The sequence below is a fragment of the Amycolatopsis marina genome (genome assembly GCF_900111885.1).
Classification (GTDB): domain Bacteria; phylum Actinomycetota; class Actinomycetes; order Mycobacteriales; family Pseudonocardiaceae; genus Amycolatopsis; species Amycolatopsis marina.
Map to the genome: position 1 here is coordinate 1 of NZ_FOKG01000017.1, position 115,343 is coordinate 115,343.

Here is a 115,343-nt window from a genome sequence, read left to right on the forward strand (position 1 = left end):
CATGTCCATCAGCTCGATGTCGTGATGGTCCTCGGCCCAGTCATCTCCCACGAACAGTCGCAACGGTCCTCCCGCTCTCGATGCCGATCACCCTGTGCAGCCAGCGGGAGAACCATCAGCGACCTAATCAAGCAGTGCTTCCCGCAACCCTCACGCGGGGCACGACATCCCAGCAGCGATCAACTCTCCCGGCCTACCGGCAGGGGCACTGTCTTTCACCAGGACTCGAAATCCAGGAACCGAGAGTGCTCACCTGCCGGCCGGCTACCAGCAGGAGTGTGCCGGATAGCTCACTCCCAGAACTGATTAGGACCCGACGCCATGACCACGCCAGCCACGACTCCGGCCACGGGCAGCGCGCCCGCCGCCCCGGGCGCGGCACACCGATTGCGCAACGGCGAACTTCGGCGTATGGTGGCCGACCAACTCGCCCATGACCCCACCGCCGCGCTCACCCCCGGCACCATCGCGAACCAGCTCGGCGGGAAGTCATCCGGTGCGGTCGGGAACGCGTTGGCGACGTTGGAAGCGCGCGGGGAAGCAGAAAGGGTCGGCACCAACCCGGTCACCTACCGCGCGACCGACAAAACCGCCGACGCCGCGAAAACCGCCACGGTCACTCCGCGCACCACCACCGCCCCCGCCCCGTCGGCACAGGCACCCGCCGCGCCACCCGCCGCGCCCGCGCTGGTGACCGGGCCGGTACGCCGCCCGAACGGGCAGATGTATCACCCGCGCAAGTTGTCGGGGTTGTCGGACGTGACGGCGCTGCGGCGGTTGCGCGAGGCGGGGGTGTCCGCGCTCATGTATGGCCCGCCCGGTACCGGGAAAACCTCGGTGGTGGAGGCGGCGTTCGACGACCTCGTGACGATTCAGGGCGACAGCGACACCGTGACCGACGACTTCGTGGGCTCCTACAGCCAAACCCCGGACGGGCGCTACGAATTCGCCTACGGCCCGCTGGTGACCGCGATGCGCGAGGGGCGGGCTCTGTTCATCGACGACGCCACCCTCATCCCGCCGACCGTGCTCGCGGTGGTCTACCCCGCGATGGACGGACGCCGCCAAATCCTGATCAAAACCCACAAAAACGAGGTGGTGGACGCCGCGCCCGGGTTCTATGTCGTGGCCGGACACAACCCCGGGGTGCACGGGGCGGTGCTCACCGACGCGCTCTCGTCGCGGTTCGCCGCGCATATCCACGTGTCCACCGACTACGACCTCGCCACCCAGCTCAAGATCGACCCGAAAGCGGTGCGCGTGGCGCGGAATCTGGCCGCACGGCAGAAAAAGGGCGAAATTGGGTGGGCGCCACAGTTGCGCGAATTGATTGATTTCAACCGGATTGCCGATGCGTTGAGCACCGTCGACGCCGCCGGAAACCTGATCGGCATCGCACCCGAAGAGGACCAGGAGGTGGTCTCCGAGGTGGTGCGCAACGTGTTCGGCGCCACCGTCGCCCCGCTCTCACTCGGGCCCCAGTTCTAGCCCCGCAACTCGCCGAACTCGCGCGACCGTCCGGAAAGGACGTACATGATGGCCACCCATGTAGCCGCTCACGCCGCCACACCCACCGCCGTGTTTCCCGCCGCCCCCGGTTGGTTGACCCTGTCCGCCGCGTTCGGCGACGAGGTCCCGGCCATCGCCGACCGTGACGACCTCGTGGTCACCGTTGCTCCCGGGGCAGGCCACGGCGCGCCCGCCTGCTTTTTCCCCGACCTGGCCACCATCGAAGTGGACGGGACCCACATGGACAACGGGGTCGACCCCGCCACCGTCGCACCGCACCGGGTCGGGGACCGCAAGCGCTACCGCACCGCGTGGGGACTGCTCACCCACGAATGCGGACACGCCAAACATTCCGTGTGGCGCGCCCCCGACGACGCACCCCCGGGCGCGGTCGCGGCGGCGGACCTGCTGGAAGAAACCCGCATGGAAGCGGCACAGGTCCGCCGCCGCCCCGGGGACCGGTACTGGTTGCGCGCCAGCGCCACCAACCTCATCCTCGCCGACACCCAAGCACAGGACCCCGCCGCCGCACCGCAAATGACCCGCGAGGACGCCGCCCGCAGCGCCGCGCTGCTGCTGGCGCGCGTGGACGCAGGCATCCTGAACCGCCGCGAAGTCGCCCGAGTTGAGCGCGTCGTGCGCGACGTTCTCGGCACCGACACCCTCGCCACCCTGCGCAGAATTTGGCGCGCCGCGCACCGCACCGCCGACGACAACGCCGAGGCCATGATTGAGCTCGGGCGCCGCTGGTGCGACGCCATCGGCACCGACCCCCACCAACCGCCCGGCACCCCCGGCCCCAACGCCACCACCAACGGGAGCGGGAACGGGACACCGTCGCCGCTGGCGAACGCGATCAGCAGCGCCGCCGCCGCGATCGGTCGCGCGGTCGCCGCCGAACCTGCCCCAACCGACCCCACCACGCAGGCCATGGATGCCCGAGCCGCCGACAACCAGGCGCGCCAGCAGGCACAGAACGCCGCGAACGCGGTGTTCGGGACTGCCGGTACCGCCGCCCGCCACATCCGGGGCACCCGCGCGCCACACACGACCGAACAAACCGCCGCGCGGCACCTCGCCCGCGCGCTGACCACCGCCGGACACCGTGACCGCACAGCCACCAAAACCCGCTCGACCGTACCCCCGGGACGGTTGCGGATGCGGGGTGCGATGACCGCCGACGCACAACGCGCGGCGGGCGCGATCCCCACCGCCGAACCGTTCACCCGCACCACCCGCGCCACCGTGCCCGCCCCGCCGCTCCGGCTCGGCATCATCTGCGATGTCACCGACTCCATGAAAGCGTTCACCGCCCCCGTGGCCTCGGCGGCATGGATTCTCGCCCACGCCGCCCGCCACACCGCCGTACCCGCCACCACCGCCACCGTGGTCTTCGGCGCGGGCATCGTCACCCCGATCACCCGCCCCGGCACCACCCCCGCGAAGGTCACCCAATTCGGCACCTGCCTCAGCGGGCACGTCATCGACACCGCGATCAACGCCCTCGACGGCGCGCTCGACCTGTCCCGCCCGACCGCCGCGCGCCTGCTGGTGATCATCTCCGACGGCAACTTCGAACACGAAACCCGGAAACCGGGCCAGAAGATGCTCGACCGGTTGCAGAAAAGCGGCTGCGCGGTGTTGTGGCTGGCGCCCGACAAGCCCGGAACCGACCCGATGAACGGCGCCACCGTGCACACCCTGACCGACCCCACCACCACCGCCCGCGCCATCGGACAGGCAGCCACCACCGCCCTCCGCACCACCCGCTAACCCCACCCCCTCGACCCCGGGCGGGGGCCACAGCCCCCCATGTCACCCCCGCCCGGGCCCCACCGACCATCACACCCATCCCAGATGCGAAGGAGTGTCCACAATGAACACCACCACGAACACCACCGCGCCCGTCACAGTCGCCGACCGTGCACGGTCCGTCCGTGCCGGGCTGTTCCTCGGCCGAGGTGACACGTCCACCCCGATCGGCCTGCTGTCCACCTACCCCGACACGCCACCCCCGGACCCCGCCACCGTCGCGACGTTGCCCATCGGACGGCAGCTGCTGACCGCGACCACCGAACGCGACTACCGTGCCGCGTTCGTCGCGTTCGCCGCCGCGTGGCGCGCGGGCGGGTTCGGCGACTCCCACTGCGACCACACCGACCCGCTACCCGACCCCGGCACGTGCCCACCCCCTTACGGGGACAACACCGACCACTGGGCACGCACCGCCTACACCTTCGACGACGGCCAGGTTCTCTACTACCGCCCGCACCCGGACCGCCGCCGGGGCGGGCAATGGCACACCATCACCCTCACCGATTCGGGAGCAAGCGCGGTCGAGCTCACTCCGGCCAGTCGCCGCTACGGCGAGTCCTACCGCGACACCGCCGGACTCGACCTGGCGAACCTCGCGGCCTGGATCATGGGAACCCTGACCGGGGCAGCTATGGCGGGCGTGCGCTACGCCGCCGCCGTGAACCCCGCCCGCGCCGAGATCAAGCTCTACCTCTACGGCCTCGACGACACCCCCGGGGACGGCGACGACCGCGCCACACGCGTCCGCGCCGCGCTCGACCACGTCACCACCGTGACCGCCCACCACAACTGGACCAACCCGCACGACGACTGTGACCACCGCTTCCGTCTGTTGCCCCACATCGTCAGCGAACACGACGGCCCGGACCTGCGCACCCACGGACGGGGACCGGGAACCGTCACCGTCGTCACCGACCCCGCCCCGTTCTGGACCTGACACCCAGCGCACCCACGACCCGGTCGAGCTAGCTACGACACCAGGAGCACACCATGACCACCTTTACGAAAGTTCCACGAGACCTCTATCGGCACGTCGAATCGCAGGCCGGAGAAATTCTTCCAGTGTTGACCGGCCGCATGCGCTCGGCACGCCCCACCGAGCAATTCGATCTCAACTGGCCCTACCTCTTGTCGGGGCATGCGTCGAAGGCGGCAGTGGTCGCTGGGTTGTACTGCGGCATGGTCGACCCACCGGAACACGCTTGGAAGACAGCGGTCCAAACCTATTGCCCGCGCGCATGGAAGCTGCTCCAGGACACCAACGCTACGTTCGAGAATCTCCAGACCGGGCGCATCGACGCGGTACTCCGCTCGGACGTTGCGGCGCTCGCGAACACCGAACTGGGCGGCTACGGCGTGTTTGTGGTGATGGATGTGCCCGCGATGGTCGCCGACATCGTCGGCACTCTCGGCCAGATCCCCACTTTCGGATGAACCAGACATGACCACTCGCATGAATCGCGCCACCCACCGCCACGCACAGGAGGACCGTTCACGATGACCACGACACCGACCGACGCGCCCGCGTCGTCGACCGCCCGCGCGATCAGCCTCGCCCGCCGTCACCGCGACACCGCCCCGCGCGAATTCGCCGACCGCCGCACCTTCCAGCTGCAGTGGGACCGCCGCGCGATCACCGCCGCCAACATCGCCACCGCCCTCGACGTCGGTGTCGACGCAGTTGTGGTGCGCGACGACCCCGACCGCCAGCACGGCATCGGGACCGGCACCACCCCGGGGGATCTCATCGAGGTCACCAGTGAGGACGGCCGCTGCTGGTACTTCATTCAGGACCTGACCGGGTTCGACCCGTTGTGGGGCTGGCTGCTGCTGGGCCCGTGCCCGTTCTGCGGAGCCACCGCAGTCCCGGTAGCGCGGATCGCTGGCCTTGCGGACCTCGGTGCCCACCTCTACCCGGACCACGGCGGCAATCCCGCACCCGACCAATTCCACGGCGATCCCGGCCACCACCAGTACTGCTTCTACGCGCCCGACCACGGCGCACGCGAGAGCCACCTCCACGAGAGCAGCGGAGGGGTGTGATGAACACCCACGTCGTACCGCCCGACTATCCCGACACCCTCGCAGGGCATCTCGTGCCCCACGTGGACGCCGACACCTGGTGCGCGATCAGCGAACTCGTCGACACCCGTTTCCAGGTCCACGTCCTGACCGGATCGGACCGCTGGGCCGACTACACGATCAGCCCACTCGGCGGGATGACCCATTCGCGCGCCGTCGCCACAGCGGTGGAGTCCCTGACCGGGCGCACGGTCGCCAGCGTGGGCCATGGCCGCTGCTGGGGTGACGGCGCCATCCACTACCGCGCCACCCTGCTGCCCACGTCGTGTCGATCCGTCAGTGCCGCATCATGATCGCCGACGAGAGCGCCGACACCGTCCCGCCCGAGGCGGCTACGGCACACCCGTGCGTACCCCCGGGAACATCGGGTACCGGGACCTGCGGAACCGGGGCAACGGGAGCTCTACCGCATCGGCGTCGTCCCTGCGCCGAGTGCCCGTGGCGTCGTGACACACCGCCCGGCCAGTTCCCCGCCGACCGGTATGCCGCACTGGCCCACACCTCCGGAGCTCCCGGTGCCGAGGCGCGTCTCGACGCGCCGATGTTCGCCTGCCACAAGACAGCCGACGGTCACGAACAAGCCTGCGCCGGATGGCTCGCGGTAGCTGGCGTCCACCACCTCGGAGTCCGCCTCGCCGTCGCGACCGGCCGCCTCGCCCCCGAAACACTCAACCCGGCCCCAGACTGGCCACCGCTGTTCGAGTCGTTTCCGCAGATGACTGCCGCCCAAGCACGGCCACCCTCCACGGAGGATTCCAATCTCCGCCCGGATGGCGCTCCGCCTGACCAGCGGTAGCCGTCACCGTCACGTGCGCGGCCCTAGGCGCGGCAGAACGACTTCCGGGCCGACCGTGAGCGCCTTCCGGCCGTCACCTGACCAGTCATCCCATCGGTGAATGGGAAAGGGGACTAAAGCCATGCACGACAGGAAGAAACGACTCGTGTGGGCCGTGCTGGCCGTGCTGCTGCCCGGCCCGTGGACCCCCGTCATCGTGCTGGCCTACATCCTCGGCCGCGCCAGCGAACGCGACCAGGACACCGCGCCCCACGACCTTCCGGTGTCCCCGTACGCGCCGCCCGACCCCTACGCCTGCGTTCCGGCCCCGCTGACTCGGGACCCGTACGCGCCACCACGGTGAGGAGTGACAACCCATGTCGAGCTACACCGACTTCTACTTCGGACGTGGCGAGAACGCCGACTGGATCGGCTCCCTGCGCGGGGAATGCTACCCAGAGAACTTTCTCGCCGTCCCACCATTCCGGTTGGCACTGACTGCGACCGACGAACGCACCTTCCGCGCGGCAGTCGCCGACACCCTCGACGTGTGGGAAGGCGAACGCCTCGGCCACGCGTACAGGCGCGAACTCGGCTGGCCATGGCCGTGGTCCACCAGCCACAACAGCAGCTGGATCATGGTGTTCGATCCGGCACCGCAGACAGTGTTCGTCACCGTGGGCGGCGGGATCAGCTGGCACCGCATCGACCCGCACGATCCGCGATTTCCCGAGGGCGACGACCCACTCGGCCCCGACGACATCTACGCGTGGCTTCGTGACCCGGCCGCACCGCCCTCGGTGCCGATGCCGCTGATGCGCCCGAAACCCACCGCCCTGCCGACCTTCGGCGATGAGACCCGATGAGCCGCTCGACAACATACGACTTCGACCTGGGCGGGCACGCACCTGCCAATCACGAAGGCCATCACCGCCGGAGCCGGACTGGTCCTCGGTCAGCGCCAACTCATCACAGGCGACGCGCGGTTGCACACGTCGGCTACGCGACCCAGGAACAGAACGAGTTCCTCCACATCCATCGTTCCTCCACGACCATCACGACACGACCAGGAGGTCAGCATGCCCACCCGCCCCGCCGCCACCGATATGACCCCGCTGCAGCCGTACTGCCCGGACTGCGACGTCGAGACCGGCCATGCCCACCGGGAGGGCTGCGACGTGGCCCACTGCCTGGCTACCGGGCTGCAGCGCCTCGGCCACACCGAGTCGTGCCGCTGCCCGCAGGACGTCTGGACCGGACGGTGGCCCGAGGAGGCCGAGTGCGCGGAGTTCGGGTGGATGCTCGGCCCCGGCCTGCCCGACCTCAACCGCCTGATGACCACCGCCACCTGGGATCCGGCCGCGTACCGCTGGACCGCCCCGGCAACCACACCACGACCATTGAAGGAGAACAACGATGAGCACGCCCACCACCGCCACGGACTCGTTCGAGGGCACCGACCTCACCGCCGGCGAGAACTGGATCGAACTCGTGCCCGCCGCCCACACCCAGCCACACCAGGTCAGCTTCCCCGCCGTGATCGAACCGTGCCGCCACCACGGCCTGTGGGTGCGGCCCCGGCTACGTCGCGAGGTCGCCGAGGCCGTGTGCGAGTGGCTGAACCTGGTTTACCCGCTCGACCCGGACTGGTACCCGCTGGCCCGGTTCGAAGACGACTTGCTGGTGGTCTTCACCGGGAAGGCCGCTCACCAACGCCACGAGATCGCCCTCGGCGAGGACGACCGCTACCCGCTCGGGGAAGTGGGTCGCTGGTTCCTGTCCGCCCCGACCTGCACCCGCGCCCGCTTCTACCGCCAGCTTGACGTGCTGCGAGACACCGAGCGCCACGACCCGCGCCCGGGCGAAACGCTGGTCACCTGCGATCCCGACAACCTGCCCGTGAGCGGATTCCCCGCGGATCGACACTCCGCCCGGGCAAGCGTAGGTGCCGGTATTCCGGCCGCAGATCGCCGAGGCCGTGGCCGTGTACTGCACCCTCAACCACGACAGCGCCCCCGATGACCACCCGCAGGTGTACTTCGACGGCGACACCCTCGTCCACGTGCACCAGCACCTACGGGCGCTGGACGGGTACCTGCCCTGGCGCATCGAGCCCGACACGGACGGGAACCACCGCATCGACGGCGACGAGTGGACATTCCAGACGGTGCCTGTGAAATCCGAGGGAACCCGTGACTCCGACAGGACCGCGACGAGGCCGGAGGATGGGCATCGGACTCGGTCGGGGAGCCCAGTGTGAGCGCGCCCCGCCTGGTCGACGAGCGGATCGCCACCAACGGCGAGCACCACCTGCTCGAACGCTGCTATCACCACGGCCCCGACACGCTGCGCGTGCGTGTGGTCCGGGACCTGCACTCGGCGCCACGGTCCAGCGCGGTCACCGAACGCCGCACCACGTGCCACAGCTGGACCGTGCTGGCCGACCTGCCCGCACAGCACTGGTACGACGCGACCTCTGCCTGCACCCTGGCCACCACGGCGAGCGTCCTGGGCCGGGTCGCGGTCACGGTGCTGGAGCAGGCGCTGCGCGAGCACACCTCGGCCCCGGTGTTCGGCGAGCGCTAATGACGAACAGCGCCTGGCTCGAGCTACCCGCAGCTGGCGGTCTGGCTGACCGCCGAGGTCACCAGCATGCTGCGGCCCACACGGACCCGAAGTGGCAGGCCGTGCGGTGCGCGCCCGCCGTCCGGCCCGCGTCCCGGAAAATCCAGCTGACCTTCTACGGCCTGAGCGAACCCGCCGAGCACCGGGATTCCAGCGTCGAGGACCAGCGAGTGCTCGACGACATGCGGCGGCTGGCCGATCAGCACAACTGGAACCAGGGCCACGGGCACCGCTTCGTCCTGATCACCCACGTCGTCACCGACCACTCCGCCCCGGCCCTGCTCGCTCTGGGTGACCGTCCGGGCACGACCATCACCGAGTCCTGAGACCCCTGGGCCCGCCCACGTGGTCCCGCAGCGAGGAGGAACGTACTCACCATGCCGACCGCCGGATCACCATCACCCTCCGCGGCGCACTCGCTGTTCGACGCCGCAGCCCCCTCGCTGACCGACGCCGAGGTGTTCACGCTGTCCGAGGACCAACAGGCCGTCTGCGACCACGTGCGCCAGCTCCTCGCGGCACCATCAGGCAGCACGACGGCCCTCGTGGTCACCGGCGGCGCCGGCACCGGCAAGAGCGCCCTCGCCGTGACCCTGCTCGGCGAGGCGCTGCGCGCGGGCTACCGGGCCCGGCACGCCACCGGCTCGCAGGCCTTCACCACCGCGCTGCGCAAGACCGCCGGACACGGCTCCCGCCAGACCCAGCAGCTGTTCCAGTACTTCGGCACCGCCGCCGATATCGAGCCGGGTGACCTGGATCTGCTGGTCTGCGATGACGCGCATCAGCTGCGCGCCACCTCGAACACCCGCTACACCCCGGCCTCGCGCCGCAGCGACCGCACTCAAGCTGCGGAGCTGCTCGACGCCGCCCGGGTCGTGGTGTTCTGCCTCGACGAGGAGCAGGCGGTCCGCCCCGGGCAGATCGGCACCCGCACCTACATCGAGACCGCCGCGCGCGCGTGCGGCGCCACGGTGCGCACCCTGCATCTGGACAGCCAGCACCGCAGCCGCAGCCCGCGCTATGACGCCTGGGTCCGTCGCCTGCTCGGCCTCGACGACGGGCCGTTGCCTCCGGCCTCATGGAACGGGGAGAAGGACGGTTTCGAGTTGCGGGTGGCCGACAGCCCCGGCGAGCTGGAGCAGATGCTGCGCGCCACGGCCGAGCGGGGGGCGAGTGCGCGGATGACGGCCGGATACTGCTGGCCGTGGAGCGAGGCGATTCCGGGAAATCCGTTGGTCGACGACATCGTGTTAGGCGACTGGCGCCACCCGTGGAGCGTGAAAGGCAACCGCGCGGTCAACGGGCTGCCGCCCTCGCCGCTGTGGGCCCTCGATCCCGCCGGAGCCGACCAGGTCGGCTGCATTTACACCGCGCAAGGCTTCGAGTACGACTACTGTGGCGTCATCCTCGGCCCCGACCTGCTCTGGCGGGGCGACCGGTGGGTCACCGACACCGCCGCCACCCGGGACCACGCCCTCGATCGCGCCGCAGCGGCCGACTTCAACCTGTGGGTGCGCCGCACCTACCGCGTCCTGCTCACCCGGGCACGAGCGGGCACCATCCTGTACTCCACCGACTCCGAAACGCGTGCCCTGCTGCATGAACTCGCCGACCCATAGCCGAAGCCCCGCCAAAGCACGGGTTCCGACGTGCAGCTCGTTGTTGGACGATGCAGCCGTGCCTCGGCCGTCGGTGACGGCCGGGCACGGTGGCGTGGGCAAGGTTACGCGGTCCAGGTGATGGTGGCGGGCGTGGTGCCGTCGTCGTCCGGGACGATGGTGATCGTCCAGGCCCAGTCGCATTCCTTGTGCCCGGGTAGTTTGCGGTGGTCGTAGCGCCGCCCGCAGCGCATGACCAGCGGGCGTTCGGGAACCAGCCAGTGGTAGGCCAGCAGTGCGACGTCGACCCACGTGCGGGCACCGCAGCACGGGAAGGTGAACACGGCGTACCGGGTTCCGACGCGGTGCCGAATCACGGCGGGCCCGGTGGTGGCCTCGCCGCGCCGATAGGAGCGGCGGGTCAATCGCTGCCACCGCCGCTCGACTGTGGCGTGGGTGATCCACACGGCGTGGATGTCCTCGGTCAGCGCGCACCGGTGTCCCGGCCGCGCACGCTGATCAGCGACCCCAGCCCGACCACGGCCCCGGATACCCGACGGGGCACGTCGGGATTTCGGTGGGCATCGGGGATCACGGCCGACACGGTGAGCTCGTCGTCGCCGACGGTTCCGCGCAGCGCTGCCCGCAGCAGCGGCAGCGAATAGGGCGGGAGGTGCATGACAGGCCCTTCCTTCGAAGGTTGCGGCAAATGTGCCGGAGAAAACCAGCGCGTAGGGCCGTCGTCCCCGATTGGTGGCGGCGGCCCTGCGCACGGGTATCGGGTTGGTGTCGGTGGCCCAGGGGGTGGCTACGCGCCGTGGTTCGCCGTCTCTGGGACATCGGTCTTGTCCGGGTTGATGGCGAAACGTTTCGGCGCCTCGCAGGTTTTGATTGCGTACCCGTCGGCGACGAGTTTCTCCAGGGCGTTGTTGACCGCGCCGCCTGAGCGGACCAGGTCCTTGCCGATCTTGGCGGGCCCGAAACTCTCGCCCGGGTGTGTGGTCAGGTACTCCTCCACCAACGCCCGCAGTCCGCCCTTACGCAGTCGATCCTTGTCCGTGGGGGTGGTGGGGGTGGTGTCGGCGACCGCAGGAGTTTCTGCCGGACACGGCTCGGCCTCGGTCGCGCTGTCCACGGGATCCTGCGGCGCCGTGCCGGGCGGCGAGGTGGTGCCGCCGCTCTTGTCGTCGTCGGCGTTGGTGGACGGGGCGGGCGCGTGGTTGGTGGTGTCCGTGGTGGCGTTGTCGTCGTCGGTCTCCGATGTGGTCCCTGGTGCTTCCGCCACCGTGGTGTCCTCGGTGGCGGAGTCATCGACATCGATGGTTGCCTCCCCGGTCGCTCTCGTCTGCTCGGCCGTGGTGACGGTGTCGCTGGCGTGCTCGGTCGGCTGGTCGGTGCTGGGTGTCGCCGCCGTCGCGTCCGGCTGCACGTCGTCGGTATCGGGTGCGGCGGTGTCGCGGTCCGAGGGTGCGACTGTCCAGGTGTCGGGATTGCGTGGACCGTCGCCTGCGGTGCGGATCGCGGTGCCTTCGCGGTCCCAGCGGGCCAGGATCTTCGCTGCGGTCGAACGGCCGACCCCGGCTGCCATCGCCAGCTTCGCGGTCGTGGAAACGGGATTGTCCGTCAGCGCCGCCCGTACTTTGTCCTCCGTGGACGGTTCGTTCTGCTGGCGGGGGTCGTCGACCACGGCGTGCAGGTGGCGGTCGTTGTCATCGGTGATGGCGGCGGCGTTGACGGTGCGGTTGTCGCGGTTCTTTCGGGACATGACGAACTCCATGTGTGTTGGTGCGGAATGGGATGGTCATGCCCCGGCCGGGGCGTGGCCCGCCGGTGCGCATCCGGTCGTTCGGGCTACACGACTATGGACGCTTCGTCACCGCCTCCATGTCAAGCGATTCGTCAAACAAGACAAGTGTCTCGTGTGTACACACGACCACGCCGCACGGCGACGCGCCTCCGATTCGGCGAAAACGGACCAGTCCGGGGGCGTCATCAGTTGCAGCGCCCAGACCGCCCAGGGCGAGGTCGCCTACGACTACATGGGGCACCTGCGGGAGGTGACCGCGACCGCTGAGGTTTCGGTGACAGAGGTGCGTGCGGCTTGCGGGAGTTCTTCACCAGCGGCGGCGGTCGGCCACAGGGGATCTTGTGGCAGGACGGCTGAAACAAATCCCGGTCCGCCGCGCTCGCTGGTGCTGACGTGCTCGCCTGCGGCGCCAATTCGTCCACCACGCATTCCGGTGCCACTACCGAACAACGCTGGTGGGCACCGGACATTTCACGCACACGGCATCCGGCGGGACGACAGCGATGTCGCCCCGCCGGGCACGCATGGGGCGGCGACACTGACCGGCGACGAGTGGTTCACTGAGGGCATGTCGGAGACGGACTGGATAGCGTTTGGATCGATCGCAGGAGCCGTGACTGCCGTGGCCACTGCTCTGATGGCGGTGGCCGTCATTATCACCGCCTTCATTGCTGGCCACACGCTGAAGGCAACCCGCGAGGATAGTCGGGCTAAGACTCGGCCGATCATGGTCGCCGAGCTGCGACGTGAGCTGCTTTCAGAGGGCACAACCCTGATCGTGCTAAAGAACCTAGGAGCATCGATCGCGAAGAACGTCAACGTGGGAATCGAGCCTCCACCACCTGACGATCTGGACGAGTTGCCTGATGACAACATGATGAAGTGGATCTACGAGCGGTACGCCACTCCAATCACGACTTGGGCGCCAGGCTGGACGCTCAGCAATGTGATCCGCGCGGGGTACGACACCCTTAGGCCGATCACCGTGACGGTGGTGTACGAGGGGCCGGATGGAACCCAGTACGAGGACATGTACTACTTGCATCCGGACCACATTCTCAAGGAGACTGAGAGCAACCCGAGTCAGACTACCGAACTGGTGAAACTCGAACAGCAGAAGATCAAAACGCTACGAGCACTGGTCCGCACGATCCGCTCGAACTGACCCGCTCTTGGTGTCGCACACAGGTAGATTCCTGACCAGGGCATTGAGGTGGCTACTTGCATTTTGCCTTCGCGGGTTGCCAGGCGCAAGCCGGCGCGTGTGAAACGTGCTGGGCTGTTGGCACTTCCAACCGTTCCAAGCCGCGAATAGCCGTTCCTGCGGCTCCACATGGCAGAACCTTCTGATCATTGCGTGCTCCGAATCGTTTGGTCAGGCGCCCTTTCGTGATCAGAATGGGTGAGACACCCATTCTAGCGGGTCGAGCCGTCTCGCCACTGGTGTAGTAGTCGCATCAGATACCCAAAGGGTACCGAATGCGTGCGTCATCAGATGAAACTCTCGACCATTTACTGGCGGAGTGTAGATATTCGAACTGTGCGAATGTCCTGCCCGTGTCGCTGTCGCGGGCCCGAGTCGGTTATTCGCAGTGTGCTGGTGGGCGACAAGGTTGAGCCGTCTCGGGCGCACCGCGTGTGCTTTGGACCGGTCAGCGCCGGTCGGGTACTCGGCGGTCAACACCGCGACGGCGGGGGCGGCCTCTTGCCATCGCAGCCATGCGTCCTCTGCTCGGCGTAGCTCTGCTCGAATATACAGAGTATGCCTTCCACGATTGCCTCTACTCCGCTCCAGTCCTGCGTTTCGCGCAGGTGCGGGTCCTGTAGCGCTGCCTTTACCTTCCTCCGGAATGCGGCTTGTATGCGTCTCTTTTCCGACGCAGAGATGGCGCCCTGATAGCCCTTCTGGCCCTCGACATAGCCCACCCACTGCACCGGGACCAACTCGCCGTCCACGGTCAAGAGGTCTTGACCCAAGTACATCTCCAGGCTCCCGGCCTTGCCGTTCACGTTCATCAGGACGGGGTCGGCGAGCTGGGGTCCAAGCGTGGGGTACCGCCGCAGCAGCGGCAGCGCCGGGTAATGCATGATGCGGTAGTCGTCCGGCAGGCGTTCGCGCTTCAGCTTGGCCAACGCGTCGTGCGCAGCCGTGTCGTTGTCCGCTAAGGCCAGCACACGGTTAGCGATGCCTGCGCCCACGAAGGACCGCACCAACTTCGCCAGACTTCCGGCGCTGCCTTCCGCGCCGTTGCCGAAATCCATGAAGTGCAGGAAACCCACGAGGTGCGGATGCGTCACCCGGATCGCGTCGGTGAGCAGCTGCGAGTCGCTGGAACCCTCCGTCAGTATGACGAGCGGGGCATCGGTAGCGATCCCTCGCAGCCGTTCCGAGCGGGCCTCCACGGTGATCGGCGTGCCGGGCGCCAGCAGTTGGTAGCGCTGCAAGTCGTCCAGGTTGTAGCGCACCGGCTGATCCGCGTCCGCGCTGACGTCTATGGCCAGCCGCAAGATAATCCGGGCGTCCAGCTGCCACTCCACGTCTTCAGGCAACTCGTAAGTGGCCCACTCGTCAGCGCTGTTCACGAAGTCGCCGAGCCCGGAGAGGATCATGGCAGCGTCCCTGACCGGCACACCCAGTTCGTCAGCAGCCGGGCTCGGGTGCTTGGCGTGCCACGCCTGCACCGCCTTGTCCAGCTCCGCCCGCGCTCTGTCAGCGGTGAACCCATGCAGCTGCAGGCGGTCCCGAACCTCGTGCACCGTCGAGACGTAGCCCAACTGCTCGTCGTCATGCCGCAGCTCGTCCTCGGTGAACAGGGCTGCGAGGTTCGGCAGGTAGCTCTCCCGGCAGGCCAACAGCAGATGGCCACCTATCTCCATGAAGCTGTGTGCAGACATGGGGACCATCTTCCCGCGAGGCCGCAGTGACAGCAGCCACGGAGCGGACTTGCCGCGTCTCGTGCTACTCCTACTCCCGTGACTATGGCATCCATCCGCTACCCTCCCCTCGGGCAGATCCATGTCTCATTCGGGGACATCCACTTGACACCAGGCGTGGCCAACCATCGCTTGGTGTTGTCAGTGCAGATGACCGGGACCTGGCTTGACCCCCAGGACCCGGAGAGCAACGCCCAGGTGCTCCTGACCGGCACCGTCTGGACCGAGCAGCCGTCTTTCCGATGGGTCGCCGGCCTGGAGGCCCGGGTCGTGACGCTTCGCGGCTACGCAGCTGGGGAGGAGCTCGTCGTCTCCCTCGCGGACGACCAGCTCATCGGCCTGGAGCGCGCACGCGGCCAGGACGACGTGGCCTTGCGCCTCAAGCTGCAGGCCACCCTGCTGGCCGCGCCGAGCGGCGTGCATCCGGCGGGTCATGAGGAGCTGCCGGTGCGTATTCCCCGGACGCGCTGGCAGGAGTTGCTGGACCAGGCAGGTGCAGAAGTCGGCGTGTTGGTCCGGGTTTCCAGCCCGCTGACCGACGCAGCGCTCGATCTGCTGCCGGCCGCCTCCGACGAGGCCGCCGCCTCGTTGGCTCAGGCCGCCGCCCGGCTACGCCAGGCGCGGGCCGAGCTGCGGGACCAGCGGTCGGAGCACAGCGTGGCCACCTGCCGCAGGGTGTTGGAGAACATCTCCCGGCTGGTGAGCCTCCCCTCGGCAAAGAGCGTGGCGGAAACTCCGGCCGCTCGGCGCACCCAGGAGCAGCGATGGGCGGCCATCTACTGGGACGTCAAGAGCATGGTCAACGCCGCACACCACGACGACAGCACCACCGAGGGCTTCACCTGGAGCCGCCCGGATGCCGATGCCATCCTGGCGGCTACGGCGGGGCTGCTGGGAAGGTACACAGCCGGGAAGTAGCAGGTCGGCCGCGAAGGTCCGCTACTGCTTGATATACGAACGAGTGGAAGGCGGGTGCTTCTCCTCGCCCAACTCGCCATCGGTTCGCCCAGCATGCAGTGTCGTGCCTCGCCGCGTTCGTTGCTGAGCTGGCTTGTGTCCCGGGGCCTGCGGCACGATGTGGCCATGATTCATCCAGTACCTCCGACCCTGATGCCGGTTCTTGAGGCAGTCCCGGCACGGCAAAGTGCGTTCGGCTGGAACCGAGATGTGTGGTTCGCGCAGTTGCGCGATCGCCCTGATGTGGTCGACGCGTTGACTGCGCTGGAGGACCGGGTGGACCGGCACACGACCGCTGCTTTCGTCCTGGCGGAGTTGAACAACGATCGTGTTCTGTCAGCTTTCACCGCGGCGATGGTTTGGGGGTATGGGCTGGCAGGATACGGGCCGAGTCGCCTGCGGCGGGTTCTGACCGGCGTCGGCGGCAGTCGATCTCGCGACGCCGCGGTGCGTCCGGACATTGCTGACAGGCTCCTCGGCGCCGTGAGCGTGGTGCGTGAGCAGGGTCCGGTGGAGGCGTACTCGTACATGTACGGAACCGGGCGGATCAAGTATCTCGGTGGAGCGTACTTCACCAAATGGCTGTACTTCGTGTCCGCAGTGGATGGACCCGACACTCCTGCGGCGGCACCGATTCTGGACAAGCGTGTCGCCGTCTGGCTGAACGCCAACATCGCTCTTCGGCTGAGAGTCGATCGCACCGAGTCTTACCGACTGTACTACGGGTTGCTCGGAGAGTGGGGTCGCCAGTTCGGGCGGACTCGCCCACAGGTGGAGCAAGCCATTTTCGAACTCACACGGTAATAGGTACAGGATCTCGCGAGAACGCCCCTGTCTCCACGCCGCCACGGTCGAGTTGGCAGCGAAAGCAGATCGGTGTGCCGTCGCTGGTGGTGCGACGGCACAGGTTCTCGGCGCCGCAGCGGCTGCAGGTCTCGGTGGGTGCCTGGTAGCAGGTGGGGCACAGGTCCGGCTGGCCGTCGACCGCTCGCAGCGCGACCCGGCGGGTCAGGCCGCATCCTCCGCACCGCCGGGTCCACCCGCAACCAAATACCGGCGGAGGGCCATATTCGTACGTGGCGAGTTCAGCGGCCGCCGCCGGACGTCCGGCGTCCGGTGGACGCCGCTACCGTCTGCTCAGAGCCAGGGTGCGTTCGTCCCCCCGCTGAGACGTGTCCGTCGACTGGTGTCCAGGTGGGAAGCGGGCTCGGCTCAGCGGCAGGTGGTCAACTCGTCTGGCCGATGACAACTTCGTGGATGAAGCCGATGGCTGATTCGACCCGTGTGCGAATTGCAGACAGTTCCGTGATCGAGAACTTCCCGGCGTGGCCATGAGTGCCGTCGTTGAACGTACGGAACAGTTTGAGAACGTTCTCCACGTTGGCGGCGGCGACGTTGGTGAGTCCTTCCATCGCCATACCTTGCCTGCGCAGTAAGTAGCTGATCTTCGCGCGGCGGGTGACAGCGCCGCTGCCAGTCCGCTCGCAGTTGGGGTCGTCGCGCTCAACCGCGGCATCGGGGGCCGACTGGTCCAACATCGACACGACGACCTCGCGGGCGCTGGTGCAGAAGTGCCGTGCTGCGTCTGGGTTGTTGGGGTTGAGCGAGTACAGGGCACCGACCCATCGCCTGAGGAGGTCTTCACCGAAGGCCCCCAACTCCGAGCCCATGCTGGGCGCACTCAGTTCCTCCTCCGAGAGGTCGGACGCCGGGTCTCCGTCTCCGTCCAGGGCGTTTGCGACGTAAAGGCTGTTGGCCACCTCGTCGCTGGCCAGATCCATGAATCGCTGGTCGAGATCCGAAGCTGTACCTGGTCTGACCTGCGCATCAATGGCCTGGAAGGTCTGGACGAACGAGGTCGACGAGCTGCGGTACGACGTATAGTTCGAGCTCGTCGTGGGCCGCGAGTTCAGTCGTTGTAATTCTTGCCGCAGCCGGCGCCGATCGCTCTCGACCCGACGGTTGTGGGCTCGAGCGCGTGTGTTGTACGCCCGAACCTCGCGGTTGTAGTCGTTGACGGCCTTCTTCACGCCGGCGTTGTACTTGCGCGCCGCCCGGTTGTAGTCGTCAACTGAACGCTGCAGTTTCCGCACCGCAGCCTTGGCTTGCGACGGGGTCACTCTCCTCACCATTCACCGAGTATGCTGCTTGCCACCGACAATCAGACTCGGACACGCCCACCGCCACTCATCGTCGAGGCTTGGGCCTCAGCTTGACGCACGCACGGGCCTCATACGGGCGGCGGTGAGGAAGGATTGCGAACGCCTTGGCAGGTCGGCCGGGGTGGGCGATGCTCCGGAGAGGGGCGACGGCTCGCGACATTGCGAGTTGACGGCACTAGGCTGTCAGGCCGAGGTCGAGGATGCCGGTGGTCAGGATGGGTGCGCGCTGTACGGTCGTGGAACTAGAATCCAGCAACATGACCGGTGGGGGCGCAGCAACCAACTCGGGTATCGATTTTCAAGCACGAGTCGGTGCTTTGGCCTTAGTCAGTATGCTGACCGACGTCGCTGACCTAGGTTCATTTGGTCTCGGCCAAGATGGCGATGTCCCTCTTGAGGTCCATTTCGAGACCGCTGACGCTGTCGATGATATCGCTTTGGTGCTGCCTCGCGGCCGGATCCTCATCCAGGCGAAGAACACGGTCACGCTGTCGTCCAGCGTCGACTCGGAACTGGGGAAGGTCATCCGACAGATCGTCGCTGCGTATCATGAGCATCGCGAGAGTGGCCAATATATTCTGGCAGTCTCACCTTTTGCCTCTGCAAGGATCCGCCAGGATCTCAAGAAGCTATGTAACTCTTACCGACTCAACCAGGCAGGACACAGTTCGAATCCGCTCAACCAAAGAGAGAACGAGACGCTCAAGGCGATTCGCGAGCACATATTCCGCGAGTATGAGGTCATTAGTGGGAGCCGCTGCGACGTTGACATATTCGTGGCGATTCTCAAAGCTACCCATATTGAGACTCTCGATATCGGCGAGAACTCCATCGGGGAACGTATGGCAGTCACGGCGCTATCCACCGTGACTGATTCCGAGCCTATGGTGATGTGGCGTGGCCTTGTCGCTACTTGCCTAACTTTGGCTCGCAACCGCATGTCGATCGACCAAGCAGGGCTAACCGCCCGCTTCGGAGCACTGCTACCCGTCAAGCGCTCCAGATCGGACTCCTTCCCGCGGCCGGACGATCATCAACCTGCACTCACACTTGAAGGCAAGGTGTCGATGGGCCGCGAAGTGGTGCTTGGAGAAGATGAGGACGGGCGAACGTATCTGGCCGAGTTGCGGCGGTTCGACGATGACGGCACCCGACGTGTCCGCTTCACCGGCGGGTTCGTCGACCTGTCTGGCGGAGTTCGTTGGCGAGTATTGCGACGAACCGCCACCTACAGCGGCATGGCCCGTGAACTTGAAGACGAGTTGGCTACCCAGATCAGCGGCGAGATCGTTGTGATCGACGCCGACTTCGGCGACATCGACGACACGCCTTTCGCGCAAGCCCACGCCGCCGGGTACCAGGCAGTCATCGAGGCGGCAACCGACCCGCTCACCTGCCTGGTCTGCGGCTGCACAATCTCCCAGGACAGGGCCCACTCTGTCGAAGTCGACGACGTCGACCACCCCTATCAGGTCGGGCTCGTGCACCGTCATTGCCTTCGGCCGATGCATCGAATCATTGGTGTGGTCAAAGCAGAGGCCTTCGCCGCCACGCCGTCCCTGATCGACTTCGACTACAAGACTTGGATCAACCAGATGCGTGGCGGGCAAGGAATCTGGCGTTCGTCGCGCGGTAGCGGGAACGCAGGACTCCTGCGAGTTGGCTGGAACCCCCGAAACAGTGGAGGTACCACTGGTGGGTGGGCGGTCGAGTATGACCTTAGTGACGGCACGAGCAGATACGTACTTGTCCGAGGACGTGTCCATCGGGGCAATCGTCGGCAGGCCCAACAGATGGCCGGGCAGCTAAGCAGTTCCGCGTCGGAGGCCGCCATCAAAGGAGATCCCATGGTGTACGGGCTCCGCGGCTACTCCAAGCGGTCGATTGCTGTATGTGCGGACGATCCCAATCCGCCGGAGGTAGTGACCCACCGCGCCGTCCAGATCACTGAAGCGACCGTCTCCGCTCACAGTACGAGTGAGAACTACTACGCTCCGCTCTTCTATCTCTCGGACCACGAGACCGGGGAGCTGTTTACTATGGGGGAGGCACCGGTCTTACTCACCGATCCGCTGCGCTTCGAGGACGTAGTAGCGAATTGGTGTCTCGCCGGTGTTGAACTGCCCGCCCTCATCTCGACCACCATCGTTCCAACCGATCACGATTTTGATCTATTCATGATGCGCGCCGATTCCGAGGGACGGGCCGCTTGCGTTGACCCTATCTTAGAGCCCGTCGGCGGCCTGATCAGTGGTTTCCTGGTCGCCAACTTTAATGAGATAACCAAGAAGTAGGTTGACGCATGCGTCTGATGTTATTGCCCTTTTGTGGCGCAGAGCCATATTCGTAAGTGGCGAGTTCTTGTCCCGATATCATCGAGGGCGTCCGGTGCGAGCCGCCTGGCGGCTTCAGTTCTCAAGGCTACGTTAGCTGGCGGTGAGGTCGCTGGGATCAACGCGGTTGAAAGCGAAGAACTCGTCACATGCCCGCTTCAGGGACTCGTATTCGTCGTCCTGGCGGTTGACCAGAACGACGAGCGTTTCCGCCGCCGACTTGGATAGTCGGCGTTCCTCAGCCTTGTCTCGGGAGTCCTCGATCGCTTTGACGGCGGTCTTCGCGAACTTGTCGTAAGTGTCGATCGCGGCCGTAACCTCGGGCGCTGGCGGCTTGTCCACGCGGATCTTGTTCACCACCGTGTCCCATTGCGTCTCGGCGCGACCGAACATCAACAGCTGTGGTCCGATCCCGAACGGGCCGTCGACGCGGTTCTGGTGTTCGATAACGGCGGTTGCATCGTCGCGGAGCTCTTCTCGCAGGGCATCGGCCGCGAGTAGAACCTCGTGCACCGTCGCGACCTGCTTGGCAACCTGCGTCTGCTTGTGGCGCTGGCGCCCAGCTTCGAGTTCTTCTTGGGCGAGATGCAGTTGCTGCTCTGTGATCTCGTTCTGGTGTCGTGCCTCTGCGACCTGCTCTTCAGCAGCGACGGCCGCCTGCTCTGCCGCCTTGGTCTGCCTCCGGCTCTCGGCAAGATCGGCCTCAGCGACATCAGCGCTCCGCTTTGCCAACTTCGCCTGCCAGATCGCAACGCCCGTCGAACCCGCCGAGATCACTGCCGCAACGATGGCGATAATCGCAGCCACCCATGCCGCCGAGTCCCCTGCGTCCAACGTCGGCGCCCCTCCGTGATCGATCACTAGAAGCATCGAGTATGGGACATCAGACCGCCCGTAGGCGCACGCCGGACAGCGGACAGCGAGAAGCTCCAAGCTCGCGGGTCAAGCACTGGTGCAGGGTGAACATCACACGGCTCACGTGGCAGCCTCCGTCAGACTGGAGGCATGCAGACTCGGCCCTAGGCGAGCCGACGAACCCGCTGGTCAGAGTGCGTGTACGGTGAGGTGAACCGTCGATGACGCTGATAGCGTCAGTTCGCATGTCAGCGAGTACGACTGCTTATTTTAACAGTGCGAATCTCGCATCAGATGCGATATGGCCGTTTTTCAGTACATGGAGATGTGCACGTGGTCGTAGTGGCAGCCGGTGAGGTTGGCGGGGTTGGGGCAGCCGTAGGCGGTGGAGGTGTAGGGCGTCCAGGTGGGGTTTTCGGCTGACCAGTATTGGCCCTGCCAGATGAGGTAGCGGACTCCGAGGTGGGCTTGGTGGGTGGTGAGCCAGTTCGCGGCTCGCCATCCGTCGGCGATCGAGGCGGGGTCGTGGGGGTTGAACATGATGTCGCAGGCGCGGCCTTTCGGGTGGTCGGAGGCCGGGTTGGCCGGGCGGGGCGCGTGGCAGCTGAGTCCGGTGCCGGTCATTCCCACTGTTCGGAGTGCGTGGATCAGCGCGAGGGTGCGGGGTGTGATGCGGCCGTTGCTGGTGGGGTCGCGTTCGGTGGCCTGTTCAGGGGGCCAGTCGGTACGGATGTGGCCCGGTGCTCCTGTGGGGTTGGCGCAGGACACGCCGGCGACGGCGCCGACGATCTGGCGGGCCCGGTGCTCGTGCGCGGCGTAGCGGTCAGGGAATCCGGAGCGCTGCACGGCTTGTGCAGCCTCGGCAAGGTCCATGTGTCGCCAGTTGGGCACGGTGAGCAGGTGGTTGTAGAACTGGGTGGCGGCGTAGCTGGGGGTGAGGATCTGCTCGGGTGTGCCCCAGCCTTGGGAGGGCCGTTGTTGGAAGAGACCGAGGCTGTCGCGGTCGCCGTAAGTGAGGTTGCGTAGGCCAGATTCCTGTATCGCGGTGGCGATCGCGATCACCCACCCGTAGTTGGGTACCTGCATCTGTTTGCCGACCGCGACGATGGAGGCGGCGTGGCCTAGCTGTTCGGCGGTCAGGCCCGGCACGGTGCGGGTGGGCGCACCGTCGGGTGTGCAGATCAGCGAACCCGAGGGACCTCCGGTGAACGCGCTGACCATTCCGGCGATCCCGGCGCCGATGAGGAGGGGGATGGTGAGGATGAGGGCGGCGAGACCGGCTCCGAGTTTGGTTCCCATCGTTGGATCGCTCCCTTTTTTCGTGGCGCGCTAGGGCTGCCGGGGCCGGTGCTGCCGGGGCTGTTTTTTTAGGTGTCGCTGCGGGCGAGCCGGTTTGGTGTGGCTGGAGGTGGAATCGGGCTCGGTGGCGGCAGCCGGTCCGGCGAGGCCGCTGTACTGTCACCGGTCTCGCCCTGGTCGTCCGCGGTGTCGGCCGGTGGCGGCAGGCCGGGCCAGGCGTCGGCGAGGTCGGCGAGGCGGTAGCGCGGGCCGGCGCGGTCGGCGCGCGCTGAGGTCAGCGGCAGCCACACCGCCTCGGCTGGGCTCGGGTGTGGCGAGGTGGGGTCGAGCAGGTTGGCTGCCGCGGTGGCCACCGGTACCGCACGCGGGTTGTCGAGGTCGGCGTGGACGCGGGCCAGCGCGGTGCGGGCCCCGGCTTCGCGGCGGGTGGCGGGCAGCCACACCAGCACCGGTGTCGCGATGCCGGTGGACTCGGCCAGCCGCGCGTATCCGGTGAGTTTGCGGCCGACTTTGGTGAGGGATTCGGTGCCGGTGTCGAACTCGAGGAACCACTCCACCTCCCGTGAGGTGCTGCCATGACGGATGCGCCAGCGGCCGTAGCCGTCGGGGATGACGAGGTCGCCGAAGTGGCGGGCGCAGCGGGATTCCGACCACCACGCCCCCAGCGCCTCCGCCTGGCCCGCCGCCGGGATGTGGCGGGTGCGGGCGATCAACGAGGTGAAGAAGTCATTGACACCGACGGTGTGGGCGAGGCGTTGGTTGTGGGCGATGCCCATGGCGCGGTCGTGCCGGTAGCCGAGGTCCTTCAGTTCGAGGCCGTGTTCGGCTGCGAGGACGGCCGCTCCGGCGGGGCCGAGGACGTAGTGCATGGGCGCGGATCCGAGTTGCTGGAACGGCTGGAACCGGGACACCACGCGCCAGAGGTAGAGATCGCGCAGCCGCTGGCGCGCCGAGCGGCCGGAAGGAAAGGCGGCGTCCTGGATCTGGGCGGTGGTCAGGACACGGTGTTCGTGCAGCAGGGCGAGCAGCCACTTGTCGCGGGCGGTGAGGCGGGAGGCGAGCATGGCCTGGTGCTCGACCGAACTCGCGGCCCGGGCGGTGTGGCGGCCGGGCAGATGGCCGCGCAGCGTGTGCTGGCGAGTGGCGGTGGTGATCACGGATGTTCTCCTCGACGAGGTGTCAACAGGGTGTGGACAAGTGATCAATGGGTGTGGATAAGCCTTGTGGGCAGTCCGAACTCGGCCCGGGGCGGGGACCGGCGGCTGCGGCAAGTTGATTGTGTGGCGCGGTGGTTATGGGCGGGTGCGGCGGGGATCGGTCGTGGGTGGCCGGGTTGGTGGCACCCGCCGTCCGGTCGGCGCGGCCCGTGTCCTGGTGGCGGTGCTGGGAGCGCTGATGTGGGGTGTCGTGTCAGCGTTCGGGGTGCTGTGCGCGCGGCGCTGGGCACGCAGGACAGACCGGATTTCCCGTGCTCGCCCGGGTATGGGGTCGGGCAGGGGTGTGGTGGTCATGGTGAAGGGCTCGGTTTCCTCGCCGTGCACGACGAGGCGGGTGGCGGTGTGGTAGACGCCGAGGTGGGACAGGTCGTGATCGGACAGTCGGGGTGCGGTGTGGCGGGCGAGTTCGCGGGCGTCTTCGGGGCTGGCGGAGAAGAAGATCTTTGAGCGGGCGTTGGTGGAGATGCCTTCCTTCAGTTCCCGGGTCAGCTGCCCGAGGTGCTGGTGCGCCAGCGTCATCGACACCCGGAAGCCACGGGCTTCGGCGAGCATGTCCTCCAGGGGATACGGCAGATTCAGGAAGTTGTGGCATTCGTCGATGACGAGGCTGGCGTCGGGACGCAGTCGCTGTGGAACGCGGGCACGGGCGGTGGTGGCCTGCCAGGTCCGGGCCACCACCAACGACCCGACCAGCCGGGTGGTTTCCTCCCCGAGTGAGCCTTTCGGGATGCGCACTAGGCAGATGCCGCCCTCGTCGAGCACCTGCGTCATGTCCACAGTGGAGCGGCCTCCGGCGATGGCCTCTTTCACGAAGGGCCGTAACAGAAACGCTCTGAGTTTGTTCATCAACGGTGAGATCACCTGGGAGCGAGAGCTGTCGGTGAGGTCGTCGTACCACTGCCAGAACCCGATCAGAACCGGATCGGTGAGCCCGGCGGTGATCCGGGACCGGAACGCCTCACTGGCCAGAAGTTTCGGGAGATCAGCCAGCGTGGGCACGCCTTCCTGAGCGCGCAGCGTCAGGCACGCGGCGCGCATCAAGTCGTCGGTGCGCGGCCCCCAGAACGCCGAGTACACCCGCCGGAACACCGACACGAGATTGTCCACGTCACGGTCGGTTTCGCCGCCCTCCAAGGGGTTGAGGATGGGTGGGCGGTGGCGGGAGTCGGCGTCGAAGAGCACCACCCGCTGCGCGGCCGAGCGCGGCAGCCGGTTGAGCACGTCGGTGACTAGGTCGCCTTTGGGGTCGATCACGACGATCCCGCGGTGGTGGTCGGCGTCGTCGAGGATCATGCTGCCCAGCAGGGTCGACTTTCCGCTGCCGGTGGCGCCGAGCACGTGGAGGTGGTGGCGGGCGTCGGCGACGCGCAGGCCGACCGGGCGGGCGTGTCCGGTGTCGGCCTGCCCGAGCGGTTTGACCTCGGGGCCTGGCGTGGCGACTCCGGGCGGCGGGGCGACCGCTTTGGCGCCCGCGCGTTCGACTCCGGGGATTTCGGCGTCGGTGGGCAGGTGCGCGATCACCGCCAGTTCCGGGACCGACAGCAGGTCTCCGCGATCGAGGCGCCGCTCGGCGAGGGTGTGGGCAGGCTGGCGCAGCCGGGTGCGGGTGTAGTGGTTGTGCTCGGTGTAGGCGGCGAACGCGGCAGCCAGCGCATGTGCCCGGCCCCGGGCGATGTCGCGGGCCTGGCGGGCCAGCTCGTCAGAGGTGTCGCCGGACAGGTCGGTGGCGACGGCGTAGCGCACGACGGTGTCGTACTGGGAGCCGCGCTGTTTGCCCACTATGGCCTTGTTCTGGGCGGAGTATTCCAGCGACAGCTGCGGATCGGTGCTGATCCGCCGCGAGTCCGCGCTCCGGCCACTTCGGGTGGCGTTCGCGCCCGGGCTGATCGCGTCGAGAACCCGGCCACCGAAGCGACCCGAGGAGCCCTGGTGCACCCGGCGGGCGGCGCGGCGGGCCTGGGTCACGCGGCGCCCGGTGACCGGGCGGGCGAGGATCTGCACGCAAGCGCGCTCGTCACGGCCCAGGCCCACCGGGGCGCCCAGGAGCCCCCGGATCGGGTCGGCGTCAAACGCCGTGCGGATCGGCAGCGACTCGGATCGGGCCAGACGCAGGTGACCGCCGACGGTAATCCGCCGCCACCCCGTCTTCACGGCGGGGAAGGGGGGCGTGGCGGGGGTGGTGCGGGTGTGCGAGCCGGGCCAGGCGGCCTCGATGGCCCGCTCCACCAGGGACGGGGGGATGGGGCCGGGGACCCAGAACTGCACAGTGACGCCGTGCTCGCCGAACACATACTCCATCGCCAGGTGGGGTTGCCCGGCCCACCACCGTCGCCAGGCCGGGCGCAGGAGCCCGACGAGGTTGGACCAGACCGCGGCTGCGCCGGCGGGATCGACGGTGGGCGGGGCGAGCACGGTGATCCGGCGAGCATCGACCTGCAACACGGCGTGACGGCGACGACGCCACCAACCGCGCACCACGAACGCCCCCGCCAAGACCACGGCCAGGGTGGGGACGGCGACCGGCCCGCACACCAGCGCCCAGCCGCGCAGGGCGGCGAGCAGGGTGAGGCCGGTACCGCTGGGGTCGCGCAGATAGTCACCCACCCAGCTCTGCATCACCGGAAATACCGCACGACGCACGGCCATAACGAAGCTCCCTTCCAGCAAGAACGCGTGCGAGACAAGGACAAACAGCGAGCGGCTCAGGGCCACCTCACGCGGGATCGAGGTCGACCTGCCCCGCGTCGTCGAACCCGTCGCCGGCGGGCTCCGCGTCGGCGCCCACGTCGAACGAGTCGGCGGTGTCGGCGGGGCCGAGGTCGATGTAGGCGCCGGCGAGGCCGTGGTCGGTGGCGTCCGGATCGTCGTCGGCGAACCGGGCGAGTTCGGCGGGATCGGTGGTGATGAGGAAGTTCTCGGTGGGGGAGGCCAGCGACTCAAACGCCACCCGCTGCGTCCCGGAGCTGAGAAGGCCCTGGCCGCGGTCGGCCGAGAGCAAGTACTGCCGCTCTCCGGCGGAGAGGTTGAACGCCTCGCAGATCTGGTCGATGACTTGCGGGGCTTGGCGGAGCAGAACTTGCGTGGCGGCGTTGCTGACGATGGCTTTGCCCAGATCGCTGCCGAGCAGGTCGGCGGCGTCCTGGGTGGCCGTGGTCAGCCCGCACCAGTGTTTGCGGGCGGCTTTGGCCAGACGGAACAAGAACCGCGCGGCCTCGGGCTGCTGCATGAGCAGCCCCGCCTCGTCGACCACGACCAGCCGGGGCCGCCGGTAGGCCGGGTTCGAGACGCGGCGCCAGACGGTGTCGAGCACGAGCAGGGTGCCGATCGCGCGTAGCTCGTCGGGTAGATCCCGCAGGGAGAACACCACCAGGTGCCCGTCGGGGGTGGCGGTCGTGGGTCCGTCGAACAGATCGGCGAACGCTCCGTCGACGAACGGATGCAGCCGGGCGGCGAGGTCGGCGGCCACGGTGTCACTGTTGTCGCCGGTGGTGGTGAGGGTGTCGCGCAGGTCGCGCAGCAGCGGCGCGGGGCGTGTCCAGGTCCGGGGGTCGTCGGTGATGCCTGCTCGGTGGTAGGTGGTGGTGATGGCGGTGTCGAGCACCGCGCGTTCGGCGGCGGTGATCTCCGCGCCAAAGAGCACGGCCACGACGGTGTGCAGGAACAGGCTGCGGCGTTTGAGCGCGTCCTGGGGGGCGGTGTGTCGCCCGCGCGCGTCGGTGTGCACGGGCAGGTCGAACGGGTTCAGCCGCACCCCGCCCGCGCCGAGGTGCACGTAGGTGCCGCCGACCTGGGCGGCCAGTCGGGCGTATTCGTCCTCGGGGTCGACGACGAACGCCTGCACCTCGTCGGCTGCCCATCCGTCCTCGTCGTGGCCGAGGGCGCGGTAGAGGCTGCGCAGCGTCTCCAGCTTGACCAAGTACGACTTACCCGCGCCACTGCGGCCGAGGACAACCGAGTTGTAGTTGTCGCACGCGAATCTGTCCCAGTGCACGAGCCCGGACGAGCCGATGTTGTAGCCGTAGAGCACCCCGCTCGGCGCCGAGGTCGTCGGGTCGGTCGGCGGCAGATCCGGCGAGGTGAACGGATAGGCCGCGCTGACCGCGGCGGTGTCGAACGTCCTCTTCAATCCTAATGGGTCCAGCCCGAGTGGCAGGGTGCTCACCCAGCCCTGCAACGCCCGGTAGGTCGCGGGTTTGGCGTCGAGCAGCAGCGACGCGCACAGCGACCGCAGTGCCGAGACCTCCTCGGCGAGGGACGTCTCGTCCGGGGCGTGCACGGTCAGGTACAGCCCGAATCGGAACAGGCGCCCGTCGCCGCGGGCGATACGCCGCGAGAGGTCGGCGGCGTCCTCGGCGGCGGCGTCGAGCTCGGGGTCGTCGAGCCGGTCGTGCCGGGAGTTGTGCCGCCTGCTGGATTCGAGTTTGGCGCGTTGTTTGCGCAGTCCGCTGGCGGCGGTGGCCGGATCGACCGGCTGGACGTGGACCGAGACGTCCAACCGCGCCGGGTAGGTCAGCAGGGGCGCCAGCCAGCCGGGGTAGACCTCCTGCGGATACCCGGTGACCCCGAAGCTCGCGACGAACTCGTTGCCGACCTCCAAATGCCGGGCCGACACCGACAACGAGTCCGGGGTGAACGCCCCTGCCGCTCCAGAGCGGGCTGGGGTGGTGTGGTGGGTTGTGCGTGCCATGGGTGTCTACCTGCTTTCGATCTGTCGGGTAGGCCCCCCGCATTGCTGCGGGGGAGCCCCCCTCAGAACCGGACGTGCACCTTTCGGCGCATCCGGCTCAAGCAGGTCCCAAGGACCGTGCAGAAGGGAGCTCCAGGGGGCCACGCTGATTGCCAATTGCGTGGTGACTGCGGTGGCAGTCGGCGTGGACGAGCATGGGGGATTGCGCATGGTGTCCTCCGGTTGATCGGTAGATCAGGCCGTCCGTGGTGCGGGTGCGGTGTAATGCCGCGAACCAATTCGCCCAGTCACGTACTGAGTCAGGTTCGTAGCCCGCGCCCGCGATGAGGTCCAGCCCGCAGAGTGGGCAGAGCCCTTTCTGTTTCGCAGCAAGGCTGACGTGGAATTGCCCGTCAGCCTGTGGGTGCCTGCGTTTCCTTGTCCGCGCGGCCCAGTAGTCCGTCAGGCTCGGGTCGTCTTTGGACGCCATTCCCTTGACAGGGATGTGCCGTTGGATGACGGTCCACACGAACTTGTACAGGTACCGTCCACTGTGATGATCACCGAACACCCAGTGGTCGTCGCGCCGGGAATGGAAGCGCCCGAAGTACCGGTCCTTGGTCCATGACCGGCTTTTCCGGGGATGCCGCCGCAGGGCCCATCTCCATGTCCTGTGCCACACATAGTGATCCAGGTCGGCGAAGATTTCCTTGGCTACCGCACCGCGGTAGTAAGTGGCCCAGCCCTTGATCAACGGGTTAAGACGCTGGATCAGCAGCTCCGTGGTCGTGCTCTGCTCGACGATCCGGCGAATCTTGTCCTTGACCCGTTTCACCGCCTCGGCGCTGGGCTTGATGAGCGTCTTCGGACCGTACGTCCTCACATTGAAGCCGAGGAAGTCGAAACCATCCTGGAGCCGGACGATTCGTGTCTTGTCCGGATGGATGGTCAGCCCGCGTGGCTCCAGCCACTCGGCCAGTTTCTCCTTGACCTGCTCTGCCTCAGCCTTCGAGGTGCAGAACACCACAAAGTCATCGGCGTAGCGGACCAAGAGCGGCACCTGGGCCCTCTGCCTTTCGGTGAGATTGTCCAGGTCGCCGATAGCGGCTCCCATGCCGTGCAAGGCGATGTTCAGCAGAAGCGGGCTGATGACACCGCCCTGGGGAGTTCCCTCCCCGGTGGCAATGAATCGCCCGTCCTGCATCACACCGGCCTTCAACCACCGGAGGACTGCCCCAGCAGCGGGGAAACCTCCGATAGCGTCCATCAGGCGGGTGTGGTCGATCCTGTCGAAAGCGCCGGCCAGGTCCGCGTCGAGAACCCACGTGCGGCGAGCCGTGCTGCGCGCGGTGAGCCGGAAGATCTTCTCGATCGCGTCGTGACAGCCACGTCCAGGGCGAAAACCGTAGTTCTTGCCCTCGAACCGCGCTTCCCATTCAGGTTCCAGGGCGTTCTTCACCCTGGCCTGCTGCGCCCGGTCCCGAATCGTCGGGATACCGAGCGGACGGGATTTCCCACCAGCCTTAGGGATATGCACTCGCCGTACCGGCCTGACATCGGTTGCGGGCTCGGTGGCGAGTGTCCTCGCCAATCTGCCTCGCTCCTGTGCCGTCAGAGCCCTCGCCCCGTCGATGCCGGGAGTACGGCGCCCCGCGCTCAGCTGCGTGACCCGGCGAACACTCACCAGAGTGTTCGCGCGGGAGCGCAGCATGAGCTTCTGGAGATTCCGGACCTTCTTCAGGTCCCCTTCCTGCGCGGCCGTGAAGATCCGTTGCCTCAGTCGCCGTACGTCCCGTTCGGCCTGCGCCCAGTTGATGCTGTGCCAGGCTTGCGCGTCGCCCGTGGCCTCGTTCAACGGAGGCACCGCCATGTCGGCTACCGCGTCCACGTTGTTCCCTTCCGTCGTCTAACTCGGCTGCTGGTAATGACTTCTGTGTGCTCGGTTGTCCTCACGGACCCACCAGACCCGCGTGGGCTCCCTTTCGGGCCCGGCCACCATGGGCCGGTATCCGCCGGGTTATGCGCAGCGGCTGAGGTGCCGGGTGCTGCGGTTTCCCCTGGGCTTTCGCCCCAGCGGCGTTCGCTTCTCGGGTCTTCCTGTTCCCGCAAGGGAGTTCTGCCGTGGTTGCCCGTGGCTTACCGAAACGCATCCGCTTCGGACCCTTACGGGGTTTCGCTGTTCCGCTCCTTCCAGAAACGACCTGCGAGGACGTCCCCTATACCCCGGACCCGGTGGTGATCACGCCGCCCGATAGACGACTCGGACGGCCACGTGGGCTTCTCAACCCGGTGGGCCATTAACCGCCGATTGCTTGCCATGACGCGGTCTGACTATGACGAGGCTTCATCAGGGATTCACTTGTGTTCGTCCGTCAGGTCTTCTCCCCGCCCCGTGGCTCCGCCATGGCTCGGCAGTGCCCTTCGGGCTTTCCGGGAGGCTTCTCCCCACGCCGTTACCAGCGCAGTTCGCTCCCTGGGAGACCGGCTCAGTGATCACTTAGCCGGAGCGACAGTCCACCTCCTTCTTGTCGCCACTGGGCAGAGCGGCTTTTCAGCTCGCACCGTCGTCGTAGTCCCAGTCCTCGTCCACCGGCAGCCACGGCCCCACCTGCGACCGCGTGGACCCGGATGCCTCGCGGGTTCGCGTTATGCGGTCCGGTTGTGGGGCCGCTGCATGGTCGGGGTCGTCGGGGCCGTAGAGGTCGGTGAAGGTGGCGGTGGCGGTGACGACCTCGTCGGCGGCGGCCAGCTGCGCCGAGGGCGGCAGGAACGTGTCGGGGTTGCACGCCGAGGCCAGCACGCCGGTCGCGGCGGCGGCGTCGAGCGGGGTGGCCACGATCCCGGCGGGGGAGAGCAGGTCGATGGCCTCGCCGAGGCGGCGCACGAGCCGTTGCTCGGCCGCCTGCCGCAGCCCCTCGTCCACCGACTGCTCGTCCCGGCGCCGCCGCCACGGCACCACGCTCGACGGGGGTGGCGGGCCGGTGCGCAACGGTTCGCGCAACACGAGCAGCACCTGACGGCGCAGCAGATCAGTGTGCGCGGTGAGCTCGGCGAGGTAGTCCGCGTGATCCCGCGCGGCGGCCTCCAGCGCCGGGTGGGGCAGTCCGCCGGCGCGGGCGCGGAGTTCGGCGATCTGGGGTGCGAGGTCGAGTCGTTCGGCCCGAATGAGGATCTGTACCGGTGCGGTCAGGCTGTGCAGGTAGCGGGCGAAGGACGCGACCAGCGCCTCCTGCTCCCCAGTGGTGCGCAGGGAGAAGTTGACGGTGGAGCAGACGGCGATGACCGCGAGTCCGTCGCGGGCGAGGTTGATGATGCCGGCCTGCGCGCCGGTGTCGGCCACGCCGGTGGCCGGAAGCTCCAGCGGCGCCGGGGACACCGCCTCGGTACCGGCCGAGGTGGGACGGCGTCCTCTGCTGCCCCGGCGTGTGGCGGGGTGTGGGGCGGTCAGCCACGCCGGGGCCGCGCGCACGCCCTCGGGTGCCGCGACCCGATGGCGCGGGGACAGGCGCTGGCGGATCGCGGCGACGACGAGCCTGTCCAACGGCAACCCGTCGCGCTGTCCGAGGGCCAGGGCGGTGACCGCGACGCCGACCGGCACCGCGACGATCAGGAACACCGGCAGCGGCACCAGATCCCGGGTCAGCGAGTAGAGCCCGTAGAGCAGCAGTCCGGCGACGCCGAGGATCGCCAGCTGGCGGGCGGTCAGCGGCCCCAGCACCCGGTCCGGGCGATCGACGTCGGCGGGCACACGCACAGGAGCAGTCATGGCGACCAGACCTCACTTCTTCGTCTTCTTCGGGCCCCGGCGACCGGGCAGGTCCAGGGGCAGCGGCAGTTGCGTTTCGGCTCGCCGCGTCGGCGTCGAGGCAGCGGAGGTGCTCGCACCGCCGGCCGGTGGTGGCGGTGGGGGTGTGCGTTCGCGGCGCACTCCGAGCGGCAGCGGGTACTGGCCTGAGGCCAGCGGCCGGTTGCCGGTGTAGGCATCCCGGGCCGGACGCCGGGGCGGGCGGGCGTTGCGGTTGATGTGCCCGGACGGGGTGATCAACCCGGGCCCGGTCTGCCGCGGTGGGCTGGGAGGTGTGGGGGTGGCGAGGTCGTCGGCCAGCGTCCGCCGCGGCGTTCTCGGCGGCGAGGGGCGCAGGTGGATGGGCAGCATCCCGGCGCCCGGTGCGACCAGCGCGCGGGGCAGGTGCGCGGGCGGACGAGCATGGCGGTTGACCCGCCCGTCACTGGTGAGCAACCCGGGCTGTGGCACTGGCGGCGGCATCCCGGGCCGCCGCTGCGCGAGGTCATCGGCCAGCGATCGGCGCCCGACCCGGTCAGGCTCTCGCCGTGTGGTGATCGGCAACCCGAGCTGATCACGCGGCAGCGCACCGGGCAGCGAGTCCGGGGGCAACGCCCGCGGGTTCGCCGACACTGCACGCTCGTCACCGGAGCCGCTGGCGGTGAACAGCGACATCTGCCCCGGACCCGTTCTGCGATCCGCCTCGCGTCCGGTGCCGGGCAGCTCGCCCAGGCGCGGCGACCGACGTGGCCCGGGCCGCATGCGGCGCAGGCGCATCGGCAGCATGAACTGGCCCGAGCGGGTGGACGGCGGGTCCGCCGCAGCGCCGCCACCGCCGTCCCGCACCCGGGGCCCGCCGCCTTTGCCGCCCTTTCCGCCGAACAGGGAGCTGGCGCCGCCGAGCAGGCCCATCGTCTTGTAGGCGATCGCGCCCCGCACCAGCGAGCCGAGCATCGAGCGCCCTCCGCCGCTCACCGGGCGCAGGCACCAGAACGGGATCTTGATCAGCACCCACATCAGCGCCAGGCACAGCAGCAGGTTGACCAGGCCGTTGAGGGTCGGGCCGAACACGGTGAACCCGCCGGGGGCGAAGAAGACCCGCAACGCGACCACCATCGCCAGCGACTGGCCGACCTGGATGGCCAGCACTCCGCCGAAGGCTTTCCACCACGCGTGGGCGATGCCCTCGGTGTGGGGCAGGGCGTGCCACATCAGCGCGATCGGGGCGGCGGCGATCAGCAGGATCGTCACCATCACCCGCACGATGAACGTGATCAGCAGGATGATGATCATCACCGCGAGGGCGAAGCCGATGAAGATCAGCCACAGTCCACCGCCGTTGAGGGCATTGAGCACCATGTCGGTCAACGCCGTGCCCGCGGCCTCCGGGCTGACGCCGGAGCCCATCACCGCGTGGGCGAGGGCGTTGGCGATCTGGATCGCCTTGGTCGCGAGAAACAAGCTCAGGGTTCCGGCGAGAAACCCGATGACGACCCGGGGCCCGATCTCCTTGATGGTGTAGCGGGTCTGCAGGGTCTCGTAGCCCATGACGACCATCCCGGCGACCAGGACGATGATCACGTAGACGGCGAGCAGGATCTGCCACGACTCGGTCCACAGCTGCCCGACACTGGGCAGCGAGCTCGGTTCAGGCGTGGTCAGCAGCGTCTGACCCAGCAACTCCAGCAGCGGATTGAGCGCGTCGGTGACCACCCCGCGGAAGAAACTGTCGATGCCTTCGGTCACGCAGGCGATCGGGTCGGTAATGCCGCATTCGTCGCCCCGCTCGTCGCTGCCCGTGCCCGGCGCCGGGGTCCCGCCCGGCGCGCGCGGATCGAGCGGGGTCGGCTGCGGAATGCAGTTCGGTCCCTCACACGGCGCAGGCACCGACGTAGGCGTCGGTGTGGCACCGGGTGGTCCGCACTCGGGCATCAACGCGCCCGGAAAACACGACACCGGCGGCTGCGACGGCGGCGGCACCAGCGGCGTACTCGGCAGACCCGACGGCTTCGGCGGCGGGGTGTTGCTGGGCAGCAGGCACGCAGGCTCGCTCGAGCCAGGACCGCAGCTGGGCTGCGGCACCGGGGGCAGCGGCACCACCGGCGGCTGCACGGGCGCCAGCGGTGCCGCCGCTGCCGCGCGCTCTGATGTGGTCGTGGCCGAGGCGGTGAGGACGATTCCGGCTACGGCCGCCAGCACCCCCACGAGCACTGCGAGAACGCGGCCCCAGCGCCGCTGCGGTACCCATCCGAGGCGCCGCGTAGCCGGAGCGGTCGGTGGGCCGACCCTGAGGCGCTCCTCGCGTACGGGACCAGTGCTCCCGCTGCCACCGGTGGGGACCGGATGGGTGGCGCGTGCGGGGTCCACGACGGGAGCTGTCGCATGGCGCCGGGCCGGGCCGGGTGGTCGGGCTGAGGGGGCACGGTGGCGGGCGCTCATGGCTCACACCCCGCCCACGATGCCTTTGAGGATCTCGACCACGAGCGGGGCGAGTGCGGCCAGGCCGAAGCCGATCCCGGCGGCCTTGAACGCGCCCTTGGCCTTCTCGACCTCGCCCGGATCGCCGGAGGCCATCAGGTAACGCAGCCCGCCGATGGTCAAAAACACCACGGCGACCCCGGCGAGGATCCCCATGATCCAGCTGCGGATGTTGGTGAGGACCTCGTCAACGGTTTGCGCGAGTGCGACGATCTGGACCGTCTCCGCTCGCGCGACCGAGGACGACAGCAGCGCCCCGGCGGCGACCAGCCACCCGGTGAGCAGGACGACACGGCGACGGTGCGCCCCTCGCCACGGCCGCGCCGGCGTGGCCGTCGCAGTGGTGCCGGCGGACACCGCGCAACGCTTCCCGGCCCGTCGGGGCGCCGAGGTCGCCACCCGGTACGACTGCGGACGGGGGCGCGGTGTAGGGGAGCTGGGGCCGCGCGACGCCGTCCGGCGTGTGGGTGGGTGGGGGCGATGACGGGGACGTGGTGTCAGTCGCATGAGCGGACCTCCCGACTGGTGCGTGCGGCCGGACCGGAGCTGGTGCGGCGGGCGCGGGAACGGCGGTCTGCGGGCAGGCGGGTCCCGCGCGAGGCAATGCGGGATTTCGGGCCGTTGTGCGACACGGGCGAGCGCCCTTTGTTCTCCGCTGCCGCCGCAGCTCTGGTCACGTTGCGTAATCTCGTGCGGCGGGTACTGGTGGTTCGCTCGGTCCGGGGCGGACGGATGGGGACGCGGCGCCCGCGCGGTGGAGCAGGGGAGTTCGACTGTTCGTCCGGCGAGGGCGTCGGGGCGTCCGCGGACAGTTCGGTGAGGTAGTCGGCGAGGCGAGGCTCGGCGCGTTCGCGCATCTTTGCGGTCGCCTTGTACGACATACCGCGCGCCTGGGCGGCCTCGGCCAGCGACGTCTCCCCAACGCGGGTTTCGGAAATCAGGCCTGCCTCGTCAACGGTGATCGCACCGGCCTGCACCGCGGCGGCCAGCACCAGATCGGGGTGGCCTTCCGGGCGCGGCGGCGGGGCCGAATCGAACCCCACGTCGGCGACCGGGATCGGCCCGCCCACGGCCTCGTGCAGCGCGAGACGCCCCGCCCGGTAGGCCGCGTAATACAGCCGCGCCAGGATCGCCGACCGGACCAGATCGACCTCACGCAACTCGGCGAGGAACCCGGTCACCACGGCAGCGTTGAGATCGTGGGTGTCGCCGGTGAACCGGCGCGTCACGATCGCCGCGACCCGCAGCAGCACCGGCAGCGCCAGCCCGACACACGCCACCGTCCACGTGCCACCTTCGCCGCGGGCGCGGGTGATCAGATACGCCCACGCCGCATCCCGCGTCACCTGGTCGCAGTCCGCAGCCAGCAGCAGCGTGCCAAGCTCATCCAACGGCACCGGCCGCGGCGGCAGCCCCGGGATCTCGCGGCCGTCGACACTGACCGGATCCGGCCCGGATACCAGCCACGCGAAGCTGGACCGCGCCATCGCGAACACGTCGGAATCGGTCACGAAATCGGGATTGGAACGCACGTAATACCCGCGACCGTGAACTCCGTTATCGCGAGAACGAAAACCCATGACAGCTCCTCTGAGACATACGGCCGAGTGGTGAGCCATCAGCACGCCATCCAGGGCGCATCAAAACCACCTCGAAAGCGCGACACAAACGCCTCACAAGCGCTTCAAAACCGCCTCAAAACCATCGGTACGAGAACGATGAACCGCCGCCGCGACGCGGTCGCCGCGAAGCGTTGTTGATCTTTGAGGCGTTCGCCGAAACAGCCATCGAGCTGTACCCGCACATCTGGAGCACGCCAAATCTGCCGCGTAGCGCCTCACGCTCGGGGAGCTTCCGGGCCTCGTTGAGGCGCCCCTGTCGCAGCGCGAAACAAAACCCCGGGATCGTCGCCCAGTTTCCGCTGATGTCGTCAGCCGAGGTGTGGTCACGAAGCCGGTCGAATAGCGGCTCGCTGTTCAGACCAGCATCGCCTGAGAAAGGCCACGGCAGCCGTTGTCAAATTTCGGGGCGAGCGTGTGTCGCAAATTCGGGGGTTTCCCGGTATTGCCCTATGACAGCACGACTCCAGCCGGGCCCCCGGCCCGGCTGCTCTCGTCCGAGGAGGACCCTCATGGCCCAGCGCTCGCCGTCCCCGGATGGCCGTCCCGGTCACCGAACAGACTCGACTCGTCCGCCGCGCATCCGGCGCGGGGGCGACCGCGCTCCCTACCCCGGAGCCCGCACGCACACCACCGCGACCCGTGTCCGCGAGGCTCGCGCGACCTCACGTCCTAGGCATGGGGCGGCACCGTCGCGGCGCCGCACGACGACCTCATCGACGCCGACTCCCGCCACGGTGTGGACGTGCGGACCGGAGCCCATCGACCCTCACGCGAGGTGGCCGGTGCCGATCGTCGAGACCATCACGGCGGCGTTCACCGCACCCGGTGAGCACGTCGTCCTGGTCGACATCGACACACCCTCGGCGGCAGCCGCGACGCACTGCGGAACCGACGGTGCCCCGGCGACCGGCAAGGCGTCGGTGACCGCGGCACGCGAGGCGGTGCACGCGCTCGATCGCACCGCCGACACGCTCACCCTCGACACGCCCACCGACGTCTCCGCCGTGTCATCGAGACCGTTCTGGGCCGACCTGGTCACCGACGCCGCCAACCCGACTGCGGACCTCCCAGGAGCGCCTCCGGTCCCGGCGCGCGCCAGTGGCACCGACGGTCCGGATGCACCGGAATCGGACCGCGGCGAGCGCGCGGATCTGGTGCTCGTGTCACTGCCCGCCCACGCCGCCGAGACCGTGCCGCTGGACCGGCTCGCGCTGCTGGCCGCCGACCGGCTGCGCTCGGGCGGCATCTTCGCGGTGTATACGCACAGTGACTGGAATCAGGGTCTGTTGGTCGACCCGACCGGCGCGATCGTGGCCGCCTGCCAGCACGCCGACCTGCTCTACCTACAGCACATCGTCACCCTGCACACCCCCGTCGAGAAAGGGCGCCTGCACGCCGCGCCGAGTGTGACCGTGGCCGCCGAGTCCGACCGCACCCGACACCGCGCAACGGTGCGCGGACTGCCCGCACCGCACCTGCGCGCGCACGGCGATGTCCTCGCGTTCGCACAACCCGCCGACCCGGCCGCACCGCCGCCGCAAACCGCTCCGGCGATCACCACACCCGGCACCGGAGGCAACCGGTAACTCCGCGCTTGCCGCGTTCACCCGAGCCCCTGCCGGTCGTTCCCACCTCTGCGAAAGGCACCACACTCATGTCCCACCAGCACCCTTCGACTCCCGTCCGTTCCACCGGGGACGATCCGACTGTGCCGATCCCACGCGCGGTCATCGACGCCCTCGACACCGGCGGGGAACCCGCCACGACGCAGCCGCGCACCCCGACCGGACATGACCCGACCGCCGCGACGGGTATTGCCGATGCGGGGGAGTTGCCGCTGTCGGTGTGGGCGACCGCGCAGACCTCCCCGGCCTCGCAGCGCAAGGGCCGCTACGTGCCCGCCTCGACCGCGCATCCGGCGAAGATGCTCCCGGCCGTGGCCGCGCACGCCATCAGCCAGTACACGCGCCCCGGGGAGTTGGTGTTCGACCCGATGGCCGGGTCGGGCACCACGCTGGTGGAAGCGATCGACGCCGCGCGGCGCGCGGTCGGCGTCGAGTACGAGCCGCACTGGGTCAGCGTCGCCCGCGCCAACCTCGACCTGGGCCGGCACCGCGGTCACCACCACGAAGCGGAGATCGTGCACGGCGACGCCCGCCAACTGCCGTTCCTCCTACCCGAGAAATACCGAGGACAGGTCGCGCTGGTGCTCACCTCACCGCCCTACGGGCCATCCACCCACGGGCAGGTCGTCACCGCCACCACGGACTCACCGGACGGCAAGGTGCACAAGTACCACCACCGCTACGGCAGCGCCCTCGACCGAGGCAACCTCGCCAACGTCGGCCACCACCGGCTGCTGGCCGGATTCACCCGCATCCTGACCGGCTGCGCGGCCGTGCTGCGCCCAGGCGGGCACGTCGCAATCACCGTGCGCCCGTGGCGGGAACATTCGGAACTGATCGACCTTCCGTCGCAGATCATCGCCTGCGGCCAGGCCGCCGGACTGGTGCCGGTCGAACGGTGCGTGGCGCTACTGGCCCGGGTCGCCGATCACGAGCTGATCGCCCGCGGCAGCTTCTTCCAACGCGACTTCATCCGCAAACAGCGTGAACAGGGCCTGCCGCTGCATCTAATCTCGCACGAGGACGTCATCGTCCTATCCAAGCCCCTCACCCCCCGCAGCACATCGGCCCCGGCGTCCCCGAAGCGACGGTCACCGAGCTGCACCAGGACGGACCGAGGGTAGCGGGCGGTGGCCGGCGTGAGCACCCTCGTGCACTGCCAGGACTGCAGCTGGGACGCCCGTTACCGGCGACCCGCCGCCGCCCAGCGCGCCGTCGCCCGCCACCGCTGCCCACCGCCGAGCAAGGACCCGGACCGGCGAATCCCGGCACGGGAGACACAGCATGCCTGAGCGCCACAGCACAGGTGTCGATCCGTTGCGGTTCGTCGCGACCGAAGGCCCGGTGATCGGGTCACTGTGCACCGGCCTGGCCGGTCTCGACCTCGGCGTCGCGGCCGTGCTCGGTGGCCGGATCGCCTGGTACTCCGAAGTCGATCCGCACGCCGGACGCATCCTCGCCGCACGTCTGCCCGACGTGGCGAACCTGGGGGATCTGCGGGCGGTGGACTTCGCCTCTGTCGCGCCGGTCGAGGTGCTCACCGCCGGGTTTCCGTGTTAGGACATTTCCGCCGCCGGTCGGCGCGCGGGTATCGAGAAAGGTGCTCGCAGTGGATTGTGGAGCAGCATCCTGGACGCCGTTCGCGTACTGGGTCCGCGGCTCGTTGTCGTGGAGAACGTCGCCGCCCTCCGATGGCGACACGGCGGTCTCGACCGGGTACTCGCAGGGCTGGCCGAAGCGGGGTATGACGCGGTCTGGCGTTGCGTACGCGCCGCCGACATCGGCGCCGCCCATCGACGGGAACGGGTGTTCCTGTGTGCCGTCCCCCAGCCGGGACGGGATGCGGATGATGCCGACCCCGCAGGCCCGCGACGGAGAGCCACGCGGTCCGGCCGATCCCGCACGCAGGCGCGCGGGCGGGCATCAGGTGAACCTCAACGACGCGGTCGACTCGGTAGTCCGGCCGGCCCAGTTGTTGCCGACGCCGACGCCGACGGCGGCGGACTCGCGGTCGGCGGCGATCCAGACCGTGACGAGTCCAGGCCGTCCGATCCCGGCGGGGTGCGTGACGCTGACCGACTCGGTACGGCTGCTGCCGACCCCGACGGCCTCGGATGCGAAGAATTGCACCCACTCCACCCACGACGGCGGACCGTCCCTGCCCGACCGCGCCCGCGCACTCAGCGCAGCGCCGTCACCGATAGACGGAACGTGGTGCGCGGCAACACAAATTCCAAAAAAGGTAACGGGGATTCGTAGGTGTCTTTCCCTGGGTGCGTGGGGCCCTGCTGCCGACACCGACCGCGCACGACGGTTCTTCCAACGGAATCTCCTCCGCTTCCCAACAAGGAGGCCCGTCTCTCGTGGACACTCTACGACTCCTGCCGACTCCGCGGGCGACCGACGGCACGAAAGGCTGCCCCGCGCAACGCGGCTCGAAGGGCGACCTGATGCTGCCCTCGGTCGTCATCGCCGTCACCACGCCCCGCCCCCGCACGAGCACGCGGACGGAGGTGAGTAACCGTGGCAGCCGCCCGCGCCCCGCGCGCCCGCCGCGCCGCACGCGGTGAGCCTGGGCCGGTGGATTGGGGCGAGTACGGCGCCGCCGTGCACCGCTGGGAACTCATCACCGGCCACCCTGCGCCGTACCCGACGCAGCTCGGGCGGCACGGCCGCCCCGTCCTCGCGCCGCCGTTCGTCGAATGGCTCATGGGCCTGCCCCCGGGCTGGGCTACCGCCGAGCACCTCGCCCTACCCCGCACCGCGCAACTGCGGGCCCTGGGCAACGGAGTCATGCCCCAGCAAGCCGCACACGCACTACGCCTCCTGCTCGACGACCTGACCGACCTGCACCATCCGCCCTGCCAGCCGCCAGCCAGCACGACGCGAGACACGACGTCCAGCCGTGCCGCTCCGGCGCGCGGTCGCCGCAGCAGTACCCACCCGCGCCGCTGAACCTGTGGCGCTCCGGGGTGCGAGGACACCGGCGATCCCGTCCCGGAGCGCCACGTCCACCGACGCCGACATTCCCGTCTCGCTCGACCTTGTGAAAGGGCGCTGTGCCATGCCCACACACAGCAGCACCTGCCACACAGCAGCACCCCGACGAGAACGGCGTCTTCCGGCCCGGTCGAGCAGTGGGCGCTCTCCGACCAGCCCGCTCACCGCCCGCACCGTCTGCTCGCCCGGTCGCCTGTCCTCAGGGGCCCCGCGCCGGCGTCCCGTAGTCCCACCAGCCCGATGTGCGTTGATCTCGGTCTCCGCCCGCGCACGAGAACCCGCGCTGACCGCCGAACTCACCATCTTCTTACCGGAGGAGATTGCTGTGCACGGTTGTGACCGTCTCCGTTCCGCCGCACCCGACTCGACAACCACGGCCGTGTCGTCGCCGGCGTGGTCGCGCGAACGACTCGGAGAACTCGGCGTGACCACAGACCTGATGACCGCCGCCCGCATACTCGGCCTCGGCCGCACCACGGCGTACAAGCTCGCCCGCACCGGCACCTTCCCGGTACCGGCGGTACGCATCGGCCACAACCGCCGACACCTACACCCATGTCCTGCCCGAACTCGCCCGCGACACCGCCGAAGCCGCCGCCGCCATCGTGCCCCGCAACGACCGACGTAACCACCTCTCCGTCGCATGACAGGCAGCCGGTCGCGCAGTCCGGAGATAAGCAGGCGCGTGCCGCGCTGGCCTCGCGGGGATCGCTGAGCGTGCTGCGGGTGAGTCGCCCCTCGTGAGGCCGGGGCCGGCGTGACCTGGAGCCAATACACTCCAAGAGATCACGACCGTGCTTGAACTGGCCTAACGTGGGCTGATGCAAAGAAGCAGAGCGGCAAGAAGGCAGCCGAGAAGTTCAAGGGCACCCTCGGGGCGCATCGAGACCCGGAGATCGACAGCAGCGGCCTCGGTGACCAGGCGGTGACCTGGGCGTACGAAGCCGCTCTCCTCAAGACCTACGTCGCATTCCAGCACCTGATGCTCGAATGCATCGTGACTGCGATCAACAACGACACCAGCACCATCTCGGCCCGAACCTGCATCGCCTTTCCTAACTAGTCACATCCCGGCTTTGTCAGGGCTGCTCCCACCCTCCCCGGCACCGCCCGGATCAGGCTGCCCTCAGCAGCAGGATGGCCACCGACGGGCTGCCGGCGGCACAGGTTAAGGCGACCGTGACCATCGCGAAGGTCGAGTCGAGCACAGTGATCAGCAGCAGGACACCTTCGGCAGCGCGACTGCCAGCATCACCCCGGACGGCGAACGCGCCCGGGGCCGCTTGCGTGTTGGCTGGGATACTACTTTCTTCGTGACTCAGGGTGACCACGATGGCCGATTTGGTGGCGGAATGTGCATGGCATATCCAAGGACAGGTGAGTGATCGGCGCTTGGTGCTCGTCATCGTGGACGATCTCGACCTATTCGCCGGAGTGCTGGCGCTGCTGCTGACGCCAAACCTGGCGAGCGGTAGCCGACGTCCATAGTAGAGGCCCAACCGTGGCGCGCCTCTAGCCTGACAACGTTGGCTTTCCCGGCGTGTGCCTGGGAACGTCGCTACCCCAACGGGTAGTTCATTTGCCGCCAGATGGTGATGCACTCTCGGTGCTGTGCGCCGCATCATTACCCACCATCGCAGTCCCGCAATGCGGGTAGCCGGTGTGGACGGTCACGCTCGAAGAAGGAGTTGGGTGTAATGGTGATCCGATCGCGAGTCGGACCGGTCGCGCAGTCCGACATCCGGCCCCCGATGTCCCGGGGGATCGATCTCGTGGCCTCCGGTCGTGGTATCTGGCGTGGTTTCGTCGTTTTGGTGATCGGCGCGCTGCTTCAGCCGATCGCCGCCGCCGTCGCACCGGTGGCCGGCGCGACCTTCCTGCTGATCACCGCGATCGTCGCTTTCGCGATCGCCGGTTTCCGCACGGGCGATGCCCTGTCTCCGATTCTGCACGGCGCGGTGACCGCCGTTGGCAGCTACGTTCTCGTGCTGCCACTGGTCTTCATCACCTCGGGGCTGGTCTGGCCGCAACAGGTGCTGGCCACCGTCGGTGTCGCCGTCGCGGCCGGTGGGTTCGCTGGCTTCGCCGGCCACCTCGTCCATGCTCGCCGCAAGCAGGGCGGCAGGGAATGACAGCAACTAAATCGGCGCCTACCCGGCGATGGGCTTCCACCGTGCAGCGCCCGCTGGTCGAAGCCGGGGAAATCGTCCACCTGCTCGGCCGGGTGCTTTGGCTGGGAATCCGCTACCCTTTCGGCTACTGGGGCGAAGTCCGTGACCTGATGGCCGAAACGCTGCGCAGGTGCTGGCTCCCGGTCATCATTTCCACGACTGCGCTCGGTTTCGCTGGCCCGGGCATGCAGGGCGGCAGCCTCTACAGCGTGCTCGGAATTCCCGACCGGCTCGGTTCCTTTCTGCTGATGGCAAGTGTCCGCGAATTCGCGCCGTGGATCGACGCGATGATCGTCGCCGGGGTGATGGGTACTGCTATCACCGCTGACCTCGGCGCACGGCGGATCCGCGAGGAAATCGATGCCATGGAGGTCCTGGGCGTCGACCCGGTCCGGACCCTCGTGCTGCCCCGGATCATCGCAGTCACTCTGATGACGGGCCTGCTCGAGGTGTTCGCACTGGTGTGCGGTGTGATCGGCGGTTATATCGCGGCGGTGCCGATCTTTGGCGCCACCGGCGCAGCGTTCATCGGGAACTTCTGGTCCAACGCGACCACGACGGACATGTGGGGCAGCATCGTGAAGACCCTCGCGTTCGGACTGATCCTCTCGGTCGTTTGCTGTTACAAGGGCTTGAACGCTCAGGGTGGCCCGATCGGCGTCGGCCGCGCGGTCAACCAGGCGGTGGTCATCTCGTTCGCCTCGATATGGATCTTCAACTACGTCTACACGTCAGTGCTGCTTGGGTTGAACCCGGACATGCAGGTCTTCAAGTAAGGGATGCGGAATGACCGAAAAGGTTCGGCGTGGGCACTGGGACAAGCCGACGGGTCGGACGACGACACCCGACATCGAAATCACGGTCGGCGGGATCGCGGCGAAACTGCGGGACGCGGTCGCGGCCGGCGGTGACATCATGAAGTTCGCTGGCCGCACGGTGCGTAGCCTGCCAGAGTTGCGCCACCACGTCAGCGAGGTGTTCGCACAGGCCGGCATTCTGATTCTGTCCAGCGGAATCATCATCTGGCTGATGCAGTTCGTCGTCGGCACAATGTGCGCGACCGAGGCCAGCTATACCCTCAAGCAGATCGGCGCCCCGATCTATTCCGCGGTGTTCAATGATGTCTGCGGGTTGCGCGAGATGTCGGTCTACATGTGGGCGTACATCTTCGCCGCGAAGGTGGGCTGCGGGCTCGTCGCGGAGATCGGGTCGATGCGTATCGCCGAGGAGATCGATGCGCTGGAGGTGCTGGGAATTAAGTCGCGGAGTTATCTCGTTGGCACCAGGATTGTCGCGGCGTGGATCTGCATGCCCTTCCTCTACATCGTCGGGCTAGGCCTGATGTTCATTTCTATGCATCTCGTCACCGTATATCAGTTGGGCACGGTTTCCAGTGGCGGCTATTCCTATATGTTCTGGCTCTTTCAGAACCCCTACGACCTGATTGCCGCGATGTCGAAAATGGTCGCGATGGGCACGATTATCATTTTTGTTGGCTGTTATTACGGATACACCGCGTCCGGCGGATCAGTGGGAGTCGGGAGAAACACTGCAAAGTCAATGATGCTGAACATGGTGCTCATCCATGTCGTCGGGTTGCTCGGCACCTGGTTCTTCTGGGGCTCCTACCCGAACATGCCGATCGGTAACTGACAAGGAGAATTCATGGTCACCGGAATGAACGGTCCGGTCGTCAACACGATGGGCTTGTCGGGGCGGGTGCACACGATGGAGGTGCGGGATGTCCACAAGTCCTTTGGCAGCTTCGACGTGCTGCAGGGGCTCAATCTGGAATTCGCCGACAATGCGATTACTACCATTCTCGGCCCGTCAGGAACTGGGAAAAGTGTGCTGATCAAGCATCTTGTCGGTCTGCTTGAGCCGGATCAGGGTGAAGTGATGATCTTCGGTCGCGACATCTGGAAGATCGGCGAACGTGAGCGCTACGAACTGCGCAAGCGGTTCGGTGTCCTGTTCCAGGACGGTGCCCTGTTCGGGTCCATGAACATTTACGACAACACCGCATTCCCGCTGCGCAAACACACCGACATGAGTGAGGACGAGATCGAGACGATCGTCAACCAGCGGCTCAAGGAGGTCGGCCTCGACCGCTCGTCCTACAAATACCCCAACGAGGTGTCCGGCGGTATGCGCAAACGCGCCGGCTTCGCGCGAGCATTGGTGATGAACCCGGATATCGTCCTGTTCGACGAACCGGATTCGGGGCTCGATCCGGTCCGCACCAGCCTGCTCAACGACCTGATCCTCGACATGCACCAGGAGTACCGCGGGACCTACCTGTTGGTGACCCACGACATCCGCACCGCACGCAAGGTCAGTGACTACGTCGGGGTCATCTGGAAGGGCAAAGTCGTCCACTATGGACCGACCGAGGAAGCCTTCAACTCCCCGGATCCGTTCGTTCGGCAGTTCCTCTCCGGAGACTCCGCCGGACCGCTGGGAATGGACTGAAGCGATGCGCAGAATTCCTCTCCTCGTGCTGGCGGTGGCAGCGGTGGCTGCCGCTGCAGTGCTGGTTGCGCCGAGCGACGACGAGTACCCGGCGAACGTGGTGCTGCCGTCGGCGACCGGGCTGATCGCCGGCAGCAAGGTCCTGGTGAACGGTTTCGACGCCGGGAGCGTGGACAAGGTGTCTATTAAGGACGGCCGGGCTCTGGTCACGATGAAGCTGACCAAGGACTTCGCACCACTGCACTCCGGGGCGTCGGCGAGCATCGTCTGGAAGGCCGTGCTGGGTGAACGGCAACTCGATGTGCGGGACGGCCCGAAGACCAACCCGGTGATCCCTGCGGGCGGCACGCTGGACGGCAAGGTGTCCGACCCGGTCGAGATGGACAAGGTGTTAGACGCGCTCGACCCGGACACACGCGCCCACCTCAGCTCGCTGGTGCGGGGACTCGACCGCACCGTCGCCGGCAACGAGCACGATCTCCAGCAGACCGTCCGGAAGGCGGGACCGACGCTGCAGGCACTCGGTGAAGTGCTGCGCGCCGTCGGCTCTGACGGGCCGGCGATCAAGGAGCTGGTCGAACGGATGAACGACATGGTCACCACGCTGGTGAACCGTGACCAGCAGGTGCGTCTCATCGTCTCCGGGCTGTCCAATGCGACCGGTGTAGTGGCGCAGCAACGGGATCAGTTGCGCGCGGCGCTGCGGAAGCTTCCAGCCACTCTCGGTACGGCGGACCAGACGTTGGCCGCCGTGCCCGGCACGGTCGACAAGGTGGTGCCGCTGCTGGACGATCTGCGCCCGGCCACCGATCGCCTGCCCGCCGTGGCCCGCAATCTGCGCCCGGTGCTGGCGGACCTCCGGCCGACCGTGGCGCAGCTGCGGCCGACCCTGGGTTCGCTCGGGACGCTGCTGCAGTTCACCCCGGGACTGCTCGACAGTGCGCACGGCGCGCTACCCGGCACGGACTCCGCGGTGGCTTCGCTGACGCCTGCTCTGAACTTCCTGCGGCCTTACACGCCCGAAGTCGTCGGTTGGTTGTCGAACTGGGGCTCCTCGGCCGCCAACTACGACAGCAACGGCCACTACATGCGGGTCAACATCCCGGCCGGGATGTCGAGTTTCGTCAACAACCCCGGAGTCATGCCACCCGGGATGGTCAGTGACCCGTTTCCGGCGCCCGGCGCGATCGCCGGGCAGCCGTGGACCGACGCGTTCGGGAGTGGTGTCCGATGAAGCCGTTGCGCAAGATCCAGGCCGCGCTGGTCGCGATAGCGGTAGCGGTAGCCGTGGCGGGAGCCGCGGTCATCAACACAGAATCCGGTGGTCAGCCGGAAAAACTGACCATTGCCGCCGAGTTCACCGACGCGAGCCCGCTGGTCGTCGGCAACGACGTGAAGATCAAGGGGGTCACCGTCGGCGAGGTCGCCGACATGGGCGTCCGCGACGCGAAGGCGATCGTCACCCTCAAAATCGATGGAATGGCACTGCCTCTACACAAGGACGCCCGCGCCACCGTGCGGCCGGTCAGTTTGCTGGGGGAGCGCTACGTCGACCTCGAGCGGGGCACCGCGTCAGCGCCGCTGCTGAACGATGGTGACGTACTGCCGGTCGCGCAGACCGGGCAGGCCACCGACCTCGACCAGGTGCTCAACACGATCGACGAACCGACTGGCCAGTCGCTGGCTGCGCTGGTCACGATGCTGGGCCAGGGCATGCAGGGTAACGGCGCCAATGCGCGGGCCTCGATCAAGGCGCTCGCGTCGTCAATGCGGGACACCGACGGGCTGATCAAGATCCTCGGCCAGCAGAACCAGCTGCTCACTGACCTCGTCGACAACGTGCAGCCGGTCGCGAGCGCACTGGCTGCCGACAACGGCAAGACGCTGGACGGCCTGGTCGACTCCTCACGACAGGTGCTCGACGTCACGGCGAACAACCAGCAAGGACTGGACGCCTCACTCGCCGAGCTGCCGAGCACCCTCGCCGCGGCGCGTGACACCCTCGCCGAGCTCACCGGAACTGCCAAGGCCACCACGCCGGTGCTCGCGGGGATGCGACCGACGACCGAAAACCTTTCCGCCATCAGCGACGAGTTGCGGAAGTTCAGCGAGTCCGCCGACCCGGCGTTGACGAGTGCGAAACCCGTGCTCGAGCGCGCCGAGCAGCTGATGGACGCGGCGCGGCCGGTCGTCGAGGAACTCCGCAAGGCAGGCCCGGGTCTGCGCGGCACTGTCGCCGGGGCGAAACCGCTCACTGTCCAGCTTACCGACAATATCGAGAATGTCCTGAACTTCTTCCGGTTCTGGGCGATGTCGACCAACGGCTGGGACGGCCTTTCGCACTACTTCCGGGGTCAGGCGATCATCCATCCCGAGGAGATCACCGGGTTGCTGCCCTCGCTGACCGGGACCCCGCCTCCGCCGACGACCCCGGGAGCGGACAAGCCGCCAGCTTCGTCGCCGTTGCCTGAGCTGCCCGACTCTGTCGGTTCGTCGGGCCTGCTCGATCCGAAGTCCCTCGTCGCGCCCGACGGTGGCGTGACCGGGCTCAACGAGCGCCAGGAGAGCGGCGTTCTCGACTTCCTGCTCGGAGGTTCCTGATGGCCAAGCGCCGGACGCGCAAGTTCCGCTCGATGCTCACGGGTGTCGTCGTCCTCGTGGTATTCGCCCTCGCGCTGCAGCTTGCGCTCACCGCGGACCAGGGACTGCCGGGTGCGACGTACACCCTCGTCGACGCCGACGTCTCCGACGTCGGCGCGCTCCGCCCCGGTGACGACGTCCGCGTCGCAAGTGTCCGGGTCGGTCGGGTCAAGGACGTCCGGCTGGTCGACGGCACGCCGCGGGTGACGCTCCAGCTGGACGGCACGCGGGAGATATACCGAGACGCGGCCGCGGAGGCCAAGACCGTCACGGTGGCATCACGGTCCGCTCTTGGGCAGAAGTACGTTTCATTGACCCCGGGCACGCCAGGAGCGGGCAAGCTCGGCCCGGCGGACGTCATCCCCTCGAAGCGGACCGCGGGAACGCAGGAACTGAGCGAGCTGCTGGACGTTCTCGACGCACCCACCAGGAACGCGCTGGGTTCGACCGTCCGGGAAGTGGGCGGCGGATCCGGTGGGCACGCGCAGGACCTGCAGGACGCGCTCAAGGCCGCGCCGGAGATACTGCCCGACCTCGCGACTGTGTCAAAGGCATTGTCGGTCGGCGATGGCGCGGACCTGACGGCGCTGCTCACCGCAGCCGACCGGCTCTCGACCCGATTCGCGGGCAGGCAGCAGCAGCTGTCGGACCTGCTCGGCCGACTCGATACGACGATGCGGGCCGTCGCGGTGGACGACGGGAAACCGCTCGACGACGTAATCGGGCGCGCGCCAAGCACACTGCAGGCGGCCAGGTCCGGTCTGCAGTCATTGCAGGCGCCGCTCAAGGACCTGCATACGGGCATGTCACAGCTCGTGCCCGGAGCGCGTGCGCTCGGTCAGGCGACCTCTGACCTCCGGGGCGTGCTGCGGGAGGCGGTGCCGCCGCTGGGAAAGGTGCCGGACGTCGGCAAGCAGGCCGAGCCCGCGCTGTCCGACTTGACGAAGACCGTCGCCGATGCGCGACCGCTGGCGCCCCGGCTGACACACACGTTCGCCAGTGCCGACAAGTTTCTGCGGGTGCTGGCTCCCTATGCGCCGGAAGTGAGCGGGTGGTTCACGAACTGGGCCGCAGCACTCTCGCACGGTGACGAGAACGGCCACTTTCTGCGGCTGTACCTGTTGTTCAGCGAGGAGTCCGTGCTCGGGCAGGGCGGTGTGCGGGATCCACTGGTCGCCAGGAATCCCTATCCCGCACCGGGCGAGGCGGCCCAGGACGCACGGAAGATCCCAGGAGGAAACCGGTGAAGGCGCTGTCATTGCACTTCCGTACGGCGAAACGACGTCCGGTGTCAGCGTTCAAGCTCGGCGTCGTAGTCCTCGTAGTGACGCTGCTGGCCGGGTACGCGCTGGTCGAGAAGGATCGTCTCGCGACGGCGCTCCGGCCCGGAGACATCGTCCGCGTCCAGTTCGCCCAGGACTACCACCTGCAGCCGTTCGTGTCCCAGGTCAAGATCGCCGGTGTCCCGGTGGGAGTGGTGTCCTCAGTCAGCCGGGCCGACGACGGTTCGGCATTGGTCGAGGTCAAGGTGGACGACGGTGTCACGGACAAACTCGGCGGCGCACCGCGCGCGGCCCTGCGCCCGACCACCATTCTCGGCGGCAAGTACTACGTCGAACTCGCCCCGGGTGGCGACCGGACCACCTTCGCCGGCACGATCCCGGTCGAGCGGACTCGGATCCCGGTCGAGCTTCAGCAGCTCGCGGACACCCTGCAGCCCGACGCGGTGAAGGGTATCCGGTCCGCGACACAGAGCCTCGACGGCACTCTGCGTGCCGGCGGGGGATCGGCGATCGAACGACTGCTTGCCCACGCGCCGGGCACGCTTGACGCGGCGACGCCGGTCTTGCAGGGCCTGCAGGGCACGGACCCGCGCACGGACCTGACTAGCGTCGTGCACGGGTTCGAGTCGACCGCTCGCGTGCTGACCGAGAATCCGGGACAGCTCGACTCGATCGTGCAGAACCTACAGCAGGTCACTTCCACGCTCGACAACCGGCGGACCGACATCGCCACCGCGATCGCCGACCTGCCGAGGACGCTGGATAACGCGGATGACGGGCTGGCCCACCTCGGCGTCACGCTCGGCAAGCTACGGGACACCGCGGACCCCGCGCGTCCGGTCGCGCAGGAGCTCGACGTGTTCCTGGAGCACGCCGATCCGGTGCTCGCCAGGACCCGGCCGCTGCTTACGGACGTGCGCGGCCTGCTAACCGACGTGCAGCCGCTGGTCGAGCAGCTCGTGCCCGCCGCGCAGGGCACTACGAAGGTATTGGACGACGTTCGTGGGCCGGTGCTTGACCGTGTCAACGGCCCGATCATGAACAGGGTGCTGTCGCCCTTCAAGGGCACCGGCATCTACGCAGGCGGCGGCTCGGACCATCCGTTGTACAAAGAGGTCGGCTACATGTTCGCGACCATGGACCGCGCTTCTTCGCTCACCGACCCGAATGGGACAGCCGTCGGCCTCCAGCCGGGTTTCGGCGGCGGCAGCATCGCGGGCACCCCGATCAACTTCGAGCAGTTGATGAACACGCTCGCCCACCTGCAGGGCGCAACACCGGAGAACAGGAGCGGCCGATGAACGCGCACCCGAGCCGGATTCGGCGTACCTGGCAGCGGATCTCGAGCGAACCGCAGCTCAAGCGCAACGTTCTTGCGCTGGTCGCGCTCGTGACCGCAGGGCTGGTGGCCGGTGGCTACATCCTCACGATGCAGCAGGTCCGAGTGCCCTGGGATGGCAAGAACCGCTACTCGGTCACCTTCGAGTCCGCGCCGGCGATCAACCCCGCGAGCAGGCAGGAGGTGCGGATCGCGGGGATAGCCGTCGGTGACATCCGCGAGGCGAGCGTCGACGACCGAGGGCACGCGCGGCTCGAGCTGGCGATCGACAAGGGACACCAGATCTACGACAACGCACGTGTCCTACTACGACCCAAGAGCCCGCTGAACGAAATGTATGTCGAGCTGAATCCTGGTGGTCCGCCGGGAAAGCGGCTGCCGGAGGGCGGGGTGCTGCCCGTCGCCAACTCGGTGCGGCCGGTGCAGGTCGACGAAGCACTCGGGCACCTGGATGCCAACACTCGGGACGCACTGACCACCCTGCTGGCCGAATCGGACGTCGCGCTGGCCGGGGCGCCCGCCAACCTGCCAGAGGGCCTCGACGCGACCGATCAAGTGGTGCGGGACCTGCAGCCCGTCGTCACCGCTCTGCAAACCCGCAAGGAGACGTTGCAGAAGCTGGTCACCGCGCTGGGGCAGATCGCGTCGGCTACCGGGGGTGATGACGAGCGGCTCGGCGCACTGGCCGAGTCACTCCAGAAGACCCTGGCGACGGTGGGGCAGCGCAACGGTGACCTCGATGCCGCGCTCGCACAGCTGCCGGACTTCACTGACCAGCTCCAGCAGGCCACCGGGAGCGTCGGTGCGTTGAGTGCCCAGCTGGACCCAGTCCTGGACAAGCTTCGCGAGGCGAGCGGAACCCTGCCCAGCTCGCTCGAGAAGTTCACCGGCACGGTCGACAAGCTCGGGCAGACCGTCGACTCCGCACGACCGGTCGTCGACAAGGCGGTACCCGTCGTCCGAGACCTGCGGCCGTTCGTCGGTGACCTCAACGCCTCGCTCGGTGATCTGCATGCCGTGACCGGACAGCTGGGACCGATCACGACGGCGGTGCTGCCGTACCTGAACGACCTGGCCGCGTTCGTCACGAACTCCCGGTCGATCACGAGTCTGCGCGACGGGACCGGCGGGGCGTACCGGGCCATGGCCCAGCTCTCGCCGGAAAGCATCACGGGCCTGCTGCCGCTGTTGCCCGCACTGCAAGCCGCCGTCCCACGATAAGGGAGTGTCTAATGAGGATTCCCGGTAGGCATGTCCCCCACATCCGGACCCTGGTGCTGGCCGTGTTCATCGCCGCCTGTGCCGGACTGTTCGGGTACCTGTGGTTGAACTCCGGTGGCCGGCTACCCGGCATCTCCAAGGCGGGTTACACGGCCGAGGTGCAGTTTCGCACGGCGTCGAACCTGGTCTACGACTCCGACATCACCATTGCAGGGGTCAAGGTCGGCAAGGTCCAGGCGTTGCGCACCGAAGGCGACCTCGCGCACGTCACGATGCGGCTCGACCGGAACGCTCCGCTACACGAGGGTGTGACTGTCAAGGTCCGGAACAAGACGCTGATCCAGGAGACCTACCTCGAGATCACCGACGGCCGCGGACCTGCTCTGCCCGACGGCACCGTGCTGCCGTCGTCGGCGGGCAAGGAGGCCGTCGAACTCGACGACGTGCTCACGAGCCTCGACAAGCCGACGAAGGATTCACTGGGCTCGCTGGTCCGCTCGCTTGGTGCCGGTACGAAGGACACCAAGGAGGGTGTTTCCCAGGCGCTGCAGGGCCTGGGCGACCTCGGGCGCGAGGGCCACGATGCGCTCGACGCGTTGGCGGCCCAGTCCGGGGATCTGCAGGAGCTCACCGGCAACACCGCCAAGCTGCTGGCGGCGCTGGACACCCGGCAGGGGCAGATTGCCGACCTCGTGTCAGATGCCGAGAAGCTCACCAAGGCGACCGCGGGCAGTGACACCGAGCTCCGTGAGGTTCTGCGGCGGCTGCCTGGCCTGATGGACACCGCCAAGAACGCGAGCGGTGAGCTGAGCCGGTTGTCGCCAGCGCTTGCCCCGGTCGCGAGCGGCCTGAATGCGGCCGCGCCCGATCTCAACGCCGCACTGCAGGACCTGCCGGCCGCATCCGCGGATTTGCGTGGCCTGCTGCCTTCGCTGAACGGCGTACTCGACGCGGCTCCCGGCACGCTGCAGCGGGTGCCCGCGGTAGCCGCGGACGCGTCGAATTTCCTGCCGACTCTGAACGTGGCGTTGGGCGACGTGAACCCGATGCTGTCCTATCTCGTGCCCTACGCCCGCGACGTCGCCGCGTTCTTCACCAACATTGGCCAGGTGACGGCGCGGGGTGACGCCAACGGCAACGCGATCCGGCTGTTCATGGTTTTCAACGAGCAGAGCGTGAAGGGCCTGCCGGCGAACATCGACGTCGGGCCGCTCAAGAAGAACAACCCCTTCCCGGCGCCGGGACAGTCGGCGAATCCCGGCCCGTTCACCGGTTCCTACCCGCGTGTCGAGAAGGATCCGCCGAAGTGAGACGCCTCAAACTGAGCTGCCCGTCCCGCAAGGTCCTTGCGATGGCAGCGGCTCTCCTCGTCCTCGCCGGGTTCGTCGGCACCGGCTTGGCGAGGACGCGCATCGAGACCGGGGTCAGCTCGTTGCTGCCGGGTGACGACCCTGCCGTCACCCGGTTCGAGGAGCTGAGCAGATCCTTCGGCGGCGACCCGGTGGTCGTGCTGCTCGAGGCGGAGCAGCCTGGGCTGCTGCTGGACCAGCCGCACCTGCCGTCGCTGGTCAAGCTGGAGGGCGAGCTCGCGAAGCTACCCGACGTCGCGGCCGTCTACGGGCCGGGGACCGTGCTGAACCAGGTCGCTGGTCGGGCGCAGGACCTGATGGCCGAACTGTCCGGCCGCCGTGACCGGCTGCGCGCGCAGGCTCAGGCGCAGGCCAAGGAGCGCGGCGCGTCCGACGCGGCCGCCGCCAGGATTGCTGACGACGCGGTGGGCGGGTTCGACCAGCGGTACGGCAAGCTGCTTGTGCAGGCCCTGCCCGCCGGACTGCCAACGTTGAAGAACCAGGCGTTCGTCAAGGCCGTGGTGTTCGGTGCGGACGGGAACCCGCGACCGCAGTGGCATTTCGTGGTGCCGTCGGCGAAGGCGGCGGCAATCCTGGTGCGGCCCCGGCAGAACCTCGATCAGGCAGCCACCGAAGGGCTCGTCCAGGGCGTACGGGACACAGTCGATGCGGCCCGCGTCGACGGGGCGACGGTGACCGTGTCCGGGGTTCCCGCTATGGCCGGTGCACTGGCAGACGAGGTCCGTGCGGAACTGCCCCTGCTCGGTGGTGCAGCCCTGCTAGCGATCGCACTGTGTTTCCTGCTCGTGCCGTGGCACCGGCGCCGGCGTCGGCTGCTCCCACTCGCCGGCTCGCTGACCGCCGCCGCGGTGACTGTGGCGGTGTTCGGTTGGCTCGGCCGGCCGCTGTCACTCGGGGTGGTAGCGTTCCTGCCGGTGTTGCTCGGCGTCGGCAGCGATTTCCCGACCTACCTGTCACGGCGGGCCGACCGACGGGTGGTGTTCGCAGTCGCGGCGGCCACGGCGGCCGCGTTCGGTGCGCTGGCATTCGCGCCGCTGCCATTCGTGCAGGATCTCGGCATCGCACTCGGTATCGGTGTGCTGGTGGCCTTCGCCATCGGCTTGTTGTTCCGGCCGGTCGACGTGGAGCCCGAATCCACTGTTGCCCGAAATGGACGCAAGGCGAGTTTGCCGGTTCGGTTGGGTGTGGGGCTGGTAGTGGCGGTGCTCGCGGCCGGCGGCTGGGCGATGTTGCCGAAGGTGTCACTGCAGAGCGATATCGAGAGCTTCGTGCACGGGTTGCCCGCGTTCGAAGACGCGAAGCGGGTCGAGCAGGTCATCGGCTCCTCGGGCGAGGTCGACGTCGTCCTGCACGGCCCAGATGTCACCTCTCCGGAAGCGCTGGACTGGCTGCGCCAGGCCCAGGACGTGACCATCGCTCGGCACGGGGACCGCCTCCGCCCGGTCGTTTCGCTGCCGACATTGCTGAACTTTCTCGGGCCCGCGCCCACCAAGGACGAAATCACCGCGGCCGTCCGGTTGCTGCCGCCCTACCTCACCGGTTCGGTCCTGCGGGCCGACGGGCAGGAATCCGTGCTCTCGTTCGGGGTCCGGCTCAATGACGTCGAGGGCCTGGTCGGCCTGCGCGACGACTTGCTGAACCAACTTCCTCCGGCACCGCCGGGGTACCACGCCGAGCTGACGGGTCTGCCGGTCGTCGCCGCGCGCGGGTACGAGCTCGTGTCCGAAAACCGGTTCTGGACGAACGGGCTCGGCATCGCCGTCGCAGGGCTGGTGCTCGTAGTGGTGCTCGCCAGGCGTAAGGACGCGCTGCGCGCGGTCACTGCCGCACTCGTCGCGACCGGTATAGGCCTGCTCGGCATCGGAATGACCGGGATCTCCCTGACGCCGATTACGATGGCGCTGGGCTCCCTCATCGCCGCCGTCGGCTGCGAGTTCACGGTATTGCTGGCCGAGGCCGAACGGCGTCGCGACCTCGTGTTGCGCAGATCCGTGCTGCTGGTCGCTGCGGTCTCGACCGTCGGCTACCTCGCGCTCGCGCTCTCGCGGCTCGACGCGATCCGGCAGTTCGGACTACTGCTCGCGGCCGCCGTCTTGCTGTCCATAGCTGCCGCGTGGCTCGTGGTCTGGCTCGCGCCCACCCGCACCCGGTCCGGTCCCTCTTCCGAAACCACCCCAGTGCCCGATCTACTCGTGGGAGTCAACTCATGAAACTCACCGCACTGCCCGGCAAGATCCGACTGCCCCGCAGGCGCAGCTGGCGCATCCTGACCATACTGACGCTCGTGGTGCTGCTTAGCGGCTCCGGGCTCGCCTGGTGGTCGTCGCGCGCTGACGATCTGCCAGACGGCGTGGTCTTCACATACGGCGACCAGACCGAGACGGTCGAGAATTTGCAGGACCGGATCCAGACCCTGAAGGCGCTCTACGGGGTACAGCCACCGGACGCGCAGGACACCGTGAAGTCGGAAGCATTTCGCCGGGACACGGCGAAGGCGGTCGCCGTGGGCATGGTGCTGGAGCGTGCGGCGCGCGATCGCGGGATCGTCATCGCGGACAAGGCGGCGCAGGACGTTCTGACCCGGTTCATCTCCGAGCGGATCGGTGAAGGGCCGGACGCGAGGAGCAAGTTCGTACAGGCGCTTGGCACCACCGGGACGTCCGAGGACGCGGTGCTCGACGAGATCAAGCGACAGCTCGCGGTTTCGCAGTTGTTCGATTCGGTCACCAAGGGGAGTTCGGTCAGCGACATCGAGGTCGCGGACGCGTTCGCCCAGCGGAAGGAGCAGCTGGGCAATCCGGAACGACGGCAGATCACCAATATCGTGGTACGGACGAAAGAGGACGCAGACCAGGTGCTCGCCGACCTCAACGCCGGGACACCGTTCGAAACTCTCGTCGCTCAGCGGAGTCTGGACGGCGCCACGCGCGACAAGGGCGGCGATCTCGGCCAGGTGACGGCGGCGCAGCTCGAGGACGGATACGCGAAGGCGGCGTTCGCGGTACCCGCCGGCGGCCTTTTCGGTCCCACGCAAACCACTCATGGCTGGAACGTTGGCCGGGTCCGCCAGGTCCTGCCGCCACAGCCCGCAGTCTTCGACCAGGTGAAGGACCAGCTGAAGCAGCAACTAGTGCTGGAGAAGGCGCTCGCAACGTGGCGAGAATGGCTCGGAGCGAAACTCGTGGGTGCGGACGTGCGGTACGCCGACGCATACCGCCCGGCCGACCCGTCCGCACCGCCGCAGCAGGCGCCGGGCTGGTCGCCGTCGCCGGGACAGATCCCGGGACAGGCGCCCGGGCATCCCCAGCCGCCGCGATGATCGTGGACTTCGCGGTGCTCGCGGCTGTGGGTGCGGTACTGCTGACGATAGGACGGTGGGGCCGCCGCGCGGCGGCAGTGCGGATCAGCCCGACCTTGCCGAAAACCGAGCGTCTGAGACGGATCAGGAAGCTGCGGGGAAGCGGATATGCGCTCCAGGTCATCGGCGTGGTGTTCACGCTCGCCGCGATTTGGAGCCTCTGGTGAGGCTCAGGAGGAATCGGGCGCGCCCCGGGCTTGCTGCGTCCGCAGGAAGAGCGAGACCGCTTCGGCACGGTTCGCGGCGCCGAGCTTGCGCAGGATATGCTTGACGTGGGACTTGGCTGTGTCCTCGGAGATCGTCAGCCGGGTGGCGATTCCTGCGTTGGTCTTGCCGTCGCCCAAAAGCCTGAGTACTTCCAGCTGACGCGGGGTGAGCGCGGACTCCACGAAGGACCGGGTCGGCACCGGGCCGGGCGGCGGCACCACGGGGTCACCGATGACCGGTGCAGCCGGGAGGCCGGTACTCAGGATCCGGTCCATGGTGTTGGCGATGTTCATCGTGAACTGATCGACCTCGGTCCGCAGCGACTGGACGCGTTCGACCAGCACGGTGCGGCGGAACACGATGCCGAGCCCCTGGGCGAACATGCCGAACACCTCGCGGTCTAACTCGTCGACCTGACGCCTCTGGACGTGCCGGTCCGCGTGCACCAGCCCGAGTACGCCGTCGTCGCTGAGCACGGGAGCGACCACATAGGACTCCATTCGAGCGGCCTCGACCAGGCAGGCGAGCCCACGTACTTCGCGCTGCGTATCCGCGACGAGCAGCGCACGTCGTCTGCGCACGGCCTCGGTCTCGACGAGGGTGCGGTCCAGCACCGGGGATTCCGTGCGGCCGATCCGCAGAATCTCCGCAGCCCAGCCGGGATCACCCAGCACGGTGCAGGACTGTGGTATCCACACCGATTCGCGGATCTCGGAGAACAGCGCTCGGTCGAAGCCGAGCTGGCATACGGCCTCCGGCACGCGTTCCACGAGCCGGGCCACCGAGCGCGCGTCCTGCAACCGGTCCAATGCTTCCTGGACTTGAGTGTGGACTCTCACGCGGAGTTCTAGTTGAGCCTGTCGCAGTCGCTCGCGGACATCGGAGACCTCGATGAACAGGTTCAGGACCTCGCCGGTATGGCCTGCGGTGGCACGTTGGCCGACCCGCTCGGCGATTTCGGCCAGAATCTCGTGCGCGGCAACGAAATCGTCGGCCACGTCCGGGTCTGGACCACCGCCGAACAGAGCCCGGGCTCGTGCGGTGACCGCCCGGATCTCGCGCAAGACGACTTTGGGAATACGGTGCCCTCGGCCGAGCCGAGGCGGAGTCAACGTTGACTTCATGGTTTCCTCTCAAGCCGGGACGAGACACGGGGCGCCGGACCCGCTCGTGACCTCGTCGTCGAACGCGTCCGGCGCGGCGCTGTACCTTGAGGATCAGGCGTCGGCGGAAACGGCTGTGGTGACGGCGAATCCCGCAACCCACTCTGGTACCGGCTCGTAGAACCGGTAGTTAATCACGTAATTCCCGCGGGCTGCCATCGCGGCGTACGCGGCGATCCAGGTTCGCACCTCGTGTGAGGAGTTCCCAGCCTGCTCGGCGAACCATGCGTTGTCCCAGGCGTCGACGTGCTGGAGCTCGCCTGCCGAAATCAGATCAAGGAACTGTCGATCCCACTCCGGATTGATCGGCCGCATCGACGACGTGCCCGCGGCTAGCTCCAGACCGGAGGCGATCACCCTGGCCTGCCGCCGTGCGCGCTCTTCAGGCGTCGGGTTACGGCCGTCGATCAGCCGGGCGGCGACCTCTTCGGTGGCGTTTTCCAGTTGCGGCACCGGGGGATCGTGCGAGAGTCCGCCGGAGCCGAGGAACAGCACGCGCTGCTCGGCGATGTGTGCGCTCGCGTGGCCGACCGCCGTGCCGAGTTGCCGGATGCGGCCGACGGGGCAGAGTGGTGTGGCAACCGAGTTAATGAAGATGGGGACGACGGGAACTTTGTCGAGCCCGTCGAAAAGGATCTGCAGCGGCTGGGAAAACCCGTGGTCGACGTACATCCGTTCGGACACGGCGATATCGATCCCGGCCGCCAGCACGTCCTTGGCCATTGTCCGCGCGGATTTGGCGACCGAGAGTTCGCCAGCCGGAGTGTTGTAATCACCGAGCGCGGTGGCGTGCGTTCCGATACAGAATTGCGGCATCATGTCGTAGAAGAAGCCATTGTAGTGATCGGGCGCGAAGAGCACAACGAGGTTTGGATCGAATTCCGCGATAAAACTTCGCGCCTGGTCGAAAGCCATCTCGACTCGCTTCTCGACAGCTTTCGCCGGATGGTTGAACCCGATCAGCGGCGAATGGGACAAGGCGCACACAGCAACGGGCATCGAGCCACCAGCCTTTCTTTGTACTCATGTTCCAGGTGAAACATGCTAGAATCTTAGCACCCCTGGTTTCGACGAGGCAACAGAAGGGCATCTGGCATGGCAGCATCGATCGGGAATCGCAGCAAAGGCAGTCACAGGGCTCGGACAAAGCGAAGGAAGATGGAAAAATGTCACCGGATCAGCTCTGCCGCCTACGCCGCAGTCGCGCTGACGAGCGCGGTCGTGGTCGGCAGCGGGGTGCTGCTGGTCGAACCCGTCGCCGATGGGCGGCGCCTGCCCCTTTTCACGACGGACCGGGCACAGGCGACCACGCCGGTTCCGCAGGCATGGTCGTTCGTGCCCGGGGCCCGGCTCCCAGTTACGCTCCCAGAAGTTTCGGTGCTGCCGCCGCTCGCCGCGCCGGTGGGCCACCGACGCGGCGCTGCCACCGGACCTGGTGCGAGTTCGGGCATTCCGGCCACGGTTCTCGACGCCTACCGTCGGGCCGAGACCTTGCTAGCTCGCGAGAATCCGGGCTGTCACCTGGCTTGGGTGTTGCTCGCGGGTATCGGCAAGATCGAGTCGAACCACGCCCGACGTGGCGACGTTGACGCACAGGGAACAATGGTCCGCCCGATTTACGGCCCCGCCCTGGACGGTTCGCCAGGTTTCGCGAGTATCGTCGACCGGCAGAGCGGGCAGTGGGCACGTGCTGCCGGCCCAATGCAGTTCATTCCGTCGACATGGGAAAAGTGGGGCACGGATGGATCGGGTGACGGCAACGCTGATGTGCAGAACATCTACGATTCCTCGGAGTCGGCGGGGCGGTATCTCTGCGCGGCCGATCGCGACCTTAAAACCGCGACGGGACTGCGCAGTGCCATCCTCAGTTACAACAGGTCTGAGGATTATTTGAACAAGGTCATGGCCTGGATGCGAGCTTATTCCGCCGGGTCGTTCGCAGTCCCGGACGCGCCCGGAAACGCAGACCAGGACCCGACACACGGCGAGAACGTCGACCGCGCTCCGGCTCGCCCAGCCTCGGCATCGCACGGTGGTGTGGCCGACCCCGCTCCGGCGAGGTCCGCGCCCGCCGAGCCGGTTAAGCCGCCCGCTCGATCCGCACCCGCACCGACTCCCGCACCGACTCCCGCACCCGCACCGATCGCCGAGCTGCCGGTCAGCGTGTCGGCGCCGCTGGATGGTGTGGTCACGACCGTCGGGCAGACGGTGGGTGGGCTCCTCGGCCCTCTCCGCGCATCTGAATCTCGATAAACGGACTGATGGCGCCGCCCAGTTACAGAGGCGGCGCCATCAGTTTTTTTCACGACCGGCCGCGCCGCATGCACAGCGCGGTCTGGCGAGGTTCAGGAGTCCGAGTCCCGGACTTCGCCGACGAGCCGGCGCCAGCGGCGGCCGTTCTCCCGCGCGCCTTCGGCATAGGCCTCGGGGACGACGTGGTACGGCGGGCGCACGGGGCCTGCGGTGACGTAGCCGGCCTCGTCGAAGCGCAGCTTCTCGAGACTGATGTTGTACTTGGAGAACTCGCCGAAGTTCGTCCTGGCGAGGAACGGCTCGTAGGTCCACTCGATGCGGTGGGTGAGGTGCCGTGCCGCCTCGACGTCGCCGGAGCGGATCGCGTCGCGCAGGGCGAGCACGGGTTGTGGGCCGCACAGGGCGCTGCTGCTCCAGCAGCCGAGTGACGTTTCTGGGTGGAGCGTATGGGCCGCGAGCCAGTCGCTCTCCAGCGGCAGCAGTCGGAGCCGCCCGCCGACCGCGGCCACGTCCGCGGTGAACTTGGGTGTGATCGCGATGTACTTCGCACCGATGATCTGGGGCACCTTGGCGAGCTCGGCGTAGACCGCAGACGGGATCGGCCCCTTGAACGCCTCAGGGTTGTCGTAGAGGACGATCGCCATGTCCGGGAACAGGTTCGCGACGTCCCGGTAGAAGGCGAGCAGGGCGTCGGCGCCGAGTGCGCTCCACATCGGACGGCCGAGGATGACCCCGCGCACGCCGAGATCCCGCAGGAAGCGGATCCGGTCGATGGTCTCCCTCGTGTTAGGGGTGGTCGCGCCGACGAACAACGGTAGGTCCGATGAGGTGTCCGAAACCGCGTCCGCGACGCAGGCGGTGAAGGCCTGCCATTCGTCCAGCGTCAGGGTCGCCATCTCACCGAGTGTGCCGTTGGTGATGATCCCGTCCACGCCGTCGGCGACGAGCGCACGGATCATCCGGTCGGACTCGTCGAGGTCGACGGTGTCGCGTGCGGTGAGCTCGGCCGCCCCGGGCAGCGCGGGGGTCGGGGCGACGGCGATGACGCCACGCACGTCGTCGACACCGAACTTCTGCACCACGGGGCTCTCCTTGTGCTCGCTGGGAAAGGGCGCTTGGCCCGGCGGGTCAGGTGGGGGCTTACTGACCCGCCGGGCCAACCGGCTTTTTTGGGGGACTTTCAGGAAGTGCGGCCGAACGACTCCGGTGGCTGCAGCCCCCACGGGCTGAACGCCTTCGGGAAGTCGTCCCACACCACGGGGTCGTTGCGGCGCACCCGCGGCATCTCGGCCGACAGCTCGTAGCGGTTCCCCGCGGCCCAGAAGTAGGTGTAGACGTTGCCGCCCACGCCGTGGCGGCCCGGCCCGACCTCGATCGGCACGTTGTGCAGGGCGAGCTCGTCGGCGGCCAGCTTGAGATGGTCGAACGACTCCATCCCGAGTGCGTAGTGGTGTAGCGACTTACCGGCTTCGGGGGTGGAGATGATCGCGATGTCGTGGTGCAGCGTGCTGGCCCGGCACCAGGCCGCTCCGATGACTCCGGGCGCCGGGGCGAAGATATCGGAGATCTGGAAGTCCAGCAGCTCGACCAGGAAGTCGACCAGCGGTTTCGGGTCCTGTGCCTGCACGGTGATGTGGTCGAAGTCCAGCGCGCGGATCCCGCCTCGGTGAGGGGCCTTCGACGGGTGGATGTACTGCGGTCCGGTCGAGAGCAGCGCCAGTTCCATGACGTGCCCGGAGGGTGCCTGGAACTGCAGCGACTGGACCACACCGGGGTGTTCGTCAGTGCGGGTCTCGGTCGCAACGCCGGCTTCGGCGAGACGCTTCGCGTAGCGGTCGAGGTCGGCGACGTCGTCGACGCGCAGCGCGAACTTCCGAACCCCGGTCCCGCCGGCGGTCAGCACCAGGTCGCAGCCGCCGTCGATACCGACGGACAGCCGCACCGCGCCGTCGGACCGGCCGAGTTCCTGCATGCCGAGGACGTCGGTGTGGAAGCCGATCGCCTCGTCCAGATCGGCTACGGCGAGTTCGGCGTGAGCCACCTGTGAAATGCCCATCAGTAGGTCAACTCCTATCCACTTTGTCGTAAGAGATGTTCCCGGCGCTTTCCCGCCGGTTGATGCCGAGGCCATCGAGTTGCCGCGAGTTCTCGACGAGGATCATGCGAACGCGTTCGGTGCCGTCGTTGTAGTGCCGGTGCCAGACCCACGGCGGGGTGTAGACGAAGTCCCCGGCCGACCACCGGAGTGTTTCCGGTCCGATCTCGGAGTAGCCGCTGCCCTCGAGCACGCAGTGCACGGACTCGTGCACATGGCGCTGGAGGTCGGTCGCCGTGCCTGCCGGAATTTCCTGGAGGTAGAACTCCATCGACTTCGCCGGCAGGTCGGCCAGCACTCCGACCCGGCTGGGGTTGCCGGTCACGTCCTCCTCAAGCCACCGGGCACTCGCCGAAGGGGTGATCAGGTTGCCCGGCATCGACCGCTCCGGGTCGTAGTCCTTCATCTCGTGGAGCTTGTGCATCCACTGCTCGAAATTTGTCATAATTCTCCCCTAGGTTGAGGTCATCCCGCCGTCGACGACGTGTGTCTGCCCGGTCTGGAACCCAGCGAAGTCCGAGCAGAGGTGGGTCACCAGCTCGGCGATCTCGTCGGGACGTCCCCACCGGCCGATGGGCAACTCGGTGGCGAGCTGCCGTTGTTCCAGCTCGGCCACCGGCACGTCGGCCGCCGCGGCGCGCGCCGCGGCGAGCGCGCGCCGCCGCGGCGTGTCGATGTGGGCGGGGGCGATGACGTGCGTGGTGACGCCGTTTGGAGCCACCTCGGCGGCCAGTGACCGCGCCAGCGCGGCCACTCCGGCCCGCATCACGTTGGACAGGTGCAGCAGTGGCAACGGCTTGACCACGCCGACCGAGGTGACGTAGATCAGCCGTCCCCACCCGGCCGCCGACATCGCCGGCAATACCGCGCTGGTCAGGGAGATCGCGCTGTTCAGCAGGAGACGGTATGCCGAATCCCAGTCCTCCGCCGAGAGTTCGGAGGCCTTCGCCGCGCGCGTGCCGCCGGTGTTAGACACCAGGATGTCGATGCCGCCGAGCGCCTCGCGCGCGGCGGCGGCTGCGGTGGCCGCGGCACCGGGCTGGGTGAAGTCAGCAATCGCCCAGTCCGCCGCACCGATATCACGGGCGACCTCGCCGGTGTGCGGCCCGGTTCCCGTGATGAAGACCTCTGCCCCGTCTGCCCGTAGAGAAGCCGCGATCGCGGCGCCGAGCCCACTCGACCCGGCGGTGACCAGGGCCCGCCGGCCGCGCACCCTCATGCCGCAGCACCCTCGCCAGTGCCGCCGGACAGGACGCCGGCTTGCCCGATCGACGTGGCCAGCAGCCCATCGATCAGGCCGAGCGGTTCGGTCCAGTCGTACTGGTTGAACTGGGTGTTGATGCGGAGGAATAGCGGGTCACCGGCGTAGAACCGCTCGTAGAGTTCGTGGCGGCCGCCGAAGGCGGAGACCGCGAGATCGGCGGCCACCTTGTAGATCGCGATGCGGTCCAGGCTGTTCGTCTCGGGGCCGCGGTAGAACCGGGTGATGTCCTCGGCGATCGGTGAGTCGAACGCGCTTACGTCGGCTGGCTGGTAGAGTAAGCCACCGGCGAGAATCTGCTGCAGGATCTCCCGGACCCGCGGGTACCAGCGGTTCCCGGAGTTGCGGATCGCGTAGAGCGGGCGGACGTCGGGGAACAGGAAGCCCTCCTCGTTGCGCTGTGCACCGGACTCGGACGCGAGGACGGCCGCCCTGGTCAGTTCGATGTAGGTGGTGATCTCGCCGAGCGCGTCGCGGACCTGGGGGAACTGGTCGGTCTTGACGATCTCGGTCGCGCGCTTGGCGATGCCCGCGACGAACTGGAGCTTCGCTAGCATCCGGACCGAGGTCTGGACGCCGGTGAAGGCGTTGGAGTTGATCGCCCAGATGTTGTTCACTCGCTCGTAGTCCTGATTGATGAAGACCCGGTCCCAAGGCACCAGCACTTCGTCGAACACGATCACGGCGTCCATCTCGTCGAACCGGCTGGACAGCGGGTGATCGAAGGCATTCCCCCCGCCGAACGGCTCGCGGCAGATCAGTCGGACGCCCGGCGCGTCGGCCGGGATGGCGAACGCGATGGCGTAGGGCTTCTCCTCGGCCGCGTACTTCCGTAGCGAGAACGGCCAGACCAGGATCTCGTCGGAGTACGGCGCGGCCGTCGCGAGCATCTTCGCGCCACTCACGATGATGCCGTCCGGAGTCTCGCGTTTCACGCCGAGGTAGGTGTAGGGGTCAGGCTGCTGCGACGGCGGCTTCGAACGGTCGACCGGCGGGTCCGCCAGCGCGTGGGACAAGAACAGGTCGTTGTCCCGCACGTACTTGTAGTACGCGCGCACCCGGTCGGCGCCGTCGCCGAAGAACTCGGCGTTGGCGTTCCACGCCACCAGCATCGCGCTGACGAAGTCCGTGCTGCGCCCCATCATGCCGAAGCTGGAATCCGCCCACTGCTTGTGCATGACGCGGCGGAGCTCGAGGTCCTCCGCAGTGCGGGGCATCAGGAACTGCACGCCTTCCTTGGGAGCACCGCCGTCGGGCGCGAAGAGCATGCTGTCGGTCTTGAACTGCAGGTCGTAGAGGCGGGCGATCTCGGCCGCGGCGCCGGACGTCGCCTTGTGCCCGGCCACGTCGGTGATCTTCTCGGCCCCGACCCACAGCTCGGGACTGTGTGCGCGCAGCCGGTCGAGGTACGCGGTGCCGTTTCGTGCGGTCATCACTTTCCTTTCAGGAACCTAACGTGGGTCTCGTTGAACTGGTCCGGCTTCTCCCACTGCGGCCAGTGGCCGGCGCCCTCGATGACTTCGAGACGGCTGCCGGGGATGAGCTCTTCCAGTAGCGCGGCTTCCTCGACGGAGGCCGTCGGGTCGTGGTCGGTCCACAGCAGCAGGGTCGGCGAGACGATGCGGCCGCACCACTCCGAGGACCAGACGTACGGGCGCCGGTGTTCCCAGTCCTGCACCGCGAGGATGTTGCGCATCGCGTCCTCGAACCCCGGCTGGGTGTAGATCCGCAACCGCAGGTCGACGAGCTCGTCGGTGACGAGGCTCTTGTCGTGGAAAAGCCATTCGACCCTGGTGCGCACGGTCTGCCTGCTCGCTTCGCGGACCGCCTTCATGCTCGATTCCTTCAGCCCGGCCATCACCTCCGGCTTGTTGGTGACGTTGCCGGGAGTGTTGAGCACCAGCCGATCGATCCGTTCGGGGTGGTGTGCCGCGGCCCACGCCGCCACCCAGCCGCCGAGCGATTCGCCGGAGAGATGCGCTTTTCCAATGTCCAGCGCGTCCAGCAGCGCGATCAGGTGATCGCTGAGGTAGTCGATCGTGTAGGGCCGGTCAGGTTTCGCCGAAAGCCCGTGCCCCGCCATGTCGTAGAGGACGATCCGGAATTCCTTCGCCAGATCGCGGACGTTGCGCGAATACGCCTCCAGATGCCCGCCCGTGCCGTGCACCATGACCAGTGCCGGACCGGTACCCGCTTCTACCACCCGGGTGGCGATGCCGGCCGCGTCCACGGTCCGCTGGCGCAACTCGACGCCCGCCAAATCGCCCCAGATGCTTACGTGCTGCTCCACAGCATTCCTTCCTGTCGCAACCTGCCTCCATTTTGACATACTAGAATCTCAGAAGCAACAAGCTTGTCGTCGCTCGATGGCGAAAACGGGTGCCATGGTCGTAGGCACGCACCCGTTCGGTGGGAGAGTGACTACACTTCCATGAACTTCCAGAACCGCGAAAGATGCTCCTCCATGAGCCTGCCGGCCCGGTCCGCGTCGCGGCGCTTGATCGCCTCCGCGATCTCTGTGTGCTCGGTCTGCGCCCGCGTCAGGTCCGTGCTCAACCGGTTCTTCTGGAGGTAGAAGTCGTTGAGGTCCCAGCTGTCCATGGCCAGGTCGGTCAGACGCTGGTTGCCGCTGGCCGCCAATATGGCGGAGTGGAAGTCCCGGTTGGCTGCGGCGAAGGCGAGTGCTTCGTTCCGCTTGGCCGGGCCGATGCCGCGCACCAGCATGTCGTGGATTTCGGCCAGTTGGGCGCCGGTGGCGGTGAGTGCTGCGAGCCGTGCGCCCGCCCCTTCGAGGATGCCCGCCACTGCGAAGTGGTCGCGCACCTTGCGTTCGTCCGGGACCGTCACCTGGCATCCGACCTGTGGAATGATCGAGATGAATCCGGCGGCGGCCAGTCGCATCATCGCGTCCATCACCGGCCTGCGGCTCACGCCGAATTCAGTCGCGAGGTCGTAGGTGCTGAGGAGCTCGCCGAATTGATGGCGTCCCTCGAGTAGCTGGGTGAGGAGCGCTTGGTAGATCTGGTCTGTTTTGGTGACTGCCGCGATCATGGGCATGGACTATCCGGCCTTTCGGTGTGGGAAGGTCGGGGCTGCGTACTGTCGCTCACGCCGAGATTCTAGCGTGTCAACGGCGAGCGGGCTGCGCTGGAGCGGGAGCCGGGTTGCAGTGGCCGGTCATTGGTCCGGGTGGAGCGCCGGTCTCCCGCCGTCTGGTGGCAGCGCTGAAGCCGGAGCGGACTCCCGCTCCGGCTTCAGGTACGCCGAGGCCGTGGACAGCGACCTCGGTCAGTCCACCGACCAGTCGGTGTCGTCGATCTGGCCGAACATCTTCATGGCGGCTTCGAGGCCGGGCAGGTTGGCGAGTGCCACCGACATGGAACCGCGGAACTTGACCTTCCGGGTGACCATCGCCTTGGCGGCGGGCAGTTCGCCGGCGCCGAGGCGCTGCCAGGTCTCGACCTTCGCCGTCAGCAGGAAGTCCGGCTTCACACCTTTGGCAGGGGTGCCGGCGCGCACGACTTCGCCGGCGTTGACCTCGATCTGGCCCGCGCGACTCTCGTTCTCGGCGAGCCGGTATTCGACGACCATACTCAGCTCCTTGAGGCCCTCGCGCGTCGCGTCCGTGGTGTTCCACAGCTCTGCGTAAGACTTCATCCACTCCGGCGACAGGACGGGTGTTCCCATGGTGTGCTCTCCTTCGGTTCGGTTGCGTGACGGACAACTGGGGTTTGACATCGCAGTCAAAGATACTAGTATCCTAGAACCAGTCAAGCTGTGAACGCGGTCCTGCTCCGTATCGGGCCCGCGCTTTCCGGAGGAGACAAAGATGTCTGACGCCAAGGTGGTCACATGTTGAGGGACGAACTTCGGCAGATCCTCGAGCAGGGTTTGCGTGACGTAGAGGCCGACTGGACTGTTCCAGCCGCGATCATCAATGACCCGGAGATGCACGATGCCGAGCGTGAGCGCGTGTTCGGCCGTTCGTGGGTGTTCCTCGCGCACGAGAGTGAAATCTCGGAGCGCGGCGATTACGTCGTCCGCTACATCTCGGAAGATCAGTTCATCGTCTGCCGGGACGAAGACGGCGAGGTCCGTGGCCACCTCAACAGTTGCCGCCACCGTGGCATGCAGGTGTGCCGCGCCGAAATGGGAAACACGTCGCACTTCCGCTGCCCGTACCACGGCTGGACCTACAACAACAAGGGCAGTCTTGTGGGCGTGCCGGCCGGGCGGGAAGCGTACGGCAACAAGCTGGACAAGTCTCTGTGGCAGCTCAAGCCGGTCCCGAAACTGGACACCTACAAGGGGTTGATCTTCGGCTGCCTCGACCCGGAGGCCCAGTCGCTCGAGGACTACCTCGGGGACATGAAGTTCTACCTCGACATCGTGCTGGACCGCAGTGACGCCGGTCTGGAGGTCGTCGGCGCCCCGCAGCGCTGGGTCGTCGATGCGAACTGGAAGCTCGGCGCCGACAACTTCGTCGGCGACGCCTACCACACGATGATGACGCACCGCTCCATGGTGGAACTCGGGCTCGCCCCGCCGGACCCGAAGTTCGCGCTCTACGGCGAGCACGTGCACACCGAGAACGGGCACGGCCTCGGCATCATCGGCCCGCCGCCGGGCATGCCGCTGCCCGAATTCCTGGGTATGCCGGAGAACATCGTCGAGCAGTTGCAGCGCCGGCTTTCCCCGGAGCAGGTCGAGGTGTTCCGGCCGGTCGCGTTCATCCACGGCACCGTGTTCCCGAACCTGTCGATCGGCAACTTCCTGATGTCGAAGGACCACGTCTCGCCGCCGACGTCGTTCCTCACGCTTCGGCTGTGGCACCCGCTCGGCCCGGACAAGATGGAGATCATGTCCTTCTTTCTGATCGAGAAGGAAGCGCCGGACTGGTACAAGGAGGAGAGCTACCAGGCCTACGTGCGCACGTTCGGTATTTCCGGCGCGTTCGAGCAGGACGATGCCGAGAACTGGCGCAGCATCACGCGGGTGCTGGGCGCCCAGTACGCCAAGACCATGGAGCTCAACTACCAGATGGGCCGTGGCGTCTACGAGCCCGACCCCGACTGGCCCGGTCCTGGCAAGGCTTTTCCAATGGACTATGCCGAAGCTAACCAGCGGAATTTCATGGAGTACTGGATGCAGCTGATGGTCACCGACCCGGCGCCGCGCAGCGGCAACGGCAAGGTGTCCGACGATGCCGCGGCCGAGACACTCGCGCGAGCGGAGGCGTAGCACCTATGACTACTGCAACCGAGATCACCGACATCAAGGTCCGTGAAGCCACCGAATGGCTCTTCACCGAAGCCGAACTGCTCGACGCTGGCAAGTACCGGGAGTGGCTCGACCTGGTGGCCGAGGACCTGTCGTACGTCGTGCCGCTGCGGGTCACGCGCGAGCGTGAGGCCGAGACGGACATCGTCGAGGGCATGACTCTCATGGACGACGACTGGGACTCGATGGAAATGCGCGTCCTGAGGTTGGAGACCGAGTACGCGTGGGCGGAGGACCCGCCGTCGCGATCACGACACTTCGTGACCAACATCCGGGTCGCCGCCGGCGAGGCGGAGGACGAGGTGGCCGTCAAGTCGAACCTGCTGCTCTACCGCACCCGCGGTGACGTCGCGACGTTCGACATTCTCTCCGGTGAGCGCCACGACGTGCTCCGTCGGGTGGCCGGCGGCTACCGCCTCGTCAAGCGGGTGGTCGTGCTCGACCAGACCACCGTCATGACACACAACCTCGCCTTGATCATGTGACGGAGGCAGTTCGGTGACCATTATCCGTAACGAAGGCCAGGACCCGATCATCCAGATTGCCAACGAATTCACGGTGATCCAGGTCAGCTACATCAGTACCGGCCAACGCGAACGCCTTCTCGTCAGCTCCCCCAGGCTCGGGTTCCAGACCCTGCTCGACCCGCTGCAGCTGGAAAGCCTCACCTGGCAGACACCCGAAATGTATTCGAAGCTTCTCGACACTCCTTATGGCCCCGGCGTGAAGCTCGACGCGCGGCCGCTGTCGGCCCTGCTCGGAAAGGACTGATTCACGTGGGATTCCTAGACGGAAAGGTGGCACTGGTCACCGGAGGTGGATCGGGTATCGGCCGTGCCGTGGTCGATCTGTACGTGCAGGAGGGTGCCAAGGTTGGAGTCCTCGAGATCTCGCCTGAGAAAGCGCGGGATCTGCAGGAGAAACTGCCACGTGAGGCTGTGGTTGTGACGCAGGGCGACGCGACATTGATGGGGGACAACGAACGCGCCGTGGCGGACGTGACAGAGGCGTTCGGCTCGCTGACCACGCTCGTGTGCGCGGTGGGGGTGTTCGACTACTTCACCGAGATCCCGCAGCTACCGAAGGACAAGATCGACGAGGCGTTCGACCAGCTCTTCGGCGTCAACGTGAAGAGCAACCTGCTGACCGTGAAGGCGGCGCTGGACCAGCTGATCGAGAACCGGGGCCAGGTCATCCTCACCATTTCCAACGCCGGGTTCTACCCCGGGGGCGGCGGTCCGCTCTACGTGTCGTCGAAGTTCGCCGTCCGCGGTCTGGTGACCGAGTTGGCGTACGAACTTTCGCCGCACGTGCGGGTCAACGGGGTGGCGCCCGGCGGCACGATCACGGATCTGCGCGGCATCCCCGCGCTCGCGAACGAAGGCCAATCGCTGAAGGACGTCCCGGACATCGAGGGCCTGATCAAGGGGATCAACCCGCTGGGCGTCGTCGCCCAGCCGGACGATCACTCCTGGGCCTACGCGTTCCTTGCCGCGAAGGAACGTGCGCCCGCGGTCACCGGCACGATTATCCACAGCGACGGCGGGCTGGGCGTGCGCGGGATGACGCGCATGGCGGGGCTCGAGCCCTGATCCGGCACCGCGCAAAGCAGGGAGACGGCCTCGGATGTCCAGAGTTCCGGGCCGTCTCCCTTCCACCCTCGAAAGGAGGCGTCGATGAAGACGCTGGTGGCTACCGAAGAAACCCAGGCCGACCCGGCCAGCGCACTGTGGATCTGCGATGTCTGCCAAGACGTGTACGACCCCCGCCTCGGCGACCCCGAAGGCGGGATCGAGCCCGGCACGCCGTTCGGCGACATCCCCGACGACTGGGTCTGCCCGGTGTGCGGGGCGCGCAAGAAAGAGTTCCGGATGCTTGCGCCGGGCGAAGAGTACGACGTCGAGGACGACGCATACGCGGGAGCGCAGGGGTGAGCACACCGGGCCGCATCCTCGTCTGTCTCAAGCAGGTCCCGGTGCCTGGGCGGGGCGTCTTCGACGAACGTACGAAACGGATCCGCCGGGACGACGACCAGACCGTCACCAACCCGCCGGACCTGCACGCGCTGGCCCAGGCGCTGGCCGTGCGTGCGGAGACCGGCTGGGAGGTGGTGGCCGTGACGATGGGGCCGCCCGCGGCCGCGGAGACACTACTCGACGCGCTGCGCCGGGGTGCCGACCGCGCCGTCCACCTGGTCGACCGGCGCTTCGCCGGTGCCGACACCCTGGCTACGGCCCGCGCGCTCGCTCGGCTCGTAGCGCGGGAGGGCCCGGACCTGGTGCTTACCGGTCGGTGGACGCTCGACGGCGGCACCGCGCAGGTTGGACCTCAGGTCGCCGAGCTGGTCGGCCTGCCGCAGCTGACCCAGGTGACGAACCTGCGGGTCGGCGACGGCGTCCTCTCCGCGGACGTCGAAACCGACGTCGGCCGCGAAGCCTGGACCGTCGCGTTGCCCGCGGTGGTCTCCGTCGGGCGGGGTGCCGAGCCGCCGTGGGTGACCGAGGCCGATCCGTCGGCCGTCGAAACGCTGACCGCCGAGGAACTTGGGGGAGGACCGCGGGACTTCGGCACCCGGGGTTCGCCGACCTTCGTCGCGGAGATCCGGCACCAGGCCCGCGAGCGCTCGGCGGCGGAGTACGGCGGCGTCGGCTTCGACGCCGCAGAACTGCTGGAGGCCGCTTTCGCGCCGGTCGCACCTGTGGCCGAAGTCGTCGTGCCCACGCCGTCGCGCGAGATCTGGACGGTCGCCGAGCCGCTGCCCGGTGGCGGCCTGCACCCGGCGAGTCTCGAAGCGTTGGCCTGCGCCCGCTCGGTCGCCTGCGACCTGCGAGCCACAGTCGTCGCGGTACTGCCGTGCGACCAGCCGCACGACCTCCCGCGCGTACTCTACGCGCATGGGGCCGATCGGGTACTGGTGCTGCGCTGCGGCGAACCGGCGGAATACCGCACGAATCTGGTCACCGACGCGCTGAGCACGGCGATCGCCGCGCGTTCGCCGTTCGCGGTGATCGCCCCGTTCAGCGCCCGTGGCCGCGATTACGCTCCGCGCGTCGCCGCCCGACTCGGCCTCGGCCTGACGGGGGACTTTACCGCGCTGGAAGTCCGCGACGCGGACACCGACGAGCCGGACCTGTTGTGGCTCAAACCGGCGCTATCGGCGGACGTGATCGCGCCGGTGATCGCGCACTCCACACCGTCGTTGGGCACGCTGCGGCCCGGTTCCTTCACGACGCGAGCCGTTCGCGACCAGGGGGAACCGGACGTCGAGTTCGCCGACGTCACCGCGACCGGCGACGATTTGTGCACCGCGGTGGAGCGCCGGGTCGAAGTTCCGGACGGCCCGAGGCTCGCCGCGGCCCGGTTGGTCATCGGCCTCGGGCCTGGTCTCGGCACCGGCGCCCGGCGCGTCGCCGAGCGCGTCGCCGCGACTCGGGGCATCGCGCTCGTCGCGACGTCGGCCGCGGTGGCTGCGGAGGAGGCGCCCCCGCAGCTCGAGATAGGGCCACTGGCCCGCAGCATCGCGCCTGCGGTCTACCTCGGGCTCGGGCGGCACGACCTCGGCACGCTCAAGGCGGTCAAGGCCGCCGGCCGGGTCATCGTCGTCGACCCGGACGCCTCGCTCGACGAGTTCGCCGGTCTCGTGGACGCCGTCGTGAGCGCGAACGTGGAGGGGGTGCTTCTGGACCTGTTGCTGGCGACCTCTGGTGCGGCCGCGAGTTGAAGCATCATGATCACATAATTTTTTTTAACCTGACTAAGATGCTAGAATCTTTAGGAGGTCTTATGGATACCGCCGCGCCGGCGGCGAGCGTTGACCCTCGGCGGTTCCGCGACGCCATGGGTCGGTTCGCTACCGGCATCACAATCATCAGCACGCCGACCCCGGCGGGACCGCACTGCATGACCGCGAACGGGTTCATGTCAGTGTCCCTCGAGCCCGCCCTCGTCGTGGTATCCATCGCCAAACGTGCGAAGATGCACGACCTCCTCCTGGCCAGCGGCGTGTACGGCGTCAGCGTCCTCGCAGCGGACCAGGAGTCCGTCAGCAAGCACTTCAGCGGCAGGCCCGACCCGGACCTGGCACCACGGTTCGAAGACCACGCCGACGTCCCCCTCGTGCCGGGAGCGTTGGCACAGGTGGGCGCGGAGATCGTCGAAGCGCGCCCCGTGGGCGACCACACGTTGTTTGTCGGCGAGGTGCGCCACCTCGCCGACGGCGTTGGAGAGCCGCTGGTGTTTTACGCCGGACGCTATCGCCACCTGCTCAGCCCGGCGGCGGACTCGGAGTACTCCGACGCCTGGTCCGGCTTCTGCTTGACCCCGTTCTGTCCCCCTTCAGGTGCCTGAATTCAGGAGGTATCCCATGTCCTCCCGTCCCATCCAGGCGGCTGCCGTGAGCGCCGCCGTCCGTGAAGCTGCGGATCTACTGCAGGGCGCCATCGATACCGGCAATCCGTGTCTGCCGGTCCGCGACTTTTTCAGTTTCGGCGACGTCGAAGCCGCCTACTCGGTGCAACGGCTGAACACCGAGCGTGCCGTGGCCGAGGGGCGACGCTTGGCCGGCCGCAAGATCGGCTTGACATCGCCCACCGTCCAGCGCCAGCTCGGTGTCGCGCAGCCCGACTTTGGGGCGCTGTTCACCGACATGGCCGTGGCCGACGGCGGGCTCGTGCCCGTCCAGCGGCTGCTGCAGCCGAAGGTCGAGGCCGAGGTTGCGCTCGTCCTGACCGACGACCTGCCGAACCCCAGCTGTACCGTGGCAGAACTCGTACGTGCCACCGGGTTCGCCGTTGCCGCGCTGGAAATCGTGGACAGTCGGATCGCCGCCTGGGATATCTCCATCGTCGACACTGTTGCGGACAACGCCTCGTCCGGCCTGTTCGTGCTGGGCGGCACCAGGGTGACGCTCGACCGCGTAGACCTGCGGTCGGTGCGCATGACGTTGTCTCGTCACGGCACTGTGGTGTCGGAGGGCAGCGGTGCAGACTGCCTCGGCAGCCCCCTCAACGCCGCGCTCTGGCTGGCGTCCACGCTGGCCCGCCGAGGAGACCCGCTGCGGGCGGGGGACGTGGTGCTGACGGGCGCGCTCGGGCCGATGGTCGCCGCCGCGCCGGGCGACGTCTTTCACGCCGAACTCTCCGGACTCGGTTCGGTACGGGTCGTCTTCGCCGCCGAAGGAGAATCCCTGTGAGCAAGGCGAAAGTTGCCGTCATCGGGTCGGGCAACATCGGCACAGACCTGATGATCAAGGTACTGCGGCTGTCCGAAACCCTCGAGATTGCCGCGATGGCCGGCATCGATCCGGATTCCGACGGCCTCGCCCGCGCTCGTCGGCTGAAGCTCGCGACGACACACGAAGGCGTCGACGGGCTCGTGCGGTTGGACGAGTTCACCGACGTCCGCTACGTCTTCGACGCGACCTCCGCCGGGGCGCACCAGTACCACGATGAAGTCCTGCGCGCGCTGGGCCGGACGGTCATCGACCTCACACCGGCTGCCGTAGGTCCCTACGTTGTGCCGCCGGTCAACCTGGAGGCTCACCTCGACGCCCCGAACGTGAACATGGTGACCTGCGGCGGCCAAGCGACGATCCCGATCGTCGCGGCGGTCGCCGCGGTCACGCCGGTGCATTACGCGGAGATCGTTGCCTCGATCTCGTCACGGTCCGCCGGGCCCGGCACGCGAGCGAACATCGACGAGTTCACCGAGACCACTACCGCGGCGATCGAACAGGTGGGCGGCGCGGAGCGAGGCAAAGCGATCATTGTGCTGAATCCCGCGGAGCCGCCGCTGATCATGCGCGACACTGTGTACTGTCTGGTCTCGGACGATGATACCGAGGCGATCACGGCGTCGGTCGAGACGATGGTCGGCAGGGTGCAGGCCTATGTACCCGGCTACCGGCTCAAGCAGAAGGTGCAGTTCGACGCGGTCGCCGTGGATGATCCACTGCGCGCGCTGCTGCCAAGCGGCGCGGCTCCGGTGAAGGTGTCGGTCTTCCTGGAGGTCGAAGGCGCCGCGCACTATTTGCCCGCATACGCCGGGAACCTCGACATCATGACCTCTGCGGCGCTGGGCACCGCCGAACGTATCGCCGCACGTCGCTCGGGTGAAGGGAGTGCCCGATGAACCGGTTGTACATCCAGGATGTGACCCTGCGGGACGGGATGCACGCCGTCCGGCACCGCTACTCCGTCGAGCAGGCCAGGGCGATTGCGTCGGCTCTAGACGCTGCCGGGGTCGCGGCCATCGAGATCGCCCATGGCGACGGACTTTCCGGTTCCAGCATCAATTATGGCGTCGGCGCCCACACCGACTGGGACTGGATCGAGGCGGTGTGCGACGCCGCCCGCCGAGCAGTGCCGACCACGTTGCTGCTGCCCGGGATTGGCACGCTGCACGACCTTCGGCAGGCGTATGCCCTGGGCGTCCGTTCGGTACGGGTCGCCACCCACTGCACCGAAGCCGACATCTCCGCTCAGCACATCAGCGCCGCTCGTGAAATGGGTATGGACGTCTCGGGATTCCTGATGATGTCCCACATGGCCGAGCCCGCAGAGTTGGTTCGCCAGGCCAAGCTCATGGAGTCCTACGGAGCCTGCTGCGTCTATGTCACCGATTCGGGTGGGCGGCTGACGATGGACGATGTGCGCGAACGCTTCCGCGCCTACCGTGACGGCTTGGACTCCGCTACGGAGCTGGGAATCCACGCCCACCACAACCTCGCCCTGGGCGTCGCCAACAGCGTCGTTGCGGTGGAGAACGGCGCCACTCGCGTCGATGCCTCACTTGCCGGCCAGGGGGCTGGAGCCGGAAACTGCCCGCTCGAAGCCTTCATCGCTGTCGCCGATCTGATGGGCTTCGAGCACGGGTGCGAGTTGTTCCCGCTGATGGACGCCGCTGATGACCTCGTTCGGCCGTTGCAGGATCGCGAGGTCCGCGTGGACCGGGAAACCCTCAGCCTGGGCTACGCGGGCGTCTACTCGAGTTTTCTGCGCCACGCCGAGGCGGCGGCCACTCGATACGGCCTGGATACCCGAACAATTCTCGTGGAGGTCGGTCGTCGCAGTATGGTCGGCGGGCAGGAGGACATGATCATTGACATCGCCCTTGACCTGGCCGGTGCCGGGCGTGGCGAGCCGTGAGGTCCTACTCAGGGGTGCGCCGAAGGTGAATGGTTTGGCACTGACTAGTACCATCGGCGATGACGTCGGCAGCCTGGATCACCAGGTCGCGGGGCGGCGTGCCGGGCGGTGGTGAAGCTGGCGCGGTCGGGGTCTACCTCGAGTTGGGTGATGGTGGCGTCGGCCATGGCGATGCGCAGCGGTTGGTAGGTCACCAGCAGGGCATAGACCTCCTGCTCGATTCCGCCGGGGGTGCGAGCGCGCAGCACGCGGCCGTCCAGGATGGACGACTTCAGCTCTAGGTAGGCGGTCTCGATCTCCCAGCGCTGGTGATACAGCTGGATCAGTTCGGCGGCCGGGTAGCGGTGGTGGTCCAGCAGGGTGGTGGCCAGCCGGTAGGTTCCGGTGTGGTGGCCGGCGGTGGCGTGGATGGTGATCTCGGCCTCGATGACGCGCACACGCACGGCGCCGAGTGTCGACAGGTAGGAGCCGTCGCGGTAGCGGGCCAGCACCGGCATCTTGCGGTCGTTCTTCAGCCGCACCAGTACCTCGGCCCCGGTCGCGGCGACGTCGGCGATCAGGTCTTTGGCGGCGAAGTTTCGGTCGGCCAGCAGGATCATCCTGGGCCGCAGACTGCGCAGCAGCGTAGGTGGTCTCACCCGTGGTGGTGGGGCCGAAGACCGCGTCGATGAGGTTGCGGGTGCCGCAGGCCACCAGCGCCAGCAGGCGCAGCTGAGGGTAGCCGGTGCCGCCGTGATTGCCAGCCTGCTTGGTGAAGCGGGTCAGCACCGCCGGGCTGTCGGGCACGGTCATGGTGGTGCCGTCGATCGCGCACACCAGCAGCCCGCGCCACCAGGGTCCGCGCTGCCGCGGTATGGCTGCTAGGCCGCGCAGCAGGTCGAACAACCACCGCAGCGGCGCGACCCCGATCCGGCGGCGGGCCTGCGCTAACGCACCCGCGGTCGGTGTCGCGGTCCGGATAGCGTCCAGAGGCCTGCGGTGAGTTTGCGCCACAACCGGATACCCGATCTCGGGAAACAGACAAGCGGCCAGCAGCAGGTAGATCACCACCCGCGACGGCAGGTCCCGCAGCCGGGACTGTGTGGTGCCGGTGGCGGCCAGTGCTTCATCGACCATCTCGAACGGCAGGTGCTGGGTCAGCTCACCAAGATGACCGGGCGCGGACCGGCCCGCCGCTACAGTGATGACACGAGTGATGACAGAATTCACGCTCAGCGGAGCTCCTGGTGGCGAGGATGTCTTTGGCGGACGACCTCTCTTACCGAAGCTCCGCTCCCATCACCGGCCCGACACGCCGAAAATCAACATTCCTTGACTACAGCAGCCGCCACCTAACACGGTGGACATCTACGCGCCGAGCACGGGCACAACCTTCATCGGGGAGAGCCCCGTCGAAAGGTGCCGTCACCACCGCTGAACGACCGGTTGTCCGCCATCATCGGCGCGCCGTCGAGAGTCACAGCTCGTAGACGGCACGGTGCTTGCGTGAGCCGCCGGTCTCCGATTGGGCTCCGTTGCTCACAGAGCGCCCGATACACCGCAACACTGCCCGGCATTAACGCCGACGAAAAATGCCGTTTGACCTGCACAAATCAACCCTGGGCGACACTATGCGACAATCGCTGACACGGCATTCCCACAGATTAAAAGCCCGATGGTTAGATCCCGGTGATCTTGAAACGGCTTTCGATTGCAGGGGCTTCTACCTGCGGCTTTGGCGAATTCAAGGTCATGCTGACGGTTGTGAACGGCCGTTCTGGCTCCTCTATGTCTCCGTTCGCTCTGTCGTGCTCAAGACTCTTGCTCGGCACACTTGGCTGCAGCGGGGGTAGTCACTTCAGTCGATCTTTTAGCTGCGAGTGCCGAACTAAAACCATGCCAGATCGATGTCTAATGGTATGGTTTTAGTTCGTGATAGGAGGAGTGTGTGACTGGACGTGGTGATGTGCTTGCGCCGCTTCCGCCCACGTTCACCACGCACGCTGCGAAGCCCGTGTCGTCGCCGTTCCTTTTTATCGCGAAACGCCCCGAGCTCGGCGGAAATACCCCCGCGTGTCGTTCTCAGATCTACCAGCTACCCATGCTGGACTTGTAGCGCTCGTGGCGCTCGTCACGGCGGCAACAGCCCCTGCCAGAAGCAGTGGTTCAAGAGCAGTACGGCACGCGATCACGAGGACGACCTCAACTTGGCCTTCCTGAGCGACGTACGTCTCGGAGAGGAGGTCCCATCGTGGCCACGGGTACCAAGTTCGTGGAGTACAACTTAGGTAACCTGCAGCGTGGATCGACCATGGTCGTAACGCTGAACACAGGCGCAAACGTTCGCCTGATGAACGGCACCAACCTGCGCGCGTACAAGAACGGTCAGCGGCATCGCTACCACGGCGGGCTGGCCAAGCGCTCCCCGTTCCGGATCACCGTGCCCAGCAGCGGTCACTGGTACGTCACAGTCGATCTCATGGGGCTGCGGGCGAACTCGGTGCGATCCAGCGTGGCGGTAGAGCCTCCGCCGCTACCGACAGTCCGCTCGGCATCTGCCGGATCGCTCGCCAACATCCGCCACGAAGCTCCGCCAATCGTCAATGGTGACGACAGCCGCGTCTGGGACGTGTTCATCTCACATGCCAGCGAGGACAAGGCGACTGTGGCCCGGCCGTTGGCCGAGGCTCTCCAGCAACGCCGCGTTGAGGTATGGCTCGACGACTTCGAGCTGCGAATCGGTTACAGCTTGCGACGCAAGATCGATACCGGCCTAGCGCGGAGCAGGTTCGGCATCGTGGTGTTGTCGCGGTCGTTCTTCGCCAAGGGTTGGCCGCAGTACGAGCTGGACGGCATCGTCAGCCGATCGGTGTCCGGCGAGCAAACCTTGCTGCCCATCTGGCACGAGATCACCAAGGATGAGGTCATGGCGCAGTCGCCGTCCTTGGTCGACAAGATTGCCCGTAACACCGCGCTGTCCACCATTGAGGAGATCGCCGACGAGATCGCTGCGGTCGTTCGACCTGACGGTATCGACCCGGAAATGGATGCTGTCAATGATGAACGTTGAATGACACTTCCGATACGCACCATCCTGGACACCTTGCGGAGGCCTGATCTCAAGGAGTGGAAATAGTGGCATATCGGAACAAGCTCTACGTTGCCTTTGATGGCGACGAGGACATGCGCTGGTACAACATCCTGAAGGCATGGCGCGACAACGAACATATTGACTTTGGCTTCCACGACGCTCATGACCTTAACATGGCGCGTGACTCCAGCCTGCCAGAGTCAATCAAGGTGCAACTTCGTGCTCGGATGCAAAACTCGAAGACTTTACTTCTGCTGGTCGGCGAGCGAACGAAGTACATCCGCGGTTACATTCCTTGGGAGATCGGTTACGCTCGCTACCTGGATCTACCTATCATCGTCGCGAACCTCAACGATATGCGTCAATATGACGCCGCTCGCTGTCCCTCCAGTATCGAAGGAGGCAAAGGTGCTGTTCACATCTCCTTTGAGGCTAAGATCATAAAATACGCTCTGGACAACTGGCCTGACTACTACTATGGCAATAAAGTGGAAGCACTAAACGGCACATTTCGTTACGTTGACGAAACCTACATCAACCTTGGCCTTTGACCCTTCAATCCTTCCGTACCGCGTCACGCAGATCGCATTTGGAGGAACGGGCGAAGTCGTGTCGCAATTCGGTCGGTTTCGACAACGGACAGCTCCCGGACCCGCCCCCGTTCGGTATCCCCCCCGGGAAGCGTTCCTGCGACATGAAAGTGCACGTGCGGAATGGTTTGATGAGCCGGAACGCCATTGTTCTGCCACACCGCAATCCCGGGCCTCTTGTCGGCAGCATCTATCGCTCGCGCCGCCTGCCTGACGGCCTTCATCAGCGCCGCAGCCTCATTGTCCTCAAGGTCAAGTATCGTCTCGCAATGCCGCAGCGGCACTACGAGAAGATGAGAAATACCGCGCTGTTCCCGAGTTACAAGCGTTGCAGTCAAGCGGTCGCAGCCAAGGATTGTATAGGGACGAAGTCCAGAGAGATACTCGCAGAACGCGCACCTAGTAGCCTCAGGCGCTTCGATGTTGTCCGTCGCCATTATGACGGTTTCAGCGAAGTGAGGAAGTCCTGAAACTCAAGCATGTCGATACGATTCAGATCTTCTGGACGCACGAATATATCCAATCGTTCACAGACTCTTTTTTGTCTGGATGCGAACATAAACGATAGAGCAATAAATCGGATCGAGTCCTGGGCGGGAAGAACCTGGGAAAGTCGGGACTGTCCGCCACCTATGATAGGTATAGCCACCGCCTCACCGTTCGTAGTCTGGCGGACGGCTTCCCAAAGGTTCATAAGACTGCGCCACAAGCCGTCGATGTCGGCCTGTGCATTGTTGTTCTTGTCCATCGCCGAATACGCAACACAAAAGTAGTGCGTCCGATGATGACGTAGAACGGCGATCGTTCCTACCGGGTAAGTCGTCGTTTTACCTGGCTTTTCGATCGTTCCACATGACTGAACTCCACCAAGCGCCCTGTTCAGGTCCTGATCGAGCGCGTCTTGATCTTGCTTGTAGACCTTCTCCAGAAACTGCCCCTGAACACTGCCGCGCTGGATAATATGTGGCACGGCCGTATCAAACGTGTTGGACATCCCGATCACTAAGTTATCAGCGCACTCAAACAGGTTGCCGGGGATTAAACGGATCTCTGTCTTGGGTGCCGAGTACTTCTCCTCGACGGGACGTGGCCAAGAACGCACTGCGCCGATGATCAATGCGATAAGCACGACCGCGAGAATCACAGGAAAGTTGAGTTTGGAGATAGCGTCCGGCTTAATGACGTCAAACAGGCCAAGCAGCATCGCCTCGACACCGACGACCGCGAAGACTCGCAGTCCAAATCGAGCCCAGAAACGCCACGTCCCCAGATCGCGCAATAGTCGACGACTCACAGGCCGACCTTTGCATAGTGATCCGGGTTGTAGTAATGCGGGCCCGCCACGTCTCCGGCGTTGAAGACGGGCACATACTCATCTAGGGCATACTTGATGATTGCGGGCTGAAACGAGACAGGCATAGTGTAGTAGTTGGCGTCTAGAAAAGGCTGAGGAATAAAGCTTCTCTCGACTGAACGACTTCCGCCCAGATTGACGATAACCACCGGCAGCCCCAGTTGAATAACCGTGTCAACTTCATAAGCCAAGAACGAGTATCCGTCGCCGCCTTTGCGGCGACCCGCACTACTCCCGAGCAAGACAACTTGCTTGGCAGTGTTTGAGATACGCTCTCGCAACCGGCGCTTGATCTGTTCACGCGAGCTAGTATCGCGGGCTACGTAGAGATCGTGGGCATCGAAGAATGAGAAGTCGATGTTCGCATTATCACGCCAGGCTTCCATCATCCGATAGCAATGGATGTCTTCGCTGGCGAAGGCTACGTACGTCTTGTTCCGGTAGCTCAAGCCCTTACTCCTGCGTTAGTTGAATCACTCCCGAAATGCTGCGTACGACAGCCTCTCACAAAGATCATCGCGCAGCCTGACGCGCCAGTCTACCCGAGTCAACCAGCAATCTCGAAGCCTGTCGGCACGGGTAGGACGGGCTTCGCGTCGTTCGTCATGCACCTTCGGACGCTCCATCGTCAAAGATTCCCGACGAACAGTCGCTACTCGTCAGGCCCAAACATCCGCATGTCACCTACCGGACCTGCCGGCGCTGAAGAATTACGGGCAAAGCTATCGCGACTTTGCCTCGTTCTCCCTCCGGCGCTCTACTACGAGTGTCAAGGCTTCCGAAAGTTCTTTTGCGACACCTCCTTCTTGATTGCACATCGACGTAATCTCGTGATCGAGGACAGTCACGTGGCTGGCAATGAATTTGAGCAACGTTTTCAAATCCTCGTACGTCGAATGCAGCAGGAGTTAGGCATAGACGACCCCAACTGGTGGTGAGCGCTTGTGCGACGGCCCAGGGCGCAGATCACGTCCCGTGATCGCCGAACGTTTGCAGCCAGAGCCGGCCGGTGCCCCGGGCTCGATGCATGGTTTCGCGGCCACATGGTCCGGTTGCGGACAGGATCGCCGGACCCACGCTGCCGCTGGACGGCAGACGCGGTCCAGGTCGAGGGCGGGTAGCCAGCGCTGGACCCAGTCGGCGAGGGGCGTCCGGGCGGCGGCGGGGTCGATCCAGGCACCGCGCCGCCGGTTGGTGGTCATGTCGGAGAGGTAGGCGTGGGTGTCCTCGGCGCTGTGGAATCCGCCCACTGAACTTGTGCCGCCCGCGGTCTGCCGGTAGCGGACCCGCCACGAATGTTGTCCTGATTGCTCGGCCCATGCCATGACGACCTTCGAGAGTGTGATGTTGCTGGTTGTCCCGATTTGGGAGGTGGGTACCGCTACATCATGAGGTCAAGAGGGGCCTGAGACTATGACGGGACTGGATCGAAGATCACTTCGTAGTCGGTCTGCCGAGTTTTTCTCGTTGAGCGTCTGTTGAGTCATGAGCGCTTCCTATTGCTGTGGCCAGTGCACGGTGTGCATGGGGCCAGGGGATGCGTTCCTGCTCGAGAAGTAGTCCGTTGTCATGATTGGCGGCGTGGTCGACTAGATGCTCGTACAGTTGTTGTTCGGTGTCGGTGAGATGGGGAAGCGATTTGCGTTGAGGGCCTGCACCGTCGACTGAGAGGTGTCGGAACTCTTCCAGTGTCGTCATGTCCATGAGCGTTGTGTTGACGGCGATACCGTAGCCACGTAGATCGTTGACGAATTGGAGTCCAGGTGCATCGATGTCTCCCCAATAGATGACTCGTCGAGCGGTTCGCACCCAGGCGATTTGAGCGTAGTAGGAGACACTGAAGCCGTGGCCGTGGAGTACGACGACATCGGTGTGGTCCTCCGTTATTGCGTATCCGGTTTCTTTGTTTTCCAAGATCACCACGGTGCTGGGTACGTGTTGCCATCGGTTGAGGTCTTCGACACTGGCAGCTAGGTGACGCATGCCCGCCAGTTGCGCTCGTAGTGCGGGGTCGAGTAAGGCGACCTGGACGAGGTCTGGTGGAATGCGCAGTCCGAGCCGTTCGTGTAGGCGTCTGCGCCGAGGCACGGGTGTTGTTTCGTCGTCGGCGGCGTCGCTGGTGCCGAGTAGGGCGAGTACGAGGTGGGCGTTTTTGGCGAGCCATTTAGTGTCGATGCCTTCGATGGGCAGCTGGCGCAACAGCATCCCGGATGTTGGGTTGGCTTGCAGCCAAGTGACTGTCGTGACTAATCGCAGGTAGTCGCGCTCGCCCATGTCGTTGAGGCGGCGAATAATGCCGGTGAACTGGGCCTCTGGGAATCTGTGGTACAGCGAGGTCAGACGTCTCCCACAGCGCTGCCATGTTTGTTGGGTGTCGGCGTGGGCGGCCGCCACTTCGCGCGGGTGACCCAACACCAGTGTTTTCGGCATCTTGTGTGTGCCGGTGGGGAACCGCGAGCTGGTGTATTCGATCACTCCGGGGCCCTTGTAGGCACGCCATTGCTCTGCCCAGGTGTGGCAGGCGATCGGGTCGGCTGATCGTTGTGTTGTAGTCGGTGGCTGAAGGCTGATTCGTATCGGCCAAGTCCCCGTTTGCCGGGCCCAGTCCGGGTACTCTTGGACGAAGCGCCTGCGCAGTTGTTCGATGACGTCGTCAGGCTGCCGCACCCGTGCCTCCGTCCGACTCGTCAGTGCGGCGAACCGCAAGGTCGCCGAAGGTGGCCATGGCCGCGTTGGAGTGGCTTCCCTCGGTGGTCATGCGCTTTTCGACGAGGATCGCCTGCCCGATGAAGGGTTCAACGATGCCGGACATGCGGATGGGTGCGGCGATGAGTAACTGGAACCCGAACTCGTCGAAGGCCGACAAGGCCTGTCCGGAGAAGGTCTCGTCGGACTTGCTGAACGCTTCGTCGAGCATCAACGGCGCGAACCGTGGGCGGCCGTCGGAGTCGTCGTCCGCCAGGTTGTAGCTCAGGGCGGCGGCCAGACAGAATGCGACTAACTTTTCCTGTTCGCCACCGGAATTGCTGGCGGTGTTGCGATAGGTGTACACGGTGATCCCATGGGAATTCTCTTCTCTGCCGTAGAAGGCGTAGCTGGTGCGCACGTCTAGCACGTTGCTGCGCCATTGGCGCGACGCTGCGTCGTCTGCGGTGAATCGGGTCATCAACTCACGCACACGTTTGAACTGTGCCAACGCTTTATGTGCGTCCCGCTGTGCGGCTGGGGCGTTGCTCAGCAAGGCGTCCACCTTGCGCTGGAACTCCTTGACATCGTTGGAGGGGTTTGCTTTGAATGCGATTTGGAGGTGGGTGTCCGGGTTGAACTTGACTCGCCGGAGTCCGTCGTTGACCATGTAAACGCGACGTTTGATGTCGGTGGCAGCATTTTCGATCTCTCGTTGCAGCATACCGATGGACGGGACCATGTCCTCGGTAATGATCTGCTGGAACTGTGACATCGCTTCGGGCAGTCGTCGTTGGACGATCTCTTCGTGCAGGGCTGCGAAGTCGCCTCCCGAACGTTCGATGTCACCGCTGGCATCTGGGGCAAAGTCTCGCCAAGACTCCAGGAAGCGGTCCACGGCTGTCTTGACCTTCGTGAAGGAATATTTGCCGTCGGCTTCGGCAAGGTCGCGGTGGCGTTCGAGTGCCTTGCCGAACGCGGAGCGAACCTGCCGCATTGCTGCCGGGTTAACGGGGATTTCGATGTCGGCGAATATGCGGTCGAGGTAAGTACGATCTTCGTCGTCGGCGATGGTGTGTGGTTTGGGTAGTTCGTGTTCATAGGTGCTGAGCAGCTGTGTGTGCTGCTGGCCGTATTCCGTAATCTTGGATTTGGTGGTTGAACAGAGTTCCGACGCGGTTGTCCAGGTGGTCTCGGCGTCGTCGCGGTCTCGTTCCAGTCGTTGCAGGTCGACATTGCTTGCCTTGATCTCGTCGATCCGTTGTTCAAAATCCCCGGCATTGCGCTTGGATGTCCAGTGGTCCAGCTGAGCCCAGGTGTCGTAGTCGGCGATCTGGGTCGCGGCCGTGATCCTGGACTCCAGGTTCCGGTAATTCACGTCGAGTTCGTCGGCCGCCTCGAGGGCTTGTTCTTTGGCCACGGCCAGTTCGGTGACCTCGATCTCGAGGGCTGCGCGCTTGGCCGCGGTATTGGCGCCGAGAACGTACGATGAAGGGTTGGTTAGCTCCGGTCGGTCGTCCTTGCGATAGTGATTGCCCGGTAGTTTGACCGTGCCGCGGACGGTCACGGCTATCCGGTGTTGTTCTAGATCGCGGGCCGTTTCGACGCACTTGTGCTCGAACTGACGCGCCAGTTGCCCAGCCAGCCACGGTCCACTGGGATGGTTGGTGTCTACAGTGAGCTTGCCCGCCAGAACGTCAACGGGTGGTTGATGTCGGTGGGCCGAGGTCGCCGTCACTACGCTGTACTCGACAATGCCGCCCATGTTGTTGTTGTCGATAAACTCCCGGACGACATCTTTGTGGACGTCGGGCACCAGCATCCGCATGGCGTAGTTGCGCAGTACCTTCTCCGCGGCGGGGCGCCATCGCTCCTCCCCGTCCACGATATCGATCAGCTCCGCCGCGTATGGCAGGTCGGACACCGGGACGTTGGTGGCTTGCGCGATGTACTCTCGGCGCTTACTTTCTCGTTGCGGGATAAGCGATCCTGCGGTCTGCAAGGCAAGTAGCTCGGCGGCTTTCGAGTCGTGTAGCCGACGCGTGTCTGCTAGGGCGGCGAACGTTGTGTGCCGGTCTGGCTCGATCTTTTTCTTGTCGGCTTGTGCCTGGTGCAGGATCTCCGGTACTTCCTCACGCAGTGCGGTGAAGGCGGGTTCATCCTCGGGGCACCGCCGTTCCAGCCTGGTGACGTGGCTGGCGTAAAACCCGTATGCGCTCTCGCGAGCTGTGGCCTCGTCTTTCGCGGCCTGCAGGCGGACCTTGAGTTCCTGCATGGCCTGTCCTTCTCGGCGCAACTGTTGGTCGAGCGAAATGAAGCTCTGGTAAGCGTCGTTCTTGGCCTGTTCCTGTCCTGTGAGCCGACGGTCCAAGGCGTCGATGTTTAGGTCCAGACGGTCCATGTCCTCTTGGAGCACTCGTAGGTGCACCTCGCGGAGATAGTGGTCCATGGGAGCGCCGAGAAGGGCTGCGGCGCGGTTGCCCGTTTCGCGGGATTTCTGGTATTTAGTCCAGTACTCGGGTACGTCGCGCAGCACGTGTTCCTGTGTGTGCGCTCGGCGCGCGGTTTCGTATGCGGCGTTGAGCGGGGTAAACGAGTCAAGCATTTTCTGTGCTGCGCCGAATGTCACTGGAGTGTCGAGCATGTTGCTGCGGATGAACTGGTTCAGGTCGCCGACGTTCTTCATGGATTTGGCCTTACCCAGCAGCGACAGAGCAGTTTTCGAGGTGCCGAGTCCAACGCGTTTGGCCAGGGCGCGCATATAGTTCGCTTGGTTATCGGGATAGTCCGCCGGGTACGTGGCTTTGAGCCAGCGTGTGTTGTACTCCTGCGCGGCCCACGTCTCGAGGACTCTGAGATCGAAGTGCCCGTCGTGTAGTTGGTGCATCGTCTTTATCGAAGCGCCGTCGGTTTCGGCGCCGGTGAACCACTTGACTACGACTGCGGTGGTGACCGCCCCCAGTCCGTCTTCGTATGTGGCGCCGACTGCTGACCAGGTCGTTTTCCCGCCGCGCAGGTACTGCACGTGGGACTGTTCGTGCTCGTCGTCGTTCTCTGACCAGGCGCCGCGAACATAGTCGGTGACACTGCGGGTGCCCTGTTTGGCGCCGCGGGCGGTCAGGTCCGCTGAGGCGTTGAACCGATGGTCGTTGGTGGGTAGGAGTGCGATGGAGTGAGCGTCCATGAGGGAGGACTTTCCTGACCCGGACGGACCGGTAAGTAGCATCCCGCGCTCGTCTATGGGGAAGTCTTTGTAGCCGCAGAAGGTGCCCCAGTTGATAACCTGCAACCGGGTGATGCGGAACTGGCCCAGGTGAATAGTACGGCTGCCGTTGACGGTTTCAGGCATCCTTGTCCTCTTCTGCTGGGGTGTTCGTGGTCGGGTCGGTGTCGGCTCCGTGGGGTAATTTGCCCCGGGCGATCGCCTTGTATCGCTGATCGAGTGCGGCGACCCGTTCCGCGGTGAGAATGGACGTGATCACGCCGTAGATGATGTAGCGACTGGTGTTCTTGATCGGTTTGATGATCACCGCGTCGTCGAGTGCCTTGATCGCTGATTTGATCTTCTTCTGGAAGTTGGCCTCGTCCGTGTCGTCGGCCCGCTTGTAGGCCATCATGTGGTCGATCATGTCCGCGGTCTCGACGATCGGGTTGTCCGGGGAGATCACGTATTGGTGGTACAGATACAGCGCCAGCGTGCTGGCTGCGAGGCTGAGCGTCCTGGTTCGCAGGAGCGTGCGGCTGTGGGGACTGGGATCGTCGGCCTGTCGGGTGAAGGCGTACCGGTGGTCTCGGTTTACCTCAAGGATGAGACCGAGCTCTGACAGTCGGCGGCGCAGTACGTCCTCGAACTGCAGTACGATCGGCCAGTGTCTCGTCGACTTGTCGGTGACGTGCGGGGCGGCGACCAGTTCCTGCAGTGCCCAGCACACTTCGGCGGGTAGTTCGCTGCTGTCGCCCACGAAACGCGGGTGGAGATCTCCGTCGCTGATCCGGGACCCGATGCCGTCGTGGGTATCGTCGAACACGTCTGACGGATCAAGTGCGACTTGGGTGGTGGTCGTACCATCGTCCTCGTCGAACAGGTCGTCGGAGAACACATCCCCGAACGGTGGAATGTCGGTGTCAGTCATCGGCGACACCTTCTAGAAGAGTGGGCTGAGACCACAGCGGTGGACGGTGCGCGGGCGGGGCGACGAGGTCGGGAATCAGTTCGCCGAACACCAGATAGGGGACGGTGATTTCTCGTCGACCGCGCCGTGTGTGAGCCCAGACTGTGGTTCGCGCGGTGTCATCGACGTCCCCGAAACGGGTGGCCAGTGACCAAAGGCCGATGATGTCCCCGGTGCGCGGCTTGGTCAGCTCTTCGAGCACCTCGGAGAGGGTGGCGAAGCCGCTTCGGGCATCCATCGCCGAGTGCACTGCCAAGCGTAGTGCGGCCCAGTCGATAGATTCCTGTCCGAGCAGCGTGGCGGGATCGATCTCAAATTCACCGCTGGAGTCGGTCACCGGGTCAGGCAATGCGAAGTCGCCGTCATCAAGCCGCACACGACCTACCGATTTGGTCTGCACCCCGCTCATTGGGACGACGAACCCGATATCGCGGCCGCCGTGCGTGCGCTGGAAGGCTTCCGCCGCCGAAGCCTGAGCTTCGTTGATCCGGGTGCTCATACTTCGGTAGTGCAGGATGTCCCCTCCGCGGACGAAGTTACTCATGCGGCGGAAGGCCACCGCGCGGGTGTCCTCCACCTCTTGGACCCGGCACCACACCGCGTCGATGAACCCATCCAAGAGTTCGGCCAGATGTGATGGCAACCCATTGACGCGGCTCACGATCTCGGCGATGTCCGACTCCAGCTGCGCCCGCTGGGTGGGGACAGCGACGACGGTGGCGAAGGCTCGAAAGGCCTGCCCTTCCGGAGACTCGGCGATGACGTTGTGCCCGTCGAACATCCGTTGCAGCGACTCGGCGAACTGAGCAGGGTCGTCGCTCAGACTTTGCCGCAGCAGTGCCGCGGTGTTGGCGTGCATCTGCTCGCCGTACCGGGCGACGTCCGGAGGGATACGTTCCACCAGCTGAGCGAGCGTGCCGACCTTATCGACGAGGTTCGCGTGATTGACCTCCGGGGATTCGCCCCTGTCCAGCGCGTCGAGCTGGGCAACGAGGACCTTGAGCTGTTCCTTCAGCACGCTTCGCCTGGCGTTTGGATCAGGGTTCGCCTCGATAGCGATCTGCCTCATCTCGGCCATCACCATCGATAGGGCCGACTCGGTGGCAATCGAGGTCTGCCGCTGCAGGTTGCGCATTTGCCGCACGGCCTGTCCTGCCCCCGAGGCCAGTTGGTAGCGCTCAACGCGAGTTTGTGGATCAACGCTGCGATACACCCATCCCTTCTTGGTCCAGCGGGTCAGCAGCGTGTCGGCATCCAGGGTTACCTCCGTTGCAGCCTGATCACCAGTGGAAACATTACTGCGCAGTAACGCGGGGAGATCGGCGTCCATCTGGGCGGTGAGCGTCTGCCCATCGACCACCTGACCGTCCCCCAGGTGAGCCGCCATCAAGGCCAGGTGGAGCAACGCGTCCTGTGACCGCAGCAACGACATCGTCACGTCGGCTGTAGCACTGGTGCGGAACTCGTGAAAAAGGTGCTCAGCCGACGTTTTCGCCACGCCTCAGTTACCTTCCCGCGTCACCGGACAGGGCACCAGTCGGTGACCGCTTTCTGACTGTAGACACGAGGTCCGACAATCTCGTGCGTCGAACCCAATATCGTCGTGTTGCGAAGTGCGACGGCTACTCCATTTGTGTGACACACACATCCTAGGCAATGATCAACACGATGAGATTCACCGAATAAGTCGCGCTCGCGGCCTCCAGTGTTACTTGAGCGGGTTCGGGCGCGGGTCCGTTGGCGGTATTGCTGATGGTGGTGGTGATTTCGGTGCCGACTAGTGGTACTGGTGATCACGGTGGGTGCGATGACGTCGAACGACAAGTTCTTCCAACACAGACCGGTGCAGTGCTCAAGCACGGCATCTTGCGGCGTAGATCCGTCATGTTCGCTTTCAAGACAGGTTTCACCTCGAAAGACGGCCGCGTCGTGTATCTCGATGGCTTTGCCGGTCCTGATCGCTACGCGCCTGAGGATGGAAGCGCCGAGGGTGCTGAGGGATCGCCCTGCTGGCAACGAACCCGCACGGGTGGAAGAGTGGAGGTGACGGTTGCAGTGCATCTCCGTCGAGCGCGGTCTGGCGCAGGGGATAGATGATGTCAAGCCGGGCCAGTAGGGCAGTCTGGCGATGTGCAGCGATCGACCACTGGTGCGGCCTGATCGGCCGTGAAGATCCGCGATGAACTACTGTAACGGCCCCAAAGACAGAGCAGCGTAGCCACGGTTGATGACGATGGAGTGCCGGACTTCACGCGGTTATGCCTGGAGCAACCCTGGAGCACACGGGCGTGTTGAACGGCATGGAAACGGTGCCAACGGCAATCAAGGGCAACGTTTGACTACCGGATTCTCGTCTTGCTACCGTTGACCTGCGAACGGAGAGTAGCCCTAATCTCACTGGCAGTGAGGGGGTCAGGGGTTCGAGTCCCCTTAGCTCCACAGCTTTCATGATCGCCCGGCCTGCATGTTTCCGCAGGTCGGGCGATGTTTTAGGTACGCCGTAAATTCGTCCATTGTGGATTCCGCTTCAGTTACTGTTCAGTAGGTGGAGCAAAACTGGAGCAGTGTGGGGTTCCGGGCGAAATGGGGTCACCAAAACTGCTCCAGCTCGGTAGTCCGAACGGGTGGTCCTATCGAGTCGATTCGGGCGTTCACTCACGACGCTGTGTGGTGGCGGGGTAGCTGTGCGATGGCGCTGACCCGTGGGGTTGGGCGGCCCCGCGCCAGGTGGTGTCCTCGGGTGGGGTGGTGTTGTCGGCGATGGCTTTGTCCCAGCGGGCTTGGAGGCCGTGGAGGAGTCGTTGTTCGACGGCGGCGGCGACGTGGGAGTAGGTCTGCTGGACTTTGTCGGCGAGGACGTGGCCGAGGCGGAGGGCTTGGGCGATTTCGGGGACACCGTCGTCGATGAGCCAGGTTTTGTGGCTGTGGCGCAGGCCATGGAAGGTCAGTCCGGGTTTGATGGGGTGGAGCCGGTGGGCGAGGTGGGCGATGTGGGTGTTGCCGTCGGCGGCGGGGCGCACGGCGCGGCGGCTGAAGTTGCTGCGGCGGTGAAGCTCGTGGTTCGGGGTGACGAATACGTGCGGGTGGGTGTGGGTGCTCAGGTGGGCGCGGAGCAGCCGGACGAGGAACGGGGGCAGGGTGATGGTGCGGGCGGATTCCTCGGTTTTGGGTGGTCCGAGGTAGAGCGGGCCCCGGTTGGGTTCATGCAGCGCGCCGAGGTCGGGGTCAACGACGAGGAATCCGGTGTCGCCGTCGACGAGGTGCAGGTGGTGGCGTTGCAGCCCGACGAGTTCGCCCCAGCGTGCGCCGGTCCAGGCCGCGGTGAGGAACAGGACGGCCCCGGCGGGGGCGTAGATCCGGGCGATCTGGTCGGCGATCCGGAGGACGTCGGCGGGCTCCGCCCACACCTTGCGTGGTGTGCGGTGGGTGCGCCGGCGACGCCCGCGGCGGCGGGCGTGGATGGGGTTGACGGCGATGACCTTCTCGTCGGCGGCGTCGCCGAGGGTGAGCGAGAAGCATTTGATGATGCTGTCGACGGTGGTCTTCGCCAGTCCTGAGGCGCGGAGGTGTTTCTCCCAAGTGCGGACTGTCAGGTTGGTGATGTCGGCCAGCGCGGTGCTGCCCCAGCGGGGGAGGATGTGTTTGGTGAGGAAGCTGCGGTAGTTCTCCTCGGTGCGCTGGTCGATGTCGAGGGCGTCGAGCCAGTCCGGCGCCCACGCGGCGACGGTGATCCGCCCGACGGCCGGGTCGATCCAGGTTCCGTGACGTTGAGCGACCTTCATATCAGCGATGTGGTCATTGGCCGCGGTGTCGGTGGGGAAGCCGGATATTGAGCCGATGGTGCCGTCGTCGCGCCGATACCGCACCCGCCACGTGGTGTCTGCCGATTGTTCTGCCCAGGGCATGGTGAACTCTTTCGCAAAGGTGAGGGGGTCACGATCACAACGACGTCCATGGACGCTCCACTACCGACAGAGAGCAAGCCGACTCCACGGAAAACCTCTGCCGTGTAAAGAAAAGGACTCGGTGGGTCGCCGCGACTCACAACCGGGATGGTCGGCGTGTCCGTCTGCCGCCACGGCGCGGGCGTCTACCGCTGGGGCGGTGGCCCGCTGCGGCAATCTCCTCGAGGTCGTTTCGCGAGAAACGCAAGTGCTTACCCACCAGTGTGCAGGGGATCGCGCGCATCCCCGCTTGACGTCGCAACCAGGACTCCTTCACCGCGAGAAGCTCGCCCGCCTCGGTCGGGGGTGTAGAGAAGCTGCGGGCACGACAGCCGAGCATCACCACCAGCGGCGATACTGCCGCAGTTCGTCACCCCTGCGTCAGAGTCAGAGATCGGCGGCGACGATCCCGGCGCAGCCTGAACGACGTCACCGGACCGGTGGCCGGAATTCTGATTGTGCGGGGTGACGGGACCCGAACGGTCGATCATGATGATGGCCTCCGTGAGCGGTACAACGTCCGCATGCGCGGTTGTCGGTTTCGCCGGGCAATACCGAGAATCAGCCCATTTGGAGACGCGCATATATCAAAACGTTACAAAGAGGGTGGTTGCCCTGCTGATGTCTGTCCTCAGCAGGGCACGATATGAGTGAACCCTCGGTCGCTGGTCCACGGAGGCGACAACGGACGACTATGTTCCGCAGCTCGCGGCCGATCGCACCTTTGCGTCAGCCGATACGACGGCCGTCGTTCACGTACGGGACGACTTCCGCTCGGTTCGACCCGGCCAGTGAAGCACCTTCACCGCGTTCGGAAACGGCAGTGTCGGCGACAGCCTCCCCAGGCTAGGCCCAAGGATTAAAAGCCCGTTGGTCAGATCGCGGTGATCTTGAACGGGGCATCCGGATGCAAGGCTTCTACGTGCGGTTTTTATGACTTCAAGGTCATCTTTGCTTACGCGAATGAGCGATGTGGGCTCGGTTATGTCTCCGTTCGCGCTGCTGTGCTCATCGGGGTCCATCACTCGGCATGAACTGGGTGAGCTTCCCTCGATTGTCTGGCCACCTCATCTGGGGTGACCGTTGGTCACCAGGGAGGGTATTCCGGTGCCTGCTTTGAGTCGATGCTGGTGGTGGATGACGAACCCGCATCTCTGTACAGGTGGCAGCGGTCGGCGGGTCTGGTAGTCGCCGAGTTTGCGGACGGTCAGTTTCTCCTGTAATAGCTGTCTAAAGTGGATCGGACTGTGGTGGCTGCCGATGTGGTCGAGTAGCAGCAGGTGGCTGCTCGACGGGTTGCCGAAGTGTTCGGTGAGGTGGGGCAGGAAGGTCTCCGCGCCCCTCGGGTCCACCGGTGTGGTGGCGTTGTAGCCGAGATAAACGGGACCTTCCCGCAACCCTATGGGTGTGGTCACGATGTGCTCTCCTCGCGGGTCTGCTGTCTGGCGGTTGCGGGATGGGTTTCGTACATGCGGTACGCGACGACAAGGCCGGAGGCGACGCTGATGGCGGCGGCGGCCCAGATGGCGGAGCGCAGACCCCAGACGTCGGCCACGATGCCACCGACGAGCGCACCGACGGCGTAGCCGCTGTCGCGCCAGAGCCGATAGACGCCCACCGCGCGGGCGCGCCAGGAGGGGTGGGCGACATCGCCGATCGTGGCGAGCAGGGTGGGATAGACCATCGCGGTCCCCACGCCGAGCAGCATGGTGGCGATCGTCCACCAGGTGAAGGTGTCCACGCTCGCGAGGAGGGCGAGCGCGCCGGCCTGGGTGAGCATGCCGGCGGTGATGAGGTGTTTGCGGCCCCATCGGTCGGACAGGGCGCCGGTGACGAGTTGCCCGGCGCCCCACACGGCCGGGTAGAGCGCGACGAGGACACCGACGTGACCCACCGACATGCCGGTGGTGGCGAACAGGAGCGGAAACAGTCCCCAGGACAGCCCGAAGTTGAGGTTGTTGACCAGGCCGGCCTGGCTGGCCGAGGACAGTGCGGGCTCGCTCACGCTGGTCCGGGCGAACACCTGCCGGTTGCTCAACTCGGCGTGCGTATGAGCACGGCCGCTGACGGTCGAGGTGGCGTGGCTGGCGGCTTCCAGCCGGGCGTGCTCGCGGGTCTCGCGCACGAAGAACACGGACACACCGAGTCCGAGTGCGGCGTAGGAGAGCCCGAGAAGGAATGGCGCGGGCCGTAACCCGTAGCGGGCGGCGAGATATCCGGCGAGCGCGGCGGTGACGGCAACCGCGCCGTAGCCCGCGGCCTCGTTGAAACCCATGGCCGTGCCGCGTTGCCGTGGCCCGACGAGGTCGATCTTCATGATGACTGTGGTGGACCAGGTCAGGCCCTGGTTGACGCCGAGCAGGACGTTGGCCGCGATAACCCAGCCCCAGTTCGGTGCCCAGATCAGCATCAGCGGCACGGGTAGCGCGATCAACCACCCGGCGATCAGCACCGGTTTGCGGCCGAACCGATCCGACCACGTGCCGGCGAAGTAGTTGGTCGCGGCTTTCGTCACGCCGAAGGCGAACACGTAGGTCAGCAGGAAGGTGTAGCCGACCAGGTGGAATTCCCGTTCGGCCAGCAGCGGCAGCACCGTCTGCTCCTGGCCCACCATGCCACCGACGAGCGCGTTGACGGCGACCAGCAGGCTGAACTGGGCCAGGTTGGCCCGCAACCCAAGCCGGAGCGGTTTCGCCGTGGTCACGTCCTGGACTCCAACGAACGGCCGCTGACCGTGACCCAGTCCTGCGGCCCGCCGTCGAGCACAGCGAGATCCCGGTGACCAGCCTGTTCGAGCAGGCTGGCCGCGCCCATGGCCCGCTCGCCGTGCCCGCACATCACCACCGTCGGCTCCCGCGACAGATCCCCGGCGCGTTCCGCTAGCTCACCCAGTTCTATATGCGTGGCCCCAGGAAGGTGTCCGGCCGCGAACTCCGCAGTCTGACGAATATCCAGGATCCGCTCACGACCGAGCTGGCCGGCCCGCACGAGCCGAGTACTGGTCGCGGAATGCCCGGCGGCGGTCCAGGCGTCGACTCCGCCCGTCAGTTCGCCGGCAAGGTTGGTGTAGCCGATCTTGGTGGCTTGCCAGGCGATCTCCGCCGGATCCTGATCAGCACCGCGCACGATGACCAACGGCCGGTCGTGGGGGGCGAGCCAGCCCAGCCAGGACGCGAACACCGGCCGAAACGGAATGGACAGCGCGCCGGGGACGTGGCCGGCAGCGAACTCGGGCACCGATCGCGTGTCGACCAGTTGGGCGCCATCGGTCAACAACGATTGCACGGCGCCCACGTCCAGCGGCGGCAGGGCGGGATCGGTGTCGAGCACCACCGAGCCGCGGCGGTTGACCTCGATCAGGCGCAGGAAGTAGGGCGGGAAGCTGCCCAGCGACCCCAGGAGATCGGCAACGAAGCCGTCCTCGTTCTTCGCGCGCAGCAGCGGGTTGCCGGCCTTCTCCCGCCCGATGGTGCTGGTGCGCTCGGTGCCGGGTGGCGCAGAGCAGAACGAGCCCGCGCCGTGGGTGGGCCACACCCCGACCTCGTCGGGCAGCGTGGCCAGCCGCTGCAACGAGGCGTACTGCTGCCGGGCCAGGTCCTCGGTCTGCTCGGCCGAGACCAGGTCGGTGCGCGCGGCGGATCCCACGAGCAGCGACCCGCCGGTGAACACCCCGGCGGGCGCATCCCCGTCCAGCAGCAGGAACGACAGGTGTTCGTGGGTGTGGCCCGGGGTGGCCAGCGCGCGCAGCCGCAGCCCACCGAGATCCACCTCGTCCCCGTCGCGCAACCCGGTGTGCGTGAACTCGCGATGCCCGGCCGCGGACGCCAAGATCTGGGTGCCTTCGGTCGCGGCGAGGTGCCGGGCCCCGGAGACGAAATCGGCGTGCAGATGCGTGTCGGCAGCGAACGCCACGGTCAGGCCACGCCGCCGCGCAGCCCGCCATGCCCCCCGCAGGTCCAGGCTGACATCCACCACCAGGGCCCGCCCGTCGCCCAGGTCCACCAGATAGGCGGAGTTCCCCAGCCCCTCGTCGACAAGGGGAACAAGATCAATTCCAGTCATCGGACGATGCCTCCTCACTACACATTCCTCCGGGTTACCTGCCCCACCACCCTTGTTATACACTATTCAAACGAGGATTGGAGAACCATGGGTGATCATGAATCGAAGACGGTGTTGTTCGACCAGTTCGCTCGCGTGGGCAGGGCTCTGGGCAGTGGCACACGTTTGGAATTGCTGGATCTGCTCGCCCAGGGCGAACGCACCGTGGACTCCCTGGCACGAGCTGCGGGGCTGAAGCTGACCACGACGTCGGCGCACCTGCAGACCCTCAAGCGGGCCAACCTGGTTACCACCCGACGCGAGGGCACCAAGATCTACTACCGGCTCGCCGGCGTCGATGTCGCGCAGCTCTACGCGCTGACCCGGGCGGTCGCCCGCGAACATCTGCCCGACGTCGAGGCCGCCCGTGCCGCCTATCTCGGCCTTGACACCGAAGAACTCAGCCGCGAGGAACTGCTGCGCCGCGTCCACACCGAGGAGATCATCGTGCTCGACGTGCGCCCCAGCGAGGAGTATGCCGCCGGACATATCCCCGGCGCGCTGTCCGTCCCGGTGGACGACCTCGCCGACCATCTCGCCGAACTCCCCGCCGAACAGGAGATCGTCGCCTACTGCCGCGGCACCTACTGCGTACTCGCCCACGACGCCGTGCGCGAGCTCAGCGCGCACGGCCGACGCGCCCACCGCCTGACCGACGGAATGCTCGAGTGGCGACTAGCCGGCCTGCCCGTCAGCAGCTGATCGCCCCACCCTTCAGTGCGCTCCCCCTGACCCCAGCCCAGCAGTGACAAGGGCTGAGTTCGCCAGGCCAGCCCGGTCAGGGACCACTGGACCCGCAACACGCACCTGTTCTACGCTCAAACGAAGATTGGAGAACTATGGGTGAACGAGAAGCCAAAACAGCGCTGTTCCACGAGTTCGCTCGCATCGGTCACGCACTCGCCAGCGGCAAGCGCTTGGAACTACTCAATCTGCTCGTCCAAGCCGAACGCTCCGTGGACGCACTCGCCTCGGCAACCAACGTGTCGATCAGCCTGGCCTCGTCACATCTGCAGAAACTCAAACACGCGAACCTCGTCAGCACCCGCCGCGCCGGCACCAAGATCTACTACCAGCTCGCCGACGACAACGTCACCGCGCTCTTCCACCTCATCCGCACCGTCGCCCACCAGCGACTACCCGAAGCGGAAACCGCGCGCGCCGCCTACCACGGCCCCGACGTCGACCAGGTCACCCGCGAGGAACTCCTGCGCCGCGCCGAAGCAGGCGAGGTCCTGGTCATCGACGTACGCCCACCCGAGGAATACGCCGCAGGACACATCCCCGGAGCCCTCGGCATCCCCCTCGACGAACTCCCCGCCCGACTCGACGACCTCCCCAAAGACCAGGACATCGTCGCCTACTGCCGCGGCGCCTACTGCGTCCTCGCACACCACGCAGTCCGACTCCTCACCCAACACGGCCGCAGAGCCCAGCGCCTCACCGACGGCATGCTCGAATGGCGCGTCGCCGAACTCCCCATCGCCAGCTGACTCTGAACTGGGCAAACGACACGATCGGCCACCGAGTTCATCACCCCAGAGGCACATGGATCCGCGAACCCGCACGATTCCCGCGTGGGGGTTATCGAGCACGTCCGCGTCGACCCGGAGCATCGGCGCCGTGGCTACGGTCGCGTCCTGGTCGCCGGCGCCCTCGCCCGCGGACCCGGCTACCGCTGGTCCACCACTGCCGTCATCGACAGCGCCATCGCGCGGGCATCTGGGTCGTCGCCGTCGCCGTCGACGACCCGGCTGTGCTCGAACTCGGAACCGCCAGTGGGTGCACCGACATTCGGGTCGCCGCAGCTCGGGACGCTTAATCCTTTACAGGGCAGGGGACTGTGTCGAGAGCTTCCGGTGGCCGGCGACGGTGACTCGGTCGAGGTCACCAGTTCCGGCTGGGGCGGCGGCGCGGGCATCGCTCGTATCACCGCTGCTGTTGCCGCGCTCGCCACGGCACGCCGACAGGGCCACAACCACGGCCACTGCGGTCGTCACTGCTAACCGTGGATACACGGTACCGGCATCAGTCCTTCACTCCTTCTCGTGCAGAGCACTGCCAGCTGATCCGGATCGGTCAGGGCGCTGGTTGAAATGTTCGCTCCGCTGCGCGCTGAGCTGCTTTGACGGCTTCCGAACGGGTTACTCCGAAGCTCGTGTACATAGGCATGTCAGGGTTAGGCGAGGGCGAGGAACAGCTTCTCGAGTTCGGCTTCGGTCAGGGGTTCCTGGTTGTTGTCGTCGTTGCCGGCGAGGCATTGGCGCATGCCTGTGGCTACGATCTTGAATCCGGCACGGTCGAGGGCGCGCGAGACGGCGGCGAGTTGAGTGACGACGTCTTTGCAGCCTCGGCCAGCTTCGATCATGGCAATCACGCCCGCGAGTTGCCCTTGCGCGCGGCGGAGCCGATTGAGTACCTGCGCGATGGTTTCTTCGTCCCCAGTCATACGAACCCTCCTTAAGTAATCCCGAACTGGCACCAGTATACCCCGTGCGGTATCGGCAGTGGGGAGAGTCCGCTTCCCGACGGCGTCGGTGCAGCCTCGGGCTGAGGCGACCGGCGGCGGCCTGGTGGACGGGATTGCGATTCGTACTGTCGATCGTGGGCGGGGATCAGCTCGGCCGAGGCTGCGCCGGAACGAGGCCTGTAAGGCAGGCGTACCGCAGCCACCGGGCTAACCCGTACGAGAATCCAGCGACCTGCACTTATTGGTCAACAGTTCGGGGCAGGGACAGCAGGCCGAACTCGTGATCAGACACGTTGGGTCGATCCGTCGATGACCGGCCGAAAGCGTCCAGTGGCAGCCGAGGTGAACGCAACTGGTGGACGTAGAACCCGAGTGAGAGCGGCGCCTTGGCTTATCGCGCTCTGCCTAGCGGCTGCAGGTGCCCGCGCGGGGCGGTGATCCGACGTCGGAGTGTCGGCCGGGCAGGATCGCGGCATGTCGTTGCCCGGGCCCGGGACCGATGCGCGCGGCGAGGGCGTCGGCGACGGCACCGGTGGCGTTTTCCAGGATCTGGTCGTTGGTCAGCAGGATCACGGTGAACTTCGTCGAAGACCACGGGCCGCGCAGTCCGGCGTGGGCCATCACCGAGCGCAGGACGCCGAGCGCGACGTCCTGGCCGAAGTGCATCGCCCAGTTCACTGGCAGTGGCTGTCGCCCGGGGTGTTCTCTCATGCCGATCAACCGCTGCAGCACTCGCGCGGGGACGTGGAAGTTCGGCCGGTTCGTCAGGCTTTGTTCCAGCTTTTCACCGGGCGTCATGACTGTGACCCCGGCCGCGCCGGAGAGCAAACCTTGCCATAGTGCGCGTTGCATCATGGGGTGCCCGCGGCGCGGTGGCCTCTGGCGGTGTGTGCACTGTTGGGTGTGTGGCGGTGATGGCCGCGCTCGGTGAGATCGTCTTTCACCAGATCCTGGCCTGGCATCACTTCTACGACCGCTCCACGCGTCCCATCGGGTTGCTCTCGAGCGGTCTGTGGCATACCGCCGAATTGCTCGGGCTGGTCGCCGGCTTCGTGTTGTATGCGGGTACGTCACCCCGCCGCGGCACCACCTGCAGTGCGGCCGACCTGCACACGGGCGCGCAGCTGATGTACTGGCGGCGACTTGACGGAGATCGCTCTCGCGGCCATCCTCGCTGTCCGACGTTACCTCGCCACCGGGCCGCACCCACACCCAACTCCACCCCCCGCACGGCCGCTGGCAGCTGACTCGCCCACACGCACCTCGCGCGGCTTCTGAACCTTCCTTCGAGCACACGTCGTCGGCGGGATAACGAGCGACAGTGGCCGGGGTAGAGACGATAACGCCCCCCGTTTTTGAATGAAAGATACCCGGGGGGGGGTATTATGGAACGTAGTCGCCATAGGAGGTTCAACGATGTGTCAGCGTGCTGTGTGTTCGACCTGCGGGAAGGCCACCTACACCGGGTGTGGGCGCCATGTCGAGCAGGTGCTCGCCGGCGTGCCCGTGTCGCGGCGGTGTCAGTGTCAACCTGGGCAGGACGGTTCCGAGCGGAAGTGGTGGAAGGTGTTCGGCCGCCGTTGATCGCTGCGGTCGCAGGGAGCCGGGCCCCACACCGAGGTGCCCGGCTCGCTGTGGGGCAGGGCCCTCGAACTGTACGAGTTGCTGCCTTCGGGGTCCTTCCGTGGGAAGAACTCCGAGCGTCAAGGAGATAGCGGGTGGTCGTGAGGCCGCTTTCGAGCGATTGCGTTCGGCGAGCCCCCGGTGAACACGTTCGTCACATGTTCGAGACTCCGCGACACGCTGTCAGCGTCTGCGTCGACGGAGCCTGACATTCAGTTTGCGCTGATCATGCAGGACGGCTTGGGACGAGCATGGCCGAGCGGTGCACTGACCAAGCCCAACCACAGCAGAGCTCATTTTCTTCATCAGCGGGCAGCTGAAGCGCTCGCACTGAATCCAAGATGGACGAATGGGTCGGAAAGCGTGAGATGCGCGCATGCCTTGAGTCTATGTGTGTCCGTCCTGCTTGGAACGGAATACCCATTGCCGCAACACGATGAAGCGTATGGTTCCCCCCAGTGCACTGGCCAAGACGACCACCAGCGCTTCGGTAACAATACCGTAGGAACCTTTCACGGTGTCCAATACGGCGAGTGCTACGGATCCATGTAGTATGTAGAACACTGCGGAAACCAGAGTTTGTAAATACCTGCGCAGCTTTCTGTTCGGTGCTCCAGCGAACGTGACTAGACGGTGGAATTCAGTATTCGCCACAGTGGTCAACCCGGTTGCGACTAAATTGCTACAGGACGCATCGCATGGTGTGCGAAGAACAACGAACAGTAGCCCCTGAACAAGAGTCGTAACCGCGCCGATGGACAGGTACCATCCGGCCTGCCTAAGAAAATCCCCGCGAGTCATCCAGCACCTGCCACCGTCGCTAAATTTGCGCCTCCTCTGGAGGCGTATCGGATTTCCGGCTTGAGCATCGCCGTGTCACGTGAAGTCGACGTGAGGTCGTATCCCTGACCCGGGCAGTGCGGCCTTTCTCAAAATCAATTTCACTTCGCCACCATCTTGTGCGGCACGCTCCATTCGGCGCGATCATGGCGATGGCGTTGCGGTACAACGAGGCCAGAAACGGGCAAGTCAAATGTAGTGCACCAGCCAAGTTTGTTCGTGATTGTAAAGAATCGCGTTCTTCCAAGTACTACCATCAGTCTCAGTGTGATCTTGGGCTTCGCTGCGATGGCGAAAATACCTTCACTTGAAGGCTCTTGAGGACCACGGGTTACTACTGCTAATATATGAGCAACTTGTAGGTCGTCAGTTTTCAGGGTAGGTTCCGCTTGCGAGTGTAGGATTCACGGTCCACCCATCATTTGCAAGCGCCTTTTAAGCCAGCGCGACGAAGGACTAAAGAGGCCGGACAAAACCCGGTAGTGGCAAATACGACTTGGTTAATTCCGACTAGTGCTACAATAATTAAAAACCATTCACTCGCGAATATGTAAAGAATCAAACCGACCAGATTCATGGTGCCTGCCAGTGCGAAGAGAACTCGCTCCAACTGTCACTTGGATGGTTTCACCTGAGTATTCAGTGGGGCTGTAAAGTTAGGACGAAATGAACCGGACAACTTTTCTTCTCCTTTGTCGCGTGGACGTCGCACTTAGAGCGTGTCTTATGTGGTGGTCCGCGTCTGATGCGTCATGATCTTGATCGTTGTTGATCGTTTGTCACTCCGGTCGGCCGCTGATGGGTTGTGGGAACTGGTGGAGCCGTTGATCCCTGCGTTCTCGGCGAGCCCGTAAGGTGGCGGGACCGCGTCATTGCGCTGCAGGTGTTCACGGCGATCGTGTATTGTGCTGACCAGCGGGTTTCCATGGCGGAAGCTACCACCCTCGTTCGGGTGCCGTTCCAGACCGCGCACCGATGCTTCGCTCAGTGGATCGAAGCCGGGCTCTGGCGCGAGCTCCTCGACGAACTCGGCAGCCAAGGATTGCTCGACTAGAGTCGCGAGATCGTGGACGGAGCTAACGTTCGCGCGAAAAAAGGGGATCTCTGACCGGGCCGAGTCCGGTCGATCGGGGTAAACCCGGATCGAAGATTCACGTGTTGTCCGATCGTGGCGAGCTGCCACTCACGGTCGCGATCCAGATGGGAGTACGCGTCGATCGCGGAGTGGAGGTAGACGTATCCGGCCCGAGCGCCAGCGGTTTTGCGGCGCTTCACGGCGTTTGCGGTCGCGCTGCCGCGCCGTGGACCCGCCACCCACCGCCATCGGGGATACGGCCGGCTTTCTTGACATCGACGATGACATCATGGCCCGGTCGGCGGGCCATGATCCGGCGTGGTGTGTGGTTGCTGGAGCCGGTCGGGTCGATGAACCGGCGCCGGTTCAGCCCCAAGGTGGCCCAGGTGGCGGGTTAGCGTTCGGCGACTGATCTCGGTGCCCTCGATGTCGACGAACGGTCGAGGAGGCCGAGCTCCCCGAACTGGCGGTACCGGTTCACCCACTTCGACGCGCACTGCCGCGGAATCCCATTTCCGCCGCGACGTGAGCGATCGGTTGGTGCTCACAATGTGCGACGAGACGGCGACGAGCTTCGATGGACAACGGGGCATTACGGTGGAACAGAAAGCGTCGTTCCATCGGTCGGACGAGTGTCTTCGCAGTTCTCATCCTGCCGCCGAAAGGCCCGTCCCCCACACCCCGGGTCACCCCGCGTCAACAACCTCTCGACCCGCAACAACTAGGCAACCCCGGCAGGAGGCATCCCCTCCGAGTCTTATGGGGGATGGCCTCATCTGGTCGAAGGTGACCGGCAGTTGCGTGGAGTTCGGCAGGAGAAGGGTGGTCGTTGCAACTGCGTCGATCATCCTGTGACGGTTGACTTTCGTCTACGACGCAGACACGGGGCTCCGCAGGAGTTGGAGATCGTGTTCACCCGGCGACAGGTGTCGGCGGCCGCTCCCCGTTCAGCACCGCGCGGACGTTGTCGACGGCGAGTTGACACATTGCATTTCGCGTCGCCTCACCGGCACTTGCTATGTGCGGAAGGAGAACGACGTTCTCGAGCTTGACAAGGCGAGGATGTGGCCTCGGCTCCTGCTCGTAGACGTCGAGAGCGGCGCCGGCGATAATCCGGCTTTCGAGCGCCTCAACGAGCGCCTCCTCATCCACAATCGGCCCGCGAGCGGTGTTGACCAGGATGCTGCTCGCCTTCATGATGTCCAGTTCGGGCGCACCGATGAGGTGCCGAGTGTCCGACGTCAGCGGACAGTGAAGACTCACGATGTCGCTCTCGCGGAGCAGCGTGCCGATCTCGACCGCCTGGACGCCGAAGGCAGCCGCCTCCCGGTTGTCTGCACGGCTGCCTGTGGCGAGGATGCGCATGTTGAACGCGTGCGCGCGGCGGGCGACCGCCATCCCGATGCGCCCGAGACCGACGATACCCAGTGTCGCGCCGGCGCTCACGTCGATGCCGACGAACGACTGCGGAGCCCAGATCCATTCCTTCCCCGTCCGCATGAACCGGTCCGCCTCTACGAGACGACGAGCCATGGCGAGGATAAGGCCAAAGGCGCAGTCCGCTGTGGCCTCGTCGAGCACACCCGGAGTGTTCGTCACCACCACCCCGCGCGAGCTCGCCGCGTTGACGTCGACGTTGTCGTAGCCGACGGCACAGTTGGCTACGATTTGCAGAGCATTGCCCGTGGCCTTGAGCAGTTCGGTGTCCACACGCTCTGTCAGAAGCGTTACCAGGGCGCTCGCGCCACGGACAGCATCCAGCAGCTCCCCACGCGACGGTGGCCAGTCCGGGTCGGGATGTACCACAATGGGAACCCCGAGGGACTCAAGCGCCGTCATGGGGGCCGCTGACAGCCGCCGACTTACGTACACGTGCCCGGTCATGTTTCTTCCCCGATGTAAACCACCTGCGCTACTGCGTCAATCCAGCTTCGGTCCCAGCTACCGGATCTAATGGCCTGCTGTTGGTGCGCCTCACTCTCGACGACGCGCTCGGCCGCGTTTAATGCCTCGAGAGCACGCGCACGGGGAACGACTACGACCCCATCGGCATCGCCGACGATAATGTCCCCGTCTTGAACGGTGACGCCTCCGATCGTCACCGTGCCGTGGATCTCCCCCGGGCCGGACTTGTACGGGCCTAGGTGTGAGAAGCCCTTTGAGAAGACGGGAAGCTGACCGCTCGAGATCGACTCTCGGTCCCGTACCGCACCGTCGACGACGAGTCCAGCGATGCCTCGGGTGGCCGCGTACTCCGCCATCAACTCGCCGAGGATGGCGTTCACCAGCTCGCCCCGTGCGTCGATGACGAGGACATCGCCCGGATCAGCCAAGTCGAGTGCTTTGTGGACGACCAGGTTGTCGCCGGGGCGGGTCCGGACCGTCATAGCGGAGCCGACCATCGCTCTGCCATTTAAGGCAGACAACGAGTTCCCGACAACATTGACTCCGACCGCGCCCGCCATCCGTTCAAGGCTGTCGGAGATGGACGAGACCGTCACCCGGCTGAACCGGTCGGCGACATCACGGTCGAGAGGTTTGCTGGGGGTGTGCAACCGCACCTGGTTCATGTCAGGACACCTCTTCAGATTTATCGGAATTTTCCATGCCAGTAGGAGTCGGCAGTCCGGACGGTGCCACCTGTGCGAGCGCTGCTACAACATCGGGCGAGATGGTGATTCCCCTGGCGCGTCGAGCCTCAACGTTGCGAGCCTCGAGCTCACCCGGAAAGAGCACCTCGCTGCTCCCTGTGCCCGTCGCCTTGAGCGCCTCGATGAACTCCTCGACGCGGGCCACGAACTGCTCGTGGGGGAGGAAGGCAGAGATGTCGAGAACCTGGAGGAACGCGCCCACGTTTTGTGGCTGCTGCAGGTTCTCGTACAGGTCTCCCACATCGGGGCCGATGTTCGCGCCGGTCAGCACTCCCGCCATGACTTCCACCATCATGGCGATCCCATAACCCTTCGGCCCGCCGAATGGAATGACGCTACCTGCAAGCGCGGCCTGCGGGTCCGTGGTAGGACGGCCTTCCGCGTCCACCGCCCACCCAGCGGGGATCGATTCACCACGTTGGGCCGCTTGAATGATCTTGCCTCTGGCCACGACACTGGTGGCCATATCGAGTACCAGGGGCCCGTAGCGACCGGCCGGGATGGCGAATGTATAGGGGTTGGTGCCGAGAAAGCGGCGGCTCCCGCCCCACGGCGACATCGTTGCGGGAGCGTTGGAGTAGAGGAAGGTGGCGGCACCTCGCGCAAGGGCTGGTTTGGCGTAGTAGGAGCCTGATGCGTAGTGGTTGCTGTTGCGGATCGCGACTGAGATGCTTCTTTGTTTTCCCAGCCGATCGAGCGCAATCTCCATGGCCTTGGACGTGACCACGGCTCCCATGCCGTTCCCGCCGTCCACGATGAGCGCACCGCCGGACTCGCTGATCACGCGGATCTGGGGATGTGGCTCCACGATTCCGCGTCGTATTCGCTCTACGTAGATGGGGATGCGGCTGACACCGTGAGAGTCGGTTCCTCGGAGGTTCGCGTCGACGAGCGACCCGGCGACGACGTCGGCGTCGGGCTCGGGGAGCCCGGCGGCCGATAGGATGGCCGAGCCGTAGCGGCGCAGCTCATCGGGATGAACGGTGACGTTCATATTGCCTCTTCTCGTGGTGCTAAAGGGCTGCGAAAAGCGGGCTTAGAGGCAACGGCGCATGATGCCGACGAGGTCTGCAGCGGTGGCGGCACGTGGGTTGACGGCGATGTTGCCGGAGGTCATGGCCTCTTCAGCTAGGGCTTGGAGGTGTTCGGGGGCGACCCCGTACTCGCCAAGATGCCTGGGTGCCGCGATATCCGTCACGAGTTGGTCAACTGCACCAACTCCGGCGTCTGCAGCCCTTCGTTGCGACATTGCCGAGGTTCGCTCCCCGAATATCTCGGCGATCTTGGCGAACTTCGACGGGTTACCGACGACGTTGAACCGCATGACCTCTGGGAGCAAGATCGAGATCACGTCGCCGTGAGGGATCTTCGCCTTGGCTCCAAGTGGCATGGCGAGTGCATGAGCGAGTCCGAGCCTAGTTGGGTTGAAGGCCGCCGCAGCCATCGTAGATGCGAGCAGCATGTCCGATCGGGCGGCGAGTGTGTCAGCACCCCAGACGGCCTCGCGCAGAGACCGGGCCACCAGTTCCATCGACTTTTCGGACAGGGCCTCCGAGATCGGCTGGGTGGCCTTGTTGACGTAGGACTCGAGCGCATGGGCCAATGCGTCCATTCCAGCGACCGCAGTCAGCCGCGGTGGCAGCGAGACCGACAGGTCCGGGTCGCACAGCGCCAAGTCCGCGGTCATGTGGGGACCGCCTACGCCGTACTTGGTCTGCTGGGCCTTCTCGGAAATGACAGCCCAGATCGCCGCCTCGCTACCTGTTCCTGCGGTTGTCGGAATGGCGATCACCGGCACGCCGCTGCTCGCCGGTACGCCGAGCCCGGCGTACTCTCGAATGTGGCCGGGATTGCGGCTCATCAGCGAGATGGACTTACCCGTGTCCAGAACGCTGCCACCTCCAATCGCGATCACCAGGTCGCATTCTGAACTCATGAGCAGGTCGGCGCCGGCATGGACACCCGCGGCTTCTGGCTCGGGTTCGACGTCGGTGAACATGACATGCTCGATCTTTGCCTCGTCTAAGACGGTGGTGACTCGGTCGACGATGCCGATGGCTGCGAGCACCTCGTCGGTGACGATCAGCACTCGGTTTCCTCCGAGCTCGATGACCCGCTGGGCCACATTGGCCAGCGAGCCCGACCCGAACTCAATTCGGGTGGGCAACTCAAAGATGAAGTGGCCGTGATGGCTCATGTGCATTCCTTTCGCGGGTCTGTGGCTGGTGAGTTCCGAGCCGACTGGGTCAGGGACGGTAGGCGTGGTAAACAGCCTTGAGGTTGGTGAAGAAGTCCTTCGAGGTGTCGCCAATCCCGTACGCGCCCTGACCAGACTGCTTGACGCCGCCGAAGGGCACCTGGCCCTCGGATGTGGTGCCGTGGTTCACGTGGACCATCCCGCTCTGGCTTCGGGTCACAAACGAGTGCGACAGGTTCATGTCGTCGGTGAACACCGAAGCGGCCAGCCCGTAGCGGGTCTCGTTTGCCACGTCGATCGCCTCCTCGAAATCCTGCACAGAGATGATGGACAGCACCGGCCCGAAGACCTCTTCGCAGGCGAGTGTGCTCTTGCGCGGCACGTCGGTGACGATGGTCGCGGGGTAGTAGTAGCCGTTGCTGTAGGCGTCGCCGCTTAGTGGGTCGCCACCGGTCAGCACCCTGGCCCCCTCCCGGACGCCAGCCTGTACTGAACCGTGCACCTTCTCGAACTGGTCCTTGCTGACGATCGGGCCCATCATGGTGCCTTCGTCACTGCCGTGGCCGACACGCAGCGCCTCGGCCCGCTCCACGAGCGCCTGCTCAAGCTCCTCCCGCACTTCGGGCGTGACGATCACCCGGCTGATCGCCGTGCATCGCTGACCGGCAACGGCGAACGCCGCTGCGGAGATCTCTGCGGCAGCATGTGGAATATCGGCGTAGGACGAGACCACGGCTGCGTTCTTGCCGCCCATCTCCAGCTGCAGCTTGACGTTGCGACTGGCTGCGTTGCCGGCGATCTGCAGACCGACGTCGGTGGAGCCGGTGAACGTGATGCCCTGGATCGCGGAGTGAGCGGTCAGGGCGGCGCCGACGTCGGCGCCGCCACCGATGAGCAGGTTGAACACACCGGCCGGTACGCCGAGTTCGTGGAGCATGCCGGCGACGTACAGCGACGCGCCCGGAGCCTGCAGCGCGGGCTTCAGGACCACGGGGCACCCGCAGACCAGGGCAGGAACGACCTTGCGCAGTGGACTGAGGATCGGGAAGTTCCACGGTGTGATGGCCGCGACCGGACCGATGGGCTCCCGGACGGTATACACATCGGTATTCCGGCGAGTGCTCGGGAAGGTGCGGTCGCCGAGACGAAGTGCCTCCCCTGCCCAGAAGCGCATCTCGGAGACAGCTCGCTGGGCCTCGCTGCGCGACTCCGAGAGTGGCTTGCCCATCTCCAGGGACACGATCTGCGCGATGTCCTCGGCGTGGTCGTGCCACAGTTCGACCAGCCCGTAGACCAAGTCGCTGCGCTCACTCGCCGTCGTCGCTGTCCACACTGTCAGCGCGTCGCGGGCCGCTTCGGCAGCTCGCTCGGCTTCTGCTGTTGTGGCCAACAGGTATCGAGAGACTGTCTCGCTGTTGCGTCCCGGGTCGGTGATCTCGTACTGGCGCGCGTCTGCGGTGGCGGTCCACTCGCCAGCGATGTAGCTGCGCCACGGGGAGCTAGGGGGATTCCACACAGCAGTCTCCTTCGAGGTTGGTGATCGGTGTGTCAGTCGGCTGGTGGACCGCATCGGGGCCCATCTCATGCCGGTCAGCGTTCTTCAAGGAAGCGAAGAGGGGCTTAAGGGCCGGGTAGAGTCGTATGTAGACGCCATACATCACGTCATACGTCTCACGGATGCTCGTGACCGTCGACGGGTCAACCCGGGAAGTCGGTATCCCCGCCGCAGACCGTGCGGCGGCCAAGGGGCCGTTATGCAGACCGAGCGCACACGCGGCGAGCAGGGCGGCACCGCGCGCTGCGACGTCCCCGTTCGCTGCCCGATGGATGACCCGGCCGGTGACGTCGGCTTTGATCGAGGACCAGAAGGCACTATTCGTGCCACCACCCACCGACAGGAGTTCCGTCACCGCTTCTCCGGTCAGCCCGGTCTCGAGATCGAGAAGCTGGCGCAGACCATAGGCAGCGCCTTCGAAAACCGACCGGGTGAGATGTGACGCGGTCGTTTCCAGGGACATCCCAACCCACGCCCCACGGGCGGTTGAATCCCAGACGGGGCTACGTTCACCTGCCAAGTACGGCAGGAATACCACTCCGCCGCAGCCTGGGGGCGCGGACTCGGCGAGCTCGTTGATGTCTGCGAGGCTGCGAGCGTTGGGCGTGTCGGGCAGCACCCGTTCGCGGAGCCACGACACGGCCGCGCCGCTGGAGGACATCGCGGCGTGCGACAGCCAGCGGCCGGGGACCACATGCGGGCGATTCATCGCGTGCATGGCGACCGGCGGCTTGTCGCGACACACGGTGAGTACGCCGGAAGTCCCTACGGACTCGAATGCGTCACCGTTCTCCACGCAAGCGACGGCCAGCGCGGCCGCCGCCGTGTCCGCGCAGCCTGCCGCGACGACGGCGGAGGAGGAGAGCCCGAGCTGTCGCATCGCGTCGTCCGTCAGCCGACCGGCGGCCTCTGCCGACGGGACCAGCTCCGGCAGCCTCAGAGATGGCGCTCCGAGCAACGACACCGCCTCGGACGACCAAGTGTCAGGCTGGGCGATGTCGAGGGCACCGGTGAAGGCGGCGTTCGTCGGGTCCATGACCCAGCGCCCGGTAAGTCGGTAGACAACCAGGCTGGCGAGGTGACCGAACCAGAGCGGCTCGCTGGCCAGCGTCGAGGCCAGTCGCAGGCCCGTCAGAACGGAACACGTCGGCACCGCGATCGGGTTGCCTGTCAATCTTTGGTACGCCTCCACGTCGACGCGTTCCACGAACGACGCGAGGTCACCTGCGGCTCGTGCGTCGGCGAAGGTGCAGATCGGAGACACGGCCAGTCCGTCGCGGTCTATCAGCAGGGGGGTCGGGGCCGCTGCCGCGACTCCGATTGCCTCCACCGAAAGACCATCAGCGCGCGCCAACACCGCGCGGGCAGCGGAGGCCACCGAGTCCCACACCTCGTCGGCGTCAAGCTCGAGGTGTCCGGGATGCGGCGACATGACATTTAGGGCGGCCCTGTGCCTATGCAGGGCCACTCCGTCAGGTGTGAAAAGGCCCGCCTTGACCGCGCTCGTCCCCACGTCGAGACCGAGCAGAGCAACCTTTGCGGTGTACGGCACTGTCACGGCACGACCGCCACCTTGATCCCCGTGCCAGACTGCGCGAGCTCGAACGCCTCGACGACGCTTGCCAGCGGCATCTTGTCGGTAACTAAGCTAGCCACGTCCACTTCACCGTTGCCGATCAGACGCAGCGCCTGCTCGTAGTCGCGTCGATGCATGGCGGAAGTGCCGGTGACGACGAGTTCCTTGTAGTGAATCTCGTTAGCAGGGATGTCGACACGCCCGTCCGCAGGGAGCCCAGCGAAGATGTTGACGTTGCCGGCCTTGCGGGTCAGTGCGATGGCGTCGTTCACCAACTGCGGAATCCCGATGCAGACAATGCTGGCGTCGACCCCAGTCCTGTCCGTAAGCGCCTCAACTGTGGCGGCTAGCTCCATTGGAGCGACCACGTGAGAGGCCCCGAGTTTCGCGGCCACAGCTCGCCGAGATGGTGACGGCTCGCTGACGATGACAGCGGACGCGCCCGCTCGACGGGCGAGCTGCAGATGCAGAAGGCCGATCGGCCCGGCTCCGATGACGAGTACGACATCCCCCAACCGGATGCCCGAACGGCGGTGCCCGTTCACGGTACAGGCGAGGGGCTCAGCCAGAGCGAGCTGCTCCAACGGGATGTCCGCGTCGGCCGGGAACAGGTTTCCGGCGGCCATGGCCTCAGCAGGAATGCGCACGTACTCAGCGAGACCGCCATCGTACTCGTAACCCATTGCACGGCGGTTGGCACAGACATTCTCGCGGTCGTGGAGGCAATGTACACATCGCCTGCACGGAATAACGGGGCACATCGCGGCCTTGTCACCCTCGGCGAAACCCTGGACGTCCGCCCCGACGGCGGCCACGGTTCCAGCGAACTCGTGTCCAAGGACGGAGGGGAAGCGGACGCCGCGAGTCTTCTCTCCGCGAAGGATTCGCAGGTCGGTCCCGCAAAGGGTGTTCGCGCCCACATGGAGCACTACTTCTCCCTGGCCCGGTTCCGGCGTTGGAACCATGTCGACTTGGAGGTGACCGGTGGCGTGCAGAACAGCAGCCTGCATGGTTGCGCTCATAGCCCCTGATCCACGTGGGCAACCGCGTCATCTACCGATGCCCCGTCGTGGATCAGCTTGTGCAGTGCCTCAACGACACGCCCTGGGCGGACGTGTCCCCAGACGAAGCGTCCGTAAGTCGCACCTGCCGCACCCGCCGAGAGTGCATCCGCGGTCATCTGGAAGTAGTCGCGGATATCGCGACCCGGGTTGCCTCCGGCCAGGACGACTCGTGCGGGGCCGCCAGCTTCGACGACCTGCGCGAATGTTTCCGCACTACCGGTCCACTCGGTCTTGACCACGTCCACACCGAGCTCCGCACCGACACGCACGGCGTACGAGACATTGTCGGCGGAGAGCCGCTCACCGGGCAGATCGGCCCCGCGGGGGTAGATGTGGGCCACCAAGGGCAATCCGGCCGCATCCGCCTCACGGCTCACCGCGCCCAAATGAGTGATCTGCGCCGCCTGCAGCTCGCTGCCGACGAGCACCCCGACGGAGATGGCCTCCGCACCGAGGCGCAGAGCTTCGTCAACGGTAGCTGTTGGGACGTCCATGTTCTGGTGGTATGGCGAGTACGAGGTCGACTTGAGAATGAGAGCGATGTCGGCGGCGTATGGCGCGAAGCACCGGGAGGCGATGCCCTTCTGCAGGGTGATGGAATCGGGGCGGCCGCTGGCGACGGCCGCGAGTGCCGCCTCCACATCAGACAAACCGGGAAGCACACCGCGGGCGATCGGGTGGTCCATAGTGATTCCTACAAGCCGCCCGGTGTTGCCGAGTATGCGACGCAGGCGAATCTGCCTACCGAGGTGCATAAGGGATGCCTTTCCTTGGAGTCGTCGAGGGTCAGTTCGGTCAATGTCCAGTCAGGAACTCGACCGGCCACAGGGTGACCTGCGGAACGACTGCGAGCAGGGCGAGTACAACGATCATCACCACGTAGAACCACCGGCTCGCCGACGCGACGCGCTCGATGCTGAGTCTGCTGATATGGGAGGTGGCGAAGAGGGCTACGCCCACCGGTGGCGTGACGAGGCCCATGGACAGGCAGGCCACCAGGAACACCACGAAGTGGAGCGGATCGATGCCGACCTGCTCGACCGTCGGCATCAGGACGGGTACGAGGATCAGGATCGCCGCGATGACGTCCATTACGGTGCCGATCAGGACCAGCAGAACACCGATGACGAGCATGACGACCATGGGGTTTTCCGATATTCCCAGGACAGCATCACTGATCCGCACCGGCAGGCCGTCGATCGTGAAGATGTAGGCCGCAATACTCGCAACCATCGCGATGAACAGCACCGTGCCAGTGGTCACGCCAGACCGGATGAGGATCGTCGGTACATCACGCCCTTTCATCTCGCGATAAAGCACGAACCCCACCAGAAGGCTGTACACAACGGCCAGACCAGCCCCTTCGGTAGGGGTCACCACACCACTGAAGATGCTGATGAGGATGATCACCGGTGCGCCCAGCGCCGGTACGGCGACGAGGAGGCACCGCGCGACTTCACGCTTGGACTTTTTCGAGACCGTCCCATATCCGTGCCGGACAGACAGCACGTAATTCGCGGCCATGAATCCTGCAATGAACAGGACTGCCGGACCAATGCCTCCGGCGAGTGCGCCGCCCACTGACACACCGGCCGTAGCGGCCGCGATGATCATAATGATGCTGGGAGGGACGACCGACGAGAGCACCGAGGTGACCATCGTGATGGCTGCGGCGTAGGGCCGTGGATACTTGTAGTCTGTCATCGCTTTGATCTCGATGGCACCTAGGCTTCCGACGTCCGCGACGGATGAGCCGGACATGCCACCGAAGATCGTGCTGGCCACGACGTTGACGTGCCCGAGGCCTCCACGCCACCGCCCCACCACGGAGTCCGCGGCAGCAAATATCCTGTCGGCGATGCCACCCATCGACATGACGTTGCCCGCCAGGATGAAAAGCGGCACAGCGACGAGCACGAAACTGTTCATCGACGTGTACATCGCCTGCGGGACAAGGGATAGCGGCAGGTCGAAGATCACAAGGGTCACGGCGACACCGATGCCCAGCGAGACGGCCAGGGGCACGCCGAGCAGGGCCAGGACTGAGAAGATCGCGATCAGTGTGTAACTCATACCGTCGTCATCTCCCCCCGCTCGAGCCGCTCGCGAAGTTTGGGCGAGCGATAAACGGACTGGATCACAGCGACGATCGCGAGCACGGCGGAGCCGACGATCGGCAGCGTAACGAGGTACATCCCGAGCCCGAGAGCAGGTGTCCGCTCCTGACTGTTGAACTGCTGTACCACCAGCTCCCAGCCTTTGACCCCCACGATGAGAAAGAACGCGACAGTCGCGGCAACGTAGAGGTGGACGGTGAGCCGTTGCCCCACGCGTGGCAGCTTGCCGATGACGAACGCGATGCGGGCATGCTCTGCGTGTCGGAAGCCGGCGGCCAGACCCATGAAGGTGGCGTAGATGAAGAGGATCCGCGTTACTTCCTCGGTCCATGGGATCGAGGCTCCGAGCCCACGCGACACGACCTGCAACGCGACCGTCAGGACCATGCCGCCTACACCTACCAGGACAAGCGCGTCGACCACCTTCCAGAGTGGACCGTGTGGCTGCAGTCGTGCGCTGCCCAGAGCGTAGTGCTCGCCTGTCTCCTCGATAGGGGGACCACTGTCTGGAGGTGACGTGCCAGAGGGTGAGTTGTTGCCACCATCTCGCTGCCCGGTCACCTGCTTATCGCGGCGGTGGCCATCGTCGAACATCAGCTTCGGCCAACGAACTCGAGCGTCGTCTGAAAGAAATCTGCTCCAATCATTCCCTCGAACTGCGGGTACAGCTTCTCCGCCTCGGAAGCGAACGCGGCCTGCTGCTTAGCAGTGAGTTCGTTGACCTCCATACCCTCGGCCGCCAACTGATCGATCGCCTTGGAAGCCTCCTCGTCATCGAACTGCCTCTTGAAGTCCGCTGTCTCCTGCGCAGCCTCCCGAAGAACCTGCTGATCCTCCTCTGCGAGGCCGTCGAACAGTTCCTGGTTCATCGCGAGGATGTATCCGTCGACGATGTGGTTGGTCAGCGAGAGGTAGTCCTGGACCTCGTAGAACTTGTTGGCCAGGGGCACCTCGACGGGGTTTTCCTGTCCGTCGATGGCGCCGAGTTGCAGGGCGCTGTATACCTCCTTGAAGTCCATCGGCGTCGGATTCGCGCCGAACGCCGTAAAGGTCTTCACCCACAGATCGTTTTGCGGGACGCGGATCTTGAGGCCCTGGAAGTCGGAGGGCTGCGTGATCGGCCGCTTGGAGTTGGTGGTCTGACGGAAGGTTCTGGTCATCATGGCCAGTCCCTCGGTGTCGAGCTTGCCCAGCGACTCCAGGAGGGTTTGCCCGGGCTCTCCTTCGAGATAATCGACGTACTGGTCGAAGTCCTCGAAGAGGTACGGCACACTGATTGCGTTCATCCGAGGCTCGAAGGACGCGTACACCGAGGTGGAGAGGATTGTGGCGTCAATCGAGCCATTCTGGACCTGGTTGACGGCGGCATTCTGGTCACCGCCGAACAGCGTCCCGTCCGGGAACACCTTCACCTCAATGTTACCGCCACTGTTTTCACTGACCGTGTCGGCAAAGTGCTCCGCCGCGACACCGACAGCGGACTGCGCCGGGTCGCCGACGGCCAGCCTGATAGTGACTTTCTCACCACCTGCGCCGGTGCCTCCGTCGGCATCCCCACACGCGCTCAACGCAAGCGCCGTGACTGCGATGACCCCGGCAATTCGTGTCCTCATTCGGCTTCCTTAGGGTTGGCCTGTGCCAGGGGCGGGTCCGTAACTGTGCCCTGGACTATTGCGGTGAGCTTTTCCTCCGCTGAAGAGATGTGGGCGACCAGCGACCGCGCGGCCTCCTCGGCGTCGCCGCGGCTAAGTGCCTCGCAAACCATGCGATGTTCGCTGAGGCTTTGGTCGACCCGGCCGTGATAGCGGTAGGACGTGAAGTGGCGGAAGCGATCGAGTTGCACGCAGACGATCTCGTA

At 66.2% G+C, this 115,343-nt stretch carries 108 protein-coding genes, 1 tRNA gene and 4 pseudogenes (1 of these 113 running past the window's edge); 55 read left to right on the forward strand and 58 right to left on the reverse strand.

Annotated elements, in window-relative coordinates; genetic code table 11:
• The first annotated feature begins 321 nt into the window (after positions 1-321).
• From BM199_RS24210 to BM199_RS24250, 9 genes are all read left to right on the forward strand, one after another.
• Positions 322-1,488, forward strand: a complete 1,167-nt coding sequence (locus tag BM199_RS24210; RefSeq protein ID WP_091675836.1) for an AAA family ATPase — start codon at positions 322-324, stop codon at positions 1,486-1,488.
• A 48-nt stretch (positions 1,489-1,536) separates the two neighbouring features.
• Complete coding sequence (locus BM199_RS24215; protein ID WP_091675840.1) at positions 1,537-3,282, forward strand: VWA domain-containing protein; 1,746 nt, start codon at positions 1,537-1,539, stop codon at positions 3,280-3,282.
• Between the two features lie 103 nt (positions 3,283-3,385).
• Entirely contained in the window at positions 3,386-4,261 is an 876-nt protein-coding gene (locus BM199_RS24220; protein WP_091675842.1) for a hypothetical protein, read from the forward strand.
• 53 nt (positions 4,262-4,314) lie between these two features.
• Positions 4,315-4,758, forward strand: a complete 444-nt coding sequence (locus BM199_RS24225) for a hypothetical protein (RefSeq protein WP_143101900.1) — start codon at positions 4,315-4,317, stop codon at positions 4,756-4,758.
• 63 nt (positions 4,759-4,821) lie between these two features.
• Entirely contained in the window at positions 4,822-5,367 is a 546-nt protein-coding gene (locus tag BM199_RS24230; RefSeq protein WP_091675849.1) for an SH3 domain-containing protein, read from the forward strand.
• Positions 5,367-5,699: a hypothetical protein gene (locus tag BM199_RS24235; protein WP_091675852.1), complete on the forward strand. Its 333-nt coding sequence runs from the start codon at positions 5,367-5,369 to the stop codon at positions 5,697-5,699. Before BM199_RS24230 ends, BM199_RS24235 begins: the two co-directional genes overlap by 1 nt.
• Positions 5,696-6,202: a DUF6283 family protein gene (locus tag BM199_RS35235; RefSeq protein ID WP_425425580.1), complete on the forward strand. Its 507-nt coding sequence runs from the start codon at positions 5,696-5,698 to the stop codon at positions 6,200-6,202. The genes BM199_RS24235 and BM199_RS35235 overlap by 4 nt, the downstream gene beginning before the upstream one ends.
• A gap of 121 nt (positions 6,203-6,323) precedes the next feature.
• Positions 6,324-6,545: a hypothetical protein gene (locus BM199_RS24245; RefSeq protein WP_091675855.1), complete on the forward strand. Its 222-nt coding sequence runs from the start codon at positions 6,324-6,326 to the stop codon at positions 6,543-6,545.
• A 13-nt stretch (positions 6,546-6,558) separates the two neighbouring features.
• The gene (locus tag BM199_RS24250) at positions 6,559-7,047 is read left to right on the forward strand and encodes a hypothetical protein (protein WP_091675857.1); all 489 of its coding nucleotides are present in this window, start codon (positions 6,559-6,561) and stop codon (positions 7,045-7,047) included.
• A gap of 189 nt (positions 7,048-7,236) precedes the next feature.
• Here BM199_RS24250 and BM199_RS24255 read toward each other — a convergent pair whose 3' ends face one another.
• Complete coding sequence (locus tag BM199_RS24255) at positions 7,237-7,605, reverse strand: hypothetical protein (protein WP_143101901.1); 369 nt, start codon at positions 7,603-7,605, stop codon at positions 7,237-7,239.
• Between BM199_RS24255 and BM199_RS24260 the strand changes: the two genes are divergently transcribed.
• The 4 genes from BM199_RS24260 to BM199_RS24280 all read left to right on the forward strand — a co-directional run bounded on the left by BM199_RS24260 (position 7,598) and on the right by BM199_RS24280 (position 10,425).
• The gene (locus tag BM199_RS24260) at positions 7,598-8,203 is read left to right on the forward strand and encodes a hypothetical protein (protein WP_091675862.1); all 606 of its coding nucleotides are present in this window, start codon (positions 7,598-7,600) and stop codon (positions 8,201-8,203) included. The genes BM199_RS24255 and BM199_RS24260 overlap by 8 nt on opposite strands.
• Before the next feature lie 234 nt (positions 8,204-8,437).
• Positions 8,438-8,767, forward strand: a complete 330-nt coding sequence (locus BM199_RS24270; protein WP_091675867.1) for a hypothetical protein — start codon at positions 8,438-8,440, stop codon at positions 8,765-8,767.
• Positions 8,767-9,132, forward strand: a complete 366-nt coding sequence (locus BM199_RS24275) for a hypothetical protein (RefSeq protein WP_091675870.1) — start codon at positions 8,767-8,769, stop codon at positions 9,130-9,132. Before BM199_RS24270 ends, BM199_RS24275 begins: the two co-directional genes overlap by 1 nt.
• A 51-nt stretch (positions 9,133-9,183) precedes the next feature.
• Entirely contained in the window at positions 9,184-10,425 is a 1,242-nt protein-coding gene (locus tag BM199_RS24280; RefSeq protein ID WP_091675872.1) for a DUF2075 domain-containing protein, read from the forward strand.
• Between the two features lie 104 nt (positions 10,426-10,529).
• Here the strand turns inward: BM199_RS24280 and BM199_RS24285 are convergent, their stop codons facing one another.
• The 3 genes from BM199_RS24285 to BM199_RS24295 form a co-directional block, all read right to left on the reverse strand.
• A complete protein-coding gene (locus BM199_RS24285) occupies positions 10,530-10,871 on the reverse strand; it encodes a hypothetical protein (protein WP_091675874.1) in 342 nt (113 codons plus the stop codon).
• Between the two features lie 17 nt (positions 10,872-10,888).
• Positions 10,889-11,083, reverse strand: coding sequence for a hypothetical protein (locus tag BM199_RS24290; RefSeq protein WP_091675877.1), 195 nt, complete (start codon positions 11,081-11,083; stop codon positions 10,889-10,891).
• A gap of 129 nt (positions 11,084-11,212) precedes the next feature.
• Positions 11,213-12,169 carry a prolipoprotein diacylglyceryl transferase gene (locus tag BM199_RS24295; RefSeq protein WP_091676092.1) on the reverse strand — a complete coding sequence of 319 codons (957 nt, stop codon included), beginning with the start codon at positions 12,167-12,169 and terminating at the stop codon, positions 11,213-11,215.
• A 610-nt stretch (positions 12,170-12,779) separates the two neighbouring features.
• On the opposite strand from BM199_RS24295, the gene BM199_RS24300 reads away from it, so the two are divergent.
• Positions 12,780-13,376: a COG1361 family protein gene (locus tag BM199_RS24300; RefSeq protein WP_091675880.1), complete on the forward strand. Its 597-nt coding sequence runs from the start codon at positions 12,780-12,782 to the stop codon at positions 13,374-13,376.
• Between the two features lie 512 nt (positions 13,377-13,888).
• Here BM199_RS24300 and BM199_RS24305 read toward each other — a convergent pair.
• Positions 13,889-15,106 (reverse strand): HEPN/Toprim-associated domain-containing protein, encoded by a 1,218-nt coding sequence (locus BM199_RS24305; protein WP_143101903.1) that lies wholly within the window; start codon positions 15,104-15,106, stop codon positions 13,889-13,891.
• Between the two features lie 174 nt (positions 15,107-15,280).
• Between BM199_RS24305 and BM199_RS24310 the strand changes: the two genes are divergently transcribed.
• Together BM199_RS24310 and BM199_RS24315 are read left to right on the forward strand one after the other, a co-directional pair.
• A complete protein-coding gene (locus tag BM199_RS24310) occupies positions 15,281-16,063 on the forward strand; it encodes a hypothetical protein (RefSeq protein WP_143101904.1) in 783 nt (260 codons plus the stop codon).
• A 165-nt stretch (positions 16,064-16,228) separates the two neighbouring features.
• Entirely contained in the window at positions 16,229-16,906 is a 678-nt protein-coding gene (locus BM199_RS24315; RefSeq protein WP_143101905.1) for an 8-oxoguanine DNA glycosylase OGG fold protein, read from the forward strand.
• Positions 16,907-17,328: 422 nt separating this feature from the next.
• Here the strand turns inward: BM199_RS24315 and BM199_RS24320 are convergent, their stop codons facing one another.
• A complete protein-coding gene (locus tag BM199_RS24320) occupies positions 17,329-18,222 on the reverse strand; it encodes a pPIWI-associating nuclease domain-containing protein (RefSeq protein WP_218160428.1) in 894 nt (297 codons plus the stop codon).
• 299 nt (positions 18,223-18,521) lie between these two features.
• On the opposite strand from BM199_RS24320, the gene BM199_RS24325 reads away from it, so the two are divergent.
• Positions 18,522-20,558 carry a hypothetical protein gene (locus BM199_RS24325; RefSeq protein ID WP_143101906.1) on the forward strand — a complete coding sequence of 679 codons (2,037 nt, stop codon included), beginning with the start codon at positions 18,522-18,524 and terminating at the stop codon, positions 20,556-20,558.
• A 132-nt stretch (positions 20,559-20,690) separates the two neighbouring features.
• Here BM199_RS24325 and BM199_RS24330 read toward each other — a convergent pair whose 3' ends face one another.
• The 10 genes from BM199_RS24330 to BM199_RS24375 form a co-directional block, all read right to left on the reverse strand.
• Positions 20,691-21,404, reverse strand: a complete 714-nt coding sequence (locus BM199_RS24330; RefSeq protein ID WP_143101907.1) for a hypothetical protein — start codon at positions 21,402-21,404, stop codon at positions 20,691-20,693.
• A gap of 360 nt (positions 21,405-21,764) precedes the next feature.
• Positions 21,765-22,751 (reverse strand): VldE C-terminal domain-containing protein, encoded by a 987-nt coding sequence (locus tag BM199_RS24335; RefSeq protein WP_091675896.1) that lies wholly within the window; start codon positions 22,749-22,751, stop codon positions 21,765-21,767.
• Between the two features lie 68 nt (positions 22,752-22,819).
• Positions 22,820-23,908 (reverse strand): replication-relaxation family protein, encoded by a 1,089-nt coding sequence (locus tag BM199_RS24340; RefSeq protein ID WP_091675899.1) that lies wholly within the window; start codon positions 23,906-23,908, stop codon positions 22,820-22,822.
• Positions 23,909-24,043: 135 nt separating this feature from the next.
• Entirely contained in the window at positions 24,044-26,614 is a 2,571-nt protein-coding gene (locus BM199_RS24345) for a type IV secretory system conjugative DNA transfer family protein (protein ID WP_091675901.1), read from the reverse strand.
• Between the two features lie 67 nt (positions 26,615-26,681).
• A complete protein-coding gene (locus BM199_RS24350) occupies positions 26,682-28,655 on the reverse strand; it encodes a VirB4 family type IV secretion system protein (RefSeq protein WP_091675904.1) in 1,974 nt (657 codons plus the stop codon).
• A gap of 97 nt (positions 28,656-28,752) precedes the next feature.
• Complete coding sequence (gene ltrA, locus BM199_RS24355) at positions 28,753-30,522, reverse strand: group II intron reverse transcriptase/maturase (protein WP_218160429.1); 1,770 nt, start codon at positions 30,520-30,522, stop codon at positions 28,753-28,755.
• A 663-nt stretch (positions 30,523-31,185) separates the two neighbouring features.
• Positions 31,186-32,400, reverse strand: coding sequence for a PrgI family protein (locus BM199_RS24360; RefSeq protein ID WP_091675906.1), 1,215 nt, complete (start codon positions 32,398-32,400; stop codon positions 31,186-31,188).
• 12 nt (positions 32,401-32,412) lie between these two features.
• On the reverse strand, positions 32,413-34,785 hold the full coding sequence (locus BM199_RS24365) for a TrbL/VirB6 family protein (protein ID WP_342741729.1): 2,373 nt from the start codon (positions 34,783-34,785) through the stop codon (positions 32,413-32,415).
• Positions 34,786-34,860: 75 nt separating this feature from the next.
• Positions 34,861-35,181, reverse strand: a complete 321-nt coding sequence (locus tag BM199_RS24370; protein WP_091676102.1) for a pilin — start codon at positions 35,179-35,181, stop codon at positions 34,861-34,863.
• A gap of 212 nt (positions 35,182-35,393) precedes the next feature.
• Positions 35,394-36,407 (reverse strand): sigma-70 family RNA polymerase sigma factor, encoded by a 1,014-nt coding sequence (locus BM199_RS24375; RefSeq protein ID WP_245788630.1) that lies wholly within the window; start codon positions 36,405-36,407, stop codon positions 35,394-35,396.
• Positions 36,408-37,300: 893 nt separating this feature from the next.
• Between BM199_RS24375 and BM199_RS24380 the strand changes: the two genes are divergently transcribed.
• The 4 genes and pseudogenes from BM199_RS24380 to BM199_RS34660 form a co-directional block, all read left to right on the forward strand.
• Positions 37,301-38,104, forward strand: coding sequence for a hypothetical protein (locus tag BM199_RS24380; protein WP_245788632.1), 804 nt, complete (start codon positions 37,301-37,303; stop codon positions 38,102-38,104).
• Between the two features lie 122 nt (positions 38,105-38,226).
• Positions 38,227-39,267 (forward strand): TRM11 family SAM-dependent methyltransferase, encoded by a 1,041-nt coding sequence (locus BM199_RS24385; protein WP_425425581.1) that lies wholly within the window; start codon positions 38,227-38,229, stop codon positions 39,265-39,267.
• Between the two features lie 15 nt (positions 39,268-39,282).
• A complete protein-coding gene (locus BM199_RS33990; protein ID WP_177242770.1) occupies positions 39,283-39,435 on the forward strand; it encodes a hypothetical protein in 153 nt (50 codons plus the stop codon).
• Positions 39,428-39,910: pseudogene (locus BM199_RS34660) on the forward strand (DNA cytosine methyltransferase); the annotation flags it as partial. The gene BM199_RS33990 and the pseudogene BM199_RS34660, both read left to right, overlap by 8 nt.
• Before the next feature lie 156 nt (positions 39,911-40,066).
• Here BM199_RS34660 and BM199_RS34665 read toward each other — a convergent pair.
• Positions 40,067-40,273 carry a hypothetical protein gene (locus BM199_RS34665; RefSeq protein ID WP_245788650.1) on the reverse strand — a complete coding sequence of 69 codons (207 nt, stop codon included), beginning with the start codon at positions 40,271-40,273 and terminating at the stop codon, positions 40,067-40,069.
• Between the two features lie 233 nt (positions 40,274-40,506).
• Here BM199_RS34665 and BM199_RS33420 point away from each other — a divergent pair, with 233 nt between their 5' ends.
• From BM199_RS33420 to BM199_RS24470, 15 genes are all read left to right on the forward strand, one after another.
• Complete coding sequence (locus tag BM199_RS33420) at positions 40,507-40,713, forward strand: hypothetical protein (protein WP_143101908.1); 207 nt, start codon at positions 40,507-40,509, stop codon at positions 40,711-40,713.
• Positions 40,667-41,098 (forward strand): hypothetical protein, encoded by a 432-nt coding sequence (locus tag BM199_RS24395; RefSeq protein WP_143101909.1) that lies wholly within the window; start codon positions 40,667-40,669, stop codon positions 41,096-41,098. The genes BM199_RS33420 and BM199_RS24395 overlap by 47 nt, the downstream gene beginning before the upstream one ends.
• Before the next feature lie 1,742 nt (positions 41,099-42,840).
• On the forward strand, positions 42,841-43,275 hold the full coding sequence (locus tag BM199_RS24410) for a hypothetical protein (RefSeq protein WP_091675916.1): 435 nt from the start codon (positions 42,841-42,843) through the stop codon (positions 43,273-43,275).
• Between the two features lie 41 nt (positions 43,276-43,316).
• Positions 43,317-44,090 carry an MlaE family ABC transporter permease gene (locus BM199_RS24415; protein ID WP_091675919.1) on the forward strand — a complete coding sequence of 258 codons (774 nt, stop codon included), beginning with the start codon at positions 43,317-43,319 and terminating at the stop codon, positions 44,088-44,090.
• Between the two features lie 10 nt (positions 44,091-44,100).
• Complete coding sequence (locus BM199_RS24420; RefSeq protein WP_245788634.1) at positions 44,101-44,967, forward strand: ABC transporter permease; 867 nt, start codon at positions 44,101-44,103, stop codon at positions 44,965-44,967.
• A 12-nt stretch (positions 44,968-44,979) separates the two neighbouring features.
• Positions 44,980-45,786 (forward strand): ABC transporter ATP-binding protein, encoded by an 807-nt coding sequence (locus BM199_RS24425; protein WP_091675923.1) that lies wholly within the window; start codon positions 44,980-44,982, stop codon positions 45,784-45,786.
• Between the two features lie 4 nt (positions 45,787-45,790).
• Positions 45,791-47,020 (forward strand): MlaD family protein, encoded by a 1,230-nt coding sequence (locus tag BM199_RS24430; RefSeq protein ID WP_245788636.1) that lies wholly within the window; start codon positions 45,791-45,793, stop codon positions 47,018-47,020.
• Positions 47,017-48,387 (forward strand): MlaD family protein, encoded by a 1,371-nt coding sequence (locus BM199_RS24435; RefSeq protein WP_091675924.1) that lies wholly within the window; start codon positions 47,017-47,019, stop codon positions 48,385-48,387. Before BM199_RS24430 ends, BM199_RS24435 begins: the two co-directional genes overlap by 4 nt.
• Positions 48,387-49,673 (forward strand): MlaD family protein, encoded by a 1,287-nt coding sequence (locus BM199_RS24440; protein WP_091675927.1) that lies wholly within the window; start codon positions 48,387-48,389, stop codon positions 49,671-49,673. Before BM199_RS24435 ends, BM199_RS24440 begins: the two co-directional genes overlap by 1 nt.
• Entirely contained in the window at positions 49,670-51,010 is a 1,341-nt protein-coding gene (locus tag BM199_RS24445) for an MlaD family protein (RefSeq protein WP_091675930.1), read from the forward strand. Before BM199_RS24440 ends, BM199_RS24445 begins: the two co-directional genes overlap by 4 nt.
• Positions 51,007-52,269, forward strand: coding sequence for an MlaD family protein (locus BM199_RS24450; protein ID WP_091675932.1), 1,263 nt, complete (start codon positions 51,007-51,009; stop codon positions 52,267-52,269). Before BM199_RS24445 ends, BM199_RS24450 begins: the two co-directional genes overlap by 4 nt.
• An 11-nt stretch (positions 52,270-52,280) precedes the next feature.
• Positions 52,281-53,579 carry an MlaD family protein gene (locus BM199_RS24455; protein WP_091675935.1) on the forward strand — a complete coding sequence of 433 codons (1,299 nt, stop codon included), beginning with the start codon at positions 52,281-52,283 and terminating at the stop codon, positions 53,577-53,579.
• Positions 53,580-53,620: 41 nt separating this feature from the next.
• The gene (locus BM199_RS24460; RefSeq protein WP_091675937.1) at positions 53,621-55,849 is read left to right on the forward strand and encodes an MMPL family transporter; all 2,229 of its coding nucleotides are present in this window, start codon (positions 53,621-53,623) and stop codon (positions 55,847-55,849) included.
• The gene (locus BM199_RS24465) at positions 55,846-56,958 is read left to right on the forward strand and encodes a peptidylprolyl isomerase (RefSeq protein ID WP_091675940.1); all 1,113 of its coding nucleotides are present in this window, start codon (positions 55,846-55,848) and stop codon (positions 56,956-56,958) included. The genes BM199_RS24460 and BM199_RS24465 overlap by 4 nt, the downstream gene beginning before the upstream one ends.
• Complete coding sequence (locus BM199_RS24470; protein WP_091675942.1) at positions 56,955-57,164, forward strand: hypothetical protein; 210 nt, start codon at positions 56,955-56,957, stop codon at positions 57,162-57,164. The genes BM199_RS24465 and BM199_RS24470 overlap by 4 nt, the downstream gene beginning before the upstream one ends.
• Positions 57,165-57,167: 3 nt before the next feature.
• On the opposite strand, the gene BM199_RS24475 is transcribed toward BM199_RS24470, so the two are convergent.
• Positions 57,168-58,328: a LuxR C-terminal-related transcriptional regulator gene (locus BM199_RS24475; RefSeq protein ID WP_245788638.1), complete on the reverse strand. Its 1,161-nt coding sequence runs from the start codon at positions 58,326-58,328 to the stop codon at positions 57,168-57,170.
• Between the two features lie 93 nt (positions 58,329-58,421).
• Complete coding sequence (locus tag BM199_RS24480) at positions 58,422-59,366, reverse strand: 3-carboxyethylcatechol 2,3-dioxygenase (protein WP_177242771.1); 945 nt, start codon at positions 59,364-59,366, stop codon at positions 58,422-58,424.
• A 159-nt stretch (positions 59,367-59,525) separates the two neighbouring features.
• Here BM199_RS24480 and BM199_RS24485 point away from each other — a divergent pair, with 159 nt between their 5' ends.
• Complete coding sequence (locus tag BM199_RS24485; protein WP_091675948.1) at positions 59,526-60,620, forward strand: lytic transglycosylase domain-containing protein; 1,095 nt, start codon at positions 59,526-59,528, stop codon at positions 60,618-60,620.
• 92 nt (positions 60,621-60,712) lie between these two features.
• Here BM199_RS24485 and BM199_RS24490 read toward each other — a convergent pair whose 3' ends face one another.
• From BM199_RS24490 to BM199_RS24525, 8 genes are all read right to left on the reverse strand, one after another.
• Positions 60,713-61,702: a dihydrodipicolinate synthase family protein gene (locus tag BM199_RS24490; protein WP_091675950.1), complete on the reverse strand. Its 990-nt coding sequence runs from the start codon at positions 61,700-61,702 to the stop codon at positions 60,713-60,715.
• A gap of 98 nt (positions 61,703-61,800) precedes the next feature.
• Positions 61,801-62,676: a VOC family protein gene (locus BM199_RS24495; RefSeq protein ID WP_091675953.1), complete on the reverse strand. Its 876-nt coding sequence runs from the start codon at positions 62,674-62,676 to the stop codon at positions 61,801-61,803.
• Between the two features lie 7 nt (positions 62,677-62,683).
• A complete protein-coding gene (locus BM199_RS24500; RefSeq protein ID WP_026197883.1) occupies positions 62,684-63,160 on the reverse strand; it encodes a cupin domain-containing protein in 477 nt (158 codons plus the stop codon).
• A 9-nt stretch (positions 63,161-63,169) separates the two neighbouring features.
• Complete coding sequence (locus BM199_RS24505) at positions 63,170-63,934, reverse strand: SDR family oxidoreductase (protein WP_091675955.1); 765 nt, start codon at positions 63,932-63,934, stop codon at positions 63,170-63,172.
• Positions 63,931-65,409, reverse strand: a complete 1,479-nt coding sequence (locus BM199_RS24510) for a 4-hydroxyphenylacetate 3-hydroxylase family protein (RefSeq protein WP_091675958.1) — start codon at positions 65,407-65,409, stop codon at positions 63,931-63,933. Before BM199_RS24510 ends, BM199_RS24505 begins: the two co-directional genes overlap by 4 nt.
• Positions 65,409-66,266: an alpha/beta fold hydrolase gene (locus BM199_RS24515; RefSeq protein WP_020501053.1), complete on the reverse strand. Its 858-nt coding sequence runs from the start codon at positions 66,264-66,266 to the stop codon at positions 65,409-65,411. The genes BM199_RS24510 and BM199_RS24515 overlap by 1 nt, the downstream gene beginning before the upstream one ends.
• A 131-nt stretch (positions 66,267-66,397) precedes the next feature.
• Positions 66,398-67,027 (reverse strand): GntR family transcriptional regulator, encoded by a 630-nt coding sequence (locus BM199_RS24520; protein WP_211323230.1) that lies wholly within the window; start codon positions 67,025-67,027, stop codon positions 66,398-66,400.
• Between the two features lie 237 nt (positions 67,028-67,264).
• Positions 67,265-67,663, reverse strand: coding sequence for an SCP2 sterol-binding domain-containing protein (locus tag BM199_RS24525; protein WP_091675963.1), 399 nt, complete (start codon positions 67,661-67,663; stop codon positions 67,265-67,267).
• A 165-nt stretch (positions 67,664-67,828) separates the two neighbouring features.
• Here BM199_RS24525 and BM199_RS24530 point away from each other — a divergent pair, with 165 nt between their 5' ends.
• The 10 genes from BM199_RS24530 (at position 67,829) to dmpG (ending at position 76,401) form a co-directional block, all read left to right on the forward strand.
• Positions 67,829-69,217, forward strand: coding sequence for an aromatic ring-hydroxylating dioxygenase subunit alpha (locus tag BM199_RS24530; RefSeq protein ID WP_091675967.1), 1,389 nt, complete (start codon positions 67,829-67,831; stop codon positions 69,215-69,217).
• A gap of 5 nt (positions 69,218-69,222) precedes the next feature.
• A complete protein-coding gene (locus BM199_RS24535; RefSeq protein WP_091675970.1) occupies positions 69,223-69,741 on the forward strand; it encodes an aromatic-ring-hydroxylating dioxygenase subunit beta in 519 nt (172 codons plus the stop codon).
• A gap of 13 nt (positions 69,742-69,754) precedes the next feature.
• On the forward strand, positions 69,755-70,027 hold the full coding sequence (locus BM199_RS24540) for a hypothetical protein (RefSeq protein ID WP_020501048.1): 273 nt from the start codon (positions 69,755-69,757) through the stop codon (positions 70,025-70,027).
• A 5-nt stretch (positions 70,028-70,032) separates the two neighbouring features.
• Positions 70,033-70,848: a 3-(cis-5,6-dihydroxycyclohexa-1,3-dien-1-yl)propanoate dehydrogenase gene (gene hcaB, locus BM199_RS24545; RefSeq protein WP_091675972.1), complete on the forward strand. Its 816-nt coding sequence runs from the start codon at positions 70,033-70,035 to the stop codon at positions 70,846-70,848.
• Between the two features lie 84 nt (positions 70,849-70,932).
• Entirely contained in the window at positions 70,933-71,190 is a 258-nt protein-coding gene (locus BM199_RS24550) for a rubredoxin (protein WP_020501046.1), read from the forward strand.
• The gene (locus BM199_RS24555) at positions 71,187-72,977 is read left to right on the forward strand and encodes an electron transfer flavoprotein (RefSeq protein WP_091675975.1); all 1,791 of its coding nucleotides are present in this window, start codon (positions 71,187-71,189) and stop codon (positions 72,975-72,977) included. The genes BM199_RS24550 and BM199_RS24555 overlap by 4 nt, the downstream gene beginning before the upstream one ends.
• A 62-nt stretch (positions 72,978-73,039) precedes the next feature.
• Positions 73,040-73,603, forward strand: a complete 564-nt coding sequence (locus BM199_RS24560; protein ID WP_091675978.1) for a flavin reductase family protein — start codon at positions 73,040-73,042, stop codon at positions 73,601-73,603.
• A 16-nt stretch (positions 73,604-73,619) separates the two neighbouring features.
• Positions 73,620-74,447: a 2-keto-4-pentenoate hydratase gene (locus tag BM199_RS24565; protein ID WP_075849220.1), complete on the forward strand. Its 828-nt coding sequence runs from the start codon at positions 73,620-73,622 to the stop codon at positions 74,445-74,447.
• Positions 74,444-75,385 carry an acetaldehyde dehydrogenase (acetylating) gene (locus BM199_RS24570; protein ID WP_020501043.1) on the forward strand — a complete coding sequence of 314 codons (942 nt, stop codon included), beginning with the start codon at positions 74,444-74,446 and terminating at the stop codon, positions 75,383-75,385. Before BM199_RS24565 ends, BM199_RS24570 begins: the two co-directional genes overlap by 4 nt.
• Positions 75,382-76,401, forward strand: a complete 1,020-nt coding sequence (gene dmpG / locus BM199_RS24575) for a 4-hydroxy-2-oxovalerate aldolase (RefSeq protein WP_020501042.1) — start codon at positions 75,382-75,384, stop codon at positions 76,399-76,401. The genes BM199_RS24570 and dmpG overlap by 4 nt, the downstream gene beginning before the upstream one ends.
• Positions 76,402-76,445: 44 nt before the next feature.
• On the opposite strand, the gene BM199_RS34275 is transcribed toward dmpG, so the two are convergent.
• Positions 76,446-77,039: a transposase gene (locus tag BM199_RS34275; protein ID WP_211323229.1), complete on the reverse strand. Its 594-nt coding sequence runs from the start codon at positions 77,037-77,039 to the stop codon at positions 76,446-76,448.
• A gap of 250 nt (positions 77,040-77,289) precedes the next feature.
• Positions 77,290-77,610 (reverse strand): annotated as a pseudogene (locus BM199_RS35240) (transposase domain-containing protein); the annotation flags it as partial.
• Between the two features lie 1,021 nt (positions 77,611-78,631).
• On the opposite strand from BM199_RS35240, the gene BM199_RS24585 reads away from it, so the two are divergent.
• Positions 78,632-79,450: a DUF1883 domain-containing protein gene (locus tag BM199_RS24585; protein WP_211323228.1), complete on the forward strand. Its 819-nt coding sequence runs from the start codon at positions 78,632-78,634 to the stop codon at positions 79,448-79,450.
• A 65-nt stretch (positions 79,451-79,515) separates the two neighbouring features.
• A complete protein-coding gene (locus BM199_RS24590; RefSeq protein ID WP_091675980.1) occupies positions 79,516-80,022 on the forward strand; it encodes a TIR domain-containing protein in 507 nt (168 codons plus the stop codon).
• Positions 80,023-80,045: 23 nt separating this feature from the next.
• On the opposite strand, the gene BM199_RS35245 is transcribed toward BM199_RS24590, so the two are convergent.
• From BM199_RS35245 to BM199_RS24625, 8 genes are all read right to left on the reverse strand, one after another.
• Positions 80,046-80,498 carry an HIT domain-containing protein gene (locus BM199_RS35245; RefSeq protein WP_091675983.1) on the reverse strand — a complete coding sequence of 151 codons (453 nt, stop codon included), beginning with the start codon at positions 80,496-80,498 and terminating at the stop codon, positions 80,046-80,048.
• A complete protein-coding gene (locus BM199_RS24600; protein ID WP_143101910.1) occupies positions 80,498-81,355 on the reverse strand; it encodes a macro domain-containing protein in 858 nt (285 codons plus the stop codon). Before BM199_RS24600 ends, BM199_RS35245 begins: the two co-directional genes overlap by 1 nt.
• Complete coding sequence (locus tag BM199_RS24605; protein WP_091675988.1) at positions 81,352-81,864, reverse strand: TIR domain-containing protein; 513 nt, start codon at positions 81,862-81,864, stop codon at positions 81,352-81,354. The genes BM199_RS24600 and BM199_RS24605 overlap by 4 nt, the downstream gene beginning before the upstream one ends.
• Before the next feature lie 459 nt (positions 81,865-82,323).
• The gene (locus BM199_RS33425) at positions 82,324-82,740 is read right to left on the reverse strand and encodes a hypothetical protein (RefSeq protein WP_143101911.1); all 417 of its coding nucleotides are present in this window, start codon (positions 82,738-82,740) and stop codon (positions 82,324-82,326) included.
• A gap of 109 nt (positions 82,741-82,849) precedes the next feature.
• The gene (locus BM199_RS24610) at positions 82,850-84,082 is read right to left on the reverse strand and encodes a Wadjet anti-phage system protein JetD domain-containing protein (RefSeq protein ID WP_162830107.1); all 1,233 of its coding nucleotides are present in this window, start codon (positions 84,080-84,082) and stop codon (positions 82,850-82,852) included.
• Positions 84,069-87,449: an ATP-binding protein gene (locus BM199_RS24615; protein WP_091675994.1), complete on the reverse strand. Its 3,381-nt coding sequence runs from the start codon at positions 87,447-87,449 to the stop codon at positions 84,069-84,071. Before BM199_RS24615 ends, BM199_RS24610 begins: the two co-directional genes overlap by 14 nt.
• Positions 87,442-88,233: a DUF4194 domain-containing protein gene (locus tag BM199_RS24620; RefSeq protein WP_091675996.1), complete on the reverse strand. Its 792-nt coding sequence runs from the start codon at positions 88,231-88,233 to the stop codon at positions 87,442-87,444. Before BM199_RS24620 ends, BM199_RS24615 begins: the two co-directional genes overlap by 8 nt.
• Positions 88,226-89,770: a DUF3375 family protein gene (locus tag BM199_RS24625; protein WP_091675998.1), complete on the reverse strand. Its 1,545-nt coding sequence runs from the start codon at positions 89,768-89,770 to the stop codon at positions 88,226-88,228. The genes BM199_RS24620 and BM199_RS24625 overlap by 8 nt, the downstream gene beginning before the upstream one ends.
• A gap of 879 nt (positions 89,771-90,649) precedes the next feature.
• On the opposite strand from BM199_RS24625, the gene BM199_RS33995 reads away from it, so the two are divergent.
• Positions 90,650-90,711: transfer RNA gene (locus BM199_RS33995), tRNA-Ser, on the forward strand.
• A gap of 212 nt (positions 90,712-90,923) precedes the next feature.
• On the opposite strand, the gene BM199_RS24630 is transcribed toward BM199_RS33995, so the two are convergent.
• From BM199_RS24630 to BM199_RS24650, 4 genes are all read right to left on the reverse strand, one after another.
• Positions 90,924-92,177: a tyrosine-type recombinase/integrase gene (locus tag BM199_RS24630; RefSeq protein WP_091676002.1), complete on the reverse strand. Its 1,254-nt coding sequence runs from the start codon at positions 92,175-92,177 to the stop codon at positions 90,924-90,926.
• A gap of 1,106 nt (positions 92,178-93,283) precedes the next feature.
• Positions 93,284-93,631: a hypothetical protein gene (locus BM199_RS34285; RefSeq protein WP_091676005.1), complete on the reverse strand. Its 348-nt coding sequence runs from the start codon at positions 93,629-93,631 to the stop codon at positions 93,284-93,286.
• Positions 93,628-94,920, reverse strand: a complete 1,293-nt coding sequence (locus tag BM199_RS24645) for an MFS transporter (protein WP_091676008.1) — start codon at positions 94,918-94,920, stop codon at positions 93,628-93,630. The genes BM199_RS34285 and BM199_RS24645 overlap by 4 nt, the downstream gene beginning before the upstream one ends.
• Positions 94,917-96,278: an MBL fold metallo-hydrolase gene (locus BM199_RS24650; RefSeq protein ID WP_091676010.1), complete on the reverse strand. Its 1,362-nt coding sequence runs from the start codon at positions 96,276-96,278 to the stop codon at positions 94,917-94,919. Before BM199_RS24650 ends, BM199_RS24645 begins: the two co-directional genes overlap by 4 nt.
• Positions 96,279-96,365: 87 nt before the next feature.
• Between BM199_RS24650 and BM199_RS24655 the strand changes: the two genes are divergently transcribed.
• The 3 genes from BM199_RS24655 (at position 96,366) to BM199_RS24665 (ending at position 98,323) form a co-directional block, all read left to right on the forward strand.
• The gene (locus BM199_RS24655) at positions 96,366-97,019 is read left to right on the forward strand and encodes an ArsR/SmtB family transcription factor (RefSeq protein ID WP_091676013.1); all 654 of its coding nucleotides are present in this window, start codon (positions 96,366-96,368) and stop codon (positions 97,017-97,019) included.
• Between the two features lie 137 nt (positions 97,020-97,156).
• A complete protein-coding gene (locus tag BM199_RS24660) occupies positions 97,157-97,810 on the forward strand; it encodes an ArsR/SmtB family transcription factor (RefSeq protein WP_091676016.1) in 654 nt (217 codons plus the stop codon).
• Positions 97,811-97,849: 39 nt separating this feature from the next.
• Positions 97,850-98,323, forward strand: coding sequence for a GNAT family N-acetyltransferase (locus tag BM199_RS24665; protein WP_091676018.1), 474 nt, complete (start codon positions 97,850-97,852; stop codon positions 98,321-98,323).
• Between the two features lie 173 nt (positions 98,324-98,496).
• Here BM199_RS24665 and BM199_RS24670 read toward each other — a convergent pair whose 3' ends face one another.
• Positions 98,497-98,766: a metal-sensitive transcriptional regulator gene (locus BM199_RS24670; RefSeq protein ID WP_091676021.1), complete on the reverse strand. Its 270-nt coding sequence runs from the start codon at positions 98,764-98,766 to the stop codon at positions 98,497-98,499.
• 426 nt (positions 98,767-99,192) lie between these two features.
• Positions 99,193-99,585, reverse strand: a complete 393-nt coding sequence (locus BM199_RS24675) for a hypothetical protein (RefSeq protein ID WP_425425583.1) — start codon at positions 99,583-99,585, stop codon at positions 99,193-99,195.
• A gap of 116 nt (positions 99,586-99,701) precedes the next feature.
• On the opposite strand from BM199_RS24675, the gene BM199_RS24680 reads away from it, so the two are divergent.
• Positions 99,702-100,034: a DUF2243 domain-containing protein gene (locus tag BM199_RS24680; RefSeq protein ID WP_143101915.1), complete on the forward strand. Its 333-nt coding sequence runs from the start codon at positions 99,702-99,704 to the stop codon at positions 100,032-100,034.
• 763 nt (positions 100,035-100,797) lie between these two features.
• Here BM199_RS24680 and BM199_RS35250 read toward each other — a convergent pair.
• Together BM199_RS35250 and BM199_RS35255 are read right to left on the reverse strand one after the other, a co-directional pair.
• Positions 100,798-101,211, reverse strand: a complete 414-nt coding sequence (locus BM199_RS35250) for a GtrA family protein (protein ID WP_091676026.1) — start codon at positions 101,209-101,211, stop codon at positions 100,798-100,800.
• 457 nt (positions 101,212-101,668) lie between these two features.
• Positions 101,669-101,860 carry a YgaP-like transmembrane domain gene (locus tag BM199_RS35255; protein WP_425425584.1) on the reverse strand — a complete coding sequence of 64 codons (192 nt, stop codon included), beginning with the start codon at positions 101,858-101,860 and terminating at the stop codon, positions 101,669-101,671.
• 142 nt (positions 101,861-102,002) lie between these two features.
• On the opposite strand from BM199_RS35255, the pseudogene BM199_RS34670 reads away from it, so the two are divergent.
• A pseudogene (locus BM199_RS34670) lies at positions 102,003-102,447 on the forward strand (transposase); the annotation flags it as partial.
• Here the strand turns inward: BM199_RS34670 and BM199_RS34675 are convergent.
• The 13 genes and pseudogenes from BM199_RS34675 to BM199_RS24755 form a co-directional block, all read right to left on the reverse strand.
• Positions 102,448-102,931: pseudogene (locus BM199_RS34675) on the reverse strand (helix-turn-helix domain-containing protein); the annotation flags it as partial.
• A 306-nt stretch (positions 102,932-103,237) separates the two neighbouring features.
• On the reverse strand, positions 103,238-104,209 hold the full coding sequence (locus BM199_RS24700) for a 2-hydroxyacid dehydrogenase (RefSeq protein ID WP_091676033.1): 972 nt from the start codon (positions 104,207-104,209) through the stop codon (positions 103,238-103,240).
• Entirely contained in the window at positions 104,206-104,895 is a 690-nt protein-coding gene (locus BM199_RS24705) for an RraA family protein (protein WP_091676036.1), read from the reverse strand. Before BM199_RS24705 ends, BM199_RS24700 begins: the two co-directional genes overlap by 4 nt.
• Position 104,896: 1 nt before the next feature.
• The gene (locus BM199_RS24710) at positions 104,897-105,970 is read right to left on the reverse strand and encodes an Ldh family oxidoreductase (RefSeq protein WP_091676039.1); all 1,074 of its coding nucleotides are present in this window, start codon (positions 105,968-105,970) and stop codon (positions 104,897-104,899) included.
• Between the two features lie 42 nt (positions 105,971-106,012).
• Positions 106,013-107,173 carry an iron-containing alcohol dehydrogenase gene (locus BM199_RS24715; RefSeq protein WP_091676042.1) on the reverse strand — a complete coding sequence of 387 codons (1,161 nt, stop codon included), beginning with the start codon at positions 107,171-107,173 and terminating at the stop codon, positions 106,013-106,015.
• A 49-nt stretch (positions 107,174-107,222) separates the two neighbouring features.
• Positions 107,223-108,689 carry an aldehyde dehydrogenase family protein gene (locus BM199_RS24720; protein ID WP_177242772.1) on the reverse strand — a complete coding sequence of 489 codons (1,467 nt, stop codon included), beginning with the start codon at positions 108,687-108,689 and terminating at the stop codon, positions 107,223-107,225.
• Positions 108,673-110,286 carry a xylulokinase gene (locus BM199_RS24725; protein WP_091676047.1) on the reverse strand — a complete coding sequence of 538 codons (1,614 nt, stop codon included), beginning with the start codon at positions 110,284-110,286 and terminating at the stop codon, positions 108,673-108,675. The genes BM199_RS24720 and BM199_RS24725 overlap by 17 nt, the downstream gene beginning before the upstream one ends.
• On the reverse strand, positions 110,283-111,326 hold the full coding sequence (locus BM199_RS24730; protein WP_218160431.1) for a zinc-binding dehydrogenase: 1,044 nt from the start codon (positions 111,324-111,326) through the stop codon (positions 110,283-110,285). The genes BM199_RS24725 and BM199_RS24730 overlap by 4 nt, the downstream gene beginning before the upstream one ends.
• Positions 111,323-112,054, reverse strand: a complete 732-nt coding sequence (locus BM199_RS24735; RefSeq protein WP_211323164.1) for a class I fructose-bisphosphate aldolase — start codon at positions 112,052-112,054, stop codon at positions 111,323-111,325. Before BM199_RS24735 ends, BM199_RS24730 begins: the two co-directional genes overlap by 4 nt.
• Before the next feature lie 109 nt (positions 112,055-112,163).
• Positions 112,164-113,441 carry a TRAP transporter large permease gene (locus BM199_RS24740; RefSeq protein WP_091676053.1) on the reverse strand — a complete coding sequence of 426 codons (1,278 nt, stop codon included), beginning with the start codon at positions 113,439-113,441 and terminating at the stop codon, positions 112,164-112,166.
• Positions 113,438-113,908: a TRAP transporter small permease gene (locus tag BM199_RS24745; RefSeq protein WP_177242773.1), complete on the reverse strand. Its 471-nt coding sequence runs from the start codon at positions 113,906-113,908 to the stop codon at positions 113,438-113,440. The genes BM199_RS24740 and BM199_RS24745 overlap by 4 nt, the downstream gene beginning before the upstream one ends.
• 170 nt (positions 113,909-114,078) lie before the next feature.
• Entirely contained in the window at positions 114,079-115,098 is a 1,020-nt protein-coding gene (locus BM199_RS24750; RefSeq protein ID WP_091676059.1) for a DctP family TRAP transporter solute-binding subunit, read from the reverse strand.
• Positions 115,095-115,343 carry the final stretch of a GntR family transcriptional regulator gene (locus BM199_RS24755; protein WP_091676062.1) on the reverse strand. Its footprint extends 456 nt past the window's final position, so the window shows 249 of its 705 coding nt (coding positions 457-705); its start codon lies beyond the right edge, outside the window — the gene reads right to left on this strand; it ends in the stop codon at positions 115,095-115,097. Before BM199_RS24755 ends, BM199_RS24750 begins: the two co-directional genes overlap by 4 nt.

Coding starts and splice junctions, on each gene's coding strand:
- BM199_RS24495 (WP_091675953.1), bottom strand. CDS start 62,676: ATGGGCATTTCACAGGTGGCTCACGCCGAACTCGCCGTAGCCGATCTG.
- BM199_RS24735 (WP_211323164.1), bottom strand. CDS start 112,054: ATGGACCACCCGATCGCCCGCGGTGTGCTTCCCGGTTTGTCTGATGTG.
- BM199_RS24280 (WP_091675872.1), top strand. CDS start 9,184: ATGCCGACCGCCGGATCACCATCACCCTCCGCGGCGCACTCGCTGTTC.
- BM199_RS24230 (WP_091675849.1), top strand. CDS start 4,822: ATGACCACGACACCGACCGACGCGCCCGCGTCGTCGACCGCCCGCGCG.
- BM199_RS24485 (WP_091675948.1), top strand. CDS start 59,526: ATGGAAAAATGTCACCGGATCAGCTCTGCCGCCTACGCCGCAGTCGCG.
- BM199_RS24560 (WP_091675978.1), top strand. CDS start 73,040: ATGGATACCGCCGCGCCGGCGGCGAGCGTTGACCCTCGGCGGTTCCGC.
- BM199_RS35245 (WP_091675983.1), bottom strand. CDS start 80,498: ATGGCGACGGACAACATCGAAGCGCCTGAGGCTACTAGGTGCGCGTTC.
- BM199_RS24675 (WP_425425583.1), bottom strand. CDS start 99,585: ATGACGCCCGGTGAAAAGCTGGAACAAAGCCTGACGAACCGGCCGAAC.
- BM199_RS24275 (WP_091675870.1), top strand. CDS start 8,767: ATGACGAACAGCGCCTGGCTCGAGCTACCCGCAGCTGGCGGTCTGGCT.
- dmpG (WP_020501042.1), top strand. CDS start 75,382: ATGAACCGGTTGTACATCCAGGATGTGACCCTGCGGGACGGGATGCAC.
- BM199_RS24290 (WP_091675877.1), bottom strand. CDS start 11,083: ATGCACCTCCCGCCCTATTCGCTGCCGCTGCTGCGGGCAGCGCTGCGC.
- BM199_RS24620 (WP_091675996.1), bottom strand. CDS start 88,233: ATGACTGACACCGACATTCCACCGTTCGGGGATGTGTTCTCCGACGAC.
- BM199_RS24430 (WP_245788636.1), top strand. CDS start 45,791: ATGCGCAGAATTCCTCTCCTCGTGCTGGCGGTGGCAGCGGTGGCTGCC.
- BM199_RS24305 (WP_143101903.1), bottom strand. CDS start 15,106: ATGTCTGCACACAGCTTCATGGAGATAGGTGGCCATCTGCTGTTGGCC.
- BM199_RS24680 (WP_143101915.1), top strand. CDS start 99,702: ATGGCCGCGCTCGGTGAGATCGTCTTTCACCAGATCCTGGCCTGGCAT.
- BM199_RS24730 (WP_218160431.1), bottom strand. CDS start 111,326: ATGAGCGCAACCATGCAGGCTGCTGTTCTGCACGCCACCGGTCACCTC.
- BM199_RS24550 (WP_020501046.1), top strand. CDS start 70,933: ATGAAGACGCTGGTGGCTACCGAAGAAACCCAGGCCGACCCGGCCAGC.
- BM199_RS24505 (WP_091675955.1), bottom strand. CDS start 63,934: ATGAGGGTGCGCGGCCGGCGGGCCCTGGTCACCGCCGGGTCGAGTGGG.
- BM199_RS24535 (WP_091675970.1), top strand. CDS start 69,223: ATGACTACTGCAACCGAGATCACCGACATCAAGGTCCGTGAAGCCACC.
- BM199_RS24655 (WP_091676013.1), top strand. CDS start 96,366: ATGGGTGATCATGAATCGAAGACGGTGTTGTTCGACCAGTTCGCTCGC.
- BM199_RS24520 (WP_211323230.1), bottom strand. CDS start 67,027: ATGATCGCGGCAGTCACCAAAACAGACCAGATCTACCAAGCGCTCCTC.
- BM199_RS24750 (WP_091676059.1), bottom strand. CDS start 115,098: ATGAGGACACGAATTGCCGGGGTCATCGCAGTCACGGCGCTTGCGTTG.
- BM199_RS24210 (WP_091675836.1), top strand. CDS start 322: ATGACCACGCCAGCCACGACTCCGGCCACGGGCAGCGCGCCCGCCGCC.
- BM199_RS24440 (WP_091675927.1), top strand. CDS start 48,387: ATGGCCAAGCGCCGGACGCGCAAGTTCCGCTCGATGCTCACGGGTGTC.
- BM199_RS24615 (WP_091675994.1), bottom strand. CDS start 87,449: ATGCCTGAAACCGTCAACGGCAGCCGTACTATTCACCTGGGCCAGTTC.
- BM199_RS24470 (WP_091675942.1), top strand. CDS start 56,955: ATGATCGTGGACTTCGCGGTGCTCGCGGCTGTGGGTGCGGTACTGCTG.
- BM199_RS24710 (WP_091676039.1), bottom strand. CDS start 105,970: ATGAACGTCACCGTTCATCCCGATGAGCTGCGCCGCTACGGCTCGGCC.
- BM199_RS24740 (WP_091676053.1), bottom strand. CDS start 113,441: ATGAGTTACACACTGATCGCGATCTTCTCAGTCCTGGCCCTGCTCGGC.
- BM199_RS24650 (WP_091676010.1), bottom strand. CDS start 96,278: ATGACTGGAATTGATCTTGTTCCCCTTGTCGACGAGGGGCTGGGGAAC.
- BM199_RS24335 (WP_091675896.1), bottom strand. CDS start 22,751: ATGGGAACCAAACTCGGAGCCGGTCTCGCCGCCCTCATCCTCACCATC.
- BM199_RS24315 (WP_143101905.1), top strand. CDS start 16,229: ATGATTCATCCAGTACCTCCGACCCTGATGCCGGTTCTTGAGGCAGTC.
- BM199_RS24630 (WP_091676002.1), bottom strand. CDS start 92,177: ATGCCCTGGGCAGAACAATCGGCAGACACCACGTGGCGGGTGCGGTAT.
- BM199_RS24425 (WP_091675923.1), top strand. CDS start 44,980: ATGGTCACCGGAATGAACGGTCCGGTCGTCAACACGATGGGCTTGTCG.
- BM199_RS24475 (WP_245788638.1), bottom strand. CDS start 58,328: ATGAAGTCAACGTTGACTCCGCCTCGGCTCGGCCGAGGGCACCGTATT.
- BM199_RS24465 (WP_091675940.1), top strand. CDS start 55,846: ATGAAACTCACCGCACTGCCCGGCAAGATCCGACTGCCCCGCAGGCGC.
- BM199_RS24510 (WP_091675958.1), bottom strand. CDS start 65,409: ATGACCGCACGAAACGGCACCGCGTACCTCGACCGGCTGCGCGCACAC.
- BM199_RS24660 (WP_091676016.1), top strand. CDS start 97,157: ATGGGTGAACGAGAAGCCAAAACAGCGCTGTTCCACGAGTTCGCTCGC.
- BM199_RS35250 (WP_091676026.1), bottom strand. CDS start 101,211: ATGACTCGCGGGGATTTTCTTAGGCAGGCCGGATGGTACCTGTCCATC.
- BM199_RS24345 (WP_091675901.1), bottom strand. CDS start 26,614: ATGGCCGTGCGTCGTGCGGTATTTCCGGTGATGCAGAGCTGGGTGGGT.
- BM199_RS24250 (WP_091675857.1), top strand. CDS start 6,559: ATGTCGAGCTACACCGACTTCTACTTCGGACGTGGCGAGAACGCCGAC.
- BM199_RS24455 (WP_091675935.1), top strand. CDS start 52,281: ATGAGGATTCCCGGTAGGCATGTCCCCCACATCCGGACCCTGGTGCTG.
- BM199_RS24260 (WP_091675862.1), top strand. CDS start 7,598: ATGAGCACGCCCACCACCGCCACGGACTCGTTCGAGGGCACCGACCTC.
- BM199_RS24300 (WP_091675880.1), top strand. CDS start 12,780: ATGTCGGAGACGGACTGGATAGCGTTTGGATCGATCGCAGGAGCCGTG.
- BM199_RS24500 (WP_026197883.1), bottom strand. CDS start 63,160: ATGACAAATTTCGAGCAGTGGATGCACAAGCTCCACGAGATGAAGGAC.
- BM199_RS24360 (WP_091675906.1), bottom strand. CDS start 32,400: ATGACTGCTCCTGTGCGTGTGCCCGCCGACGTCGATCGCCCGGACCGG.
- BM199_RS24220 (WP_091675842.1), top strand. CDS start 3,386: ATGAACACCACCACGAACACCACCGCGCCCGTCACAGTCGCCGACCGT.
- BM199_RS24225 (WP_143101900.1), top strand. CDS start 4,315: ATGACCACCTTTACGAAAGTTCCACGAGACCTCTATCGGCACGTCGAA.
- BM199_RS24245 (WP_091675855.1), top strand. CDS start 6,324: ATGCACGACAGGAAGAAACGACTCGTGTGGGCCGTGCTGGCCGTGCTG.
- BM199_RS24450 (WP_091675932.1), top strand. CDS start 51,007: ATGAACGCGCACCCGAGCCGGATTCGGCGTACCTGGCAGCGGATCTCG.
- BM199_RS24700 (WP_091676033.1), bottom strand. CDS start 104,209: ATGACCGGGCACGTGTACGTAAGTCGGCGGCTGTCAGCGGCCCCCATG.
- BM199_RS24705 (WP_091676036.1), bottom strand. CDS start 104,895: ATGAACCAGGTGCGGTTGCACACCCCCAGCAAACCTCTCGACCGTGAT.
- BM199_RS24235 (WP_091675852.1), top strand. CDS start 5,367: ATGAACACCCACGTCGTACCGCCCGACTATCCCGACACCCTCGCAGGG.
- BM199_RS24420 (WP_245788634.1), top strand. CDS start 44,101: ATGACCGAAAAGGTTCGGCGTGGGCACTGGGACAAGCCGACGGGTCGG.
- BM199_RS24295 (WP_091676092.1), bottom strand. CDS start 12,169: ATGTCCCGAAAGAACCGCGACAACCGCACCGTCAACGCCGCCGCCATC.
- BM199_RS24410 (WP_091675916.1), top strand. CDS start 42,841: ATGGTGATCCGATCGCGAGTCGGACCGGTCGCGCAGTCCGACATCCGG.
- BM199_RS35235 (WP_425425580.1), top strand. CDS start 5,696: ATGATCGCCGACGAGAGCGCCGACACCGTCCCGCCCGAGGCGGCTACG.
- BM199_RS24460 (WP_091675937.1), top strand. CDS start 53,621: ATGGCAGCGGCTCTCCTCGTCCTCGCCGGGTTCGTCGGCACCGGCTTG.
- BM199_RS24435 (WP_091675924.1), top strand. CDS start 47,017: ATGAAGCCGTTGCGCAAGATCCAGGCCGCGCTGGTCGCGATAGCGGTA.
- BM199_RS33425 (WP_143101911.1), bottom strand. CDS start 82,740: ATGGCATGGGCCGAGCAATCAGGACAACATTCGTGGCGGGTCCGCTAC.
- BM199_RS24670 (WP_091676021.1), bottom strand. CDS start 98,766: ATGACTGGGGACGAAGAAACCATCGCGCAGGTACTCAATCGGCTCCGC.
- BM199_RS24565 (WP_075849220.1), top strand. CDS start 73,620: ATGTCCTCCCGTCCCATCCAGGCGGCTGCCGTGAGCGCCGCCGTCCGT.
- BM199_RS24715 (WP_091676042.1), bottom strand. CDS start 107,173: ATGAGCCATCACGGCCACTTCATCTTTGAGTTGCCCACCCGAATTGAG.
- BM199_RS24530 (WP_091675967.1), top strand. CDS start 67,829: ATGTTGAGGGACGAACTTCGGCAGATCCTCGAGCAGGGTTTGCGTGAC.
- BM199_RS24480 (WP_177242771.1), bottom strand. CDS start 59,366: ATGCCCGTTGCTGTGTGCGCCTTGTCCCATTCGCCGCTGATCGGGTTC.
- BM199_RS24350 (WP_091675904.1), bottom strand. CDS start 28,655: ATGGCACGCACAACCCACCACACCACCCCAGCCCGCTCTGGAGCGGCA.
- BM199_RS24215 (WP_091675840.1), top strand. CDS start 1,537: ATGGCCACCCATGTAGCCGCTCACGCCGCCACACCCACCGCCGTGTTT.
- BM199_RS24325 (WP_143101906.1), top strand. CDS start 18,522: ATGACCGGTGGGGGCGCAGCAACCAACTCGGGTATCGATTTTCAAGCA.
- BM199_RS24525 (WP_091675963.1), bottom strand. CDS start 67,663: ATGGGAACACCCGTCCTGTCGCCGGAGTGGATGAAGTCTTACGCAGAG.